The sequence below is a fragment of the Helicobacter turcicus genome (assembly GCF_019711685.1).
In the GTDB taxonomy this organism is placed as follows: Bacteria; Campylobacterota; Campylobacteria; order Campylobacterales; family Helicobacteraceae; genus Helicobacter_D; species Helicobacter_D turcicus.
In genome coordinates, this window is the sequence record NZ_JAIGYQ010000006.1 from 1 (window position 1) to 115,343 (window position 115,343).

Consider the following 115,343-nt stretch of genomic DNA (forward strand, 5'->3'; position numbering starts at 1 on the left):
ATGTAGCTCTGTAATATAACTTAAAACAAAAGGCATTCTAATATAACCTTTAAGACTTTTAGAGTTTTCTATCAAAGCAACTCCTAGTTTGTAGGAGAGGAAGTTTTGTGCTCGCATTGTTGCTCCAGGTCTTGTAGATTGTGCAACACGACTTGTAACTCTTGCATTACTGCTAGGCAAAGGATAGTTTTCTCTTAGTAGCTTAAAGAAATCTTCTATTTCTTTAGTATTAATACTAGGGTCGCTTAAGTTTTTAAGATCTTCTTTTAGCTCTTGACTAAAATCAGGCAAAGCAATGCCTGCAAGTGCAATTGTATGGTAAATAGTGTTTTCAAAGATAGCTTTTCTAAGTTTATAATCAAAAAGTAAGGGAATTTTATAGCCCAATTCATGATTATTACCCCAAAAATTTATAAATTTATTTTTGCTAATTGCTTCTTTTTGGCTAAAGATTTTTACATAATTACTGACTGCTTCTTTATAGCCTATAAGAGTTCCACTCCCACTACCTCCACCATCTCCCCAAAAAGAGAATCCATCACTAATTTCATCTTTTTTAAGCGTATTAAATCTTTGCATATCAAAGGAAAGAAATTTTACATCACTACGAACAATCATAACTATGTCATAATTGATTTTATTTTTTCTTTCATACTTTGTCAGAAGCTTAAAGCTCTCTTGCATACCATAATAAAATTTAGAATTATAGGCAGAGTATTTTTGCTCAAATTTTTCTTGATTTTTTAGTTTGTATTTTTTAACGCAAGGATTTGATTTGATAAAATCTTGCATTTGGTTTTTTTCTAATTTGATATTAAATTCTCTTTGTAAAGAAGCATAAGTTCTTGGTAGAATTTCTATCAGTCCTTTCTTATGAGCAATACAAGCGGGAACTTTCTTTGAGAATTCTTCTTTTAAGATTCTACTACCCCAAAAATAACCTCCAGTAAGAGAGGGGTATTCTTGATATTCATCCCATGAAAATAAAAAACAATCCGCATTTAAAGGCTTAGCTAATTTAGAAATCAACTCTTCTAAATTTTCCCTCCAAGCACCTCTCAAAACTCCCCAAAAACATATCCCCACTTTTTTAGGCGGCATAGTGTTTTCTTCTTTGAGCATTTTAGAAACAATCGCATTATGTCTATCATAATAGATTCTAGCACCTTTGCATTGTGTTTTGTTATGTAAAAAACATAAGAAATAATAGCCAAGCACCTTAGGCATAAAAAAATCTTCTTGTTCTTTATCATCTGCAAGAGCAAAATAATCAATCAAAACACTTGCAAGATAGTTTTTTGCAAAATCACTTTCTAGTTTATAAAAATTTTGCAATGCAACATCAGCTTTAAGCGTATATTTTTGTATTTCTTGGCTACATTGATAAAGTATAAAACTATCTTTTGTTACAAAATTTTCCAAGTTTTTTAGTTTATTTTCTAAAGCCTTTTTTAAATTTATAAAATCTAACTTCTCCTCTTCCCACCAAGTGGGTTTATTTTCAAAATCAAGCAAGGTTGAAAGTTTTTGAAATTTTCCACATTCATATAAAAACACAAAATAAGACATTTTATCTTTAGAGTTTTGTTCTAATAATTTTTCAGCCTTGCAAAAATCCCAAGCTTCCAAAGCATTTTCAAGTTCAAATTTAAAATTTTGCATGAAGAGCCTCGTAGTTTTTAAGATCTTGTGGTGTTCCTATGCCATGCATTTGATTGAAATCTATATTGTAAATGCCTATTTTTTTACCCTCTTTAATCAAATAATTGTAACTTGGAGCTGTGTAGAATTCACCATTAACAAGGTCTTGTTCTATCATCATATCCACACAAGCATTAACAAAAAATGAGCCTTGAGCGTAAAGATAAATCCCAACTGTGGCAATATCAGAGATCACCTCTTTTTCTTTAAGTTCTACAACCAAGTCGTCTTGCACTTTTACAAAAGACCATTTTGGATTCTTTTCTTTATCGATAAAGCATAATATAGAGCCATCAAGTTTTCTCTCAAAAGCGTCTTTGATAAAAAGAGCGATGTTAATATCTATGATTTGATCGGAATTTGCTATGAGTAAAGGCGTGGAGTTGTTAATGAATTTCCTTGCATAAAGAGCTGTGCAAGCTGTGCCTTGGGTGAGTTTTTCTATGGCAATGAATTTAACATTAAAATCTTTTTGAATTTGGGCAACAAGTTCTTTTTCTTGTTCTAAATGCTGTCTTTGTGCAATTAAAAAATAATTTGCATCTTTATAGGCTAAATTTTCTAAAACACGCACTATCATAGGCTTTCCTAAAACATCAATAAAAGGCTTTGGTTTTACATAGCCCTCTTTAGCAAAACGGCTACCAAGCCCTGCCATAGGAATTAAAATATTCATTTTACTTCTCCTAAAAATTTGTCATTTTTCACACAAGGAAGTTTTACTACTACATTAATTGTGTCTTCTAAAGCCTCAAAATCTGTGCTTTCATTAGGATTTATCTTAATAATATCACCTTTAGTATAAACCACCCCATTCATCTTAACTTTACCCTCTATAATGCAAGTAAATTCCGTAGCAACCTTGTGATAATGTCTCTCCTCTATATCTCCTTTTTTATAAGATTTCACTCCCACTTCAAGCTCCTTGCTTTTAAAAGCACTCGGCTCAAAATCTCCTATAAACCAGCCTCTTACCATATCTTCAAGCTTAAAATTTTTCATTTTTTCTCCTTTTGTTTTTCTCTCCATTCTCTTTTTATTCTAGGCACATCTATAAAGATGTATTTTATTATGCCCCCCCCCACACATTCTTATATGCTTTTAAAAAAGCATTGCCAAGTTTATAGCTTAAATGTTCTTTAAATCTTAAAGCTTCTTTATAATCAGAATAAGATTCTAAAGGAGGAAGTTTTAATGCAGGATTCTTTTGTATGTGTTGTGCATAAGCTTTTTGTTCTTTTTTATGTAGCTCTGTAATATAACTTAAAACAAAAGGCATTCTAATATAACCTTTAAGACTTTTAGAGTTTTCTATCAAAGCAACTCCTAGTTTGTAGGAGAGGAAGTTTTGTGCTCGCATTGTTGCTCCAGGTCTTGTAGATTGTGCAAGTTCTTTTTTTAAATTTAAAATTTCTTTGTTTAAATCTTCTTTACTTTTAAAGGCTAAATATGAGCCGTTTTTTTGAATGTATAGGAATAATTTTTCTTTGCAAAGTTCTTTTGCTAAGCTTGGATTAGAGCATAAAAAAGGAATCTGTTTGAATTTCTGACTTTTAAAGACATGGTAGCAACCTGCTTCTAACGCACCATAATGTGAGAGTATGTCTAGATTTACAACCTTAAAATCTTTATAAAAAATCAAAAAATACATATAAATATAATAATCAAAACTAAGAAAACTTAAAGCAAGTAAATCTTTATAAGATTCCATATTTATGGCTTTGAAAAATTCTCCTAAATATGCATTTTTATAAATGCAAGGCTGGTTAAACCAAAGATAAAGCTTTTCATTTTCAAACTTTTTTTTGATAAATTTTTTCTCAAAAAACTTTTTAGATGCATTCTGTATGTCAGAGGGATTGCTCCTTGTTTCATTGCCATAAAGAATCTTTTTTGCATAAAATTCATCAAAAAGACTTAATAAATCTATGCTTTTTATAAATTCGCTCTCACTATCTACAATCAAAGAATATTTATAGGCATCTTTAAGACTCAAAAGCGCAAAAAATTTCTTAATATTAATAATACCTTGCTGTTTTGAAACGCGTAAGAATTCTGGTAAAACAAGGCTTTTATAATAGCCCTTAAAATTAGTAGTTTTAAACTCTTTAAGCTCGTCTTCATTTGTGAAAACAAAAATCAAATCCGCTTGTTTGTCAAATTCGTATTTAAAAAAAGAGCTTATAAATTCATTAGCATAGCCAAAATGCGCTGGGTAAATAGGCATGATAATGCAGATTTTCATCATACTCCTTTTGGGTCTAAATACGCACGAAGTTCTGTCATTTTGGAATCTTGCCACTCTATAATATCAACACCCTCAAGCTTTAAATCATCAAGCACAAGCTCAAATTCTATGAAAGTTGTTTTTCCATGCATATAAATTTGCTTTGCTTTAAAGCTCAAATTTTTAGCACTTTTAAAGATATTCTCTATGGCTTTTAAACATTCTTTTTTTCCTGAGATTTTTTTGACAACAGGATCTTGTAAGACAAAATTTTCATCTAAAAGTCTTTCTATGTGCTCTAAATTTTTAGAATCAAAAGCCTTAATATAATCTTTTGTTAAGTTAATCATTTTCTATCCTTTCGTATTGTTCAATTTTTGCCGGGCTATAAAAGGTATGGTATTTGTTCTTTGGTATAGAGAAATTTTTAATGATTTTATTTTCTAAGATAAGCTCATTTAAGCAAGGTGCAACAAAAAAATTTCCCTCAATATGGGCGTCTTTTTCTATCATTTTTTCACAAGCCTTTATGAAGTCTTTACCCTTTTTAAAATAATAAAATCCTGCAATGGCATTTTTACTTATAGGCTTTTTCTCGCTTGCTTCTATGACTTCATCTTTTTCATTGCTAAGGACAAAAGCAAATCTTGGGTGAAAATTCTCAAAACTTATAACCCCACCATCATAAGCCCTAAAGTGTTCCACAACTTCGCTTAAATCCAAATCAAAAATTTGATCCCCATTGCAAATAATAAGCTCATCATCATTATTAATATAATCAATTGCAAACATGCTAGAGCAAGCCATTCCTTTAGTTTGTTTTGTTAAGGATATCACAATACTTTCTTTGTTTAGAAGCTTAATACTCTCTTCTAAATAATACTTTTGATCTTGTTTTTTTATGATAAAAATCAGCCTTGAGTTTTTAATGCAAGAGATATTTGTTATAAAATGCTCAAGCATAGTTTTACCACGAATTTCTGTAAGAACTTTAGGAAAAATTAAATCTTCACTAAAAAATTTGGAATCTCCTGCTAAAGGGATAACTATATTTATCATTGTGCTTCCTTTTGAAATTTTTCAAGCGTTTTTTTGATGTTTAAAAAATTCACTTCTTCAACGCTATCTACCTCCATGACATTTGCCCCACTTTCCCTAGCTGCTTTTATGCCATTGAAATTATCTTCAACCACCATTACTTCTTTAGGATGAAATCCTAATTTTTGTATTGCTTTTATGTAAATTTCAGGGTCTGGCTTTGCTTTGCTCACATCTTCATTGGATAAGAAGAAATCCAAATACTCAAGCAGGGCTGCTTTTTTTAACATAACCTCAATAGTGTGTTTGATAGAATTTGAACAACATGCGAGTTTGTAACCTTCATTTTTAAGCTTTGAGAGTGCGTATTCATGGATAAAACGCGGTTTGCAAGAGGTATGGACTATATCCATTGTGTATTGTTGTTTCATTTTGTTAATGAAAGAATGTAAGCTTTCTGGTAAATTTTGTTCTAAAGAGAGAATTTTGAGCTTGTTTTTTGTAGGAAGCCCATCAAAAATTGTTAAATGCTCATACCTTGAAATCTCCATACCAAAAAGATTCAAAGCCCTATTTAAAGCCTCATAGTGCCATTCTTTAGCTTCTATTAAAACTCCGTCCATATCAAAAATAATCGCTTTAATTTCCATTGAAAAACTCCTTTGCTTTTAAAACTTCATCAGTACAAAGCATGATTTTATTTTTTAAGTTATGTTTGTTGATGAGTGTTTTGTATGTGTTCCATTCTTTAAGATAGGGTCTTTTATGCAAACAAGGGCAAACTATACAAATTTTTTTATTTGCTTTTAAATGCGTTAAAATCGTCTTTTCATCAATCCAATGTTCTTGAAATTCGTCCAACCAAAGTCCGCAAGCTTTTTCATAAAAGCAAGGTTGTTTTTCGTATTCGCTAAGTCTTGTGAAAGTGTTAAAACCCTTGTTTAGATAAGATAAAGCATCAGGAATAGACATATCAAAAACAAAATAATTGACAATCTCGTATTTTTGTAAAAGCTTTAAAAGCTCATCTTGCAAGCCATCACTTTTAATATTTAAAGCCAAATTTAAATTTAATTGGTGTTCCTTGTAGTAGGCAAATAAAGTTTCAATGCTTTCGCATTTTTTGGAAGCCATATCATGAGAGATAACGATTTTAGAATCAAAATCTCTTAAGTCTGTTTCAATCCCAAAACCAAATTCAAAAGCCTTTGTAAGAGCGGTTAAAGAGTTCTTTTTAACCCCCCCCCCCCACAAACCTCTATGCGCTATAATGGTCATTGTTTTCCTTAATAAATTTTTAAAAGAGAGAGCTGATTATATCAAAAAAAAAAAAAAAAAACAATATTCATTTTCAAACTTAAACCCTAAGGCACTTCAAGGCTCTTCAAATGGAATCTGCTCAAGTGTTTTTCCAAACAAAACATTAGAGTTTTTAGCAAAATAAAACCTCACACAAAATACAACCACAATGGGATGCTAATAAAACTAACTAGGATTCCAAAAGTAACGGCATTTAGAGCAACCTTTGCATTAAATCCGGCTTTGTAAATAATCGCCACACCACTCACTAATGGAGGCATTGCCACTTCAATGAGTGCCATTTTCCAAGTATTGCTAAACTCTCCGAAAAAGGCTTTTACAAAGAAAAATAAGAGCAAAGGCGCAATAAACATTTTTGCTCCCAAAAGCAACGTAGGGTATTTCCACTCTAAAATTCCACGCAAATTTAACTGCACCCCAATAGCAAAAAGTGCCACTGGAGTCGCTGTTTGGGCTAGTGATTTAAGAGGAGCAAAAAGAGCTTGTGGAATCTCAAAAGGAATCAATCTAAAAAGTGCTCCACAAATGAGTGCTAAAAATAGAGGGCTTTTAAATAAACGTTTTAAGACTCCGCTAAAGGAAAATGCTGTTTTACCATTTAAACTAAGGAGAACAGGAGCTAAAAAAGCAAATGGAATCCCTGTTACAAATTGGTCAAAAATAATCACTTGGTTTGCCTGTGCTTCCCCTAATGCACCTTGCACAAATGGAAATCCTAAATAAAGCGTATTTCCAAGCATTGCCATAAAACAAAGGGTAATTAGCACACTACGTTCAAAGCGAAAGATTCTTCCAATAAACAATATAAAAAGCCCAGCAAAAAGGTTTGAAAGCAAAGAAATCAAACACACAAGCAAAAAATCCAAGCTCACATTTGCGTGGTAAGTGCCATTAAAAATTTGTGCAGGAAGAGCAAAATTTACTAAAAATCCAAGCAGGATTCCACTATGTTTATTCCCAACAAGACGCAACACATTTGCCATATAACCGATAAAAATAAACACAAAAATACTATACATTGCTAAAAGCATTTGCTATCCTTAAATTTAAAATTACAAGGTGTGCTTAAAATTTGCGCGGATTTTACTCCTTTCTTATGCAAAACTCAACGCAAAATGCAAGTTTTGGAATCCTTTTTATAAGATTTTTTTGTAGTTTGCTTTGTTACAATTTTTATTGCAACAATTAGGATTACACAATGCAAAACCATACCAAAATTCACGGATTTTACAAATTTAAACTCATTTTTATTTTAGCAATTATGTCAAGCCTTGCTCCACTATCCACAGATATGTATCTAGCGGCACTAAATCATGTACAAGAGAGCTTTCAGACTAATCCCTTCTTAACCCAACTTTCTCTTGCAAGTTTTTTTATCGCTTTTGCCTTTGGACAACTCATCTATGGACCACTAAGTGATATTTTTGGACGCAAAAAACCTGTCCTTGTTGGAATCTTAATTTTTATTGCCTCAAGTTTAGGTTGTGTTATTATTGATGATATCCATAGTTTTATTATTTTACGCTTTTTTGAAGCACTAGGGGGTTGCGCAGGAGTAGTGATTGCAAGAGCAATAGTTAATGATTTATTTGATTTTGAGGAAGCTGCTAGCGTCTATGCACTAATGATGGTCTTTAGCTCACTTGCCCCTATGCTATCTCCAACCTTAGGTGCATTCTTAATTAAACATTTTCCATGGCAGAGCATTTTCACCTTTTTATTTTTGCTTGGAATCTTTTTATTTCTTATGGTGCTTTTTGGGCTAAAAGAGAGTGCTCCCCACTTAAAAGCACAAAAATTTTCCCATAAAGAGACGCTTAAAAACTATAAATTTGTTCTAAAAGATAGTGTATTTTTAGTCTATGTGTTTTGCTCTGCCTTGACGATGGCAACAATCTTTGCATACATCACAGGCTCAAACTTTGTTTTTATTAATTTTTTTGGAATTTCTGAACAAATTTTTGCATTCCTCTTTGGACTAAATGCTTTAGGTTTTATGCTGTGTGCAAGTTTCAATGCAAAAATACTTAAAAAATTTAATGCACAGAAAGTCCTAGCCATCGCACTTTTAGTAATGCTTCTCACGCATTTAATAATGCTCTTTAATGCTTATTTTAGTCCAAAAATATGGCTCTTTGAAATTTCACTTTTTAGCATTCTTGCAACTCTTGGTTTTATTATGCCAAACACAACAACTTTAGCAATGGCAAGGTTTAAAGACCATTCAGGCACTGCCTCTGCAATTCTTGGAACAGCACAATTTGCGCTTGCTGGCATTATCTCTTTTAGCGTGGGAGCATTTGAAGCAAACACACCACTATTTTTATCCTTTGTAATGTTTATTTGTGTATTTTTAGCAAATCTAATCTACTTCACACAACACAAAAAACTAGCATAAAGCATAGAAATTTACACCATTGACACACTTTTGCTTCACTTTACCTTCCTTTAAAAGCACTCCTAAAATTTCTTTAGATTGCACACTCCAAAGCGTAATAATATCCCCCTCACTCATTGGACGTAAAGCAAGAGTTTTTAAAATCTCATCCGCATTTAATTCTAAGTTTTCTTGCGTTTTAATTAAAGTCCGCTTTGGCACAAAAGCTGGAATCCTATAACGCAAAAATACTTTGCTAATCTCCTCTAACTCTTTTTCGCTTAGGGATTCCACTTTATACGCAGGTGGGCGATCTATGGTGCTAATATCCAAACGTTTTAGTGGCACAGGTGCTAGAAATTGCGCTATTTTTTGAATCTCTTTAGCATCATCATTGACACCTTTTACAAATAAAATTTCGGCATACAGCTCACCTTTAAAATCCGCACTAAATTGATAAATCCCCTTTAAGATTTGCGCTAGATCCACACTCTTATGCGCCCTATCAATCTTTTTAAACACCTTCTCGCTCACTGCATCAATTGAAAACTTTACCTTATCAAAGAGCAAACAAGCCCTAGCAACACATATATCCCAAAGTAATGCACCATTTGTCAAGAGTAGTGTTTGCTTATCACCCTTAATATCTTCTAAACGCAACATTAGCTCATACAAATACGGATATAAAGTAGGTTCTCCATTTGCCGTAATCGTAAGAGATTCCACATTAGAAAACTTTTCTAAACCCTGCTCTATGGCTTTTAAGATTTCATCTACACTTAGAATCTCTTGCATTGTTTCTTGTGCTTTTTTTCCCTCTAGCTCACAATAAAGACAATCATAATTGCACTGCTTAAGTTTTGGCGATAAATCCACACCTAAGGACTCTCCAAAACGTCGTGATTGCACAGGACCAAAAATAATATCCATACAAAGCCCCTTTGAAATTCCACTTTTTAAATCCAATAATTCTACACTCTTTTGTTTAAAACTTTTACAATTCTACTTAAATTGAAGCTAAATTTTATATTCTTTGCTATATACTCATTGTTTAATCAAAATTTTAAGGAGAAGTTATGGCTGTTAAAATTACAGATATTTGCATCGCCTGTGGAGCTTGCATTGATGAATGTCCAGTAGAAGCTATCGTTGATGAAGATGATAGCCCAAATGATGATGGATGCTATTTTGTTTATAATGATAAATGTGTGGAGTGCGTAGGGCACAATGATGAACCAGCTTGCGCATCTGCTTGTCCAACTGAAGGTTGTATCGTATGGGATGCTGTTGCAGGTTCTCCATCACACAGAGAAGACATCGGTGATGATAAAAGAAGTGCGCACACTCCAGTTGTAGAATAATCTTTAAGCCCCTTGGGCTTTTGGATTCCATAATGTATGGAATCTATTTTAAACTCTTTTAATCCTTGCTCTTACAATTTTTTAAAAATTCTTTAATCTCTTTTAGTCTTTTTTGTTTGACACTCCCCACATTCTTAAAAGCTAGTGAGTGTTTTTGCAAAATTTAGCAAATTCTCTCCCCAAGGTGTTTGTAATGGTGAAAAAAATCCCAATTTTGCTCCACTTTCTTTTGCAATAAACTCCGCAGCTTTTGTTGAAAATTCTGGCTGGGCAAAAATCACTTTTAGATTCTCCCTTTTTATGGTTTCAATCACTTCAATCATCTCTTGCATTTTTGGACTTTTTCCCTCCACTTCAATAGAGATTTCTTCTAAATGATAATCCCTTGCAAAATATCCAAGCATTGGATGAAAAACTACAAATTTTTGATGTTCTGGTAAGTCCTTTAAAATCATTTTTAATTCCTTATCAATGGCATCAATTTCAGCAATTAATGCATTATAACCCTTAGAATAATCCTGTTTAGGATTTAGTTTTTTTAATCCCTCAAAAATATTTTTAGCAATAATTTTTGCATTACTTGGGGATAGCCAAATGTGTGTATCGCCATGGTCGTGTTCATCATGAGCATTATGTTCATGTTCTGTATCTTTTTGCCAAAAATTAATCCGCTGAATGTTAGCACTAGAATCATAAATTTGCATTTTTTGATTTTGACTTGCAAAGCGCGGAAGCCATACCTCTTCAAACTCTATTCCAATAGAAAAATACGCCACTGCCTCATTAACCTTTCTAATCTCCGAAGCTTTTGGTTCAAAATCATGAGGATTCACACCCGGAACCACAAGTGAAACCACATTATAGGAATCTCCAGCGATTTTTTCTACAAATTCTTTCTGCATAGGAACACTTACCATAATCACATCACGCGCAAACGCTAGATTTAACAACAAGCACATAAACATCAAAGTCTTTTTCATTGCTATTCCTCAATTAATATTAAAACTTTTTAAGATATAATTCTACCCTAATTTTTTTAAAAAGCGTTCATAGCTCAATTGGATAGAGCATCAGACTTCGGATCTGAGGGTTGGGGGTTCGACTCCCTCTGAGCGTACCAAATATTCCTTGTTATTTCTTGCTACAATATCGCCTTATAAATTATTTATTAGGCTAAGAATGGCACAAATTATTACAATTATTTTAGATATTATTCGTAACGCTAACACAGACCTAAAAGCCTGTGCAGAAAAGATTCAAACTTTTATCAATCCTCCACGTCATAAAAGCACTTTTGAAGGAATAATCCGTTTCACTCCTCAACAAAAAAAAGAATCATTGAGCATAAAGAACGTTCTTGGAAGCGCATAAGGGGTGTAGCAGGAAGCGGCAAAAACGCTCATCATTGCACAAAAGGCAGCACAAATTGCATCTGAAGGCAAAAAGTTCTTGTAATTACTTTTAATAAAACATTATCAGCTTATATAAGAAATAACATCAACAAGACTGCACTTGAGTTTGACTGGAACAACATTGAAGTGATTCATTTTCACGGCTTTGCAAAGGCTCTCTTAGAAGAAAATATCCCCCATAAAGGCGCAGATGGTATCACAAGAGGAATCATAGAGCTTGAGACAAATGCTAAGAATAGAGAATACGATGCAATTTTAATTGATGACGCTCAAGATATTGAAAAAATGGTTTGATGCGCTTTTAAAATACCTAAGCCCAAATAATGAGATATTGCTTGTAGCAAATGATAAGCAAAATCTTTACGATAGAAAACTTTTATGGAAATCAAAGTATGTCTAGGCTTGGCTACAAATTTAAAGGAGCTTGGGGGGAACTTAATAAAAATATACGCAACCAACACTACCCAGAGATTCTTATAGAATCCAATCGTTTTTGCTAAGCAGTTTTTACAAGAGTATCTCCAAAATAATCCTGATAAGAATTTCGGCAGTGTTTTCTTTGATGAATCCTCAAAAGAACAAAGAAAATTTTTCAACTCAAGACCCACATATTAAAATAACAACGGTTCATAGTTTTAAAGGAATGGAAACAAAAGCGATTATTTTTGTGAATACCAAATATGATATGCAAAATATTTTTGAAACTCATATTGCAATAACGCAAGCTACTGAACTTATTGCAGTTTTTAATCGCATTAAAAAACTTGAGGAGTATGGAAAAAGCTGGAGCAAAAAGATTAATTTTACTTGAGATATTGGATAATTCTACTTAAATTTAATCAAAATCCCTATTACGCGTAAAACTTCTAAAATGCAGATAGAAAATCCTACAAAAAAGAACACAAAGATTTCAGTATAATTAAAGACAATATGTGAGCTTTTCTCAATTATAGCTTAACATAAGTTATTAATCTAGAATTTGTAGCACTTAAGCCCGCTAGAATTAGAGAGTATCGCACCTTTAATTCAAGAGTTATTTCGCAATCCTTAAAAATTGATGTAAAAAGGTGCTTATTTTATCTTTAGGCTTTAATGTAACTTATCAATTGATAATTTTTGCTAAAACACTAAGTTTAATTCTATTTGTTCAACCAAAAATTAAAACTTAACACTCCTAGGCAAAATACTTTTAAAACTAATCCCCCTCCCTAACGCGCAAAAATATAGGAAATCGTGGAATTCCATTCTTAGTGTAACCTTGATATTTGTAAGTGATTTTAGTTCCAATTTTTGGAGGATTTTCGCGCTCTCTATCACTAAAACCAGAACCAATTTTAAAGCGCTTTTGGATTCCATTAATTGTTGCTTCACAAATCACTGCACCAAGTTTTCTGGCATTTCTACCTCTACCTTGTGTGTATCCTTGCACAATACATTCTGCGTCCATAAAAGGTTTGAGTTTATAACCAATATTAGAAATCGTATTATTGCGAATAATCACACCTTCTCCGCCTTTTTCCAAAACACTCTGATAGAATTTCTCTAAGTGCATTTGGTTTTCAATAGGAATCTGCGGAATAATTTTTATGAATTTACTAGGATTATTCTCTAAATATTCTTGTAGAATATTCAAGCGAGTTTGCAAAGTGCAATCCTTACATACACCACGTACATCAAAAACTTGTAGAGTGATTTGCTCCCATTGTTTTGGAATCGTATTTTTAATCACACTTAAAGTCTGCGCAAAAGCATCACGTCTAAGCCACAGCTCACCATCTAAGATAAAGGGAGGAAAATTATCCAGCCAAAATTTAGGTGCTTTTATAGGATTTCCATTACGTGTTTTTAGAGATTTTCCATCCCAAATTCCACGCACACCATCAAGTTTTTCACTCATCACAAAAGCTTTAAGCTCTGTATCGTCTAAGGGAGTTTTATAGAACTGAAATCTTGGAATCCCTGCAAATGCGAGATTCCAGATAAAAAAGAATAGAATAAGAATTTTCAGCTTATAAGCCTTGTTCAATCATTGCATTTGCTACTTTACGGAATCCTGCAATGTTCGCACCAAGAACCAAATTTGTAGGGTCTCCAAATTCTTTTGCTGTCTCGCTTGCATTTGCATAAATATTTTTCATAATTTTGTGCAATTTCAAATCCACTTCTTCAAAAGCCCAAGAAGTCATTGAAGCATTTTGACTCATTTCAAGCCCACTTGTCGCAACACCACCAGCATTTGCTGCTTTACCAGGACCATAGCAAATTTTAGCATCCAAGAATTTATGCACCGCCTCAATAGTTGAAGGCATATTTGCTCCTTCGCTCACGCATTTACAGCCATTTTTCAATAGGTTGTCTGCATCTTTTGCATTAAGTTCGTTTTGTGTTGCGCTTGGAAATGCTGCAAAAGCTGGAATAGACCATAGTGGATTATGGTCATTTGGGTAGTCTTTAACACTTGTCCATTTAGCACTGCTTCTTTCTTTTGCATACGACTCTAAGCTCTCTCGCCTTACCTCTTTAATCTCTTTTAAAAGAGCTAAATCAATCCCTGCTTCATCGTAAATCATCCCTTTTGAATCACTAATTGTTACAGGTTTTGCACCAAGTTGTTGGAGTTTCTCTACTGTGTAGATTGCGACATTTCCACTACCAGAAACTAGGCACACCTTGCCCTCTAAAGAGCCGAAATTACTATGAGACAACATTTCTTGCGCAAAATACACACTTCCGTAGCCTGTAGCCTCTGTCCTAGCTAAACTTCCACCCCAAAGTAAAGATTTTCCTGTTAGCACACCATCGTAGCGGTTTGTTAGTTTCTTGTATTGCCCAAAAAGATATCCAATCTCACGCCCACCAACACCAATATCTCCTGCTGGAACATCAGTATGTGCACCAATATGACGATATAGCTCATTCATAAAAGCTTGACAAAAGCGCATAACTTCTCTATCACTTTTTCCCTTAGGATCAAAATCACTTCCTCCTTTTCCGCCACCCATTGCAAGCCCTGTAAGTGAATTTTTAAAGATTTGCTCAAAACCTAAAAATTTGATAATCCCTTCTGTTACGCTAGGGTGGAATCGCAAACCACCTTTATAAGGTCCTAAAAGTGAGCTAAATTCAATGCGATAACCGCGATTAACTTGAATTTCTCCATTGTCATCTTCCCAAGTTACACGAAAATTAATTTGTCGCTCTGGGATTACAATTCTTTCTAAAATCTTATTTTTTTGGTATTTTGACTCTTTTTGAAGAGCTGGTTCAATGGATTCTAATACCTCTTTAACAGCTTGATGAAACTCTGTTTGCTCTGGATAGAGTCTTTGGACTCTCTGGATAACCTCTTGTGCGTAAGACATTTTTATTCCTTTAATGTAGATTGCATCAAATTATTTTCTGCATAAGAATTGTATTAAAATAAAATTTAAATTAAACTTATAACTTAATATTTTTTATTAATTTTAGTATTATATGTTAAGCTCCATTGTCTCTTAATCAATGTTTAAATATTTAGTCTTGCGATTCCACGCATTTTTTAAGGAAAAACCCAAAGATAAAGAAAAAATGTGTAAGAGAGGTTTAGTTTTTAAAAAAGTTACCGATATAGTGAATGTCAAACAAAAATGATAGAAAAGGAGAAATAATGCAAACAGGCATCAATTTCTCTTCCTTGCGGGCTTTTGATTTTTCACACACTTCAGCCACCATGCATTTAAGTGTAAATCAAAAAAATCCCAAAGAAGAGACTATAAATACAAAAGCAAATAGCATTCCACAATCTAACATTGATAAGGATGCTAATGGGCAAACTTCAGAAGTCATCTCTAATAGTTCCCTAAATAAAGGGCATTTAAATGATTTTCAAAAAGTTATTATTGATAATGCATTAGAAAAAGTTTCTCAAATTAAAGAGGAAATGTTAAAAATGTGGGAAGAAGTTTTTGGGCTTAAACCTAGCAATTCCTCTAGTAATTCTCAAACTCTTAATTTAAGTGTGGAATCCCTATTAAATACGCGTTTAGAGCAGAAAATATTAGGGAGCGGGATTAGCATTTCACAAGGATTTTCACAATCCTTGCAAGTTTCTATTCAAGGAACAATTTTTGCAAATGATGGCACAAAGAAACAGCTAGATATTAATATTGGAATTTCGCAAAGTTTTGTGCAAAATCTTCAAATCAATGGAACCAGCAATAACACACAAGGTATAGCACAAACTCCAAACAAAAATATCATTGATCCGCTTGTAATCGATTATGATGGCAATGGAACAGAACTTAGTGATGTGAAAATGCACTTTGACTTAGATAGTGATGGCACACCAAATCAGATTGCAACACTTAAAAAAGGTTCAGGATTCCTAGCACTAGATAAAAATAACGATGGCAAAATCAACGATGGCAATGAGCTTTTTGGAACAAAAAGCGGAGATGGATTCAAGGATTTAAGCATTTATGATTCCAATAAAGACGGAAAAATTGATAAAGAAGATCCTATCTATGACAAACTAAGAATTTGGACACCTGATGGCAATGGTGAGGGCAGACTTGTAGGACTTGGCGAAAAAGGCATAGGTGTGATTTATCTAAATCCGCAAGAAAGTGAAGAGCTTATGCACGGAGAAAAAGGTAATTTATTAGGGATTAAACGCAAAAGTGCAGATTTTTTATTTGAAAATGGTAACAGCGGAAAAATTCATCACATTGACTTAGTTTCTGAACAAATTAAAAACAATGCTTTAGAAAACCAAGCACAAAATGATATGATTTTAGGACAAAGCAAACTTGCACAGATTCTTGCAAACAAAGCTTATGGTGCAAATACTAGCTTCCAAAGCACTCAAATGACATTTATTCAAGGAAATGCATACAACTTAAATACAAGGAGTCAAGGTTTTCTAGGAAATCTTGAGAATGGAATTTTAAATGGAATCCTAAATAAGAGTAACATTAGTTTTGCACAAATCTCTAACCTTGAAGTAAATATTTCTATGAGCATAAGCTCCTTACAAAGTGGTAAAAATGGTGTAAGTTTCGAGCTATCACGAATGTGGGTAAAACTTGAGGATAGCTTTGAAAAATTCCAAATAAATGAAAATAGAGCTAATGCAAACAAAAATGATTCCAAACTAACAAACAATCTCGTAGAATCCTTGCTAGAGCATTTTGAAACAAGTTATAAAGAAATCAACCGCTTGCTCTTTAATCCTAGTAATTTTAAAGAAAACACCGAGACATTTAAAGAAGATATCTTATTAAATGCAATGCAGTTTAGAAAACTCTTAGGGGCTTAAATCTTTTATTCTTATGCGGAATCCATTTTGAGCTTTTGGCTTTTTGGATTCCAAAATCTTAACGCTCTTATTTGCAACTAAATACCACATTACCCCATAAATTCTTTTGTGCATCTTTTGCGCTTGGTAAGCTAATATCCTCTAATGTATTTTTAGCACTTTGCATTAAACGCGACTCCCTTAGAGCAACCACATCAACATTACCCAAATCGCCTAGCGTAATCTCCTTGATAGAACATTTCTTTTTAGTAAGCTTCCCATACTCGTTTGCCTTCTCTAAAGCAAGATTTAAAAGCTTTACATTAAGCACAGAATCACTTTTTTGAAAATCCACATCACTCACATTTAAATCCACACTAGGAAATGCAAACATTAAAAAAGGATTTTTGGAAACCTCTGCTTCAATATTCTCTAAAATCGCGTTAAATTCTTGCTTTTTAGATTCCTTAAATTCACAATGTAAGGCAAAATTTGTCTCAAATCCTTCTTGAATTTTCTTTCCATCTTTATAATAATATGAGGGATTTATCGCAAAACTTCCCCCTTTACAAATGCTATCATTCCCCAAAGAATCATTAATTGCATTAAAAGTCTTAATGATTGCATTTTTATTTTCAACACTCAATGTTTTTAATTTTTGAAGTTCTTTAGAAGCAGTAATTGTAATATTGCTAGAATACTGCGTAGGAGTAACATCAACGGCGACACTCAACCGCTGTTTAATGAGCGTCTCTGCACTAACTGGAATAAGCACTATAACACATAAAAAAACAAAACTAAAAAATCGCATACAAACCCTTCAAAATTAAGATTAATATCATAATTTCAAAAGGTTCAAGAGACTCCTTAAAGAATCTCAAAAACCAAAATTACAATGCTTTTTTTGCGCTTTCAACAATCTTTGCAAATGCAACCGGTTCATGCATTGCAATATCTGCCAAGATTTTTCTATCTAACGCAATACCTGCTTTTTTAAGACCAAACATAAATCTTGAATAACTGATTGCATTAATTCTACAAGCAGCATTAATTCTCACAATCCAAAGTTTTCTAAAATCTCTCTTCTTTTGTTTTCTATCACGGAATGCGTAACATAAGCTTCTTTCTAATTGCTCTTTAGCTTTTCTAAAATGCTTATGTCTTGCACTATAAAAACCACGTGCTAACTTTAAAACTTTTTTATGACGTCTCCTGCGGACTACACCTGTTTTTACTCTTGCCATTTTATATCCTTTACCATATTGTGGTGTGGTATTTCTACCAAACTTACCCTAAATTTAGGGGAATGACATACTTAAATGTATGAAACCTCTAACCTATGCCATACAAAGCATTTTTTTAACAGATTCAATATTGGCATCATGCACATATTTTGGTGCGTTAAGATTTGCGATTTTTCTAGGACGTTTTTTGGTTAAAATATGACTCTTAAACGCAGAACCACGCTTAATAAGATTTTTCTTTAATTTAAATCTTTTCGCTGCACCACGATTTGTTTTCATCTTTGGCATCACTATTCTCCTTTCAATAAGATAAATTATTTTTTTGGCGTTACAAGCATATTCACATAACGCCCTTCAACTTTGAAATCTCTTTCTATATTCGCAACATCTTCTAGCATTGCTGCAACTTTGTTTAACACCTCAAAGCCTACTTGTGGCTCACTAACTTCTCTTCCACGCAAAAAAACACGGAATCGCACATGCTTGTTTTCCTGCAAAAACTCTTTAGCATGCTTTACTTTATAATTTATATCATTGTCTGCAATCTTTACAGAAAGCTTAATCTCTTTAACTTCAATTTGCTTTTGCTTTTTTTTAGCCTCTTTTTGCTTTTTCTCTTGTTGATAACGGAATTTTCCATAATCCATAATCTTACACACAGGAGGTTTCGCATCTGGCGCAATTAACACTAAGTCAAGCCCTTTACTATCTGCAATCTTTAGAGCTTCCTCTGAGCTTAATAAACCATACTGCTCACCATCATCACCTATACAACGCACTTGCGGAAAATCAATATCCTCATTTAGGATTACATTATCATTTTTACTCAAAAGCTAACCTCACGCATTTTCTCCTTAGTTAATGTTATAAAAGATTCAAAACTTACATTTGACTGCTCTTTTAGGCGACGATCACGGACTGCAACAAATCTCTCTTTCATCTCTTTAGCTCCTAAAACTGCAATCATCGGCACTCTTTGTTTCTCTGCACTACGAATACGCTTATTAAGCGTTTCATTTTTACCCTCAATTTCTGCATATACGCCAACTTTTAGCAAAGCATTGCGCAATTCCTTCGCATATATGTGTTGTGCTTCACTGATTGGGATAATAATCACTTGTGTTGGAGCAACAAAAAATGGAAATTCTCCACCAAAATGCTCTGTTAAAATCGCTACAAAACGTTCAAAACTTCCTAAAATTGCTCTATGAATCATCACAGGTTGCTGTGTGCTGTCATTTTCATCAATATAAGTTAATCCAAAGCGTTCGGGCAAATTCATATCAATTTGCACAGTTCCACATTGCCATTTTCTACCAATTGCATCGGTAATCTTAATATCAATTTTTGGACCATAAAAAGCTCCACCGCCTCTATCAATTTTATAAGCAATTCCACAGCCCTCTAGTGCCTTTTTTAGCGCTTGCGTTGCTTCTTCCCAAATCCTATCACTTCCAATAGATTTTTCAGGTTTTGTTGAAATCTCCATTTCATAACTAAAACCAAAAGCATTCATAATGTTTTGCGTAAAATCAATAATGCTCTCAACTTCACTTGCTATTTGATTTGGACGACAGAAAATATGTGCATCATCTTGTGTAAATTCTCTCACACGCAATAATCCATGCAATACTCCACTCTTCTCATGACGATGCACCACACCGTATTCATAAAATCGCAAAGGTAACTCACGATAGCTACGCAAGGAGTTTTGATACACTTTAATATGCCCAACACAATTCATTGGTTTGATTCCATACTCCACTTCATCAATGGTCGTGAAATACATATTTTCTCCATAATTTGCATAATGCCCACTTGTTTTCCACACTGCACTTTTTAAAATCTCAGGACCCCGCACAGGCTCATAACCGCGCTCAATTAAAGCTTGGGTCAAGAGATTTTCAAGATTGCGCCTAAGTCTAGCCCCTTTTGGCAACCAAATTGGCAACCCAGCACCAATTTCTTCGTCAAAAGCAAAGAGTTCCATTTCTACACCAACTTTTCTATGGTCACGCTTCTTTGCTTCTTCTAATTGGCGTAAATATTGATTTAAACTCTCCTTATCTGCAAATGCAATTCCATAAATCCTAGTTAGCATTTCTGCTTTTTCATCACCCCCTAAATATGCCCCTGCAACTTTTGTGAGCTTAAAAGCATTTAATAATTTTAATGTGGGCAAATGTGGACCACGGCAAAGATCTTCAAATTCACCTTGCGTGTAGATGCTTAATCTCCCATCGCCTAATGGAATCCTGCTAATTACTGCTTGTTTTAAGTCATCATTTTGAAATTTTTGTATAGCTTCTTCGCGCGTTAGATAATACTTGACTATTTTTTCACCCTTTTTAGCAATTTCTTTCATCTTTGCTTCAATCGCATTTAAATCCTCTTCACTAATTTTATGGTTCACGCGAAAATCGTAGTAAAATCCCTCCTCCACTACAGGACCTACAAAAAACTGCACTTTGGGATAAAGTGCTTTTAGTGCTTCTGCCATTAGATGTGCACAAGTGTGGCGCATAATAGACAAAGCGTCTTCAGAATTGTCAAAATAAATTGGATCTCCATTTATTCCCAACTCCTCAGCACTTTGTGTATCATAAAGTACACCATTTGCTTTGATTCCAATAATTTGCGACATAAAAACTGCCCTTAATGCCTTTAATTTAAATTTCAAAATAAGCTTAGATTATATCAAAAATTTAGAAAATTAACTCTTAAATTACAAAGAATTACCTTTATTTATTCTTTACTTTAAGCTTATAATCTCTTTTAAGGTAATTTTGGTGCTGGTAAATCCCCTTTTCTTGCAGCTAAAACAATCAGTAAAATCGTAATAGCAACAAAATAATACAAAAATACAGGAATCGGTAATGGGTCTCCAGCAGCATAAGAATGCAATCCCGAAAGATAAAAATTCACCCCAAAATAAGTCATCAAAATAGAATAAAACGCCACCACACTAAGCGTAGCGAACACATAAGGATTATTCCCCTTAGGAATAAAGCGTATATGAAGCACAATAGCATACACTACAATAGAAATTAATGCCCAAGTTTCTTTTGGATCCCAGCCCCAATAGCGACCCCAAGATTCATTAGCCCACACACCACCTAAGAAGTTCCCAACTGTTAGCATTGCAAGCCCCAAAATCATCGCCATTTCATTAATGGTATGCAAAGTTAGAATCGTGCGGTCTAACTCTGGATATTTTGGACTTCTAAAGATAAATAGCACAAGAGTTAATGCCCCAAGCATAAAGCAAAGTCCCAAAAATCCATAACTTGCCGTAATGATTGAAACATGAATATTCAACCAATAAGATTTTAATACAGGAACTAGATTTCCAATTTGCGGGTCCATAAAGCCAAGATGTGCCACAAATAAAGAGATGCCTGCTAGAAAACTTGCCATACTTTGAGCCAGATAACTTTTCTTAAAGAATACAACTCCAGAAATTCCAGCTGCCCACGCAATATAAATCATAGATTCATACGCATTGCTCCATGGCGCATGTCCTCCTACATACCAACGCAAACCTAGCGCAATTGTATGCGTAAGCACTAAAAGTGCAATAATCCAATGCACAATACGACTGGGTAAAATATCTACACTTTTATGCCTAAAAATCTGCACTAAAACAATTGTAAAAAGCAAAATTCCAAAACAAATATAAAGTGGCATTAGGTTTTCAAATAAGTTATAATGATTTAAAAAAATCTCCAAATCAATCTGCAACTTTGGAGGAATCAAATCTGACCCAAACTTATTTTGGATTCCGTTTAAAGCTTCTACAACTAAGTCCGCATTCTCCCAGTTATTCTCTACAAGTCCAAAGTGAAAGCTATTAAAATACGCGCTAAAGAGCTTTTGAAGCTGTTCGGCATTTTCTTTATCAAAACTTGCAATCGCCTCACTAGGTGTAAACCACTTATCACTTTCCTTACTAAAATCTGGTAGAATCTTAAGATTTTGCGCAGTATAAACCAAATACGCTGCATTCACTCGCTCATCAAGACTAATCACATCTTTATCGAATTTATCACGCATTGCTGGCTTTTTACGATTTGCTTCTTCAAGAAAATTAGTAAGCTTATAAGTGTTATTCGCAAATAAATCCTCAAAAGCAACATATTTCTCACTCTTATTCACCCCAATAATTTCCTTTAATTTTGGTGTAGAGAGAGCTAACATCTTGACTTTTTTAAATTCATTAGGATACACCATCATTCCAACAAAAAGTTCCATATTATTAAGCCCCAAAAAGCCATCTTTTTTTGTCATTTTATGCACATATTCCATCGCTAAAGTGTCCAAAGGCTTCATTCTCCCGCCAAAATCTTGCACAATTAAACGCCCAAATTTCTGTGTATGTGCGTCGCTCTTTTCTTTTAGATTTTTAATTAAATCCAAAATGCTCTCTGTTGTAATGGGTGGAATCTCAAACATCTCATTATTATGAGGGTTTTGAGTGCTATGAGATTTTTTAACTTGCTCCGTTTTGTCTATCTCTGCCTCTTTTTTAACCTGCTGATTTTCTTGCGTTTGCTGATTTATCATTTGTGGAGTCGCCTGCAATGGAATCGTATTTAATATTCCAAAACAAAAAGCAAAAGCAAGTATAAGGTTTTGTGTTTTTAGATACTGCCCTAAGCGATAAAAACGCCCATTTTTTGCAAACATTGCCCACAATAATCCAAAAGTTAGCATTGCATAGCCAATGTAGGTTGGAATCTTGCCTAAATCCCTATTCACTGATAAAATCGTTCCTTGCTCATCCATATCATAAGAGGATTGAAAAAAGCGATATCCACCATAATCTAGAACATTATTCATATAAATACGATAAGGTTTTTCCTCATCATTAAGCGGATCCATTATTGCAACTTCAGAAGCATACGAAGATGGACTCATTGAACCTGCATAACGTTCTAGTTGAAAATCTTTTAATGCAATTGAAAAGGGCAAGACAATTGTGCGACTTCCCCATTCTAGTGCAAACTTCTTACCACCTAGCATAAAAGGCATAACTTTCTCTAACCCAGCATTTTTCACTATTTCCAACTCTTTGCTCTCACCCTTAAAACTAACCTTTACTTTCAATCTGTCCGCATCTATCTTATCTTTTGCTGGGATAAAATCCACATATTGCACTTCCAAATTCCCATCTTCAAAGGGTAGATTTTGTTGGAATCGCTTTTGCACTAAAGGTGTGATTGTTGTAGGAAAAAATGCGCGATAGAGCTTCTCATCAACTTTTGCTAAAATCGTAATAAACTCATCTTGTGATTCTATTGTATTGCTCTGCTCTCCTTCACGGATATGCATGACACCCTCAAAACCATAATAACGCGTGATTGCTGCCCCTATAAAAATTACAACTAAAGAAAAATGAAACAAAAACGAAGCGTATTTTTTGCGCTGCAATGCTCTTGAAAAAAATAAAACGCCTATGAGATTCAATACAAGCAACAAATGGAGCAAATCAAACCACTGTGTGCTATACACTAAAGCTTTAGCGCTTGGAGTTCCATAATCATTTTCTACAAAAGTCGCAACGCCACATGCACTACCATAAGCAATCAACAAAACAATTGTTACCCAAAAATTACAGAATCCTTCAATCACACTTTTTATAAGCTTTTGTGCTATGTGCATTCATTTCTCCAAAAAATTAAATTAGCTCGACATTTTACCTAAACTGCCCTTGAGTTTGATTAACAAAAAGCAAATAAAGACAAATATAATTTGGTATAATCGTATAAAAATTTAGGAAAACTATGGAATCTAAAGCTAAAAAACCCACTCTAAACTTCCCACTTTTACATAAAATTTTTGTCGCAGCAAACATTAGACGATGGAATGATCAAGCCACGCCTGTGGAGCTTCTAGAGCTTGATAAACAAGCACATAAAATCGTTATTGCCTATTTACTTGCCCATTATGAAATGCTAGAAAATAGCACAGAGATTGATTTTGAACGCTTAATTATGCAATTTTGCTATGAATTCCTAGAACGCGTGATTTTAACTGACATTAAACCTCCAGTTTTTCACAAACTTGTCCAAAAACACAATAAAGCTTTAGTGGATTTTGTCTGCGCACAACTAGAAGAGGATTTAAGCGGTTTTGGATTCTTAGAGTCAATGCGTAGCTATCTCTATGGCGAAGTAGAAAATATAGAAAAAGAAATTCTAAAAGCTTCACATTATTACGCTTCAAAATGGGAATTTGATATCATTTATCATTTTAATCCTCATCTTTATGATGTGCAAAATATCAAAGATACCATAGATAAACAAGTGCAAGAGCATTATCACTTAGCTGGGATTAAACAGATTGTGCTTTATAAAGACATACGCGAACTTGTCAATATGTTTGGACAATTGCGCTTCCAAAAACGTTGGAGTCAAACACCACGCGTTCCTTGCACTTCAGTGCTTGGGCATACTTTAGTTGTTGCTCTTTGTGCATATTTTTTAGGTTTTGATTTGAAATTTTCAAAAACAATGCAAATCCAACATTTCTTTTGTGGATTATTCCACGATTTACCCGAAATTCTAACGCGTGATATTATTTCTCCAATCAAGAAAAATGTTGATGGATTTGATGTTTTTCTTAAAGAGATTGAAGAAGAGGCTGTTAGAGAGAAAATTTTAAATATTGTCCCAAAAATCATTGCAGAAGAAATTACTTATTACACACAAAATGAATTTAAAAATCGCTACAAAAATGGTGAAAATATCGTGTATAGCAAGAATTTAGGAGAAGAGTTTTTAAGAGAAATCGCTACACTAAATCCACAAGTGCCAATTTTTGGTGAATTTTTAAAATATTGCGACCATTTGAGTGCGTTTTTAGAAGCAAAAATTTCCATAAATCACGGAATTAAAAGTCGTGATTTAATAGAAGGTGCTAAAAATTTAGAATATTTATACAATGCAAAAATCCTAAATGGTGTTGATTTAGGTTACCTTTTTAGAGAATTTAGGGATTAAAATGCTACTGACAAGCCTATACATTATTGGCATTACAGCAGAGGGAATGACAGGCGCACTTGCTGCTGGAAGACATAATATGGATTGGTTTGGCGTGCTATTTATTGCATGCGTAACAGCAATTGGGGGCGGTTCTATCCGTGATGTTCTCTTTGGACATTATCCACTAACTTGGGTTGCCCATCCTGAATATTTGGTTATTATATGCATCGCAGCACTTTTAACAACAAGAATTCCATATTTTGTAGCACGTTTTGAACGCACTTTTTTAGTGCTTGATGCACTTGGACTTGCTGTGTTTAGTATCATTGGAGCACGCATCGGTCTAGACTTGCATCCTAGCGGTTCAATGGCGGTTGCTGGAGCAATTATTACAGGGGTGTTTGGAGGGATTTTGCGTGATATATTCTGCGCTAGAATTCCACTTGTATTACAAAAAGAGCTTTATGCAAGCATTTCTTTACTTATTGGTAGTTTATATGTAATTGGTGCTTATGTGAGTAAAAATTACTTTCCTTTAAATGAAAACACTATCATTATCACATGTTTAGTTATTGGTTTTATTGTGCGCTTAGTTGCTATCCGCTATCACTTAGGATTACCGACTTTCAAATTCAATCCCAAATAAAGCCAACTAAGGCTCTATTTTACTGCACCACTTCTGTGTGCTGGATGTTGATATTCTTGCTTTTCACAACCACTTGAAGCAAACACTGCTACAAAAACTCCTAAACATAATAAAAACTTTTTCATCGTAACTCCTTTTTTAAAATACGAAATTATACAAAATTCTCTAGAGATTTTTCTAGTTTGCCCACATAAGAATTGTTTCTTTTTGGTTTAAAAAATTTTCAAAATGGTGCGACCCACCCTCTTCTACTATACATTTACAATCCCTAAAACGCCCTTTTGCAATTCTATAATCAAGCACCTTATCGCCCTTTTGCAAAAGCACACAATAAAGCTCACTTCGAATGCACTCCACATAATACCTCTTTAAACTCTCCACCAAAGATAAATCCCAAAAAAAGGACTCTCCGGTATAAGATACTAAAACCCTACCAATAGCTGGGAGTAAAGTTGCATACGCATCCACAACAGGATTAACAAGCACAGCTTTTATTCCATATTTATGCGCTAAATACGTTGCATAATAACCGCCAAGTGAGCTACCGACAAGACAAAGGTTCTGCACTCCATGCTTTTGGATTAAAGACTCCGCATACGCAATAGCTAAACATGGAACATAAGATAGATTTGGAGTAAGAGAGCTTGGGGCAAAAGAAACAATTTGCTGCCCCTTGTGACAAAGCCCAACACTGCGGAATCCATGGAGATAAAGCAGTGTTTTTTGCATTATTTTACTGCATTTAGCGCAGCATCATAATTTGGTTCTGTTGTGATTTCGCTAACGATTTCTTTATGCACAACTTCACCATTTGGATTAACCACAAATACGGCACGCGTTAGTAATCCAGCCAATGGAGAATCTGCTAGAAGCACACCATAAGCATTTCCAAAATCTTTGTTTCTAAAATCACTCAAGGCTGTAACATTTGCAATCCCTTCAGTAGAACAAAATCTACCTTGCGCAAATGGTAAATCAAGTGAAACTACAAAGACTTCTGCATTAGAAAGAGCTGCTGCTTTTTCATTAAAATTGCGTGTTTGTGTTGCACAAACTCCAGTATCAAGTGATGGCACAACATTAATGATCTGAAATTTACCACTTGCCCCACCTACTTTTTTTATACTTAAATCACCCGCCACTAAGCTTACTTCTGGTGCTTTATCACCAACATTTACCGACTTACCTGCTAGTGTTACCGCATTTCCTTTAAAAGTTGCCATATTATTTTCCTTCAATTTATTAAAAATTTTAGGCTTCAATTATTAAATATTCAAACTAAATTTAACATTAAAACACATTAATTCTTGGACGCGTTTGTAAAGATTCAATTCTGCTAAATTCCTCATGCTTATAAGATTCTACCGCTACACGCCCAATCATCGCAGCATTATCCGAACAAAACTCCAAAGGTGCTAACAATAATTGCACATCATAAAAGTTACACATTACTTGCAAACTCTCTCGTAAAACCAAATTTGCACTTGCTCCACCAACCACTCCAAAGTGCCTCCAACCCTTAGGATTTTTCGCATTTTCCTCAAAAAAAATCTTACATTTTTGCAATAAATGCGCAATTGCACTTTTCTGAAAACTTGCACACAAATCTGCCCTAAAATCATCATTCAAAGAAATATTCGCCTCAATCTCTAAACGCACGGCATTTTTAAGTCCCGAAAAACTAAAAGCAAGTTGTTTTTTATTATACAAAGGAACGGGTAACTCAAACCTAGCAACCCCTTTCTTTGCATAGGATTCCACAATCGGACCTCCCGGATAACCTAAAGATAGCATTTTTGCAACCTTGTCAAAACTTTCCCCAAAACTATCATCTAAACTTTGTGCTCTAATGTTAATTTTCTTAAAATTTTCTGCTTCTAATAGCATTGTGTGCCCACCAGAAACAAGCAAAGCACCGAGTGGAAAAACCGCTTCTGATTCCAAAAATAAAGAATACAAATGTCCTTTTAGGTGATTTACGCCAATTAAGGGCAAATTTAGCGCATAGCTTAACGTTTTTGCCATCATTACACCTTCTAATAATGTTACATTTAAGCCCGGCTCATTTGTTACCGCAATGGCTTTGAGCGCGTTTAAATAAGGTTTTGTCTTTTCTAAGATTATCGGAAGAGATTCTGCGTGCAGACGACTTGCAAGCTCTGGGACAACACCGCCAAAGGCGCTGTGTTGTATTTCTTGTGAAATTTTTTGATGAAAGATTAAATTATAGGTATTTATTGCAGTTAGCGCAATAGAACTATCATCACAACTGCTTTCAATACTTAAGATAAGATTTTGCAAAACTTCCCTTACGCATTCGTATCTAAAACATTTACTCCAAGATTTGCTAGTTTTTTATCTACTTTTTCTAAAGCTCTTTCTAAAGTCTTCTGACTGATTTCTGGAAGCTCACCACCCCAAGCTCTTTCTGCTTGTTTATAACCCCTTAAAATACCTTCACGCCCAGCCTTTAACTTCTCTATATCATCGCCTGCACCTGCCAACACAAAGTCTGCAATTCTATCAGAAGTTTTAGGAATGCCAAAAAAACCATCATCACTAACTAACGCTTTAGCCTCATCTTGCGTAAGCTCGTTTAAAGGCTTACCATTGTAACCAATAGAATTCAAATCCAAGCCATTAATAATACTATTTAAACGCTCGGGATTAGTTAGTGCATTTCCGATTCCACCTATTGTGCTACCTTGTCCTCCAATATTTGTAGAAACAGAGATATTAACACTCATCTGAAATTCTATAACATAACTTGTCATCAAAGACTTTGCATCAACCTTTCCAGCAGCTTCTTTGATATTTTTTTCACGCTCTTGTGCGCTTGTTGTATCTTTTTCTAGCGGACTTGAGGACATTGCATTTTGCAAATCCTGCATATAATTTACTGAGTCCTTTAAAGATTCTATTGCCATACTTCCCTCCATAACAAAAATTTTATGTAATAATATCGTCATCTTTTTTAAAAAGAGTAGAGATAATGAAAAAATTTTATGCAGAATGGGAAGCCCAAGATGGAATCCTTTTATCCTTTCCCCATGCAAAATCCGATTGGAAGCCGTATTTAGAGGAAGTGCGTCAAGTCTATTGCGCAATCATTGTAGAGATTTTACAAGTAGAATCTTGTCTTTTAGTGTGTGATTCCAAAAAAGAAACACTAAAAATTATTGAAAACTATTGCACAGCTAAAAGGATTGATTTCACACTTTTAGAGCGTTTATATTGTATTGAAATGCCAAGCAATGATACTTGGGCACGTGATTTTAGCGGAATCACAATTTCAAAAAATGGCAAAAACTACGTGCTAGATTATGGATTTAATGGTTGGGGACTAAAATTTGCTTCCAACTTTGATAATCAAATCACGCACAAACTACATAAACTAGGAATCCTAAAACGTGTCAAAACCAAAAAACTCATCTTAGAGGGTGGTAGCATTGAGTGCAATGGTAATGGAATCTTGCTCACAAATACGCAATGTCTTTTAGAGCGGAACCGCAACCCTTTCTACTCCAAATTACAACTAGAAAAAATCCTAAAAAATGATTTAGGGGTCCAAAAAATCTTATGGCTAGATTCTGGATATTTAATTGGCGATGACACCGATAGCCATATTGATACACTTGCGCGCTTTATCACACCAAACACCATTGCCTACATTGCTTGCAAGGACAAAAACGATGAACACTACAAAGCTTTATGTAAAATGGAATGCGAACTCAAAGCACTACGAAATCTAAAAAATAAACCCTTTAAACTTGTAAAACTCCCTTTCACTGCGTCAAAATACTATGACAAGGAACGCTTACCAGCAACTTATGCAAACTTTCTTTTTATTAATGGTGCGATTTTATTGCCAATTTATAAGGATAAAAACGATGCCCTAGCCATTCACGTCCTACAAAAAGCTTGCCCAAAACACAAAGTGATTCCTATTGATTGCTCTGTATTAATCCGCCAACACGGGAGCTTACACTGCATTAGTATGCAATTTCCAAAAAACACGCTAGACTTTACCAAACTGCAATCTCTCAAGTAATTTTAAGTTTATTGTAGTATAATTTCGCCCTATCTTTTTGCGGAAATGGCGAAACTGGCAGACGCACCAGACTTAGGATCTGGCGCCGCAAGGCATGGAGGTTCAAGTCCTCTTTTCCGCACCACTTCTTAAAATCCTCAAAATTTCTTAGCCTTGAAAAAACTCTTTTTAACAAAATATTTTTTGATTTCAAATTACAAATAAATTTTATTTTTACATAATTTCTAACCAAATTACTAGTAGCGCAGAATCCAAACTTTCAATTTATCAAATAAAAAAAATACTAAAAGCTTAGAAAAATAAAAAATAATTTTAAGATATCACCCCTACTAAAAAATATTAAAAAGCATTAAAGCTTTAAAATATTTATTATCCGTGATACGCCAATATTCTTAATCTGCGTTTTTAAATCATTTATCATTCCGATTTTCATTTGCTAGATCACACGATATAAAGATACTGCTTCAGTTATTTCTTAGTTCAAAATGGCATTAAAATTTGCACTCTAATTTTATGCTCTTAAAGAGATTCCAAAAGCAGAATTACTTTGAAGCCTTTGGAATAATATAGAAAAGTAGTTAAATTATCTAATATTTAAATACGCACCTAGACTATCATTTGTCCAAACTTTTTGCTCTTGTTGGAAGCTTTGGTAACTTGCTAACACTTTTGCAAAATCTGGATTTTTTGCACTCTCTTCTTCAAGCACGACAGCAAGTGTTTTCTTAAATGTTTCTAAGATTTCAGCAGAGAAAGTCCTAACTTTCGCTCCTTGTGCTTTTAAATCTTCCATAGCTTTTGCATTATAAAACTGCCCCATAGCTGTCATTTGCATATGCGCTTCCCTACTTGCAACCTCTAAAATCGTCTGCACTTCTTTAGGGTAACTCTCCCATTTTTGCTTGTTAAACACAAATTCTGTAATAGAACCAGCTTCTTGCCAAGGCGTATAATAATAAGGTGCAACTTTGTGAATATCTAGCTTTAAATCAAATGCGGGAGAAACCCACTCTGCAGCATCAAGCACACCGCGTTCTAAGTTTGGAACAATCTCACCTCCAGGAGTGCTTTTTGTCGCTGCGCCAAGTTTTGAAAGCACTTGCCCTGCAATTCCAACCATACGAATTCTTAAGCCCTCAAAGTCCTTTATGCTTAGCATTTCTTTTTTATACCAACCAGCCATTTGGATACTTGTCGCGCCTCCTAAGAGCGGATAAAGATTGTATTTTGCTGCAATCTCTCTCCACAAATCCATACCCTCTCCGTATAAATACCAAGCATTAACTTCACTATCAATCATACCAAAGGGAATACCGGAAAAAAGATTAAACGCAGTATTTTTACCCTCCCAATAATAAGGCGCAGCGTGGTAAGCGTCAATTTGTCCGCTACTTACTGCATCAAAGACGCCAAGTGCAGGCACAAGCTTACCTGCAGGAAAAATCTCAATTGTAATGCTTCCACTACTTAGCTCATTTACAATCTTTGCATAATGCTTCACCGTATCTGCTAAAATCGGCAACGTAATAGGCCAAGTCATTGCAAGACGTATTTTCACACTCGCTCTTTTTGTTACTTCTGCACTTTGTGTTGCTCCACTTACGCCTTTATTCTCACCACCACAACCTACTAAAGTCGCCGCACCAAGCACAGAAACTGCACCCAAACCTGTATTTTTTAAAAACTCTCGTCTCTGCATTTTAACTCCTTAAATTAAAAGATAAATTCTAAAATTTTAGCCCAATCCTCACTTTTTAGTGTTAATTGTGGAAATAAAAATACAATTCCTAAAACTAAAATTTGTAGCACTATAAAGGGAATCACTCCCTTATAAATCTCACTAATCTTAATTGCATCACCCACAGCAGATTTCAAAAAGAAAATTGAAAATCCAAAAGGCGGTGTTAGAAAACTTGTTTGCAAATTTATTGCCACAAGCAAGGCAAACCAAAGCATATCAATTTGATAGTGTATTGCAATTCCAGCAAGGATTGGCAATGCAATGTAGCAAATCTCAAAAAAGTCAATTAAAAATCCTAAAACAAAAATCACAAGCATTGCTACAAGCATAAAATAAAATGCGGAGTTTAAGTATTGTGAGAAAAACTCTAACACCACAACATCACCACCAAGCTCATTAAACACAAGAGTAAAGCAATTTGCGCCAATTAAAATCATAAAGACCATGCCACAGAAAATCACCGTTTCCTTACTCGTATGTTTTAATAAATCAAAATCTAGCTTTCCATTAAAAAAGGCTAAAAGTAATGCACCCATTACTCCAATTGCTGCAGCTTGCGTAGGTTCTACAAATCCAGCTAAGATACTTCCTAGCACAAGCGTAATAAGCACAATTGGAGGAATCGCCATTTTAAGAGCTTCTAATGCCAATACACGAAGATTCTTAGAAGGATCAGGATTTGCTGGTGCAAACTTTGGCGCAAAAATTACAACGTTAAGCACAAACAAGATATAAAGCCCAACTAAAATCGCACTAGGTAAAATCGCAGCACTAAATAAATCCCTAACACTAACATGTAAAACATCAGCTAAGATAATCAAAATAATAGAAGGTGGAATAATCTGTCCTAATGTCCCGCTTGCGGCAACCACACCGGAAACTAAGCTTTTATTATAGCCTGCTTTTAACATTGTTGGCACAGCAATAACCCCCATCATCACAACCGTTGCTCCAACAATTCCCGTGCTCGCAGCAAGCAAAACACCTACTAAAATCACGCCAATAGCAACACCCCCACCAAGTGAGCCAAACAGCTTTGCAATGGAGTTTATTAAGCGTTCTGCGATTCCACTGCGCTCTAAAATCATTCCCATTAGGATAAAAAGTGGAATTGAAATTAAAGTGGCGTTACTAAAAATCCCTTCTAGGCGGTTTGGCAAAAATGTTAGCACATAAGGATTGCCTCCAAAAAACATTAAATAACTCCCCACAATTAACCCACTTGAACCAAATGCAAATGCCACAGGAACACCCAAAACAAGCAAGAAAATAGCAATCCCAATTAATGCTAATAATTCCATTTTGGATTCCTTATTTCACTAAATTCGCTTTTATACACTCTGATTCCTCTGTATAAATATCTTGTGCTATTGTGAAGTCTTTTTGTTTAATTTTTACAAAAGCTTTTAAAGCTTCACTGACACTCTGCAAACTTAAAAGCATAAAACCTAACACCACAAAAGATTTGAATACAAAATAATATGGAATCTTTCCATTTTGTGAAGCTTCAACCATCTTATAAGATTGAATCGTAAAATCTAGCCCATATTTCACCATAATGAGAGAAAATGGCAAGATAAATAAAAGATTAGTAAAAAACCAGCCAATAATTTTTGTTTTTTGTGCATAGTGTGCATAGATTAAATCCACACGCACATGCTTATCCTCTTTTAGTGTGCGTGAGATGACAAGTAAGACAAGCAATGCAAAGCAATACAGACTTAAATCATCAAGCTTGCTATTTACATAAGAAAAATTTAATGCAATGGATAACCCAAAAATCAAAAAGGTAAGCACCCAAAGAATCACCATAGAAATTCTTGAACTTACTAATGAGATTTTATCTAAAAATGATGCGATACTTAAAATACTTTGCATAACAATGCTTTTTGCTCCTAACATAAATTTTAGTAATTTTAATTTTTCATAAAATTTATTATTGTGTCAAATTTTTAAATAAAATACAAGAAAAAGCGTTAAAACTTTCAAAAAATCCCACTAATAAATACCACAAGAATCAAAAAGGGAACAAAATACTTCACATAATAAAACCATGCATTAATAATTCTTTTGTTATTAAATCCATTTTTAAGCTCTTCTTTTGCATCATCTCCTAAAATCCAGCCTACAAAAATCGCCGCGCCAAGTGCTGTTAAAACAAAGAAAATATTACCACTAATAAAGTCAAAAGCATTAAAGACATTGTCGTCTATAATGCAAGGAATATTTCCTGCAATAAAGGTTAGAGTTAGCACCCAAGAAACCGCACTTACACGACTTAAACCTAACTTCTCTTGCATTGTTGTAATAAGTGGTTCATAAAGTGTAATAGAAGTTGTGAATGCTGCTAAAAGCAACAATAAAAAGAATCCAATTGCAACTACAGAACCAAAATACATTTTTGAAAATACAATGGGTAAAACCTCAAAAACTAAACGTTCTCCAGAATCTGGTGCTAACCCAAAGGTAAAAAGAGAAGGAAAAATCATAAAACCCGCTAGAAGTGCAATAATTGTATTAACAATTCCAGTAATTGTAGCAGTTTTTACAAGATTTTCTTGTTTATTTAGATAAGATGAAAGTGTAATCATCACGCCAAACCCCAAAGAAAGCGCGAAAAAGACCTGCCCTAATACTTGGATAAACAACTCTGCTGTGATTTTGCTAAAATCTGGATACAAATAAAAATGCACACCCTCGTATGCACCATCTAGTGTGAGATTCCTTGCTACAACGCTCATTAAACAAATCAATAATAAAGGCATTAAAAGTTTTGCTGCTTTTTCAATTCCATTTGCGATTCCTTTAACTAACACCGCATAATTAAAAAGCACAAAAACAGCTGTATAAAAACCAATCGCCCAAGTGCTATTACTAATATGCTCTTTATAAAAATCCTTTGTAATTTCCTTTGTAATTGGTGCAGTCAAGTCAAGATTACCAAGCACAATACTTGTAATATACACAAGCACACGTCCACCAAGAACCATATAATATGCAATAATTCCAAAGCAACCTATAAGCCCCATATAGCCTATAATCTTCCACGTCTTAGATATATCTTTATGTTGATATTCACCATCAAAGGCATCCACAACGTTTTTATGCGCCCTTCTCCCGATGACATTTTCTACCAAAATCATTGGAATCCCAATTAAAAGCATTGCAATAATAAACACAAGCACATACGCTCCACCACCATTTTGCCCTACTAAATAAGGAAATCTCCAAGTTGCCCCAAATCCGATAGTAGCTCCCGCCGTTACAAGAATATAAGTTAAACTACTAGACCACGAATGTCGCATAAGTCTTACTCCTAAAAATCAAAGCTGTTATTATAGGATATATTTTAAAATTTAGGCTTTTGAAATTGCAAAATATGCCTAAAATCAATAACTTATTAAGAAAAAAATCTCTACAATCCCTTTTTATTTCACAAAATAAGGAATCTTATGTTTGAATGGATTGTAAGCCCAGAGATGTGGGTTGCCTTAGCAACATTGATTGCATTAGAAATTGTACTAGGTATTGATAATATCATCTTTATTGCGATTCTTGTAGGGCGCTTACCGCAAGAGCAACGTCAAAGGGCAAGAATTTTTGGACTAGCTTTAGCAATGGTAACACGCCTATTGCTCTTACTCTCACTCTTTTGGATTATGAAACTAACAACGCCACTTTTTACTATTTTTTCACAAGAAATTTCAGGACGTGATATTATCTTAATTCTAGGAGGATTATTCCTAATTGGCAAATCCACACTTGAAATCCACCACGACATTGATAATGCTGAAGAACCAAACAATGAACAGATGTTAAAAGAAGGTGCAAAAAAAGGATTCTTTAGCATATTAATCCAAATTGCTATTTTAGATATTGTGTTTTCGTTAGATTCTGTCATTACCGCTGTTGGAATGGTAGATACCATTGAAATTATGATGATTGCCGTAATTGTTGCAGTAGGTGTGATGATGGTAGCTTCTAAAAGCATTTCAGAATTCGTAGATAACAATCCTACAATTAAGATTCTAGCACTAGCATTTTTAATTCTAGTAGGTGTTACTCTTGTTGCAGAAGGGTTAGATTTCCATATTTCAAAAGCCTACATTTACTTTGCTATGGCGTTTTCATTAGGTGTAGAATCCATAAATATTTATATCAAGAAAAAACGCTTACAAAATGCTAAAAATTAATAATGGTTAATAATTTAATAATAAGGTAGAGCAATGAAAACACTTACCATAATTGATACTTTTGGGTTTTTATTTCGTAGTTATTTTGCCCTACCACCACTTAAAAATCGCGAGGGTTTTCCTACGGGTCTCTTAACAGGATTTGCAAAGCTTATTATGCAGCTCCACAGAGATTACCCAAATGATTATCTCGTTTTTGCTCTAGATTCTAAGGAAGAGAATTTTCGCAAAAGTATTGATCCTTTTTATAAAGCAAATCGACCAGAAGCACCAGAAGATTTAAAACTCCAATTAGAAGTTGCTATTACTTGGGTAGAACAAATGGGCTTTAAAAACATTAGCATTGCAGGTTATGAGGCAGATGATGTCATTGCCTCTATTAATAAATGCGCAAATGCACTAGAGGTTAATGTTAGAATCATAAGCCATGATAAAGACTTATACCAACTCATTGATGGCGATACCTTTTTATTTGATCCTAAAAGCAAACAAGAAATTAGAGAAGAACAATGCATAGAAAAATATGGTGTAACCCCGTCACAATTTATTGACTACCAAAGCATTGTAGGGGATAGTGCTGATAATGTTCCGGGCATTAAAGGAATCGGAGCAAAAGGAGCTACAAACTTGCTAAAATCTTATGGCTCACTTGATAATATTTATCAAAATTTAGATTCCATTACTCCAATGCGTACACAAATGTTATTAAAAAAAACAAGAGAAGATGCTTATCGCAGTCGGCAACTTGTGCGCTTAAGAGATGATCTACTAGATTCCTTCAACTTGCAAGATTGTAAAATGCCTAGAGTTAGCCCACTTTTAAATATTATAGAATCCTTGCAAGAATATGAAATCCATAGCGTATTAAAAAAGCTACCCATAAAAGAAAAAGGGGGAAAGCGAGAGGTATCAAGCCATTTTCATTATCAAGCCATTTTAGTAGAAAATTCTACAATGCTAAAGAATCTAATGGCACAAATTACACCAGATTCCATTGTATCTTTTGATACAGAAACCACAGATTTAGATGTTCTGTGTGCTAAAATCGTTGGCTTTTCTTTCTCCTTTGATGGCATAAATGCTTATTATGCTCCCATTGCACACAACTATCTAGGTGCGCCAGAACAAATTAGCAAAGAACTTGCTTTAACGTTTATCACCGCTCTTTTTAACGCAAAGATGGTTATTGGACATAACATCAAATACGACCTTGAAATCCTGCGCACAAATTTCAACTTTACCCCCAAAAGCTACCACAACATCAAAGATAGTATGCTTCTAGCATGGCTCTATCAAAGTGATATGCCCTGCAATCTTGATGATTTAATGCACCGCTATTTTAAGCATACAATGATTGCTTTTAAAGATATTATTAAAAAAGGTGAAAACTTCTCGCAACTCCCTATTGAGAGTGCTTTTACTTATGCATGTGAAGATGCTGCTGCGTGTTACCAGTTATTTCACAAAATCAACGCACTACTTCTAGAGTCTTTAAAAGAAATTGCAAACAATGTGGAATTTCCTTTTATTCAATGTTTGGTAAATATGGAGCTAAGTGGCACGAAGATTAACATTGAATATTTTAAAAACCTAAAAACTGAAATGGCAGAAAAGCTCCAAGCCTTATCTTGTGAAATCTATACACTTGCTAATAAACGTTTTAATCTAAACTCTCCTCAACAACTCTCCATTGTGCTTTTTGAAGAGCTAAATTTACAAAGTGGTAAGAAAACAAAATCTGGCTTAAGCACCAATTCTAGCGTGTTAAACTCCATAAAAGACGCACACCCTATCATTCCAAAAGTGCTAGAATATAGGGAACTTTTTAAACTTTATAGCACCTACATTGAACCTTTAATTGAACTAGCAAGTCAAGATGCCACACACAAAGTTTATACTTCTTTTATGCAAACAGGCACAAGCACAGGACGTCTAAGCTCTAAAAATCCAAATTTACAAAACATTCCGGTTAAAACCCAGCAAGGGCGACGTATCCGTGAGGGTTTCATTGCTCAAGATGGACACTTACTCTTAAGTCTTGATTATTCTCAAATTGAACTGCGTCTCTTAGCGCATTTTTCTAAAGATAGTGCTATGATTGAGGCTTTCTACAAAGAAGCCGACATTCACTTAGAGACTGCAAAAAAAATCTTTGGAGAAACACAAGCAAAAGAAAAACGTTCTGTGGCAAAAAGCATTAACTTTGGGTTAATCTATGGGATGGGTGCTAGAAAACTTTCTGAAACTCTGCAAATTAGTTACCAGGAGGCAAAAACCTATATCCAAAACTATTTTGAATCTTTTCCCACTGTGAAAGACTTTTTAAAAGAACAAGAAGAATTTATTTTACAAAATGGATATTCCTTGACACTTCTAGGGCGAATGCGAAAATTTAACTTTCAAAACATTCAAGACTTCCAAAAAGCAGCATTTTTACGCGAAGGAATTAATGCTATCTTTCAAGGTAGCGCAGCAGATATTATCAAGCTTGCAATGATTCAAATTACACAAGAAAAACTAGAATCCAAACTACTCTTACAAGTGCATGATGAACTCATTTTTGAAGCCCCTAAACATTTAGCAGAAATTGAAGCGCAAAAAATCACACAAATTATGGAAAACATTACCACCTTGCGTGTGCCATTGCGCTGTGGTGTAAGCCTAGCAAAAAATTGGGGTGAGTTAAAGGGCTAATTTTAGTAATCCACACGGCTTAAAAATAGACCATTTGCCACAACAGGGATTCTATAACGCCACTCTCCTAAGAGTTGCGCCCTTAAATCCTCTAGCGTTAAATTTCCTCTATCAATCTCTAACAAAAAGCCAACTATCAAGCGCACTTGAGCGCGTAAAAACCCATTCCCCCAAAAAGACAGAATCCAAAAATCTCTAAACTCTCTTAACTCCGCCCTAAAAATTGTCCGCACGTTAGACTTTTCATCACCTCCTTGCTTCTTAAAAGCTACAAAATTATGTGTTCCAACAAAGAGTTGCAACGCTTGTTTAATAAGGTCTAGATTTTGAAAATCATAATGCAGAGAAAAAGGCATAAAAAAAGGAGAAGCACGTTTACTTAGCACATAGCAATAACCTCTTCTTTTCACGCTAAACCTTGCGTGAAAATCATCTCCCACTTGCCAAATACGTTTAATACGGATATTTGATGCAAGTTTTGCATTTAGGCGCACTTTTAATTCTTTTAAATTGCTCCAAAAATGCGGAATTTCTAAAGAAATAACTTGCGCACTTGCATGCACACCTTTATCTGTGCGCCCACTAGCAACAATTTTACTAAAGATTCCAACGCTTTTAAACACGCTCTCTAATGTATTTGCCACAGTTTGCACATCATTTTGACTTTGGAATCCAAAAAATGCACTCCCATTATAAGCAATGCGCATAGCAACTTTAAAGCTCATTTACAAAGCCTTTTTTAATAGAATCTTGCCACATAACGCTTATATAAAAAATATCCCCCATAGCCCCAAGCAATAGATAATAATAACGTTCCAATTAAGGGTGCATAAGTTGCCATTAAATACATTAAAGCAAAAAACACCCCAACAGCACCCATTGTTTGTAAAATCGTATAATTTTTTTGATAACGTGGATTTTTTACACCAAGTAAAGGAAAATAAAATAGGCTAATGAGTGGAAAGAGAGAAAGTAGAACATACATACTAAGATTCCGCCTTGTCTTATCCTGCCTTGCATTTTCATAAAATGCTCTCCTCCAATACTCCACTAAGCCCATATTGCCATCATCTGTAAAATCCACAGCATAACGTAGAATCATAGTATCAAAGCTAATGCGCTCCATCCCATCACTTACCTTGCGATAAACCTCGCCATCTTGCAAACGCACTTCCATTAGACCATCAATATTATCAATGTTAGCCTCTTTAGCAAAAATAAGCCCATCTTTTTGACTATTCTCACCCTTTTGCAAGGAGAGTAGCACAACATTTTCATAAGTGTCATTCTTGCTTTTTTGCACATACACAAGCCACTCTCCGAGCTTTTGTCCAAACTCTCCAGCTTGTAAATTAATACCAATGCTACTTTTACGCTTTTCTAAAAACTGCCGATATGCAATATCACTAAGTGGTGTTAGCACAAGAGATAGCACAAATAAGCTTATACTCGCAAGTAATGCTATGGGGGAAAAAATCTTAATAATCTGTTTTGGTGGCATTCCAAGAGCAAATAACACAGGAAGTTCATAATCAAAACTAAGACGTGATAGCCCAAACACACACGCGACAAAAAAACTTAGCGGAATCACAAAAAATAACATCATTGGTAATGTGTAAAAATATAAAGTTAATAGCTCTAAAAAGCTAATTTTTACTACAAAAGTTACTCCTGCAATACGGATAAAAATCACCACAGAAGCAATGAAAAATAGCACTAAAAAAACAGGAAAGAATACCTGCGCAAAGCTCTGAAATAAAAAATTTTTAATTCTCAATATTTAAAAACCTTATAATAAATTCGTAAATTTTCCTTATGTGTATCAAGCCATAATTGCGATATTTTAGGATTTGTATCAAATTTTTCTACAAAATCCCAAAAAACTTTGCTGTGATTTTGGTATTTTAAATGCGTAAGCTCATGAATTATTACACTATCAATACAATCTTTTGGCATTAAGGAGAGACGCAAAGAAAAGCGGATTTTTTGTGTTTTTGCATAGCAACAACCTAGTTGCCGATAACTCTTGCCAAACTCAATGGCACTAGGATACAAATTCATAGCTTTTGTAAGAATCTCTATACGTTTTTTCACATAGGACTCTAATAACCCTTTATAGAGTGCTTCTAAAACCCTTTTATAACGTATATCTTTTGCTTTTATAGAACCAATCCAAAGATTTTGCAAAGATTGTATTTGTGCGCTTTTGGATTCTACCTTAACTTTAGATTCCATTAATTTTTGTATGCGCTTTAATATTTTCTCTAATATCCCAGCCTCTTCTAGCTCCGAACACACCGCACTAAACTCCTGCCACTCTCCAAAACAATACATTTTATCCTCATAAAACACATCATCTTGTATTGCTCTAAAATGCGACAATACCCAATCCATATTCGCACTTAAAAACTCTAAACAAACTTTCTTAGGGATTCTTTTTGATTTTTTTAGCACCAAAGCACCCTCCCCATTAAACACCATTTTAACGCCTTTAATACGACTATTCTCTACAAATTTTAGGTGCAATTCACTAGGAAAATTTTTTGGCAACTGCAAGATTCCAACCTATCATTTCAAAGGTGCAAAACGCGTATTTGTAGGCTGTAAAATCTCCACATTATATTGCACTTGTTGTTCCTTAATCTTTTCTTTAAAATACCGCTTCGCACTAGGCACACTCTTAGTATAAAAATACTCAATTGCAAATGCAGTTGTGTAGTTAATCCAATTGTATTCCAAATCTGCACTCAAAAGCTTTGCATTCTCTACAAGCAAACTCTGCAAAGGCATAATAGAATTTGCGATATACATATTTGCCCTATCACGTTCCTGTGTTATGGAAAGCAAACTTGGATTGTAATTAATCTGCGTGGAATATATCGCTTTTGGGCGAATGTCATTATAAGTAATTTGTGAGAGAATAATACTAGAGTTTGTTACTGGGGTATTTAGAAAGATACGTGTTGCACGCAATGTGCTTTTTAGACCTTTTATCTCTTTTGGAAAATTTGGATTCTGCTTTATATTAAAACTTTGTGTGTATATAAGGTTAGAATTCACCTCTTGTGTGTAGGCTTGCATTTGTCTGCCTATAAGACTATCATCATAAAAACTTGTCGCACTCACGTTTGGATTTAAGGCGGAGAGTTTTTGGATTTGCTCTAAATAACTAATTCCACCAAAAATCACATTTGGTGTGCTAATTTCTCTCTCAAGCTGCATTTTATGCACCGTTGGAATAAACACAAGCATATTAGGTTGTAACATGTTTATTGCATTTGCTCCCTCTTGTGTAACAATGGCAATGACTTGACGATAACCCTTAGTGTAAATTGCTTGCAAAATTGCTTGCATATCCTCTAGTGATTCTGTTTTAGAATCAAAAATCTCAAAATTAAAATGTCCTTTTTGGCTTAAAAGATAGCTTAAAATGACATTTGTTGTTGTGCTAGAATAACGTCCCACGCTTTTACGCGGAAACATTAACGCAATATTAAAAAATGGCTTCTGTGTGCCTAAAAAATAGGGAATCTCGGAAATCTCTAATGCGCTTAAAAGTGTATTTAACTCGGCAATAATCGCTTCATTTTGATTATCCTTATCCACATTAGCGATAAAAGAAAATACCTGCCCTTTTTCTAAAAAACCTCTCAAACAGCTTGTGTTGCATTTCTTGCTTTGAAGATTTAACACCTCTATACTTGGCGAAGGCAATGGTGAGAGATATTTCCCACTAGCTAACCCAAATTGTGGATACACTAGCACCAATACACACATAACTATTCTCTTAAACATTTTTCTCTCCCATTAAACGTTTTAATTCTAAAAACTCTCTATGCGCATTAATCTTTAGCTCTGGCTGTCGCATAAGAAGTGATAAGGCAAATGTTGGAAACACCGCATAATGATTCCATTTTAAAAGCTTCCCTTGCACACCATTATAACTATTCTCATCTTTTGTGAGGTATGAATACGTTTCAGCTCCCAAAATTACAAGTATCTTAGCACCACAAAATTCTAATTGTTTTAAAAAATATCCCATACATGATTCTATGCTTACCTGCGCACTTTGCTTTGGAATCTCACATTTTAAAAGTGAGAGAATAGACACCTCTTTTAAAGATAGCTTGAACACGCCCTCAATAATATTTTTTAACATAATAGAAGCTCTAGAACTAAAACGGATTTGTTCATCAAATAAAGGGGAAAGCGTAACAAAAACTAGCTTAGAATTCGCATTACAAAGTCCAAAATTCGGCTTAGAGGATTTTTGCGCACACAACTTGCAAGATTCCACCATCATCTTTAAATCCCCTATATTTTGACTTTGGAATCTCTGTTGTGTAGGTGCTAGGAATTGTGGCTCACAATAAGAGAAGCCACAAGAGTGCAATAAATAAAGCTTTTTTAAAAGCAAGGCTTGATGAAGTGTTTGCAAAAGTTCCCCAATAAATAAATGCAATTATAAATTAAAATTATTAAACACTTCTTATTTAAATCTGCGCCGATACCAAAGGAATACTAGCATCACTACACCAAAAAATACAATTTCAAGTAGCAGTGATTTTAGTTCCACTACACACTTTCTACTATATTTTTTAAAAGTGCCTCACTTTTTAATAAATTTGTGCGCTCAATCTCACTTAAGGTTTCTAAGTAGTTTGTATTCACATAATCTTTTACATCTTTCTTGTTTGCAATCTCTACTTTTGCCTCATCTTTTGCACCAAGATTTAAAAGTGTATCCCCAAATGAATCCTTTGTTAAATCAAAATTAAACTTCCAAATTACAAACATCTCCACATTTCCACTTTCTTTAGCACCGACTCTAAATAACATCGCCTTGCCATCATCGCCCATCATTTCATTGAGATTAATTGCCCCATCAAAGTTGCTATCTTGCGCAATAGTATGGTTGATAAAATCGCCAATATTATCAATAAACCCCACTTGTTCTAAAAACTTCTTTTGGGATTCCAAATCCCCACCAATTTTATTTGCAAGAGAATAATAGCTCCCATCACCCAAACTTACAAAATTCTTTAAATGCACGCCTTCTTCTAGGCTAATTTGCCCATTGCCATCACTATCAGCACTTAAATATCCCGTCTTATATGCTGCATCATAATAAAAGCCTTTAACATAATCACTTGCTTCCTCTAATGAGCCAAATTGCTGGATAAGTTTTTTTGCATTTTCATCGCTTAAAGGCACACTCACTTTTTTTCCACTCACCTCATCAATGAAATCCACTGCTTGTTTTATGGACTTATCCTCTTTTTTATCCTCTGCTACTTCTAAAGGATTATACGCATTTTTAATCTCTTCGCTAACATTACTTGGGGCTTTAGGGCTTGTTTGGACAATTGCTTTATCTAAGATTCCGCCTTTTTTACTCTCTCTTTTTACTAAAGCGTCATTTTCCACACTTTGCAAAATAGTTTCTTTCATCTTTTTTTGGATTTCTAGATCTTCCTTTCTTGCTACCTGTAATGGATTATTTGTCTGTGGTTGCACCTGCTCTTTATTTGCAATGTTTATAGCTGAAGCTAACATTGCGTCATTTTTTGCAGCCATTTGACTTTGTTTTTTAGCCTCACTAGATTCCATACCTCCTCCTAGCATTCCAAGTGCTGAAGAGCTATTTTCTGTTGTCTTTTGCAAACTTTCCTTTAAAGCCTCTATATCAACTTCTTTAGCAATTTTTGGCTCTACATAGCCATTATTTTGGAGCTGTGTTATTGCTTCTTTAATAAGTTGTTGTTTTTTGAAATAATCATCTTGCGTAGAGCTTGTGCTAAATCTCTCATTTTTATTTTTTGGATGTAGAGCTTCTTGCATTAATGCACCATAATCCACGCCCTGCATATAAGATTGAACACCTGTTCTATCAGAATACCAATAAGACATTTTCTATCCTTAAATTTTAGATTTTATCCTTAAACTTTAAGCAATTCCTTTGGTATTTTATAAGCAAAAATCATTCCTAAATATTTTAATTTGAATATGTTTTAAAACCTTAAAGAATATAAAATTTAGTGGCTATAAGGGCAAAAGGTAAGATTCTAGAAAACCAAAAGGACACAAAGTATAAGGAATTTCAAAGAAACCGAAATTATAGAGTTAAAAAATCCTTCAAAACTGAAAGCTATCAAGGATGCTTCAATTATTACACTAAATATAACAAAAAAAAGAACAAAAGAAGCTTTATTTGTAATTAAAGATACAAAAAATTCTTTATAGCTTGATGATTCAAAAAAAATGTGCAGAAATAAGAAAGCTTCATTTAATATTCAATTCCAACCGCTCGCAAAGCATCACGGATTGCACGCATTTGGATATTTTTATCAAAGCACCATTTAGGAGCTAGTAGCGTATCATTACGCACACCAGCACTAACTCTATGCAAAACAATATTTTTAGGGATTACTTTTAAGGATTCCACAATCAAATCAATATAATCATTAAGTGTTATGGGTGCATATTCCCCTTTTTCGTATAAATTTGCAAGTAGAGTCTTTTCAATAATATACAAAGGATGTACCTTAATCCCATCACTTCCCCACTCAAGCACTGTTTTTAGAGTATGGAGCATCATCTCCTTTGTCTCCTTTGGCAACCCATAAATAATATGCGAACAAGTTTTTAAGCCTCTCTTCTTACTTTCTTTAATACAGAACTCCATATTTTCCGTGCCATGCCCACGATTTATAAATGCTAAAGTTTCATCATACACAGATTGGATTCCATATTCCACCCAAATTTCTTGCTTTCTTTTTTGTGAGAGTTCCGCTAGAAAATCAAGTAATTTTAAATCCACACTATCTGTACGTGTGCCAATAGACATTCCGACCACATTTGGCAAACTTAGTGCCTCTGTATAGAGTTTTTGGAGCGTATCAAAAGGCGCATAAGTGTTTGTAAAGGATTGAAAATAAATCATATAACGTTCCACTCCAAACTTATTGCGATGAAATTCGCTTTGCCAATCAAATTGGCTATGCAATTGCTTTAACTGCATCTCCAAAAGCGGATTTTCTTGCATATTTGGATGCATTGTGATACGCACTTTTGGTTCTTTATCAAGTGTTGGAGAAAAACTCTCGTTTTTACAAAAAATACAACCTCCACGCGCCACACTCCCATCAATATTTGGGCAAGTAAAACCAGCAAGCGCAATAGGAATCTTACGTACCCTTTGACCAAAACGGCGCTTACAATAGCGCCCAAATGTTAGCATTTGTTTCACACGCCACCTTAAACAATATATTTACCATCAAAACAAGCTTGACAATATTGATAATCTTGCACACTAATACTACGTTTCAAACCCTCTAGCGACAAAAACGTTAAAGAATCCGCACCGATAAACTTACAAACTTCCTCTTCGCACATTTTTGCACTAATAAGTTCCTCTTTATTAGGCGTATCCACTCCATAAAAACAGGGTGAAATCGTGGGTGGTGAAGAGATTCTCATATGAATTTCTTTTACTCCACAATCGCGTAAAATTTTCACAATCTGGCGACTTGTCGTCCCGCGCACAATGGAATCATCAATCACAACCACGCGCTTATTTTCTATTAACTCTCGGATTGGGTTTAGCTTTAGACGCACCTTAAGTTCCCTAATTTGCTGCGTTGGCTCAATAAATGTTCGCCCAACATAATGATTGCGGATAATGCCTAGTTCAAAAGGGATTCCACTTTGCTTAGAATATCCAAGAGCAGCAGCCACGCCACTATCAGGCACAGGAATCACCAAATCTGCACTCACAGGGCTTTCTTTAGCTAATTCCTTTCCCATATTTTTACGAATATCATATACTAAATGCCCAAAAACTTTGCTATCAGGACGCGCAAAATACACATGCTCAAACACACAAGGATAAGGATTCTTTGACATAATACTATGCGATTCCATTCCCTCACTTGAAAACACAAGCATTTCACCGGGCTCTACATCGCGGATATATCTTGCCCCCACTAAATCAAAAGCGCAAGTTTCACTAGCGACAATATAACCTTTACTCCCATCAGCATTTGTTACCTCGCCTAACGATAAGGGACGAAATCCGTTTCTATCTCGGATTACAAACATTTTTTTGCGACTTAAAATCACAAAACAAAACGCACCCTCTAGCTTAGTTACCGCCTCTTTAATCCTCTCTATTAGACTTTCTTTCTTGGACCTTGCGATAAGATGGATAAGGTTTTCTGTATCCATATAGCTTTGAAAAATTGCTCCCTCGCTAATGAGTTCATCGCGGATTTTATGCGCATTAGTAAGATTGCCATTATGCACAATGGCAACTTCTCCTAAATCATAACGTGCAAAAATGGGTTGCGCATCTGCGATAGAATCCCCACCAGCTGTGGAGTAGCGATTATGTCCCACTGCGCTAAAACCTTTGAGTTTATTTAGCTTATCATCACAAAAAACCTCTGTAACTAAGCCATGTCCTTTAATTGTGGTGATTTTTTCTCCATTACTTGTCGCAATCCCAGATGCCTCCTGCCCCCTATGTTGCATAGAAAAAAGGGAGTAATACGCTAGACTTGCCGCATTTTGTGTATTATACACGCCAACAACTGCACATTCTTCTTGCCAACTTTTATTCTGCCAACTGCTATTTTCTGCAGTTTGACACATTAGCTTTGCTTTCACATTATAGCCCTAAAGCATCGTCAATGCCATATAAGCCATTTGGTTGATTTCTTAGCCAAAGTGCTGCTTTAATTGCACCTTGTGCAAAAGTTGCACGTGATGTTGCTGTATGAATGAGTTCCAAATACTCACCATCTCCATAAAATCCGACATTATGGATTCCAGCAACATCACCTCCACGTAGTGCCATTACACCAATCTCATCTTTACTACGCTCACCAATATTACCATTTCTACCACTTTGACGCACAGAATCCAAATCTAGCCCCCTAGCTTGTGCGCAAGTTTGTGCTAAATGTAATGCCGTGCCGCTTGGAGAATCTTTTTTATGGTGATGATGTGTCTCTACAATTTCAATATCAAAATCACGCAATGTGCTAGCCACAAGCTTAACTGCCTTATTCAACACAGCAACGCCTAGCGACATATTACTTGCATAAAGAATTGGCATTTTTTTAGACGCTTCTTTAATAAGATTTTCATGGTGTGCTTCAAGTCCTGTTGTGCCTATCACAATTGGCTTTGGATTCTCTAATGCCACTTCAAGCAATGCTCTTGTCCCCTCAGCAGTTGTAAAATCAATAATCGCATCTGTGCTTCCTAAAAATACTTTTAAATCTTTTGTGATTAAAACACCCGGGTCAATGGAAAAATCCAAATCCTTACGCACATACACAGAGTTTAGTTTGACTACATTGCTTTTCTTTGCTAGTTCAACAAGAAGCTGCCCTACACGACCACCTGCACCAAAGACTCCAATACCCAACATATCTATCCTTTATTTGTGATGTTCAATGTATTCAATCGCACCAAGTGCCGCTGTTGCACCATCTGCTGCCGCACACACAACTTGTTTTGATGCATCTACACGCAAATCCCCTGCAACAAACAATCCTGAAATATTTGTTTCCATTTTAAGATTAACAAGTGCTTCTCCATACTCACTAAGCGCACAAAGGCTATGACCATCTTCTTGCATTAGCACTGCATTATTAACCTTATAACCAATCAGCACAAAAAGGCATGCAATATCAAGTTTCTTTTCGCTTCCATTTTCTAAATTTTTAAGTTGCAATCCTGTAACCCCAGAGCTATCACCTAAAATCTCATCAATCCCATAAGGCGTTAAAAACTCAATTTTTGATTCTTGTTTTGCACGTTCTACGGTAACAGGAGACGCACGAAACTCATTTCTTCTGTGGATTATAGTAACTTTAGAGCAGATTTTTGCAAGATAAATCGCCTCTTCAATTGCCGTATCTCCACCACCTAAAATCGCAACTTCTTTATTTTTATAGAAGAATCCATCGCAAGTCGCACAAGAGCTAACGCCTTTGCCCCAGAATACATCTTCACCTTTTACACCGGATTTTTTTGGACTCCCGCCTGTTGCGATAATAACAGATTTAGATTCTACCTCTTTGCCATCACTTAGAAGGATTCCAAAATGATTACCTATCTTTTTAACACGAACAACCTCTGCCATTTCATGTTTTAATCCAAAGCGGAAGCATTGTTCTTGCCAAGGCATCATAAAGTCAAATCCGCTTTTAACCTCTGCAACGCCCGGGTAATTCTCCATTTCACTACTTGAAGTGATCTGTCCACCGGGCATTCCCCTCTCAAACATCACAACATCTTTTAAACCGCCTCTTGTTGCGTATAATCCAGCACTCAATCCAGCAGGACCACCACCGATAATTGCTAATTCTAACATCATTTCTCCTTATTTTCTGTTTTAAAATTAATAACTTTGTAAAATCCAAAATCTTTTAAATGCGTGTATTCCATAGGATTCTTTGCATCTTGTTTCATAATAAAACATTGTGGTAATGCTCTTATATTGAACCCATGAATTAATTTTAGCATTAAACTGCTTGAAATTCGCACTAATTTAAAATTTTTTTCTTTAAAAATATTTTGTCCTTGCTGATAAAAATCAATAGCTAAAAGTGGAATCCCATTTTGCAGTTGTTTTTGCAAAAATGCCTCTTGTTCTTTTAAAAAGCTATTATAAATGCACACATTGTAACGTTGTGATTCTGGCATAAAAAGACTTACGCCCTCTTTTGTATAAGTATAAAAGGAATCTTGTGTGAAATTAATCTTTATCGTAGAAGTGAAAGAATATTGATAATAAACAAACGCACCCACCATAAAAGCAATGAAGAATGCAATAGGAAGTTTTGGGCAGCACTTCTTCACACTGCCCTCTTTTGCTCCAAAAATAGAGAATCTACAAGATTATAATAAACCATCAATCTTATCTTTAAAAGCTTGCTCATTTGATGCGCCAATCATTTCATCTACTTTTTCACCATTTTTATAGAAGTAGATTGTAGGGATTGAGCGGATTCCAAATTTTGAGGCTAAGACTTGTTGCTCATCTGTATTAACTTTGCAAATTTTTACTTTTCCGCTGTATTCTTCTGCAAGTTTGTCAATCACAGGAGCAATCATTCTGCAAGGTCCACACCATGGTGCCCAAAAATCTACCATCGCCACACCTTCTTTGATTGTCTCTTCAAAGTTCTGCTCTGTTAATTCAATATAACCAGCCATAATTTTCTCCTTATACTATTAAAAATATCTGCGCATTATACAAACAATTACTTAAAAAAATAAAAACTTTTCTAATTAGATTCTGTAAATAAATTTTTTAATAGAAATCTAAAAATTATGTTACTTTTTATCTAGTGCATAATTTCAATAAGTTTCTGCACACTCTCTTCATAAGAGATTGTTGCATTACAATCCTGCTTTAGATACTCTTCCATTGCGCCTTTTTTAGCAATAGCTTCATCTAAATCCTTATCGCTTCCTGCTTGGTATGCGCCGATTCTTATTAGCACTTCATTTTCTTTTAGCATAGCATACAAACGGCGAAATTTTCTAGCAGCTTCAATATGCTCCTTATTTGCCACATCTCCCATTAATCTTGAAGCAGAATTTAGCACATTAATAGGAGGATAGATTCCAAAATCCGTTAGAGAACGATCTAACACAATATGTCCATCCAAAATACTCCGACTTTGATCAGCAATAGGATCGCTCATATCATCGCCTTCAACCAAAACCGTAAAAAAAGCAGTAATAGAACCTTGCCCTTCTTCTTTTCCTGCACGTTCCATAAGTTGCGGCAAAAGTGTTAGGACTGATGGAGGATAACCCTTGCTTGTTGGTGGCTCCCCTAATGCTAGTCCAATCTCTCTTTGTGCCATTGCAAAGCGCGTTACAGAATCCATCATAAAAAGCACATCTTCACCCATTGCTTTAAAATACTCCGCCACACTCATTGCAGCAAATGCACCATATTTACGCATTAGCGGAGAATCATCACTAGTTGCGACAATTAACACCGTATTTGTCAAATCTCCACCTAAGTTTTTCTCCACAAACTCTGGCACTTCACGTCCACGCTCACCAATGAGTGCGATAACTTTGATTTTTGCCACCGCTCCGCGCACAATCATTCCCATTAAAGTAGATTTTCCTACCCCACTTCCTGCGAAGATTCCAAGCTTTTGTCCTTTGCCGCAAGTTAATAAACCATCAATGCTTTTTACCCCAACGTTAAAGATTTCATTAATCATTCCCCTTTTCATTGCTTCAATAGGTGCGCGGATAATTGGCATAGCTCCCTCTGCTCTAATTGCACCTTTACCATCAATCGCCTCTCCTAAAGGGTTTATCACACGTCCTAAAACCTCTGGACCCACTGGTATTTGTAGCCCACGCATATTGAGATAGACTTTATCGCCTACTTTTGTGCCTTCGATAAATGAAAAAGGCGTGATTTTGAAGCTATCTTTCTCAAGCGTGGTAACCATTCCCATACTTTGATTGCCCTCACTTATGATTCTTACAATATCGCCAATACGTGGAGAAAGCCCATTTGCTAATAAGAACCCCTGCTCAACTTTGGTAACTAGCCCAAAAGCTGGTGAGAGATTCAAGCCATTTAAGCGTTCGCGTAAATTCCCTAAAGCCATTACAAACTCTTTTATAAAAATGTGGCAAAATTTTAATATATTTTTACTAAAATTTCAGCTTTAGTGCATGAAGCACAAACTTCAATAAAAGGTTTAAAATGCCTAAAATTAGCATATTTGGTGGCGGAGCTTGGGGCAGTGCGCTGCATTTTGCTTTCAAAGAAAAAAATTCCGCCTTTATCATCTCGCGCAAAAATCTAAATTCCACAGCGCAAATTACCCAAATGCAAGCTCAAGATAGTGATTATTTTGTCGTAGCAATTGCAAGTTCAGCACTGCATTTGTGGCTTAGCTCCAATCCTTTACCAAAAAATGCTAAGATTTTAGTCGCTTCAAAAGGAATCGCAAATGGACAATTTGTGAGCGAAATCTTTGAATCCTTTTATCCTAAAGCACATCTAAGCTACCTTGCAGGACCAAGCTTTGCAAAAGAAGTGCAAAACGCCTTACCTTGCGCACTAAATATCCATTCAAAATCAAAGAAACTTGCAAAAGAATGGTGCGCACTTTTTCCTAGTTTTATCAAGCCTTATGTTTCTTTAGATATTGCAGGAGGTGAGATTGGTGGGGCTTATAAAAATGTCATTGCTATTGCAAGTGGAATCTGTGAGGGTTTAGGTCTAGGACATAATGCTCGTGCTTCTCTAGTTGCTAGAGGTTTGGTTGAAATGACACGATTTGGCAAGTTTTTTGGAGCACATGATTCCACATTTTTAGGACTCTCGGGTGCTGGAGATTTGTTTTTAACTGCAAATTCCAAGTTATCGCGCAATTTTCGCGTAGGGCTTTATCTCGCGCAAGGAAAAGGATTGCAAGAAATCTTAGAAACACTAGGAGAAGTTGCAGAGGGAGTAAAGACTTCAGAGGAGATTTACGCACTCGCAAACAAACACAATATCTACACACCTATTGCAAAAGAGGTGGCACTTATCATTCAAGGCAAAAATCCAAAGCAAAGTCTATTAGACTTGATGCAAAGTTAGAGCCCAGCTCAACTAGTTCCAAATATTCTACTTTAAATATCTGTTTAAGCATTATTTTGTCTATTGGCTACCAAAGTTAATATAAGCCTACATTCTAGAGAATTGATGAAATTTTGATATAATCTTAATTGCTTAAGGAGAAATCTCTTTGCTTGATAAGGAAGGAGGTTTTGATGTTGGAAGTAGCATTGATTTTAATCTTGCTAATTGTGCTTATCCAAGCCCTAAAGCTTAAATAAGCACCCTTAAAAAAACCACTTTAATTATAAAGTCTCTACACTAAGGAGAGCCTTAAGCAATTCATTTTTATCAAGTCTAGGTGTAGGGGCTTGATTTGTGTTACTTTTTAAAGAATCGCAAATTTGAAAATCAATAAAAAAGAGTTTCTAAGCAAGAAAATAAAAAAATCGTAAAAATTTGAAAATCAATAAAAAAAGAAGTTTTAAGTAAGTAAAAGGGAGGAGAATCCCAAAAGGGATTCTTAACAGAGAAACTAGAAAGAGTATTTTACTTCTACTCTTGCTCTATTTCTGTCTTCATCGTTGTTGCTAGTTGCTGTTTTATGTTTATCATTTGTGCTTAGCATTGCATAGAATGCAGAGATGTTTAAGTTTTGATTGTGTTGCCAACTGATTGTTGGAGTAATTTCTGTAAAATCAACCTTTCTATCAGAAAGATTATTTCTAGGATTATCTATAGTATTCTTACCATAAACACCCTCTAAACCTACTCTTAGTCTATTATCCACTAAGCCATAGCTAACTGCGCCATAGAAGACATTAAGAGTAGTCTCATGACCATAGATATCAGAATTAACACCATAGAATTGACCTAACGCTTTACCTAGACCAAATGTTACACCTGTTGTTTCATTTTGCCACCAGATTTTACCAGCTTTTGCTAATGCACCTTCATCATCAAATAGTGCAACAACTCCGTCTTGGAAGTTTGTGATATAGCCTAGTTTCACATCTAGTGGAATGCTATAGTTATTTGTGAAATCCGCACCAATTTGGAAAGAAAGCACATCATTTGCTTGAGGAAGACCTCTTCTTTCGGGATTATTAGGGTTTCCAGCTAAAGCTTGAATAATACTACCTTCTCCATTGTTAAGTTTTGCGAAAGCATATTGCAATTTAGCATTCAATAAGCTTCCTTTGTATGCTAACTCTAAGAAAGCAGAAGCATCTACGATATCATCTACGATAAAGCCCCAGGCTTGCGCACCGATATTACCATAAGCTGTATCTACACCATAGATTGCTGCTAAAGTGTAAAGTGGCTTATCTACTGAGCTATCACCATTTGGATTTCTCAGAGTATCAGTAGGGCCATATCCGGGTTGTAGATCATCTAAACTCCAAGAGTCAAATGCACCTGCTGCTAGAGTCAAGCCTGTAATGTCGCTATTTAGAGCTAGGATACCTGTTCCTCTATCATCTAACGGATCTGTTACAGGAGTGCCAAGACGTTGCTTACCGATGATTACAGTTGTTGCTGTGGAATCTGGAGTGATTGTCGCATAAAATGTGCTTACACCAAAATCTTTATCATTGCCGTCTTTTCCAGCACCAAGTCCAGAACCTGTTCCAATTCCACTTTTTCCATGGTTTACATTTTGGTCTTCGTTATTATAAAGCACACCCAAATTTAAAGCAACATTATTCACCACTGGAGTTTTGAAATCTGCTTGTGCTCTCCATCTGTGTGTAGCACCACCTTCAGTTCCATCATCAAATCTATCATCATTGTAGCGGTATCTTAAAAACCCACTTACATCTACACCCTTGATTGCCTCCTCTAATGGCTGCGCAAAACTTGCCGTAGAGAATGCGCCTAGTGCAACACTTGCTGCCAAACTTAATTTTAGAAATTTCATTCTAATCTCCTTATGTTAGGTAAAATTGTAAAAATTACAGGGTGCATTATACAAGATTTTAAGCATAAAAAGCAAGTTTTCTGCCTAAAAAACAAAATTTTTTACTTAAATTTACTCACAATACCCCAACAACACCCTCTCTAAACAAAAAAACAACTCTCCACGCTCCCAAAAACTCCAATACCTAAGTAATGCACCGCGTTTGTTATTAAATATTTAAGAAAACATTATTATTTATATTTTGAAGTTTTTTTCTAGTAAATAAGCAAGAGAGGTAAAGCAAGGGTAATTCATCGCTTAGGGGCATAGGTGCTTATCCCTACACCCTAAAGCTTCCTTAACTTCTAATATGCTAAGGTTGCAATTATGCAAATTAATGCTATAATTACGATGAATTTCAATTTACTTTCCTCCTTTTGGAGAAGCAAATTTCCCTTAGTGAAGTCTCAATTCACTAAGGAATTCAACTTCACCGCACAAATTATACAAGAAAAGTAAAGAATCTAAATCTAAAAACTAGTATGTTCAAAACTCAATAAATCTTATAGAAATAGCAATAAATCAGAATTATCACAAGGCATTTTATTTTATCAAATGCTAGAATATGTTTAAGGTATTATGGATTAGAATTTTTTATAAAGTTTGAGAATTTGAAGGAATATTCAAATTAAGAGCTAACTCTTAATTCTTAATTCCTAATAATGTAGTTATCATTTCATCAATAGCTGTTATCATCTTCGCATTTGCGCTATATCCGCTTTGGAATCGGATAAGATTGACTAGCTCATCATCAACAGAAACTTCTGAAAGGGCTTTATACTCTTTCTTTGTGGCAGTATAGACGGCTTCTTTTGTTGCTTGTGTGGTTTGTGTCGCTTGTGTCTCTGAAGCAACTTTGCCAGCAATGTAACGAAAATACCCACCAATAGTTTCTGAACGTTCTTCCCCTTTATAGTCTGTAAAGGTAATCTTGTCAAATTGCAATTGTTGCATTTTGTTTGCTACAACAAAGTTTCCATCTACGGCTTCTCTAAAGGCTCTAATAAGTGTTGGGTCATTGCGGTATTGTTGTGCAAGCTCAATGTTGCTTGCATCATTGCCGTCAAAAAAGCGATTAATACCAAATGCACCCGCGAAGTTTGTGCCATTATCTTGAATTGAGATATAAACTTCTTGTGTGGGATTTTTAGAAGCAATACTAAAAGTTTTAGAGTCGTTGTTATAGACTGCTTCAAAACGATCATCAAAGTCATTTAAAGCATTTCCGTCTTGATTGTCATCTACATTTGCATTGAGTTGGTTTATGATACTTTGCATTGTTGTGAGATTATTAATCGTTACTTCTCTAGCTCCTAATGCATTGCCATCTTTGTCATACATCACAACTTTAAATGTTCCCTCATGCACATTATAGCCGCTTGTTGTTAGCGCATCTCTTGCATCTATGATTAATTGGTCGCTTCTTGCGCTTAGCTGTGAAGATTCTGCGTAAATATTGTTTGTGGCTTCTATGATTCCATTTGCAAAAGTATCCAAATCATTAATATATACTTGAAGCTTACCTATTGTTCCGTTACAAGTTAGCACATCTTCAGTGCGGATTAAATCTAATATTGCGCCAACTTTGCCCTGATTTAAAGCGTTTGTCAAATTATAAGGCTTATGATCGTTTCTTAAATATTTAATCGTATAGATTCCGCTTGGATTTTCGGAATTATCTAAAACTAGAGGGTGAAAGGAATCACCATCTACAATAGAGTGTCCGCCAATTGTTAGCGTATAATCATCATCAAAATCGGCAATATCTTTATTCACGCACGCGCTTCCTCGCACATTTTGTTTAAAGACATCACAACCGATGAGATTATTAATTTCAAACTCGTATTGGTCGCGCAAATCACGCAAATCATTCGCTTTTTTGTTAAAGTCTTGGTTTTCATACTCTTTGATTTTTTTGTTTAAGATTGCGATTTGTTCTCCTAAGCGATTGACTTCATCAACTGCTACTTTCATTTCATCATTTAAACGTTGTTGGAGATACTCTAGAGATTTACGTGTTTCACGGATATTTTTTGTGAGCGTATTTGCTTGTTCTGCTAGGGCAACCTTTTGCGCTGGGTCTCCGGCTTTTGTAGAGAGGTCTTTCCAAGCATTAAAATAACTTTGCAAATCTTTATAAATTCCAACTCCGTCAATTTCTGGATAGTAAGAGGAAGCTTCTTTGAGCCCAGAAAAACTTGTGTCGTAATAGGTTTTTTCCGAAGCTGCCTTTTTGTAGCGCATATAACTATACTCATCATGCACACGTTCAATGGTTAAAACATCTAAGCCCTGCCCTAATGCGTAGTTTTGTTTCCAAAGGGGAGTTTCAGCAGCACTTCGCACAACTTGACGCGAATAAAATTCATTGTTTGCATTGGCAATGTTATTTCCTGTAACATCTACCATTACTTGATGTCCAGTTAGCCCGGTATAAGGAGTGTTTAAAGAAGAAAGTAATCCGCCCATAACCTAGCCTTTAAACTTCTGCTTGTAAAAATGATGCGTTGCCTAGTGATTGCTTTTTGTATCCTCTATCTTCAACAGGAACGATTTTGCCTAAAAGTGAGCTATAAAATTCAGAAACAGCTAAGGACATCTTGCCAAAACGTAAATTTAAATCTTTTAATAAGTTTAAATTATCATGTAAAGCTGCTGTGTATTCACTAGCACCCTCACCTAATAAGCGTTGCTTATCTTCGTAAGTGAGATCTTCTAATGTAGAATTTGGAAACTCTTTACGTAAACGTTCTGCCACCTCTTCGGCGTAAGCTTCTTTTTTGCGGATAAATGATGCGATTAATTCTTCTTTTTGGGGAATCCTTGCAAAGATTGCTTCATTGTTTGCAACCTTAATATCTGCAATATCTTGTTCAGTGATCGCAATTAGAGCTTTAATATCCTCTAATGCGTCTTGTAAAAATTGCAAAGACATGATAACTCCTAATAAAATGTAGTTATCCCTATCTAAGCAATTCTTGTGCCAATTTCTCTGCACTTCCCCTTATGTCAATTTTATATGTTCCCTTTTTGATAGCGTCTTTAATAGCTTCAACTTTGGAATCTGTTTTTGTGGTTTCTTTTGTTTTTTGCTTATCGTCAATAGCTTCATTTTTTGCATTAACTTGCGCAGTGTTTTTATTGTTTGCTTGATTAATAGCGGTTGAAAAAGTCGCATTGCTCATCAAATGGCTAATCATTTTCACTCCTTATCTATGAAATCTTAACTTATATATCGGCTAAATTTTAAAAAACTAAAAGGATTCACGCACACTTTTTGCAACATCTTGTAAAAACTTCTCTGTTTCGTTTTTTGCCGGTGCGATATGTTGCACTTCACTATGCAATGGAACATTTGCACCACCAATCTTTATAGCATATAAAATCACAAAAAGCATAAAATACACAAACAATCCAAACCCAATTGATGGCATAAACCAATCTTTCATTATGTATGCTCCTTTAAGCTCTTTTGTGTAAGATAAATGCAAGATTATAGCAAAATTTCTCTATTTTAAGCATTTTTTAGATTTTATTGCCCTAAATTGCGTATTTTGTGCTATAATCCCTAACTTCTTTTCAAAAATTAAAAATCTTTAAAGGCTTATTATGCGCATTATCAAAGGGTTTAAAACCGCAAAATACTTTAAAAATACGCTTAAATTTTGGTTCGCTTTTGGAGTGTTTGGGACGTTTTCACACGCTGCAACCCTTCAAGAATCCAAATGGGAGCAAGGGCAAACTCTGCTCACTTTCTTTGAAAAAAATGCAGTCCCCTTAAAGACTTATTATGAGTTAGCACCAGAGGATAAAGAACTTGCCGATGAGATTATTAGCGGAAGCACTTATTATACGCTTTATGATGATTCTACGCTCTTACAAGCACTCATTCCCATTAATGAAAATTCACAACTGCATGTCTTTAAACAAGGCGATAAATACGGAATGCGCGCAATTCCAATTGTGTATTTTTCTAAAGAACATACAATTTCGCTCTCTGTAAGCAACTCTCTTTATAACGATATTACCCGCTTAACAGGAGATAGTTTTTTAGCAAGTGATTTTATCCAAGCTTATAAAGGAAGTGTAGATTTTCGCAAAGAAGTGCGCAAGGGAGACCAACTCGCAATTATTTATGAGCGCAAATACCGCTTAGGCAAGAACTTTGGTGCGCCAAATATCAAGGCTTCCACACTTAGAGTGAGCAACAACAACCGATATGTTATCCGCCATGAAGATGGACACTTCTATGATTTAAAGGGAAATAATTTAACCAAATATTTACTTACTGTGCCTTTACAATATAAAAGAATCTCTTCACATTTCTCAATGGGGAGAAAACACCCAATTCTAGGCTATAAACGCCCACATTTAGGCACAGATTATGCAGCCCCTAGACACACGCCAATCCGCGCTGCTGGTAATGGAAGAGTGCTTTTTGCTGGAACAAAGGGCGGTTATGGTAAAACCGTGATTATTCAGCATGATAATGGATACAGAACGCTTTATGCACATATGCATAAAATTGAACGTAAAATCCGCACAGGCACTCAAGTCAAACAAGGTAGAAAAATTGGAACGGTGGGTAGCACTGGGCTTAGCACAGGACCGCATTTACATTTTGGCTTATATAAAAATGGCAACGCAGTCAATCCCATCAAACACTTAAAAGTCGCACAATCTAAACTACAAGGAAAAGAAAAGGAGAGCTTTTTAATCAGTGCTAAAAACTACAAAGAAGCACTAAATACAGCCCTAAGAGAAGATAGACTCCAAAATATACCCTTTAAACGTGTCAAAAATGACTATATCGTATATCTTAGCAAAGATGATAAGAATCTAAACTAATGCAACCTAAGAATATTTCAAATATCCGCTTTAGTGCGTGTGAGGATTCTAAATACATTAAATTTAAAAGAATGCTTTTTACCGAAAATGGTAAAGAACGTAGTTGGGATATTATTGAAGCGCATGATAGTGTTGCAGCATTACTCTATCACACACAAAAGGACGCATTTGTTATTGTTAAGCAGTTTCGTCCTGCTGTGTTTTTAAAAGAGAGGAATCGTAACACAGAACATTTAAAAACTGAAATTGGCTACACTTTTGAACTATGTGCTGGAATCACTGATAAAGACAAGCCACTAAATGTTATTATGCAAGAAGAAATTTTAGAAGAATGCGGATATAACATTCCGCTAGAGAATATCACGCAAATTGCGGAATTTTATAGCTCGGTGGGTTTTGCTGGAAGTAAGCAAACATTATTTTTTGCAACGCTTGATGAAAGCTATCGTCAAAATTTGGGCGGTGGGGTTGATGATGAGAATATTGAAGTGGTGTTTATCCCAAAAGCGGAAGCTTATGATTTCATTTTAGATTCCGCATTTCCTAAGACTTCTGGGATAATGTTCGCGTTTCTTTGGTTTTTTAGGAACAAAATCTAATGCAAAATCTCTCCGCCTTAAGAGAACTTACACAAAAACTTAATGAAATTAAAGAAACATGGCAGATTTATGCAATTTTTGAAGAGGCTAGAGAGAGTTTTAATAAAGAGTTTAACGCACTTAAAAAAGATAAAGAAGCCTTAATTAAATCCTTTAACGACACTTCGGCAAAAAACGCACTTTTACTTGCGCAAAATAAAGAGCTAGAAGCTAAAAATAAAGCTTTAATAGAGAGCAATAAAACATTAGAAGATAAAGGATTAAAAACACAGGGTGTTGTGCAAAAAAAACTACAAGATTCCATAGAATTAGATTCTAATGTTTTTATGGAATCTAAAACAAAAGACTTTACTAGCCTTTATATGCAATGTGAGGGCTTACAAGAGACGTTAAAAACAATACAAGCAATCTTTGCAAAAGTTCCCCACACTGCCCCAAAACCCCTGACAAAACTAGAAGTTTCTTACCAAAAACACCAACGTTTGCTTGCAAATCCAGCAGAGGATTATGTGCATTTAAAAAGTGCTAAAGAGTTGTTTGATGCACTCATCAATGCAGAATCAAAGCTTAAAACTCTGGATTTAGATTTAGCAAAACTACAAATTGAAATGCGTGATTTACTTCAAGAAACACAAACAACAAATAGGGCAATTAGCCCACAAGAAATTTCAAAACAAGAGACTTCAAAAAGTGATTCCCTAAATTCAAACCCACAAGAAACCCTTGCAACAACAACTCTAATGCAAGATTCCATAATTTTAGACTCCACAAATAACAATAAGCCTTGAAACCTGTAAGAATCTTTGTCTCTGCCCTAGAATATTCTGCGAATCTGCATCTCTTAAAATTTCTCAATGCTTTTAAAGAAAAAAATATCCCCTTTGTCCTTTGTGGAATCTTTGATAGCAAAGTGCTTAAGGGATACACAAGCACTTACAATCCCTCTGTATTTCGCGTAATGGGTTTTAGTGGAATCTTAAAATTAATTCCAAAATTTCTTACTATCCAAAAAGAGCTTGCTAAGCTTGCTAGCTCCTGCGATATTGCGCTATTTATGGATTCCTCCTCGTTTAACATTCCACTTATTAAAAACATTCGTAAAATTTGTCAAAAACACTCTACCAATCCCCCTTATATTGTTTATTATATCTTACCGCAGGTTTGGGCGTGGAAAGCTTATCGCGCTAAGGTTTTAAGCAGAATCTGCGATTCTCTTTGGGGGATTTTGCCCTTTGAATGGGATTTTTATCCTAAAAATACACCCATTTGCTATGTTGGACATCCGCTATTAGATACGATTCCCTATTCTTTAAATGCGCGTCAAGATTCAAAAAAAATCGCTTTTATGCCCGGCTCAAGAAAGGCAGAAATACGCGCACTTTTTCCTATTTTTAAGACCTTAGCACAAATGCTAAAAGACAAGGGAAAGATTCCGCTTTTAATCATACCTAAGACATTTGAAAATAAGAATTTAAGTGCAATTTATGGAAATCTTAGTGATTTTGAAATCGCCTTTGATACTTATGAGGGTTTAAAAGACTGCTCCTTTGCTTTTGTATGCAGCGGAACTGCCACGTTAGAATCTACTCTTTTAGGGATTCCAACTATTCTAGCTTACAAAACGCGTATGCTAGATTATTACATTGCTAAAACCCTTGTAAAGTTAAATTTCATTGGCTTAGCTAACATTTTCTTAGAATTTTGCACTTACAAATCTCCAAAGAACAACCCAAACCCAAAAAATCCACCCATTCACCCAGAATTTTTACAAAGCTTAGTTACACCACAAAATCTACTTTATGCCTATGAAAACTATAATTACACACACTTTTTTGCACAAAAAGCCAAACTTCAAGACTATTTACAGCATGGAAGTGCGCAAAATTGCGCAACAAATTTAGAAAATTTGATAAAAAATTTACAAAAATAAAGGGCTTTTTAACTCTCTTTGCCTTACTATTTCAAATTATTTCATTTTTTAAGGAATCTTTGTGGAACCTATGACAGAATATGGCTACAATAAGCTAATTACTGAACTAAAGAACCTAAAAGAAGTTGAGCGACCAAAAAACATTATTGAGATTGACACAGCTAGAGAGCATGGCGACTTAAAAGAAAATGCGGAATACCACGCCGCAAGAGAACGTCAGCTCTTTTTGGATGCACGTATTAATGAGCTAACACAGCTTGTCGCAGAAGCACGCGTAATTGACCCTACAACACTCTCCCATGAGAAGATAAGTTTTGGCTCAACAGTAACACTAGAAGATTTAGACACAGAGGAGAGCTACACATACACTATCGTAGGAGCAACAGAAAGCAATCCCGATAAAGGCTTAATCTCTTACCACTCCCCCCTTGCGAAGCAACTCTTAGGCAAGGTTGTAGGCGATGAAGTGGGTGTAGTTTTGCCTAAAGGGCGCGTGGATTACGAGATTTTAGAAATCACTTATAAGCCTATCGTGTTTTAAGGATTAAGATAATGGCTGTGCTAAAAATCAAACTTTTAAGCCCAAATGCAACACTTCCAAAATACCAAACAAGCAGTGCTTCTGGCTTTGATTTGTGCGCAAGTGAAAGCCTTACAATAAAAAGTGGAGAATATGCACTTGTGCCAACAGGGCTTAGCTTTAGTTTTAGCAATAAATACGAAATTCAAGTGCGCCCTAGAAGTGGGTTAGCTCTAAAACATGGAATCTCTGTGTTAAATGCACCTGGGACTGTGGATGCAGACTATCGCGGAGAAATAAAAGTTCTTTTAATTAACCATGGAAAAGAGAATTTTGCCATTAATATTGGTGATAGAATTGCACAAGCTGTGCTTTGTCTAGTTGAGAGGGCAAAAATTGAAATCGCTGAAACTCTAGACGATACAGAACGTGGTAGTGGTGGCTTTGGAAGCACTGGTAGGTAAATAAAGGAGAAGAATTTGAGCTTAAAACAAAATGTAAAATACATCAAAGAAGAAATGAATAATGATGAGAAAATGCTTGAGAGTTTATTACGTCTTGAGAGTTGGTTTAGACGTTATAAAACTCTGCTTTTTGCACTACTTGGAATCGCTACTATCGCTATTGCTGGTTATGTTGGCAATAACTACTATCAAGAAAACAGACAACAAACTCTAGCAAATGCATATGAAAAAGCACTAAAAGGCGATGAGGCTGCACTTACAATCCTAAAAGACTCCAAGAGTAGATTGTATGATTTATATCTTTTTCAAAATGCACTAAAAAATCAAGATAGCACTACACTAAAAACTTTAGAATCTTCTAAAGATCCTCTCATTGCGCAATTTGCAAAAGTGCAAAATGCTTCGCTCAATAAAGATTTGAATGTGCTAAACTCTCAAAGTGCTGGAGATTTTGGCTATTTACAAGCTGCACTTTTAGAAATGCAAGCAGGAAATGCACAAAAAGCTAGAGAAATTCTAGAAAAGATTAAAAATGACTCTCCATTACGTGATATTGCAAATGCACTGACACATTTTAGCCTTAAAGGAATCAACAATGCAAAATAGTTTTTTAAAACACTCTTTGAAACTTGTGTTTTTAGGAATTATTGGGGCTTTAATGCTAAGCGGTTGTGGTTCAAAGTATTATTTTGAACCTAAGGAGGATACCATAAAAGGCAAAGTGTCTTATAATGGTAAAATCCCAAGTAGTATTCAAACCATTGTACGTGATGGAGCCACGCTTAAAAATGGGCAGTTTATTACAAAAAATGGCGAGATTCCAAACATTTTTCTAAAAAAAGACGCACAATACCTCAATGAAAGTGAAGAATACTACATTACGCAGCTTAGCAAATCCCTTGTGTTAATCAACAAGAAAGATAAACAAGAAACTACAATTGCACTTGATGACGTTCCAATAAGTGCCTCTATAGATGACAACCTTATCGCCATTGTTTTTGATACCAACACAATTGCAATCTATGATTTAGAAAATATGCAAATAGTTTATCGCCAAGAAAATGTCCCAGCCCCTGCAAATAATACACTCATTGCCTCGCCTTATTTTCTAACAGATATTGTCGTAATCCCAACACTAGATGGCAAACTCATTGTTGTAGATAAGACAAGTATGCGCCTTGTTAGAAACATCGTGGTCAATGGAGATAAATTCTTTAACAATGTGATTTTCTTAGAAGCTATTGGAAATCGTATGGTTGCTGCAACCCCAAAACGTATCATTTCTGTTAGCCCAAATATCATTAATACCTTTGATTCCAATATTAAAGATATTCTGTTTTTTGAAGATAGAATCTTTATTTTCTCTAATGAAGGTGAGATTATCCTAACAGATAGAGATTTAAACGAAACACGTCGTATGAAATTCCCATTTGCGAATTTTTCTGCAACAAACCATGGAAAAGATATTGTTGTTCTTGAAACACAAGGCTATATGATTTTAGTAGATGATGCTTTACAAACAAGCACAATTAAGAAATTACCCAATAAAATCTCTACACCGACTTTTTCTGCATCGGATAAAATTTTTATCCATGATACATTCTTTAATATTCAATAGGTGCTTTCAATGATTCTTTGCGATATTGGAAATAGTTTTTTACATTTTTACTATTGCGGAAGAATTTGGAAAGAAGATAAGCATGCACTCACTCCAAAAGACCCTAAAGAAACAATTATTTACATTAGCGTCAATAAGGATTCCACAAATGCGCTTTTACGCTCACACAAGCGCTGTTTTGACTTATGCAATCACTTAAATCTTGACACCACTTACAAGGGTTTAGGCGTGGATAGAATCGCAACTTGTATGGCAGTTAATGACGGCGTGATTGTAGATGCTGGAAGTGCGCTAACTGTGGATATAATGCATCAAGGTATCCATCTAGGCGGCTTTATAATGCCCGGTATTTTGCAATACCGCAAAATGTTTAGCAATATTGCCATTTTAGATCAAGAAATGAATCTTTCTGTGGATTTAAACACATTTCCGCAAAACACTAAAGACGCTATTAGCTATGGAATGCTAAAATCGATTGTTTTAATGTTGCAAACTATCTCCAAAAATAAAAGAATCCATTTCACAGGCGGTGATGGCAAATTTCTTTCGCATTTCTTTGAAAACTGCTTTTATGATGATTTGCTCGTTTTTAAAGGAATGCAAAAGGCAATCGAGACGAATTTCACAGCAAAAGGGATTTACTTATGATTAGGGTTGCACTTCCAAAAGGGCGCAATGCAGAAAAAACACTAGAAATTTTTGAATGTTTCTTAAATATGCCACTACAATTTGAGGATCGCAAACTCATTTTACAAAAAGATGCATTTAGCTTTATGCTTGTGAGAAATCAAGATGTTCCTACCTATGTGGAACGCGGTGTAGCAGATATTGGTGTGGTAGGGCTTGATGTGCTAGAGGAACAAAAAAGTCCGCTTGTGCGTTTGCTTAATTTAGGTTTTGGAAAATGTCGCGTGTGTATCGGCTCTCCAAACTCTTATACCTTTAGTTTTGCAAACCCAAACCTAAGAATTGCCACAAAAATGGTCAATATTACCAAAGCCTTTTTTATACAAAAAGCAATGAGTGTGGATATTATTAAACTTTATGGCTCCATCGAGTTAGCTCCCCTTGTTGGAATGGCAGATGCAATTGTAGATTTGGTAGAAACCGGCGATACAATGCGTCAAAACAATTTAAAAATTGATCATACAATTATGGAAATTAGTGCATATTTGGTGGCAAATCCCAATAGTTTTTATAGGCAAAAACAAAAGATTCTAGAAATCCAAAACCACTTTAAAAATGCGTTAAATCTCTAAAAGGAACAACAATGAAACAAACCATCACAGAAAAAATCTTTTCACACCATGCAGGTAAAACCGTGTATGCAGGAGATATTGTAGATTCCCCCATTGATATGGTTATTGGTAATGACATCACAACACCACTTTCTATTAAAGCCTTTGAAGAAAGTGGCGCAACAAAACTTGCAAATCCCGATGGATTCTGCATTGTCATGGATCATTTTATTCCTGCAAAAGATATTGCAAGTGCTAATCAAGCAAGAATTAGTCGTGATTTTGCTAAAAAACACAATCTCAAATATTTCTTTGACGAAAAAGATATGGGGATTGAACATGCACTTTTGCCAGAAAAAGGGCTTGTGGTAAGTGGTGATGTGATTATTGGCGCAGATTCTCATACTTGCACACATGGCGCATTAGGTGCTTTTAGCACAGGCATGGGAAGCACAGATTTAGCTTATGCTATGATTACAGGGCGCAATTGGTTTAAAGTCCCAAGTTCTATTAAGGTGGAATTCATCGGCAAACCTGCAAAGCATATTTATGGAAAAGATTTAATCTTAGAGGTCATTCGTCAAATTGGCGTAGATGGTGCGCTTTATCAAACCTTAGAATTTTGTGGTGAGGGGATAGCATATCTTAGTATGGACGATCGCTTCTCGCTTTGTAATATGGCAATTGAAGCAGGAGCTAAAAATGGAATTATTGCTCCAGACTCCATTACTCGCGAGTTTCTAGCAAGTCGCCCAAGTTTGCGCACACAGCCAAAAGAGTTTTTTTCAGATCCAAATGCTACTTATACACGCACTATCTCCATTGATACTAGCAACCTTGAACCTATTATTGCTTACCCCTTTTTACCAAGCAATGGAAAAAGCATTTCTCAAGCTCTCAAAGATAATTTAAAGATTGACCAAGTTTTCATTGGCAGTTGCACAAATGGGCGTTTGAGTGATTTAAAAATCGCAAGTGAGATTCTAAAAGGGAAAAAGGTGCATAAAGATGTGCGACTAATCATTACACCCGGAACACAACAAATTTACAAAGACGCGCACAAGTTAGGTTATATTGATATTCTATTAGATTCTGGAGCATTGATTTCAAATCCAACTTGTGGTGCATGTCTTGGTGGATATATGGGAATCTTAGGGGATAACGAACGCTGTGTTTCTACGACAAACCGCAACTTTGTAGGGAGAATGGGTGCTAGAAATTCTGAAGTGTATCTTGCAAATTCCGCAGTTGCTGCAAAAAGCGCAATTGAAGGTAGAATCGCAGACCCACGCTTTTAATAAAACTTACCCATTCCTTGTGCTTGTTGTAATTGCGCTTCAGAGAAAATCTCCTCCCCCATATATTGCCACTCTAACTCACTAGGGATTGAAAAATCCCTGTATTGTTGCGTCGTGGGATTCCTGTCTCCATTTTGAAAAGAACGCAAACTATATCCTGCTATACTTCCGCCATTTAGCAAATACGCTGTTGTGCCAGCACCAAGTCCGGCACCTAATAAAAAAGCATCCGTCTTTGCAGAAATGCAACCACTAAAACCCACTAAAACTCCAATTAAAGAACCAATAAATAGTGCCTTTTTAAATCTTTCTTTGTTAAAAAATCTATCCGTCATTTTCCACCTTCTTAATAGAAATTCTAAACTTTTCTAAGCACACTTTATTCCAAAATTAGATAAAATCCCAAGTTTAGCTAGTAAAAAAGGCGATTTAGCAATGTTTGGAATGGGATTTTTTGAAATTTTAATGGTTGCTGTTGTGGCGATTATCTTTTTAGGACCAGAGAAATTACCAAAAGCACTTGTAGATATGGCAAAGTTTTTTCGTGCTGTGAAAAAAACGATGGAAGACGCAAAAGAAAGCTTAGATAAAGAAATTAATCTTAGTAAGATTAAAGAAGAGGCTTTAGCTTACAAAAACAGCATTGCACAAGGTGCGCAAAATCTCACAAAAGAGCTAGATTTAAAAACACTTGATTTAGATGAGAATCTTTTAGAGGATTCTAACACCCAAACGCAACAGATTGCACAACAAACCCCACAAAATCCCCAAACTTTACAAAAAGATTCTACAAATGCTTCCACAGCACAAAACGCAGAATCCACAATGCAAACTTCTCTACAAACCTCTCCGCAAACCCAAAAAAACTCAAACACACAAACACAAACCATAAGAGAGGTCAAACTAAATGTTAGCAACAAAACTGCCTTAAGCTTTGGAGAAAATCTCAAAAAACATAAGGAATCCTAAATGCTTGAAGATTTAAAACCCCATATCCAAGATTTACGTCGCTGTTTAATCCGCATTGCCATTGCACTTTTAATTACATTTTCAGTGGCGTTTTATTTTTGGGAGATTATTTTAAATTGGATGGTAGAACCTTTGAGTAGTGCCTTACCAAATGGACGCGAGAGTGTGATTTTTACGCAAGTTGGTGAGGCATTTTTCACAGCACTTAAAGTAGCGTTTTTTAGTGGATTTATTTTTGCACTTCCTGTGATTTTCTGGCAAATTTGGGCATTTGTTGCCCCGGGTCTTTATGATAACGAAAAAAGGCTTGTTATTCCTTTTGTAATTTTTGGGACTTTTTTCTTTTTATGCGGTTGTGCATTTGCTTATTATATTGCTTTCCCCATTGGCTTTGGCTATCTTATTAACTTTGGTAGTCAGTTATTTACCGCACTTCCTAGCATTGGAGAGTATGTAGGATTCTTTGCAAAGCTAATGATAGGCTTTGGTGTATCTTTTGAACTTCCAGTGATTACATTTTTCCTAGCAAAAATTGGACTAGTAACAGATAAAACGCTCAAAGATTACTTTAAGTTTGCTATTGTTTTTATCTTTATTCTAGCAGCTATTCTTACTCCTCCTGATGTGCTTTCACAATTTTTAATGGCAATCCCCCTAACACTACTTTATGGAATTTCTATTATAATTGCAAAAATGGTCAATCCTTACAAAGAAGAACCCCTTGAATACATTAAAGACTCTTTAGAGGAAGCATAATGGACCCTCTATCCCTAGCAAGTTATGATTACACCCTTCCTAAAGAGTGCATTGCAATAGAGCCTATCCGACCAAAAGAAGCAGCAAAACTGCTTGTGTTTCGTCGCAAAGATTCTACCATTACACACAGCACTTTTAGGGATTTTGCGAGTTTTTTACCCAAAGATACATTGCTTGTTTTTAATAATACAAAAGTTTTATCTGCTAGAATCTATGGCGAAAAACTCCTAAACTACCCCCTAAATCAAAGGGGTGCAAAAATTGAAGCACTTTTTCATAAAGAGCTTAGCAATAACCGCTATTTAATGCAATTTAAAGGACGTCTAAAGCCTAATAATACCATTGCTTTTGACAATGTTTATGCTAGGATTCTAAAGGACTCTACACATTTTGGAATCGGTTTTAAAGAAGCAGAATTTTTTACCCTACAAGCAAATAAAGAAATTCCACTAAGTCGCGATGATTTTTTTACCTTTTTAGAACACAGCGGACACATTCCCCTACCCCCTTACATTAAACGTAGTGATACGATAGCGGACAAGGAAGATTACCAAAGCGTTTTTGCTAAGCACTTAGGGGCTATTGCTGCACCTACAGCTTCACTGCATTTTAGCAAAAGTGCCTATACGGAATTAAACAAGCATTTTAATACCACAGAGATCACCTTACACACTGGTGCTGGAACTTTTATTGGTGTGAGTGTGGAAAATATTTTAGAACATGCAATGCACACGGAATCTTTTTTCATCTCCGAAGATTCCGCACGAAAGTTGAAAGAAGCAAAGCACATTACCGCCATTGGCACAACCACAGCACGTACCATTGAAACTTATGTTAGGAGCAATGCATTTAATAAGGGAGAAGCACTAAGTGGAGAGTGTGATTTATTTTTACACCCCAAAAATCCGCCCAAAGCAACCCACGCACTATTAACCAACTTTCACTTGCCAAAAACCACACTTTTAATGCTAGTTGCTTCTTTTGTCGGACTAGAACAAACCTTAAGCATTTACCAAGAAGCTATTGCACATAACTATCGCTTTTACTCCTATGGCGATGGAATGCTCATTTTATAGAGGACAAAATGCACTTAAGCACTGAACAACACGAACTTTTAGAATGCTACAAACAAATGCTACTTTCTTGGAATGCAATCCATAGCTTAAGTGGAGCAAAAGATTCCCAAAGTATCCAAAAAAATATTGATAATTCTCTCTTTCCTTTAAAAAAAATTGACCTAAGCCAAAAGCACTTAATTCTTGATATTGGTAGCGGCAATGGCTTTCCCGCAATTCCTTTACATATTGCCCTTAGAATTCCGACAATTCTCTGTGAGCCAAATGCTAAAAAAGTAGCCTTTTTGCAAAATATTAAAGCAACTTTAGGGCTGCAAAATCTAAGCATTCAACGCAAGAAAATAGAATCTCTAAAACTTGAAACCCTCCCAGATTGTATCACTTCAAGAGCAACTTTTAATGTGGCAATTCTTTTAGAAAAATGTAAGCACTGCATAAAAAATGAAACAACAATTTTGCTTTATAAAGGCTCGAATGTGGATAATGAGATTCCAAAGGGACTCAAACACACACGCTTTGCGCACGCATTATTGCAATATCTTGTTATTAACGGAAAGGAAGTTTTATGTTAAAATGGATATTATTCGCACTTTGTATTGTTGGAATCTATTTTTTCTTTTTTAAGAAGCCAAAAACCATTCACGAAAAAAAAGAACACAAAAAAGATTCCATAATGCTAGAATGCGCCACTTGTGGCACTTATGTTTCAAGTGATGAGGCTATTATTCAAGATGGCAAATACTACTGCTCTAAGGAATGTGCGCAATGCTAATCCTAAATCACCCCCTAATTACACCTTTAAATCTAGTCTTTGCAAAAGAAAAAGAGAAAATCCAAAACTCACTTCCTAATGATTTTTTAATCCTAACAAATAGGGATTCTACTAAACTTTTGCATTTAGCTAAATACTGCCAAGACAATCACCTAAGCTTTAGCGCAATCCCGACAAATACCACAGAAGCTTTACTTTTAATCAATCTTAATGTGCGCTTCTTGCTAACTAATAATTTAGAATTTGCAAAACATTTGCAAAAACTTGCTGAAACCTATCTCTTTGATGCTAAGATTCTACTATGTATCACACAAGAAAAACAAATTGATAGTGTTGCAGAACACGGAATTGATGGAGTTATTTTTGCAAAACTCTAATCCTCTTGCTAACTATGCACCTTTTAATACACTCTCACAAGAGACAATGGAATCCCTTTTAACAATCACAACTTTTAAAACCTACAAGCAAAAAGAAATTATTCTTTATGAAGAAGAGGTTAAAGATTCCTTATTTTTTCTTTTAGAAGGTGCAGTAAAGCTCTATAAAGTCGGACGCTTTGAAAATGAAGTCTTTTTGGGAATCTTAGAATCTGGCTTGCTAATGGATTTTAAATTTGAATTCCATACTTTTAGTTCCTTTTGCAATATTGAATGCATAAAAGATTCTTATATTGCTTGTTTTCAAGCAAAAAAACTCCACACACTCTTAGAGCAAAATCAAGAAATCTTAACTTTATTTTTTAAAGCTACACAACATAAACTTGAACTCTTTACTGAAGTTATTCAAAAAGAACTTATCTTCGATGGCACTGCAAAACTTGCCTACACACTCTTTTATCAACTTGATTCCTTTAATGCAAGAAAGAAGCAAGAAAATGCAGCACTCTTAAATATACAGCCCGAAACACTCTCAAGAATCTTAAAGAAACTCCACAGAGACGCGATTTTAAGCACTGATGCACAAGGAAAAATCAAAATCTTAGATTTCCAAAGACTCCAATATATTTTCAAACAGGAAACATTATGACAAAAATTGTAACACGCCTTATTGTTTTAGGAATCCTAACAACCCTTTGTATTGCTGTGATGATTTTTTCTGTAATTTTAATCAATGAGCGCAGTTTAAAAGATGGTTACATCATCAATATTGCTGGCAAAGAGAGAATGCTAACCCAAAAAATTACTAAAGAAATTTTTATCATAAATTCTCAAAATAGCAAGGATTACACAGCACTAAATCAAGCCATTATTGAGTTTGAACAAAATCTACACACCCTACGTTTTGGAGATTCTAAACGCGATATTGCCCCACCAAATAAGGAAATCTTAAAAACAAAACTAGATTCCGTATCCAAAAAATGGCAATCTTTTAAAGCCGATGTGGAATCCTTCAAGCAAGCTTCTAGTAAGCTCCATAACGATAGAGAATTTTTGTATGCTAATAATCTTACAATGCTAAAACTCTCCGATAAAATCGTAAAAGCTATGGTGCAGGCAAATCTGCCCGCTAAACAAATTGATGATTCTGGACGTCAAAGAATGCTAACACAAAGAATGACATATTTGTTAGTGCGCTACATTAATAATTGGGAAGATTATGCCTATCGTGGTTTCAAGGAGAGTTATGCACTTTATAACAGCATTATTGATGAGTTTGCACACAATCAAAATTATAAAAAAATTCCACATTTATCCCAAAGTATCCAAGAAGCTTATGCCTTTTGGCAAGTATATTCTAAGCATATTAACGCCGTTCTAGAAACTCAAGAAATTGTAATTGCGAGTCTGCGAAAAATCGCTCAAAACAACACTGATATTCTAAGTGAAATTGACTGGCTTGTAAATCTCTATTCTGACATTTCCATTCACTCAAGAACATATTTAGCAAAATTTCAATACGCAGCTGCATGCATTATGCTACTCCTTGCTTTCTACTCTATTTATCATTTGCTAAAAATCCACGGAATCCTAAAACGTTTTGTGGATACAACACAACTTTTAGCAAGTGGAAAGCTTAAAACAAACCTAGCCCAAGCAATCAAGCTTGAAGGAGAAAGTGAGCTATCCCAAGCCTCTTACAATCTCTCACGTTTCATTCAACAAATTGAACGCACAAAAGAAACTTCCAATCAAGCAATTTATTTAAGCGAAGTTATTAGTGAGGAAGTCGCTAGCATTAGTGATGCAATTCGCAATAAACTCACACATGCGCACATTAGTGATTCCAAACGCAAAAACATTGAAAATGCCATTAACTTAGGCGAAGATATTGCTATCCAATCTAGCGAACAACTTATCGTTGCTGCAAAACTCATTGAGAAACTGCATATTATCCTAAAAGAAATTGAAGATTGTTGCGATACTTCTAAAAGCTAACCATAAAGCCACGATCTAACCCCGCTAAGTCTTTGTAAAATTCCAAAGCGCGGTGTGGAATCTCTTTTAAATGCGTTTGAATGCTCTCTCTTTGGTCATAGCCCATTTCACAAAGTAGATAAGGAATCTGATTTTGGTATGCTAAATTGATAATATGGTGCAACATCTCATCTCCCCTCTCTCCTCCAAAAAGTGCATTTTGTGGCTCATAAGCCAAAGATTTTGGAAGCAGTGTGCCGTTTTTAATATAAGGAGGATTTGAAATTAGAAGATCAAATTTGAGTCCCATTTTTATATTAAAATCCAAATAAGAGCTATGGTGCAAACTTAGATTATCAACCTTAAAATTCACCTTATTAACATAGGCAATAAATAAAGCCTCTGGAGAAATATCACTTGCATGTAGGGTTAATGCAGAGTCTTTTTTTGTGAGACTCTTGTTTAAATGCGCAAGCAGCACACTAATTGCCCCACTTCCTACGCCAATTTCTACGATATTTTTACAATCTTTTTGGTCAATAAGCTCCAATGCTTTATTGACTAAAATCTCCGTTTCAGGACGTGGAATTAATGCGCCATAGGAGATATACAACTCCTCCCCATAAAAACTCACTTTTTCTATTAAATATTCAATGGGTTCTTGATTTGCACGACGTTTGAGCAATCTAAAATACGATTCTACAAAAAAAGATTCCACAGGATTATTAGAGAAAATATGCAACTCAACTCTTTGTAACCCTAGCACAAAACCTAGCAAAATCTCTGCTTCTAAACGCGCACGCGAAATTGCATTTTGTTGTAAAATCTGCGCACCAACATCAAGCAATGCCTCAATGCTGTTTGCCTTTGTGTAATTTGTTTTAGAATCCTTGTGTAGCATTTTTTCCCAAATATCCGCAATCTAGCGCAATAAGTCTTGCCATTAAAGGCGGATGGCTGTAATAAAAGCACATGTATAAAGGGTGTGCAAGCGGAAAGGAATTATTCTCTTTTACAAGCACAAGCAAGGCATTTGCTAAAGCCTCTTTTGTCGTTAAACTTGCTCCAAATTTATCAGCATTAAACTCATTTTTACAACTTAAAAAATTCACCACAAGCATAAAATAAAATCCAAAAGGCGCACTAATAATTAGCAAAAATATAATACTTGCCTGCGGACTCATCTCTAGGTTTGCACTTGCAAAAAGCATCTCTGGCATATTTGCCACAAAAAACACAAGGGCGGCAAAAAAACCAAGAATTAACGCCATCATTTTATAAATATCATAATGCTTAAAATGCCCTAGTTCATGCCCTAACACTGCCAAAAGTGATTCATGTGAAATCTTATCTAAGAGCGTGTCAAACAAAATTACACGTTTTGCTCTGCCAAGTCCTGCAAAATAAGCATTTAATCGCCCATCACGTTTAGAAGCATCCATAACAAACACGCCCTCACTTTTAAATCCAACACGCATAAGCAAAGCATTAATCCTTTGCTTTAGCTCTGCATCTTCTAAGGGTGAAAACTTATTAAATAGTGGCGCAATTATCGTAGGATAAAGCACATTTAAACTCACGATTAACACTGCTCCTAAAATAAAAGCATAAAGCTCCCAATTCTGCACATTTAAAATAATCCAACTCAATACAAAGATTAAGATTCCACCAACCACCAAAAGCAACACAAAGGACTTTAAAGTATCCACCACAAAGAGTTTTACACCCCCCTTAGCAAAACCAAATGCTTTATCTAAAACAAGCGTTTGGTAGGCTTCAAGGGGTAATTGCACCACAAATTGCACAACCAAAAAGCACAAAACAAACACCACAGATTCCATTAGCGGAGCAAAGTCTAATGTGCGCTCTAACGCACTAAAACCAAATAAAAGCCAAAAGCCAACAAGCACTAAGTCTAAAAGTGTGCTTATAATGCTTAATCTTTCACGCAAACTCGCATAATGCGCAGCTTGTATAAACTTCGCTTTTTCTAAAATATAAGGCTCTTTTGCACTCTCTTTTTTTAAAAATCCTAACTGCAATAGAGACAATAAGAGTTTTGGAATACTCAAAAACAGCGCATAACACACAAAAATAAGCATTTAAAATCCTCAAAAAATTATTTTATTTTCCTTAAAATCGCCACTAAAAATCTTGATAAATTCCTATAAAACTTGTCTGCATTATAACAAAAGCGCGTAAAATTTACTATTTATGCTGTATAATTTGCTAAAAATTATGCGAGAAACTATGGCTTTATTTGACAGAAACGATATTGCAGTGGATTTAGGCACGGTAAATACTATTGTGCGCAACGATACTGATAATGTATTATTTTGTGAGGCAACTTGCATTGCAATAGAAAACAAATACAACAGCACACACACATTAGCAATTGGCAATAATGCAAAAAAAATGTTAGGACGCACTCCTCAAGACATTAACGTGATTAACCCCCTTTTAAATGGTGCAATTAGCGACTTTGAAACTACAAAAATCTTTATGCAAGCTCTTATTGAGAGAGGAAAAACAAATTCCCTAGCCCCTAGAGTTGGAATTAGCATCCCCCAAAACTTAACACAAGTAGAGCGCCATTCCCTTTATGAAGCAACAATGTTTGCAGGGGCAAAGGAGGTGCTTCTTATTGAAGACCCATTTAGTGCAAGCGTGGGTGCTGGGCTTGATATTAGCACTTCACGCGCAAAAATGATCATTGACGCAGGTGGCGGCTTAGTAGAAGCTAGCATTATCTCTTTAGGCGGACTTGTAACAAGTGCCTACACTAAAGAGGCTGGCGACTTTATTGATTATGCCATTATTGAATTTTGTCGTTACAATAAGAATATTGGTATTAGCAAAGATATCGCAGAAAGAATTAAGCATACCATTAATGTATTCTCTGATAATCCTAACATTAACATTGGTGCTAAAAATCTAGTCAATGGAATGCCAATTGCGTATGAATTGCAATTAAATGATTTTAAAAATCTACTCTTAAATAGTATGGAAAAAATTAAAAGTGTGATTTTAGAAGCCATCAACGAAGCTCCACCGCAAATTGCACCCGACTTAATTGATGATGGAGCAGTGCTAACAGGAGGCTTAGCCCTAATGCAAGGATTAAGAGATTATTTAGAAGAAGAATTAAAAATCGCAATTAATCTCTCGCCCGATCCCCTACAAGATATCTCCAAAGGCGCATACTTGATTATGGAAAATTATGCTAATTATGAACAAGGATTATAATTTTGGATTCCACAATTATAAAATCTTCAAATTCTGTTTTATGTGTGCAAAAAACACAAATTAAAACACCTAATGGCGTATGTGCCTTCCTTAGCCATGCTCCACTTAATGTCGCCTTTCATGCTGGGGGAGATTCTAAAGAAAGTGTTTTAAAAAACAGAAGCATAGCAATTGCACCCCTACCCTTAGAAAATCTAGCCTATCTTAATCAAATCCATGGCAGTGAGATTATTCAAGCACAATCTGGAGGATTTCTAGGCAATGGGGATGGAATTTTAATCACACAAAAAAACATTATTGGAATGGTTATGGTTGCAGATTGTAATCCTATTTTACTTTATGCTATGCAAAAAAAGATTCTAATTCTGCTCCATGCTGGACGTGTAGGCTTACAAAATGGAATCCTAATGCAAGCGCTAGATCTTTTACAAAAACGATTCCATAGTTGCCCAAATTCTATTTTTGTGTATGTGGGACCCTCTATTAGAAACTGCTGTTATAAGGTGGGGGAAGATGTCTTCAAAGAAGGAATTTTAGAAAAAGGCAGAATTGTACGTAATGGTGAGCTTTATTTAGATTTAATTGCTGTGATTAAAGCACAACTAGAATCTTATCGTCTTAAAAACTATACAATTGCACCACAATGCACTTGCTGTGATAGCAATTTTTTCTCCTATCGACGCAATTTAAATTGTGGGCGCTTTGCTCTTTTTGCACATTTGGTATAATACAATCTCTAAGAAAAATGTCTAGGTTTTCAAGGGTCAAGGTATGATTGGTTATTTAATCGGACTAAATGCGCAAGCAAAGCGCGGTTTGATTGAACAAGCACACAACAAACGACGTTTTGAGTTTGATCTAAGCGTATGGGATGCAGATTTTAAAGAAATTTCGCCCAATTTAGAAGTGGAATTTGAACTCTCAGATGACAAAACACGCGTTAGTGTCGTGCGTCCTAAAAAAAACCCTAATCAAAGTTTTGTAATCCATCAAACACGTGATATTAAAGACTGCATTTATGACTATTTTGGGGGCGTTGAAAATCTAATTAAACGTTATGAAAAAGATATTAACTCCAAAAAAGACTTAGATTTTTTACGCATTAAACGCTTTTTATTTACTGCTTATAATGATCTTTTTGAGCTTGATAGCACCATTTCAAACACGACTTTAACAAATCTAAAATCAGAACTTGGCGCACTAGATAGAGAATATGAATCTTTCACAAAAAAAGCCTCTTATCCTCCACAATACTCTTATGAAAAAATCTTTTTAGCACGTCAAATAGAATTTGTAAAAATGGAAGAACTCATTGAATCCACACAATCTATCATTAAAAGCGCAACAATCCAACAAGCTGCTATGGGGACTACACTAAAAGCTATGGAGGAACAATTTGCAAAACGTACCGATACGCGTAGTGCTACTTACGCACAAGCCCTAAGCAATCTTAAAAAACTACGCAAACGCTATGTAGATTTACTTCACTATCTCTCCGAACAAAAAGACAAACTTGCCAAAGCCACAAAAGTAAGAGATGCGTTTTCCGAACAATTCTTTGAAGAATTTTTAAGAAGCTATATCCCACTTACTAATGCACTAAAACAAGACTTCATTAGGCTTTTAAATGCAAAAGCTTATGATTTAGATGCACTTCTTTGGCAGAGGGCAAAACGTAGTTTAAGCGTGAGAAGATTTTTTATTAAAGCTGGAATCACTGGAACTTATAGCTCAAAAACATTTTTAAAATATTTTTTACACAGCCTAGATCGTAACAAAATCCGCAATGAGACGAAAAAACTTTTTGACCTTTTGAAGTATCTTGAAGCATTTTCTAGAAAAAATATTCTCCTAATTCAAAGCTCAAAAGACGATAGTAAGCGCTATGAGCAATATTTAAAAAATTTTGATAGTGATTTACAAATCACAACTTCTAATGACCCACATGATTATTTAAGCATTTCTAATCCTACAGATTATCATGTTATTGTTATGGAATGGGAAGTGTGTGAAATGAATATTTTAAGTTTTATGCAAAAATACCTTGAACTTTTCAGTACAACCTCCTGTATTCCAAAATTTTGCGCAATTATGCCAAAAGACGCTCATGGCTCAACGCTCGCGGAAATTAGAGAAAATGGCATAGATTACTATGTTACACAAGGAAACATTGACCAATTTATAGATATGATGCGAATGATTTTGTAGTTTTTGTGCTTTTGGGTTAATTTTTTGCTACAATAATAGATTATTTTTCTTGGGGTTTTGGACGATGACTTTTAACACAGCTTTAGATTCCATTAAAATATATGAGGCAGGACTCCCAATAGAGCTTGCAGTTAGAAAATATGGGATTGCAGAATATGAAGTGGTAAAGCTTGCTTCTAATGAAAATCCTCTAGGGGCTAGCCCAAAAGCAATTGATGCAATTATGAAAGTCGCACAAAATGCGCATTTGTATCCTGATGATTCTATGTATGTCCTAAAAGAGAGCTTAGCCAAGCACTTCAATGTTACAAGCAATACTCTAATCATAGGTGCTGGAAGCGATCAAATTATTGAATTTTGTATCCACGCTAAGGCAAATCACACAAGTAAAGTTTTAATGGCAAAAACCACTTTTGCAATGTATGAAATCTACGCAAAATCCGTTGGAGCACAGGTTATACGCACGTCAAGCCATGAGCATAACTTACAGGAATTTTTAGAAGCCTATAAAGCATACAAACCAGCAATTATTTTTCTGTGCATTCCCAATAACCCATTAGGAGAATGTTTGGATTCTAAAGAGACTTTTGAATTTTTAAAGCAAGTTGATTCAAATTGCCTAGTTATCATTGATGGCGCATATCAAGAATACGCAAAAGCAAAGGATTCCAATAAAGCACTTAATCCAAAAGCTCTTATGGAAGCATTTCCAAATGTCATTTACACAGGCACATTTTCTAAAGCCTATGGACTAGGCGGAATGCGCGTAGGATATGGAATCGCAAATGTTAAGATTATTCAAGCCCTCTCAAAACTCCGCCCACCTTTTAATATCACCACTCCTTCACTTGCAGCAGCTGTGGTGGCATTAGAAGATACTGAACATCTTCAAAGAAGCATAGAAAACAACTTAGAGCAAATGCCTTTATTTGAAAATTTTGCTAGAGAAAAAGGTTTTAAATTTACCCCAAGCTATACAAATTTCATCACCTATTATCTTGAATATCCACTTGATTCCACAGAGGTTGCAGAATATCTGTTTAAAAAAGGAATGATTATTAGAAATCTAGCAAGCTATGGCTTAAATGCAATCCGCATTACCATCGGAACACATGTGCAAAATGAGAAATTCTTTGCACTTTTTAACACTTATCTTAAACAAAAGTAGGAATTAAAACTTGGATTTAAAAGCGCTTTTTGAACAAATTAGAAACCTTTACAAAAAACTAAACAAAAAGCAAAAAATCGTTATTTTAGCGACGATTGTTGTTGTTGTGGGATTTATCTCTGCACTTATTGTGTGGAATTCTACTAATAACAAAGCTGGAATCCTATATCCGGGGTATGCAGTTTTATTTGAAGGTGTTAGCCCAGAAGATGGTGCCCTTATTATCCAGCAACTCCAACAAGACAAGATTCCTTATAGAATCCCAAAGGATAATACGATTCTAATCCCTCAAGAATTTGTTTATGAAGAGCGAATGAAACTTGCAAGCAATGGAATCCCAAAAAGTAGCAAAATTGGTTTTGAGATTTTTGACACTAAGGATTTTGGAGCGACAGACTTTGACCAACGTATTAAATATTTGCGCGCAATTGAAGGTGAGTTAGCACGTACAATTGAAAGCCTTGCACCTATTGCAAAGGCAACCGTGCATTTAGCACAGCCTGAAAAAACCGTGTTTGTAAGTGAGCAAACCCCGCCAACTGCTTCTGTTGTGCTTGTCTTTAAGCCAGCACAAACCCTCACACCAAAGCAAATTTCAGGAATTAAAAATATTGTCTCCTCTGCTGTGCCAAACTTAACAATTCAAAATGTGGAAGTTGTCAATGAAAAAGGCGAACCTTTAAGTGAGCTTGATGAGCTCGGAGGTGCGAGAGAGTTAGCTGTGGCACAATTACGTTACAAGACAGATTTTGAACACTCCTTAGAAGAAAAAATCGTTAATATCCTATCTCCTATTGCAGGAGGCAGAGAAGGCGTCGTAGCAAAGGTTACTGCAGAATTTGATTTTGCGCAAAAAGAAAGCACTCAAGAATATTATGACCCTAATAATGTCGTGCGTAGCATTCAAGATTTAGAAGAGAGACGTGAGGGATTCCGCCCTAAAGAAATCGGCGGTGTTCCGGGAGTTGTAAGCAATATTGGACCTGTGCAAGGACTAGAGGATAATGATACAAAAGAAAAATACGAAAAGACACAAAACACTACGAATTTTGAGATTAGCAAAACCATTTCAAATATCAAAGGTGAGTTTGCTACAATCCGCAGATTGTCCGCTGCTGTTGTTGTAGATGGTCGCTATGAAAGAGAGCTTAATGAAGAAGGTGTAGAACAACTTAAATACATTGCTTTAACCGAAGATGATATGGCAAAAATCTCTGCTCTTGTGCGTCAAGCGATTGGCTATACCGAGCAAAGAGGCGATGAAGTCTCTGTTAGCAACTTCCAACTAAATGGGCAACTCTCTGGCTTTAAAGCACGTACGCCACTAGAACGTTTCTTAGAGGCTTCTGCTAACCTCTTAGCTCCATTTATGCCACTTCTTAAATACGCACTTGTAGGTCTTATCTTATTCTTCTTCTATAAGAAAGTTATCGTGCCATTTAGTGAGCGTATGCTTGAAGCAAGGGCTAGCGAAGAAGAAGAGTTAGAATCACTCATTAAAATTGATGAAGATGAAGAAGAAAATAGCGACCGCTTAAATGAAATGCGTCGCAGAATAGAAGATCAACTTGGATTTGGCAGTGGCGCAAATGAAGATGAAATTAAGTATAATGTGCTGCTAGAAAAAATCAAAGAACTTACAATGGAAAAACCAGCTGAACTTGCAAACCTATTCCAAACTCTAGTGCATGATGAATTAGGACTTGACAATATAGGAGGAAAACGCTAATGCCTTCCATCTCATTAAGCCCACGCCAACAATCCCAATACGATGAACTCTCAATGGCAGAAAAAATTGCCATTTTGCTTGTCCAACTAGGCGATGAACTTACAGGAGAGATTTTTTCACATTTAGATTTAGATTCCATTACAGAAATCTCTAAATACATTGCCCAAAATTCTGGAGTTGATAAGGTTATTGCTGCGGCAATTTTAGAAGAATTTTACGCCATTTTTCAATCCAACCAATACATCTCCACAGGTGGCTTTGAATATGCTAAAGAGTTACTATACCGCACACTTGGACCAGAAGCAGCAAAAAAGGTTTTAGACAAACTTGCAAAATCTATGCAATCTTCTCAAAATTTTGCCTATCTCTCACGTGTGCGCCCACAACAACTTTCAGATTTTATTATCCATGAGCACCCACAGACAATCGCTCTAATCCTAGCGCATATGGACCCTACTAATGCAGCTGAAACATTAAATTTCTTCTCCGATGACTTGCGTGCGGAAATTGCAATTCGTATGGCAAACCTAGGGGATATTTCGCCAAATGTTGTTAAACGTGTCTCCACTGTGTTAGAAAATAAGCTAGAATCGCTAACAAGCTACAAAGTTGAAGTAGGTGGAATCCGTGCTGTTGCGGAAGTCTTTAATAGATTAGGACAAAAAGCTGCTAAAGCAACCATTGCCTACATTGAACAAATTGATGACCAACTTGCTGTTGCAATCAAAGAAATGATGTTTACCTTTGAAGATATTGAAAAACTTGATAATAATGCAATTAGAGAAATTTTAAAAATTATTGATAAAAAAGATTTGATTTTAGCACTAAAAGCATCTCCAGAAGAATTAAAACAAAAATTTATGTCCAATATGTCCCAAAGAGCAAGTGAACAATTCTTAGAAGAAATGCAATTCTTAGGTGCAGTAAAAGTAAAAGATGTTGAAGCTGCGCAACGTAGAATCGTAGAAACCGTCCAATCACTCTCTGAACAAGGCATTATCCAAATTGGCGAACAAGAGGATACCATTGAATAACATTAGCGAACACGAAAATATCATCACAGAACAGCACAAAGATCGGCATGATATTAAAAAATACAATTTTCGTAATATGGAAATTGCTCCAAAAGTAGAATCCCAAAACATAGAATCTAACACACAAGAAGAAGTAGCACCACAACAACAGCCCACAATGCAGATTGTAGAAGCACCAAAACCTAGCGAACCAAGCATTGATGCTCCTGCTCTTAAACTTTTTGAAGCGGAAGTTGTTGATAAAATCTTACAAAAAAGTGATGTGCTTGCAGAATCCCTACAAAGACTCCAAGAGCAGTTTGATAAGCAAGAACGTGAGATTGACCAAAAAGTTTCTCAAGCAAAAGCTGAAGCCAAAGAACAGGGCTATAATGAGGGTTATCAACAAGCAAAGCAAGAGCTTGAAGCACAAATTAGTAGCCAAAAAGAACTTTATGCGCTAAGTATCCAGCGCATTGACACAAATATTTTGGAATCCAAAAATCACATTTTGAATCTAGAAAAAGAATTAAGTTCCATTGCATTAGATATTGCAAAAGAGGTAATTACAGCCGAAATTAACTCTAATAGTGCCAAAATCGCCTCAGCTCTTGCAAGAACACTATTGCAAGACATTGCACAAAACGCACAAGTCACCCTTAAAGTTTTTCCGGGCGACTTAGAAGAGCTTAAAGAGGCATTAAAAGATTTAAATAATGTTACGCTTGAAGCCGACCAAGCCATTGCTAAGGGTGGCGTTGTGATTTTAAGCAATGAAGGCAATATTGATGGTAATATCTTTTTGCGTTTTGAAACCTTGAAAAAATCCATTTTAGAGAACAAAGCCTAATGCCACTTGATTCAAAATATCTAGAAATTCTACGCAAAAATGAACTTAGTGAAGAAGATTTTATTGCTTTAAACACACTTGCGCAACTTGTGCGTAAAAGAATCCTAGAAGTTGTCTCTAAAAATGGCGGACACCTTAGCTCAACACTTGGCGCAGTAGAACTTATCATCGGAATGCACTACGTATTTGATAATCCAAACGACCCTTTTATCTTTGATGTAAGCCACCAAGCTTATGCACATAAGCTTTTAACGGGACGTTGGGATTCCTTTGAGACCTTACGACAAAGTGATGGAATTAGTGGTTTTACAAAACCTAGTGAGAGTGTGCAAGATTATTTTGTTGCTGGACACAGCTCTACTTCTATCTCTCTAGGTGTAGGGGCTGCAAAAGCATTTAATCTAAAAGGGAGCAGACAAATTCCAGTGGCACTCATCGGTGATGGTGCAATGAGTGCTGGGCTCGCTTATGAAGCACTTAATGAGCTAGGTGATCGTAAGTATCCTATGGTGATTATCCTAAATGATAATGAAATGAGTATTGCAGAACCTATTGGTGCAATTAGTAAATATCTCTCCCAAATTATTGCTGGAAAATTTGTGCAAAGGATTAAAAACAGAATCGGACATGCAATCAACAAAATGCCAAACGCTACCTACATTGCTAAACGTTTTGAAGAATCCCTAAAACTCATCACACCCGGAATCCTTTTTGAAGAACTTGGGCTAGAATATATTGGACCCATTGATGGACATAATCTAAAAGAAATCATAAACACTCTAACTCTTGCTAAAAACACTAGAAAACCAATCGTTGTGCATGCGCAAACACTAAAGGGTAAAGGCTACTCCCCAGCAGAAGGGAATTTGGAGCAGTGGCATGGGGTTAGCCCATTTGATCCTATAAAAGGTGAGATACTTTCAAAAAGTAGCGTAAAATCCCCTACTTCTGTATTCGCAGAATCCTTATTAGAATTTGCAAAATCTGATTCTACCATTGTGGGCATCACAGCAGCAATGCCTAGTGGCACGGGACTAGATAAACTCATTAAAGCTTACCCAAAACGCTTTTGGGATGTTGCCATTGCCGAACAACATGCCACCACACAAGCAAGCTCTTTAGCAAAAGAGGGTTTTAAGCCGTTTGTGGCAATTTACTCCACATTTTTACAACGCGCATTTGATCAGTTAATCCACGATGTAGGCATTATGAAAACGCCTGTGAAATTTGCTATTGACCGCGCTGGAATCGTGGGGGAAGATGGTGAAACACATCAAGGCGTTTTTGATATAGCATATTTAAACATGATTCCAAACTTCACCATCTTTGCACCACGTGATCTTGCTACACTCACTCTAGCTGTTGAATTTGCTAAAGACTTTACACAAGGTCCATGTGCTTTTCGCTATCCAAGAAAGGCTTTTTTGCTAAGCGAAGAGATTTTTAGTCCAACACCTTTTAACTATGGAAAGCTAGAGATTTTAAAAAAGACAGAAAGTGGAATCTTATTGCTAGGCTATGGCAATGGTGTTGGACGTGCGTATAAATGCTTACTAGATCTAAAAAATCAAGGAATTGATGTAGCCTTAGTGGATTTGCGTTTTGTAAAACCCCTTGATACAAATGCTTTGGTAGAACTTGCTAAATCTCACAAACAATGGTTTATTTTTAGCGATAGCGCAAAAATAGGTGGTGTAGGACAAATCTTAAGCGCATTTGCACAGGACTTCGTCTTGAATATTAAAATCCATTCTTTAGAGTTTGAAGATGCCTTTATTCCACATGGAAAAGTTGAAGAAATTGAGGCAAAACTTGGGCTTGATACACAAAATCTTGTAGCAAAAATTACAAGATACATTTAAAAGGTTTATAATGTTAAAAATAGCAATTTTAGGGATTTTATTCTTTTTTAATGCTCATCTCTATGCGCTAGATTCCACAGATTCTACAAATTTACTTAGAGATTTTGAGCAAGAATACAGCATTCAAGAACCAAACGACCCCTTATATGATTACAACCACTTTATGCACACTCTAAATTGGGGGTTTTATGATTATGCCTTGAATCCCTTGCTAAACACCTATAACAAAGCCATTCCACTAGGCTATCGACTTGGAATCTATAATTTCTTTGACAATCTTACCTCTCCATTACGTTTTTTAGCACACTTGTTTGCCTTTGAACCCAAAAGGGCGATAGACGAGCTAGGGCGATTTATGCTAAATTCCTCTGTTGGAATCCTAGGACTCTTTGATGTAGCATCACAAAATCAACTCTATACTTATAAGATTGATTTTGGAATCACTTTTGGGAAATGGGGAATAGGCAGTGGTGCTTATCTTGCACTGCCTATTTTGGGACCCAGTAGTGTGCGTGATACAATTGCTCTGCCCTTAAATGCTTTAGCAAATCCCACGACTTATCTCAATCCAACTAGCCTTAGCTTAGCTAGCTCTGCATTAAAGGAATTTAACTACATTGCTTATAACAAAGATACCATAGACACCTTACGCAAAGATGCTTTGGGTGATGACTATATTCTTCTTCGCAATGCTTATTTACAACACCGCGACGAACTCATTAAAGGAAATTTATGAAAACTTTAACAACACTTCTATTGACTTTTATTTTATCGGCTGCCTTTGCTTTTAGCATAGAATTTGACAAGATTGACAGCACTATGCAAACAAACATTGACGCAACTTTGCGTATTTTACAAGAACTCCCAAAAACAACACAAAATGTCCCACAAGATGAAGCAAGTATTCAACGCGCAGCAAATCAAATCTTTATACTTTTTGACCCAATATTTGATTATACGCTAATGAGCCAACTTGCACTCTCTCAACACTACAAAACCCTTACAAAAGAACAGCTAAAAGCTTTCAATGCAAGTTTTGAACGGAATCTTAAAAGAAACTTTACAGATAAACTCAAACTTTATAAAGATGAAAAAATGGAGGTTATTGGGGGTGATAAACCAAAAAGTAATCGCTACAACCTAAAAACTTCTCTTATTTTAAATGGCAAAGTTAATTACATTACTTTCAAATTCTACGACAATAAAAAGGACTGGAAAATTTATGATGTAGATGTCCTAGGAGTTAGCATAATCCAAACTTACCGCTCACAAATTAGTGATATTCTAGCAAAATCCGATTTCAACGCATTGCTAGATAGCCTACAAAACGAAATCTCTTTTGAATCAAACTAACACATTTAAAATTCAAGAATTTCTAGTGCGCACTTTTTCAAGCTCTTTTGCATACTTTTACAAAGAAATCTTACATGTCCCAAAGCGCACCCTTGCTATCTGTGCAATCTTCTTTTTTATTTTTGGATTCTTTGCACTAAGACTCTCAATTGATGCAAGCTCTGATAGCTTAATCTTAGAGAATGACAAAGATTTTAAAACCTACGAATCCCTTTTAAAAAATTATTCCACCAAAGATTTTTTAATCTTAGCTTACAGCCCAGAAAACGGCGATGTATTCTCACCTAACTCGCTTAAAACTCTAAAAGAACTAAGCGCAGATTTAAGCGCGATTCCACAAGTTGAAAGTGTTCTAAGCATTCTAAATGCACCCTTGCTTAAGAGCACGCCAAATTTAGACTTACAAGAAACACTAAAACTAAACCCAACACTACTCTCCAAAGAGGTAGATAAGGAGTTAGCTAAAAAAGAGATTCTAAATCACCCCTTTTTTGTGCAGAATCTAATTTCAAAAGATGCGAAAACCATGGGAATTGTAATTAACTTGCGAAGCTCCCCGTATCTAGAAGAACTAAAAACTCTAAAAAACACCACAAATGCTAAACTTGAAAAAGAAAAACTTCAGCAACTTATCACATTAGAAAAGAAAAAACTCCAAACCCAAAACGATTCCACAATTAGAGAATTAAAAGCATTACAAAACAAATATAAAGGACTAGAAATTGGTGGAATCACTCTAATTGCTAGCGATATGATTGCTTATGTGAAATCTGACCTCATCACTTATGGTGCTACACTTAGCGTGATTTTAGCTTTAATGCTTTGGGTGTTTTTTAGAAGCTGGCTCTTTGTCGCACTCACGCTTGGAATTTGTTTTTTTACCCTTGTTGTTAGCAGTGGAATTTTCGCCACACTAGGCTATCAAATTACCATTGTATCTTCAAACTATGTCTCCTTGCTACTTATTATCAATGTCTCTTTGGTAGTGCATTTGATCGTAACATATTTAGAATTCTATGAAAAATTCCCAAGAGCCACACAAAAAAGCTTACTTTATGCCACACTCATTAGCAAACAAGCCCCAAGCTTCTTTGCGGTGCTTACTACAATGATTGGCTTTTTAAGTCTTATGTATTCTAATATCCTTCCAATCATTCACTTAGGAATTGTGATGAGTCTAGGCGTAAGCGTAGCACTAATCTTTACCTTTATGCTATTTGCTAGTATCCTAGCTCTGCTTCCAAAACCCAAAAAAGTTGCTAAACTCTCTTTAAAACAAGAATCCTTTTTACTCTTTTGTGCAAATTTTGCTATAAAAAAACCAAAAACTATCTACACCATAGCCCTACTTTGTATTGTTTTTAGCGTGTATGGAATTGAACATCTAAAGGTTGAAAACAGCTTTGTAAATTATTTTAAAGATTCAAGTGCTATTAAACAAGGACTCTTAAAAATTGACAAAGAGCTAGGCGGAACAGTGCCTTTAGATATCCTTGTTACATTCCCAAAAAAAGATGCAAACAAGCAAAATTCCACAGATTCCTTTGAAGCAGAATTTGAGGAAGAATTTTCCACTTTGGAATCTGAAGATGTCTATTGGTTTGATAGTCAAAAACTTCGTATTGCTAAAAATGTGCATAGCTATTTACAGACAAATCCTTATATTGGCTCAATCCTAAGCCTACATAGTCTATCAATGCTACTAGATAATTTAGGCATTGGCGCAGATGATTTTACTATCGCCTTTTTATATAAAAATGTCTCTTTGGAATTAAAAAATCAACTTTTCACACCTTATGCAAATCCAGAAGAAAACCAACTGCGCTTTTCTTTGCGCACTTTTGATTCTAATCCAAATTTAGCACGTAATGCTTTTATCGCGCAAATCAAAGCTGATTTACAAGAGCTTTTAAAAGATGAAAATGTACGTGTAGAAGTCAATGGCGCAATGATACTCTATAACAATCTTCTTCAAAATCTCATCGCCTCACAAGTAGATACTCTAAGCTTTGTAATTGGCATTATTTTTCTAGTTTTTGTTCTCATTTTTAAAAGTCTAAAACTCGCCTTAATCGCCCTTTTTACAAACCTTATTCCACTTGGAGCAATCTTTGGAATCCTAGGGGCTACCGAGATTCCATTAGATTTAATGGGTGTTACCATTGCTGCAATTGCTCTAGGAATTGGCGTAGATGATGTGATCCATTATATCCATCGTTTTGTTTCTGAACTTAAAAACCATTCTTTAGAGCAAGCCCTTCTAAACTCACATAAATCCATTGGTAATGCAATGTATTACACAACACTCATTATCGTTGTTGGCTTTTGTATGATGATGACTAGTAACTTTATCCCAACAATCTATTTTGGATTCCTAACCACACTCGTAATGCTCCTAATGCTTCTAAGTGCGCTTATCTTACTTCCTGCCCTCTTGCACAGCTTTTATAAAAAAATGTAATGTTCCACATGCAGCACTACACTTTGCTTATAATTATCCCATTGTAAGCAATACAAGCAAGCAATTTCTCTGCCTTGTGCTTCCCTCAAATCTTTATTAAACACTATGGCATTGCAAGTAACGACACCATCACTTAAACTTAATTGACTATGCCCTGCCCCAAAACAACGTACATTTATAATTTTAGTTTCTGTGTAAAACTTTGGAATCGCATTTGCATTCCCAAAAGGAGCGAAACTCTGCACCATTGCAAAAAATTCCTCTCCTACCACACTTAATGGTAAATACCCTAAAGCTTCTTTAAAATTGGATTCCACTTTATCTTGCGTGTAATTAAAACGCATTAATGTTTTCTCAAAATCCTCTAAAGATTCTTTCTTTAAATTAAGCCCGGCTGCGCCAAAATGCCCACCAAAGGAACACAAATGCTCCCTTGCACTCTCTAAAACTTCCATGCAATCTATACAAGAGGAACGCATACTTCCTTTTAAGATTCCATCCTTTTGTGTTAGCACAATACTAGGTTTGCTAAACTCTTCACTTAAACGCGCCGCAATAATCCCTACAATTCCCTCATGCCAACTCTCATTAAAGACTAGAATAAAGGGGATTTTTTTGTAATTCTTTTGCTTGCAAAACTTTTCCTTAGCTTCCGCATAAATCACATTCTGAAGCACCTTGCGCTCTGCGTTAATAGCTAGAAGTTGCTCTAAAAGCATTTTAGATTCTGCTTTTTTACTTGCAATTAAAAAGCGATAAGCAAGCATTGCGCTATCCATTCTACCTGCGCAATTTAGCAAGGGGGCAATGTAGTAGCTAATAAATTGTGCATCAATATTATGCTTGCAAAACTGCTCTTTTAAATGCACAAATGCCATTCTTTGACTACTCTTTAATGTCTCTAAACCTTTCTTTAAAAGCACACGATTAATCCCACGTAATGGCATTACATCACTTACAATTGCAAGAGAAAGCAAATCTAAAAATTCTCCCATTGCAATATCAACATTTAAAACTTGTTTTAACCCAGCACATAAATACCACGCCACACAAGCCCCGCAAATCTCAGATTCCGGAAAGTCTTTGGATAATTTTGGGTTGCAAATTAACGCATTTGGTAGAATCTCTTGGGGGGTGTGATGATCAGTAATCAATAACTCAATGCCCCTATTTTTACAAATTTGTGCTGCTTCAATGGCATTAATTCCATTATCCACCGTGATTATCACATCACAATCTAAACGTGCAATCACCGATTGTGAAAGCCCATAGCCATCACTAAAGCGATTTGGAATCTCAACACTAATAGGATATTGAATTTTCTGAAAAAATGTGTGCAAAATTGCACAAGAAACCACGCCATCCACATCATAATCCCCAACAACTACAATACGTTTTTGTGCCTCCATTGCCACTTGTATGCGCTTTGCTATTATAAGCAGATTACATAGGCTTTCTGGTTTTGGTAAATCCTTAAGTTGCTTAATATCTTCGTTGATAAAACGTCCCTTTAAAAGCGATTCTACCGCCTTAAAATCAAGCTTTTCTAAATGCGAAACCACAAAAAATACTTTAAGAATGAGAGAAATTGAGAGATTGTTTAATAAACTCTAAAATCACGCAATTTGGAGCTTGTAGTCTTGAAGTAAATTCTGGGTGAAATTGCACTGCTACAAACCACGGATGCTCCTTTAGCTCAATAGCTTCAATTAATCCATTACTCTCCCCACTAACTAGCATTCCTTGTGCCTCAAGTGCCGCACGATATTTTGGATTTGCTTCATAGCGGTGGCGGTGACGTTCTTTAATCACCTTTTGCCCTTGATATGCAGCTTGTAGCTTACTACCATCTTTTGTTTGGCATTCATACTCACCAAGCCGCATTGTTCCACCCATTGGAGAAGTGTGTGTGCGGATTTGTTTATTTCCTGCTTTATCAATAAAATTCTCTATTAAGTAAATAACTGGCTCTTTTGTCTTTGGATTAAACTCCATAGAATCAGCCTCTTTAATTCCAAGCACATTGCGACAAAACTCCAAAATTGCTAGTTGCATTCCTAAACAAATCCCTAAAAATGGAATCTTATGCTCCCTTGCAAATGTAATTGCGCGCATTTTTCCGACAATCCCACGCTCACCAAATCCGCCGGGAACTAGGATTCCATCAACATATTTTAGCTGCTCTAGTGCTTCTTGATTTTTTTCTAGCTCTTCACTATCCATCCACTGAATATCCACTTTTGTATCTAGATTAGCTCCAGCGTGAATTAATGCTTCAATGAGTGATTTATAAGATTCCTTTAAACGTAGATATTTGCCCACAAAAGCAATTTTCACTTCATTTTGTGGTGCTAAAATTTGTTTGACTAACAAATCCCATTCTTTCATATCGGGGCTAAATTCTGGTAATTTCAAAAATCTAGCAATTGGCACCAAAACGTCCTCTTTTAAAAAATTAATTGGCATTTGGTAAATACTTTTTGCATCTTGAGCCATAATCACACAATCATAATCTACATCGCAACTCATTGAAAGCTTACTTTTTAACTCTTTTGGAATCTCTTTTTCTGTGCGTGCGATAATAATTTGTGGCGTGATTCCAATACGACGAAGCTCTTGCACGCTGTGTTGTGTGGGCTTTGTTTTTAGCTCTCCAGCAACACGGATTAACGGAATTAACGTCACATGTACACTTATGACTCTCTCCATTCCATACTCATGTTTCATCTCGCGCATTGCCTCCAAAAATGGCAAACCCTCAATATCGCCAACCGTCCCTCCAAGCTCCACAACTAAAATCTCATTTTCCTCACCTGCAAGGCAAATTCTACGTTTAATTTCATCAACAATATGCGGAACTACTTGAATAGTTTTGCCAAGATAACCCCCTTTGCGCTCCCTATCAATCACACTTAGATACACTTGTCCGGTTGTGAAATTATTTTTACTAGAAAAATTCATATTTAAAAAACGTTCATAATGCCCAATATCTAAATCTGTCTCCGCCCCATCACGTGTAACAAACACTTCCCCATGTTCTAGAGGACTCATCGTACCTGGATCAACATTAATATAGGGGTCAATTTTTAAAATTCCAACTTTAAATCCAGAATGTTTTAACAAAGTTGCAATAGATGAAGAAGTAATTCCTTTTCCCAAAGAACTTAGTACACCACCTGTAACAAAAATATATTTCGTTTCAAATTTAGACATCGCAAACCTCTCTGAATTAATTGTCGCATTATACTTTGAAGCAAGTTAATTTTTGCTTTTTATTGCGTGTGGAATCTTGTTATAATATTAAGCAAAACTTTGCCAAAGGTGCGCAATGCTTGAAAAAATCTTAGATTCCTACCCAAAACCAAAAATGCGATTCCAACGTCAAATCACACTAAAACTCCCAAGTCTTGCTTGTCTCTATGGTCCCAATGGAATCGGAAAAACAGATTTTGTTCTCCACTACTTTCTAAAACCACAATTTAACACTTCTAAAAAACTCTATATTGACTGCAACGATACTCGTTTAAGCTTACCTAAAGACTTGGAGAAACTAAAGCAATTCGTCAAAGAGCATAATATCTCCATTTTGATTTTAGATAATTATCACAAAAATCCCATTTTTCTTGACTTCACACTGCCTTTTATCGTCCTTATTTCTAACGCGCCTTATACAGGATTCCAAAATATTTCTATGCCGCCTATTACCTTTAGTGAGTTCTTATCTATGCGCAAACTCTCAAGGGAAGATGGGCTTGCACAATATTTGAAGTTTGGAAATTTGTTTGAACATTTTAGTGAGCAAAAAAAGGGTGAATTTTTAAGGACAATTGCACAAGATTCCACAGAATTTTGGATGCTACGCAATCTAATTTTACATCTTGGACAAAAAGTCTCGCCTTATCAAATTTATACAAAACTGAAAAAAGAAGGTAGGCTTTCAAAAGATAGATTCTATGCATACACTCAAGCTTTAGAAAAAAGCAGAATCTTATTTTGGGTAGAGAAGTTTGAGCATGCATCAGCACCAAAGAAGCTATATTTTTGGGATTTCACATTAAAAAATGCTGTATCTTATGACCGCAATTTTGCACTTTTATTTGAAAATATGGTATTTTTAGAGCTTCTCTTTTACTTTAAGTTTGAATTTTTCTACACTGATAAACTTGACTTTTATATCCCCTCTTTATCACTTGGAATCATTTGTTCTCCTTTTGTTCAAACGCTAGAATTGCGACTAAATAAAATTGGTAAGGAAAGAGAATTTTGCGATTCCTTATTAATCCTTTCTTTAAATCATTACGAAAGCGGAGAAAATCTAGGCACACCTTATACTATCATTCCTTTTGCAGAATTTTCTCAAAATGGCGTCTCTCTTTTAAAATCTTTAAATCTCCCTTGCGATTCTTTTTAACTTACCTTAAAAGTTCTAAAGCCATTGTGCATTCTCAAATATAAAATGTTAGAATCCAAAAAAAATTATTTTAAAGGCACATAATGTTTGATAATATAGAATCTGTTACCTATATCATCGGTGTAGCAACTGTTACTATCATTGCCGTTTTAAACCCTTTTGGCAATCTTCCCTTATTTATCGCAATGACAGAGCAAGTTCCCGTTCGCTTGCGTCAAAAACTTTTTCGCAATATTTTATGGGTAGCATTTTTAATTGTTTTGCTTTTCCTCTTTAGTGGTTCTTTTATTATGCAATATCTCTTTCGTGTGAGTTTAGATAGCCTACGTGTAGCAGGTGGATTAGTTATTGGAGTAATGAGTCTTAAAAACTTGTTATTTTCACAAACGCAACAAGACTTTTCTAATTACAAGGATTTAGAGTTTAGCGAACTTTTAAAACATAGTGTTATTCCTATGGCATTTCCTATGCTTGTAGGTCCAGGAACACTCTCAACGGTAATTATTATTGCAGAGGAAAGCAACATGCTAATAGCAACTGGTGCAGTGATCACTGCATTTGTGTTTTTATTGATTTTGTTTTATTTTTCTGCGATGATTGAAAAAATCTTAGGACATCTTGTCTTGTATGTGCTATCACGTATTTCATTAATTTTTATTATAGCAGTTGGAATCCAAATGATTATTGCAGGGCTTCAAGGAATAGGTGTTATTAAAATCCCTTAATTAAGGATTCCTTAACAACATTAATTACCAAAAATTTTGATTTTACAATGTATAAATCACTGTGATAATTGTTAAAAGCCCCGTTATAAATACAAATGCGTCCAAAAATCTATTTTGAAATTTCTTTAACTTTGAAACCGTATAAATTGCTACAATAGGCATTATAAATAAAATTGTAGCAATGATTGGACCACCTAAATTTTCAATAAACCCCAAAACACTAGGGTTATAAAATGCCACAAGCAACATGACCACATACATCACAAAACCACTTATAAAATGGATAAGTTTTAAATTCAACTCTTTATCACCAAAGAGTTTGCAAGTTTTTCTAACAATTCCATACGCCCCCTCTCTTGCTCCAAAATAATGCCCAAAAAATGAGCTAGAAATTGCTAAAAATGCAATGATTGGGCTACTATATACAATCCAAGGATTTTGAAATTTATTTGCAAAAAATGAAAGAATAGGAATATTTTGCGCTCTTGCTTCAACCAATTCCTCTGCACTTAAAGACAACACGCAAGAGATTACAAAAAACATCACAAAAACAAGTAACATGCTAGAGGTTGCAAATAAGATTCTACTTGTTTTTCTCTCATAAATTGTTGCATATTCTTTTTTTACGCTCAAAGAGAAGGTAGAAATTGCTGGAGAATGATTGAAAGAAAAGACTAAGACGGGAAGTGTTAGCCAAATAATCGTTAAAAATTCTTTTGTATTTGGAATCGCAGTGAAATCAAATGACCAATATGGGATTAAATATAAAGAAAATGCAAACAATATGATACAAAGTGGAAAAACTAACCATTCACAAACTTTTGTAATGATTTCCTCACTAAATAGCATAATAACCATAAAAGCACTCACCAAAATAAACACAAGAATCGCACGATAAAAGGGAAAAAGTGTGATAACCTTTTTGCCATTAGTATCTACTTTTGTCTGATAGATACTATTTAGCCATTGTGCAAACGCACTATCTGCATTTAAAAGAGGTAAGAATTGATTATAAATAAAACTTTCAAAAGTATTTGTGATTCCAACACAATACGCAAGACAGATAGGAAAAATTGCAAAAAAATACAAAATCGCGATAAAAAGACTAATTTTTCTCCCAAAATATTCTTCTGCTGCATAAGTAATATCCCTATCATTACCGCTTGCTTGCAAAACAAAACAACTTAACGCCTTATGACTTAAAAACACCATAGGGAAGATAATACAAGCCATTACTAAAACAGGAAAAACTCCACCAGAACCCGCCTTAATTGGCAAATACAAAATCCCAGCCCCAACAGCTGTGCCAAAAAGCGACAACATCCACCTCGTGTCAAATTGCGTCCATTTTAAACTTTTCATCACTATTTCCAAAATAAAAATTTTCACATTGTAGCATAGTTGTTACAAAGATTTATAAAAGCATTATCCTAAAAGAGATATTTAACTTATCGTAGCTAATAAGCACCTAGCATAAGATTATCATAGTGTTTAATGATTGCTATTTGTTAGATTTATAAAGCAAAAAATATTAAAGCAAGATTTTTAGAAAACCATTAATCTTGTTTTAGAATCAGCTAAGGAGTATAGCTATTTTTCATTAGTTTAATTCATTATTTATTTCTCTTATAATTTCATTTTTGTTGATTTTATAAAACGAGTAACCGATGTGCTTAATGGCTTATTAGTAGCCCCGTTAACAAATCATCATTACTTTCAAATATCAGAATCAAAGTTTTTGTATTGCTAAAAAGAGTTTTACGTCAACAATTTTTCACTTTTTAATTTCATAAGACAAAATAATGTTAGACTTTCCATTGCTTAAAATATCATTAATAGACTTTTAATGCATTTTCTTTAGTGTTCCTATCCTATTTAATAATAGCTTTATTCTTTGTTTATGGAGAAAATCTTTTGTATGCTCCCAATGCTTAAAAATAGAGTTTTAAAAAGATAATTCTTTTAAATATAAAAGCATTTTTAACTGTTGATATAAAATCCCAGAATACACAGATTTAAAAAGAATTGCAATTATGATACACCATTTTTGTGTGTATTGACTTCTCCTTTAATTGCCATAAAGTTGTGAATCTAAAGCTTTGAATTGTTGAATGCTAGAGTTAGAATCCACATTTTGAGAAAGCCCAATTTTCACATACGCACCAAATGTCAATAAACCTAAAATAATGAAAAATGCACTCATTGCTACCTTGATTTACGCAAAGATCATTTTGAAATCTCTCTTAATAATGTGCAGATAAAAAGTAAATTTTTACATGCAATGAAAAACAAATTTAATAAATAAAAGGTTAAGCCTCTAAACTATCTTTTCAATAAGCCTAAGCAATCCCTTTGCATCGCAAAATTCGTTAGATTTAAGAAGAGCGGGATTTTCTCCCCATTTAGCGTGCAAATAAGGAATATTAGCATTTTTCGCAGCACCTTCATCTTTTGCACCATTGCCTATAAAAATACTTTTTGCAAAGGGAGCAGATTGCAAGATAATATCTATCATCATAGGGCTTGGTTTAGATTCTATATTTGGGGTTGAACCTATAACTTTATCAAAGAATTGGGCAATTTTATGACGTTGCAAAATAGGCAATAACTCATCATGCGGTGCGTTAGAGGCAATAGCTAAAAAATAATTTCTTTTCTTACATTCACCCAAAAGCCATATTACATCATCAAAAATCTTTACATCTTGCTCATAAGCTTTATGAAAATATTTCTCAAATCCAACCTTATAGCTAGGATAAGCAAAGTTATCTAATGCATAAAAAATCTTAGGGCAATTAAGCGTAGGCGTATGCAAAACATACTTAATATATTCATTCTCTAATTTTGGAAGATTTCTATCTTTGCGTATTTCATTAATGGCTACACAAATAGCATTTTCGCTATCAATAAGTGTTCCATCCATATCAAAAATTATATTAAGCATAGCGCAACCCTCCAAAATTTTATTTTTTTATAGTTACGTATAATAACATAAAACCAATGATTAAAAAGCACGGAATAGGCTAAAATATTATAAGTGAGAATTTAGGTTTGCGTATTTGGGAGTCTATGGCAGAGAGGAAGGGATTCGAACCCTCGAAAGCTCACACTTTACACGCGTTCCAGGCGTGCTCCTTCAACCACTCGGACACCTCTCTAAAGGAGCGAAATTATACCAAAAAAATAAATCCTATCTTAGAATCCCAACTTGGGATTCTAAGATTATTTTACCACTGCCATTTTGCGACGCAAATAAGCAATTTTACTTTGTAGCGGTAGATTTTTTGGGCAGACATCATGACAAGCAAGTAAACTCATACAACCAAATACTCCATTATCATCGCCTACCAACTCATAATAATCAGCATCCGTTCTATTATCATGTGGGTCAAGCATAAATCTAACTACACGATTAAATCCAGCAGCCCCTACGAAATCTTCACGCATTAACTTAGTTCCGCATGAAGCAATACAACATCCGCATTCAATACATCTATCAAGCTCGAAAACCTCTGCAGCAACTTCAGGCTCAACGCGTTCTTCAATTTGACACATATGTTCTTCGCTTTTTTCTTGTGCGTGAATCCAACTTTCAACTCGCTTACTCATTCCATTAAACCAATTTCCAGTATCTACTGACAAATCTTTTAAAAGTTTAAACGCAGGTAGTGGCATAAGCGTAATTACGCCATCTGGAAAATCTTTAGTTAATGTGCGGCACGCAAGGCGCGGACGCCCATTAATCATCATTCCGCAACTTCCACAAATCCCAGCACGACATACGAAGTCGAAGCTCAAATCTGGATCAAATTGCTCTCTTATCATATTCAAGACAATGAAAATCGTCATAGAATGCGCCTCTTTTAGCTTATATTCCGCGAAGTGAGGCTTAGATACCGCACTATTTGGATTAAATTTTAAAACCCTAATCGTTAAATCTCTATTGCTACTCTCAACAGCTCCACTCATTGTTTATCTCCTATTCTTTCATTACGCGCTTTATAATATGATTGCAATTCAAATGGCATTAGAGCTTCTTGTATTGCATAACGATCCTTGCCTTGTGCTTCCATATCAGAGCGGATTTTATCAATTTGCTCTTGCCGTCTTAGACTTTCTGGATTCTCAATAATCATTCCCTTAGCACCATATCCGCGGAATCCCGGAGCCATTTCCATTGTAGAAATATCAAGTGCTTCATAGGTTAATGTAGGCATTGTCTGATTTGGATCTTCCCAACTAGCTAATGTTCGCTTTAACCAATTTTGATCATCTCTTTTTGGATAATCCTCTCTACTATGTGCCCCGCGAGATTCTGTTCTATCTAACGCACCTTTTGCAACGCATAATGCAATTTTAAGCATTTTTGGTACACGATATGCCTCTTCTAGCTCTGGATTTGCATAAAGACGTTTTGTCTTAATTCCAATATTCTTGCTACGAATATAAAGCTGTTCCAACTCTTTAACAGCGGATGCCAAATGCTCACCATCTCTAAAAATTCCGACTTTGTCTCCCATAATTTGCTTCATTCTATCTTTGATTTCAAAGACATTTTCTGTTCCAGTATTATCCAGGATACTTTGAAGATAATTTTGTTGCTTTTGAATAAATTCTTCAACAAGTTTTGTTTCAATATCTGTGTGGGAATTTAAGCAGTTTTGCGCAAAATAATCCCCGATAATCATACCGCTAACGACAGCTTCACTAACAGAGTTTCCACCTAATCTATTAAATCCATGTAAATCCCAACATGCAGCTTCTCCAGCAGAAAATAATCCTTTAAGTGCTGTTTCGCCTTTTGCATTTGTGCGGATTCCTCCCATGCAGTAGTGTTGCATTGGTTTAACAGGCGCCCATTTTTCAGCAGGATCAATACCTGCAAAGCACTCACAAATCTCTTGAACATCACGCAAATTTGTTTCAATGTGTTTGCGTCCTAAAATAGAAATATCAAGCCACAAATGCTCACCATAAGGGGAACTTACACCTTTACCCTCTCTAATTCTCTGAATCATTCTACGAGATACAACATCACGGCTTGCGAGCTCTTTTTTCTCGGGTTCATAATCTGGCATAAAGCGATAACCATCCACATCACGCAATACACCACCATCTCCACGACAGCCTTCAGTTAGCAAGATTCCGCTTGGAAAAAGTCCTGTTGGGTGAAATTGCACCGCTTCCATATTGCCTAGCTTTGCGACTCCTGTCTCAAGTGCGATTGCAGTGCCTGTCCCCTCACAAATTACAGCATTTGTTGTATCTTTGTAAATTCTTCCATAACCACCAGTTGCTATTAATGTTCCTTTTGCAACATAACCAATCAACTCACCTTTTACCAAATCACGCACAATCGCACCATAGCAGCGTCCATCTTTGTGAATAAGTGCAATAGCTTCTTTTCTATCGTGAATATCAACGCCATTTTTAAGAGCCTCATTTGCAACAGCAAACAACATAGAATGTCCTGTCGCATCTGCTGTATAACAAGTTCTCCATTTTTTAGTTCCACCAAAATCACGTGAATGGATTAATCCATGTCTAAAATCTTCCTCTGTGATTGTTGTTTTTTGAGCATTGATAACTGCTGTCCTATCTCCTTTTTTGATTCTAGTCCATGGCACACCCCAAGCTGCTAATTGACGAATCGCCTTAGGAGCAGTTGTAACAAACATTCTAGCAACCTTCTGGTCACAACCCCAATCACTTCCTTTTACAGTGTCTGCAAAGTGCAAATCTTCATTGTCTCCATCACTCATTTTTGAATTACCAAGACTTGCCTGCATTCCACCTTGAGCTGCTGCGGAGTGGCTACGCTTAACAGGAATCAAACTTAAAACAATTGTATTTAAACCTTTCTCCTTACAGGCAACAGCTGAACGCAATCCCGCTAAACCACCACCAATTACTAATGCATCGCAATATACTATTTTCATTGACTTCTCCTTTAATTGCCATAAAGTTGTGAATCTAAAGCTTTGAATTGTTGAATGCTAGAGTTAGAATCCACATTTTGAGAAAGCCCAATTTTCACATACGCACCAAATGTCAATAAACCTAAAATAATGAAAAATGCACTCATTGCTACCTTGATTTTACGCAAGGACTCTAAGCCCAAATTCTCAAACCAACCCCACTTAACACATAAACGATACATTCCAATAGACATATGCAATTCTACTGCAAAAAGCAATGCAATATAAAGAATCCAAAAATGTTGATGGACAAATCTATAAGAGGACGATTGTGGTCCTATGGTATCTGGCTGTGAAAACATTACAAATAAATGCACACTTGCAAGAAAAAACAATGCAAAACCTGTGCATGCTTGAATCCCCCAATACGAAGTGTCTCCATGTTTCATTACCATTTTATGCGCTTTAAAAATGCTAAATTGTCTAAAATTAATAGGAAATTTTCGCAATGCCAAGAATGCATGCGCAACAAACGCAACAATCACAACTGCAGCAACAATGCTTACAATGAATGGTTGTGGCTCACTAAAAATAGCACTACCTTCAAAAAATTTAGCAACTTTATACATTACACTCTCGCCTAGTAAAATACTAGAGACGAAAATCATATGTGCAATCATAAAAAGCCCCAAAAACAAGCCTGTCGCACTCTGCAATACATCAAGTCGCGCTGGTAGTCTGCTTTTCTTGCGCTCACTTGTGATGCCTAAATAACCTTGAATCACTACTTCATCATTTTGCATAAATCCTCCTAAAAGTAGATAATGTATTCATAATGCTTTCGCACACCGCATAATTTCAAAACCTAAAAATCTATAGATTATAAACAAAAATTTAATAAAATTAGATTAAATTTTGATTTAAGACCGCTTTTATATAAACTTAAGCAAATATTAGTAATATCCTATGCCATAAAAACCCACAAAAAATCAAAAAAACAATTAAAAAATTTTAAGGAAAATAAAATGTTGCCTTTTAGTGATACAGAATTATTAAAGCCCGTAGAAGCAAGCATAGATAAGGTCCGCCCAATGCTCATTAAAGATGGCGGAAATGTGACACTAATTAAGATTGAAAATGGGAAAGTGTATGTGCGTTTAGAAGGTGCCTGTAAAGGCTGTCCAAGTAGTGCGCAGACGCTAAAATTTGGGATTGAACATACTTTGAAAAACGACATTCATCCAGATATTGAAATTATTAGTATCTCTTAGAAAATTTTAAAGAGTTTTAAGGAAAAGCTTGACTACACAACAATCAAAGATTTACATAAACATTAAAAACAAAGCTAAGCGTGCTTTTGTTAAGCGTAACTATGCACAAACCTTAGAATTACTTTCCTATGCGTATGCACTAAGTTTGGATTCTAAAATCCAACTTGAAAACCCTATAAAACTTGACCTTAAGGATTCTAACACCGCTAAAAATACTAATGAAATCACCGCTTCTAATTCAATAATTTTCACAGATTCTACAAACGCTTCTGCTCCTGCTATTAATTTAGATTCCATAAATTCCAAAGAATCTTTAGAGCTAAAAACCCTATGTGCTTTAGCGGATATGGCAATGGAATACGAAGAAGAGGCGCGCGCACTTTTTGAATATTATCAAGTCATTACTAAAAAGGACAAAAAAGACTCCAAAAAGGATTCTACAAAAAAATCTGAAAGCGCCGAGGAGATTATCTTAGATATGGTGCAGAACTTTGACCAAAACATCTACGCATTAAACCTTGCAATTGCACATTTAGAAGACATTGAGGTGGATAAGAATGATGGAATCTTATACAAAGATTTTGAGAATTTAGAAAAAGAAGTCGGCTTTAGGGAAGCTTTTGTAGATTTAATGTTTAGCACAAAAATTATTTTTACCAATAAAAACGAGTTTTTATTTTTTATGCAAAACCTCGTAAAACACGGATTTAGAGAAATTGCGATTAATTATTTTGAAAATATTGGTAATATGCTTTACTACGACAAAGACTTTGTCAAACTCTACCAAAAAATCTTACAAAATCCCTAAAATTAAGGAAATGTTATGAAATATGTTTTGGATTCTACATTGCCAAACTCTCATCTGCGCTTTATTAGTGATGATTCTAGGGAAATTTTAGACGAAGATTGCAATGCAGAAAACTGCGCCTTTTTGATAACTAAAAGCAACCAAAATTATGTAGAGAACGCTAAACAAAATGCCTTTAAAATCTTCATTACCCCACAAGATTTGAATCAATATTTAGACTTAAACTTAAAAATTATTGGCATTACTGGCACAAATGGTAAAACAACAACTGCAGCAATGATTTACTCAATCTTGCTTGATTTAGGACATAAAGTCGCACTTCTAGGAACAAGAGGATTTTTTATAAATGGAATCCAAAAGCGCAAAAAAGGACTCACCACGCCTTCCTTGTTAGAAATTTATAGCGCAATTTCTGAAGCAAGAAGGGAAAATTGCCAGTATTTTGTAATGGAAGTTAGCTCCCATGCAATCGTGCAAGAACGCATTGATGGGCTAGATTTCACGCTTAGGATTCTAACTAATATCACAAGCGACCATCTAGACTACCACAAAACTCTAGAAAATTACATCACAACAAAAAATTCCTTTTTTGCTAATCCACTAGACTTAAAGCTAATCAACAAAGATGAGCCAAATGCGCACTATGCACTACAAAAAACCATCACTTACGGAATTGAATCTCTAGCAACCCTACAAGTAAAAGCTTATAGCTTAAAAGATGGTATTACTGCACAAATTACTTATGGCAAGGAAACAGCAAACTTGGAATGCGCACTTTTTGGCAAACACAATCTCTACAATGCCATAGCAGCTATTGGAGCAGTAAAATTACTAGAAGATAAACCTCTGCAAAGTATTTGTGAGAAGCTGGAAAATTTTGGCGGCGTGTTAGGACGTATGCAAGTTGTTGCACAGAAGCCTTTAATTATTGTGGATTTTGCACACACTGAAGATGGAATGGAAAAGATTTTTCAATCTTTTCCACATAGAAAAATTGCTGTCGTTTTTGGTGCAGGAGGAGATAGAGATAAAACAAAGCGCCCAAAAATGGGGCTATGCGCAGCAAAATACGCACAAAAGCTCTACATCACAAGCGATAATCCACGCAACGAGATTCCAAATGCAATTATCCAAGAAATTTTTAATGGGATCCCTAAAGAGCTAAGAGAGAGGCGAGAGATTTTCCTAGAGGAAAATCGCACAAAAGCAATCCAAATGGCAATCACAGCACTAAAAAATGATGAAGTCCTATTGATTTTAGGCAAAGGCGATGAGACCTATCAAATCATCGGTAATTCTACAATACATTTTGATGATGTAGAAGAAGCGCAAAAAGCATTAAATCTATGCTAGGGTTTTTCTAACGCCTGCTCTAATAAACTTTGTGCATCGCCACCATAAACTATCTTATCTGCAGTTTGCGCATCATCTTTTAAAACACTGGGCACACTATCTTGCTTTTGGATATTCTCTTGTAGGTCTTGCAATTCTTTACTATGATACGCATATATCATCTGCGCAGTAATTACTCCACTAAGATTTTCAATTCGCTTTAAAAGCTTTATTTCTTCATCAATATTCTGTGATTCTAGAGTTACAATAATCTTACCACTTGCATCTTGATAATGACACTGCGCGTTTTCTATTGCATTAATACTATCCCAAAGACTTGCGAGATTATTAGGCGCACAAAGCACAACTAAACTAGAAACATTATACTCTTCTTGTGTATTCTCCATTTATTTCTCCCAAATTAAAATATTTTTCCCATCCTCACTGCTTATAATGCGTGTGGAATCCAAAAAAATAATATTATTCAACAAACTTGTATGCCCTTTTAACACTCCTAAAGAGTCACGTGATTGTATATCAAAAACCCTAATATTACTTTCTTCATCTTGCATATATGCCCCCACGCTCCCATTTTCATTTAATCCCACACTATACACCAAGAATTCCACATTAATAGTATAAAACTCACTTTTTTGAGTTTTCAAATCCAATAGATAAACCCCAACTTTTCTATCTTGCCCTGCAGTGATGAAGCGCACACTATCCCCAAAATGCGCCATTTTCACTTGATAAACATTATCCTTGTTTGCTCCCTCTAATTCTGCAATAACACTGCCACTTTCAATATCCCCATAATACACGATTCCAGATTCACATGCTAACGCATAGCGTTTTAATTGCAAATCCAATGCAAAATCAGAAAATGGAGCTTCTGATAATTGCTTTTTATACTTAACTTCTCCTTGTTTAAGGTCATACAAAATAATCTCATTGCTAGCAAGCCCTAAAAAAATTCTATCTTTGTCAATAAAAGCTACTTTTTTAATACCCGGGAATTCTAAAACATTTAAACGATATAATTCCTCATTTTCAAAAATATATAAGTTTTTACCGCCATAATCTCCCTCGCTTAAAATTAAGATTCTATTCTCCATCCTATCAAGACTATATACTTTTGGCGCATAGGAATCTGTATAAAAACTCGTAATATTTGGCAACTTTAAAAGTTTTTTCACTCTATCTTCGTTAAGCTCCAACACCTCCCCAAAATCACTCCCAATAAGCACAGAATCCTTATTTTTTTGCATTGTTACGATATTTTTTTCTAAAACTATATTTTTAATAGGTGCATACTCTCTAATATTTGCAACATCTTGTGCTTTTAAGACACATAGCAACACTAAAATAACTCCAAAAATTTTCAAAACTCTACCTTTTCTTTTTCAAACAATAAAATTGCCTGTGTAGGACACTTACTTACACACTCTGCACAACCAATACAAGATTCTTTAATCTCTGGATAAAAAAGTCCATTAAAAACAATCGCATTCTCCCTTCCTAAAATGCTATAACACACATCTTTACAGGTATTACACAAAATCTTTTGGTATGCTAAACAATGTATTTCAGAAATTTTAAGAAAAAAGTTCCAATTAGGATTCTGCTCTTGTGCTAACTTTTTATCCAAAACTCCATTAGGGCAAGCATTAGCACATTCCCCACATAGCAAACACCCATTTGCTCCAAAATCCACAACAATACAATTTTCACAAAAACGCAAAATTCCACCATTCTCTTTGTTATAAACCTCATCACAAGCTAATATACAAGGTGCTTTTAGTTCTTCTACACATTGCTCACAATTTTTATAAAAAAGAGAATGCTCTCTATTATAAGGAGCTAAGGGCAAAAAGCCCTTTTTTTCTTTTTGGGTAAAAGCAGTCAAAAATTCTCTACGGCTTACCACTTAATTTACACCCTCATTAATCACATCTAATAAATTTGATTTTATATTACCATTTTCTTTCCTGAAATCTGGTGTAAATTTATTCTCTACCAAAGGAGTAGCACTAACCTGTGTTGCATGGCAAATCACGCAGTTAAAACGCGTTTCGTCCATATTCTCTTTCATATCTACATTATCACGAAAATTATAAAAATGTGATTTTGGCATAGGCGTTGCCGCCACTGCTTCTGCAACTCCTGGCAAATGGCAAGAAGTGCAGGAATTATTTTCTTTTGTAATTGGCAACATATCCTCCACATTATGCGAAATCATTGGAGGAGCATTTTCAAATGCGCGCTCAATTAATTCAGATTCTCCTGCAGCTTTTCCGCTATAATCAATCCTTTCAATTTTAGCATCTTCATTAAAAAGCGTACTTTTTCTCAAACCGATTTCATTTTCACCATAACTTTGACCTGCTTTACACCCTAGAAAAATAAGCCCAGCCACCGCCAAGCTTGCTAGAGCAAACTTCTTAATATTCATCATTTCTCCTTTACAAATTCTAATAAACTAAACCGCAACGCATTATCCCCACAAACTTCAATACAACGCCCACAGCGCGTACATTCTCCACTTGTTACTAAGCCACTATGCTTACCAATAAGACCTAAAACTTGTTTTTGTGGACAAATCACTTTACATTCTAAACAATGCGTACAAGATTCCAAATCATATTTAACTTTTAGTATCGCAAAACGCCCTAGCAATGCATAAAAAGCACCCAAAGGACAAATGCGCCCACAAAAAGCATTTTTTGCAATAAATAAATCTAGCAAAAATACAACCAACACAGCAAAAAATCCAACTCCAGCTCCAAAGATAATCCCACGATGCATCATTGCGATAGGGCTTATTGTCTCAAATGCTGCGATTCCAAAAATTGCGGATAGCCCCAAACTTAGAGCTAATAAAACATAACGCAAAGTATTACTTAAATACACCTTATTACCTAAGGCGTCAATTCCAAGTTTTCTGCGCAAAAATGCTGCAATATCTGTTACAAGATTAATCGGACATACATAAGCGCAATATGCTCTACCAACCAATATTCCGTAAAATAAGGCGATAAGCACTGCTCCAATAAGCGCAGTAGAACCCACAATAGCACCACTAAAAAAGAGTTGTAATACAGCAAAAGGATCACTTAATGGAATCTTTCCAAACACCAAAGAAGAGCTTAGATTTCCTTGCAAAACTTTTATACTCGTGTAATTGCCTAGCACATAAAGAACTAAAAGACCAATTTGAACAAAACGACGTAATATTAGATAGCGATACTTTCTAAGCATTACAATTCTCCGTTATTTAGATAGTCTTTGGCTTTATTAAAATCTTGTTTGAGAAACTTCTTTCCTGCATCTTTTAAACGCATTTCATCATTCTCTTCCCAGCCTTTAATATAATTTGTCCCAACATGACCTAGCACAATTTCTCGTGGCATAACTATAATAGCTGCCTTCTCCGTAATACAAGCTTTTTCACACTTACCGCAACCTGTGCAAACTTCACTCTCTACAACAGGAAGCAAATAGGAATGTTTTCCTGTGCGTTCATTACGTTTTAACTCCAATTTAATTGCTTCCCCAAGCAAAGGACAAGCGCGATAGCACGCATCACATTGGATCCCCCAATATGCTACACAATGCTCCTTATCTACGATTGCAACACCCATTCTTGCTTTGTTAATCTCTAAACTTCCTTGTGCATCTTGCACCAAAAAAGGATCTAGAGCCTTTGTTGGACAAACCGGCACACAAGGAATATCAAAACACATCTCACAAGGTATCTTACGTGGTTCAAAATAAGGTGTTCCAATAGGTTTCCCGCTACCTGCATCTGCTAATTTTAAAGTGTCAAATGGACAAGCTTCCACACATAAACCACATTTAATACAATGCTTCAAAAATTCTTCTTCCTTCAAAGCACCAGGTGGTCTTAATGGTAAAACACCTGCTTTACTTTCTTGTAAAAATGAGCTCCAAACTAATCCACCAAAACTAACAAGCGCAATTGCCTGTGCGCTACTTAGCAGAAATTTACGCCGACTTGTCTTTTTTTGCATACTCAGCCCTTATGCTTTATAGATTTTTACTGCACACTTTTTAAAATCTGTTTGCTTAGAAATTGGACAAGTTGCATCTAGGCACACTTTATTAATATACACTTTCTCATCAAACCAAGGCACATATACAAGCCCTAAAGGAGGACGATTTCTCCCTCTCATATCCACTCGCGCTTTAACTTTTCCACGCCTAGATTCCACCCATACTGCGTCATTTTGCAAGATACCAAGCTTCTTTCCATCTTCTGGATGCATATAACATAATGCTTCTGGCACAGCACGATAAAGCTCTGGAACGCGCATTGTCATTGTTCCGCTATGCCAATGCTCTAAAACACGCCCAGTGCTTAACCAAAATGGATATTCTGCATTTGGCATCTCTGGTGGATCCATAAAAGGACGGAAGAATATTTTTGCTTTATTTTTAAGAGAAAATTTCTCTTGTGTTTTTGGAGCTATTAAATCCCCTCTAGGCAATTCTTTACCAAAGTCTCCATAAAATGCAAAATCTCCATTCTTAGCTTTTCTTGCATAATAATCATATTTTGCATTAAATCTCCATTGTGTTTCTTTGCCATCTACAACAGGCCATCTTAACCCTCTTACTCTATGATAAGTATCAAAATCAGCTAAATCGTGTCCATGCCCTACACCAAATTTACGATACTCTTCCCAAAGATATTTTTGAACAAAGAATCCATAACCATCAAAGACTTCGCCATCACTCCCTTTAACTGCGCGCTTATCACCAAATACTTCAGAGTTTAGCTCATCTTTTAAAATTGCATCTTCTACTTTAAAGCTTTTCGCTTCTGCATTAGCATATAAAACATCATATAATGTAGAATCTTCACTATATCCAAGTGCTTTTGCCTCTTCCAAAACACTTGGTAAAGTTAATTTATCGTTAATCTTTTTTTCACCCCAAACTTCTTTTAGTTTAAAACGTTTTGAAAATTCCATCATCTGCCATGTATCACTCATTGCTTCACCTTGTGGAAGCACTTGCTGTTTCCAGTGTTGTGTGCGACGTTCAGCATTTCCATAAGCACCCCACTTTTCATAAATCATAGCAACAGGTAAAATTAAATCCGCAACTTTCGCGCTAATTCCGGGATATGCGTCTGAAACAACAATAAAATTATCCATTTCTCTTGCTGCTTTAATCCAATGGTTTGCATTTGCAGTATTTTGCCAAGGATTATTCACTTGCACCCATGCCCATTTAATTTTTCCGTCTTCTAAATTACGCATAATTTGCATAAAATGTGCACCCATTTGCGGATTAATTGTTCCTTTAGGAAGTTTCCAAATCTTTTCTGTAATTTCTCTGTGCTTTTTATTTGCTACTACCATATCAGCCGGTAATCTATGTGAAAATGTCCCAACTTCTCTAGCTGTTCCACAAGCACTTGGTTGTCCCGTAAGAGAAAATGCTCCACTTCCTGGCTTTGCTTGCTTTCCAAGTAGCATATGCACCATATAACTTTGCTCATTTACCCAAGTTCCGCGCGTATGCTGATTCATCCCCATTGTCCAAAAGCTCACAACTTTGCGATTTCTTTCAATGTAATAATTCGCAAGTTGCTGTAATTTTTCTTTAAAAGATTCCACACTCTCATTAGAATCCCCTTTTGCTAGATTCGCAACAAAATCAAGCGTATAGGGTTCTAAAGCCTTTTTAAAATCTTCAAAGGAGATTTCCCAGTGGTTACCTGCTTGTGCGTTATGTTTATTTTCCATAACATCACCTGCTTGCATTCCAAGATATGCTAACGTTACACCTTCTGCTTGACTAATCACTTTAGATTTCTCTTTAGCAGCAATATCTAGCTCTTTTGGATTATATTTTGCATGTTTAATGTCTGTGCGCATACCATAACCAATATCCGCATAACCTGTTGTAAAAATACAATTTTTCTTAACAAAGCCCCAATCAATTGCTTTTGGGTTATTATAAACAATCTCTCTTGCAATATAATTCCAAATTGCTAAATCCGTATGTGGCGCAAATACAATTTCAATATCTGCTAAATCGGAAGTTCTATTAGAATATGGTGTAAGATTAATCACTTTAACTTTATTAGGATTTGTTAGTTTTCTATCTGTAACTCTAGCCCAAAGAATTGGGTGCATTTCTGCCATATTTGCACCCCAAGTTACAATTGTGTCTGTTAGCTCAATATCATCATAACAGCCCGCGGGCTCATCAATCCCAAATGTTTCCATAAAGCCAACAACCGCACTTGCCATACAATGTCTTGCATTAGGGTCAATATTATTACTTCTAAAACCACCTTTAATAAGCTTCACAGCCGCATAGCCCTCTTGCACTGTGTATTGTCCAGAACCAAACACACCAATCCCTGTTGGTCCAAGCTCATTATAAGCCTTTTTAAACTGCTCTTCCATAACATCAAATGCTTTTTGCCAACTTACAGGTTGGAATCTACCTTTCTTATCAAATTCCCCTGCTGCATTAACACGTAAAAGAGGTTGTGTCAAACGATCTGCTCCATACATAATCTTTGCATTAAAATATCCCTTAATGCAATTTAACCCGCGATTAACAGGTGCTGCTGGGTCTCCTTTTATAGCAACAATTTGTTCATCTTTTGTCGCAACCATAATTCCACAACCGGTCCCACAAAACCTACACACAGACTTATCCCATTTCCAACCACTCTCTGCTTCTTTAGTCGCCGCTAAAGCTTGGTTTGGCAATGCGATTCCAACTGCACTTGCTGCACTTGCTGCAGCTGCTGTTTTTAAAAACTCTCGTCTATTGAATGCCACAAAAGCCTCCTTGACTTATTGATTTAGTATTACACAAATACGCAAAAATTATAACGATTTTGCTAATTGTAAGAATTGACTTAAGTCAATATATACATTTTTATACTTCGTTATAAAGGGAGTTTTAGGGAGTTTCATAAGACAAATAAAAGATAAAAAAATTCTATTTTTGAGAATCTAATTTAAATTCCAATTAATCGGGGTTTTACCAATGCTCTCTAGCAAAGTATTTGTCTTAGAAAAATGCCTACAACCAATAAACCCACTACGTGCTAAGGGAGAAGGATGTGCAGCCTCTAAAATAAAATGCTTACCTTTATCAATTAGAAGTTTTTTAGACTTTGCATAATTTCCCCAAAGCAAAAACACAATTCCACTGCACTGCGCACTTAAAATCTTAATTACAGAATCAGTAAATTCTTGCCAACCAAAATGCTGGTGTGATGCTGGTTTGTTTGCTTCCACACTTAAAATACTATTTAGCAACAACACTCCTTCCTTCGCCCACGGCGTCAAATCCCCACTATTACTTTGTGGAATCCCTAAATCTGCTTCAAGCTCCCTGTAAATATTACGCAAAGAAGGCGGAATTCTAACGCCTTGTGGCACAGAAAAAGACAACCCCATCGCCTCTCCTGCATTATGATAAGGATCTTGTCCTAAAAGCACAACTTTTAAGCACTCAAATGGAGTGGAATTAAACGCATTAAAAGTCAAATTTGCAGGAGGATACACTACTGCCCCCCTTGATTTTGCTGCGACATAATGCTCTTTTATAGCTTCAAAATTAGGGGAGAGCAAAGCACTTTTTAACACTTCTTTCCAATGTGCATCCATTTTTATAGATTCCAACTTTATCATCTCTAACACCTCTTATTTTGGGCGATTATCGCGCATAATGATATTATAACGTTGTAGAATTAACGGGCTGTTAGAAATATCAAAATGCTCCACAATATACTGCACATCACGTTCATCTAAGACTTTTAATGCTTCTTTAATAATCTCTCCAAACATCAACTCATCTTCTTGTGTAATTGTCTCTCCAACCCTCTTAATATATTGCTTAATGAGTGCTTTTTCCTCCTTCTCACGTTCCTTATCCTCCAACAATACGCGCTCCATATGCTTTAGAATCTGAAATTTTTTAGTTTTGAGTTGCGGACGCTTGTAAGCTCCAGTTAATGCCATAATGCGTTCAATGATTGCATCCTTTTCCTCATCATTTTCGTAATATCCCTCATAATTTTCATACATTATATCTGGATAATAATCATGAATAATTGCAAATTTTTGTTGCGCAATTCTACTAAGACTCTCTTGATTATTCTGCAGACGCATTGTTTGGATACTCCTGCGCAAAAATGCAACATCTCCACGTCTAGAGCCATAAAACTTCATCTGCTCAAAGCGCTCTTGTGGCGGATAGAACTCACATAATCTCTCAATCTCTGCTAGTAATGCCTCTTGATACGCTCTATATGCAATCTCCACAATTTGTGTCATTTGTCTATAACGCTTGTCGCTAGATTGTGCAAGCACAAGTTCAATAGCTTCGTTTAAACCATATTGGTCAAAAATCTTTTCAATGGCATCATAAAGGCTAGCAAAATTCACTATCTCTCCAGAAATCGCATAATAAATATTTCCAACTTCACGTTCAATATAGCTTGTGCTATCCTCTGCGGCGATTTCAACAACTTCATTTTGTTTGACTGCTTCTAAATAATCCGTGATTCTTGCCTTGCTATTTTGCTTAAAAAGATGTTCTAATTCCATTGTTTGCATCTTATCTAGCACATCTTTAGAGTGCCCATATTGCATTAACTGCGTAATCATTTCACTGCGACCTAACACAACCCCTCCTTTAACACAACTAAAGTAATAAATTTACATTTTGAATTGCCTGCCACACTTTTAAAGCTTGTAAATGCTCAGCAATATCGTGGCAACGGATAATGCTTGCACCATGATTTAAGGATTCCAAATGGATTGCTAAAGTGCCAGATAAACGATTTTCAACATCACAAGGCGTGATTTTATCAATCATACTTTTACGACTTGCCCCAACCAAAAGCGGATATCCAAAATGTAAAAAATGCCCCAAATGTTGGATAAGCGCACAGTTATGCGCTAAAGTTTTTCCAAATCCGATTCCAACATCAAGGATAATTTTTGTGTTATTTTGTGCCACTAAAGCCGCAATACGCTCGGCAAAGAATGTATCCATCTCCAAAAATAAATCTTTATAATTTGGATTTTCTTGCATTTCTTTTGGACTACCTTGCATGTGCATAACCACACATTCACAATCATAGCCCCTAACAGCTTCAAGCATTTTCGTATTGCTAAATCCCGTAATATCATTAACTACTAAAAAGCCATAATCTAGGCATTTTTTAGCCACACTTGGCGTGTAAGTATCGATGCTTAAAATTACTTTTTCATAGATTTTCTCACGCTTAATAAACTCCAAGATTCCACTTAGTCTTGTATGTTCCTCCTCTTCACTCACCCACGCACTACTAGGACGTGTGCTTGCTGCACCAATATCAAGAATATCTACACCCTCTTCTATCATTTTCAAAAGTGAGGATTCTGCATTTTTTGAATTCTTGCGTGATTTTGCATAAAAGCTATCTGGCGTAATATTAATAACCCCCATAATCTTTGGAGTGATATTATGGAATCTTAAATGTGCTTCCAAATCGTGTGCAACTTTTTTTAGCCCAAAGGGTTGTATTTTTAGTTTCTTCAGCAATGCCTTACTTTGCGCACGCGTTAGCATCAAGATTCCATCATAAAACTCTCTAGTATATAAAATCGCATCTCTAGGTAAGGCAAAATCCGCTCCAACTGCCAATGCTTCTTGTTTTAAAATATGTGCGGCTGGAACTTTTAAGTTTTTAACTAAAAAATTAAAAACCTTATCTTTATTGCGTAAAATTCCATAGCCCACACTATCGCAATTTAGCTGCTCTAGAGCGAGCTTAGAATCCTCTAAATACTGCACAAATGCCATTCTCTAGCCTTTAAGCGTCACATTGAATTGTTGCTTTTTTTTGCGTAAAACAAGTAGCAAAAGCACAGCAAAAATATTACTCGTGCTTTCATATTGATTTTCCCAAAACAGCGCCTTTTCAAAAATTTGCGCTTCCCTAGCAGAAAAACTCAAACCATATTTAATAGAATCCAAATACAAGCTTTGAATTTCCTCTTTTAAAAATGGATTATTAAATTCTTTTTCACGCTCTTTTAAAAACCGATACACACCTTCTAAATTCAACGTTTTAAGTGAAAGTGGAAAATGTGGCAAACGTTGCTGTTTTATATGGTTGATAATTGGCAAACGAGAACGGATTGTAGGAAGAAGCAGGGATTTCATTTTTGCATAAATAATAAAAATCGTACCACTTGGTGGCTCTTCAAGGACTTTTAAAAGTGCATTTTGCGCATAAGTATTGTAGCTTAAAGCAGCAATTAAAATCTGTTTTATCTCCTCACTTGCAATATAACTCTCATCAATAATGGAACGCGCAGTTTCAATATCTAACTCATTAGCGCAAAATAGGCGTGTGTTTTGGGGATTTTGCATAGCAAAATAATCATTTGCACTCTCTATTGGATTATTGACTAACTCAATATGTCCGATTTTTATCTCCATGCTTTACCTCTACTCTAATCGCACATTACCAAACATCACTGCTTCAAGAGCGAGATTGAAGATTCTATACATCTGTATTAATTTAATATCGACAAGAGAATCTGTTGATTGAAGTGTGAAGCTATTTTGCAAACTTGTATCAAACATCCATAAAAAACCATCCTCATGGCTTAATGCAAGTTTAGCACGTAAGACATCATTGCGTCCCACATACCAAAAACAATATTTATGCGAGAAAATATTGTTCAAATAATCGTGAATAAGCGCAATTTCCGTTTCATCTTTGTGTGAGACTTTATCTATCTTTGAAAAAAGTGCATCAATAGCGATTATTGGAACATAAGGACGATTATTAGAACGATTAATAGATTGCACCACATAGTGCATAAACCACTCCCTTTCATAATCTGTAACAAGAATCAAACTATCCCCATTAAAGATTCTCTGTAAGGCACGTTTCAAAAGCGGAATCCATTCAAATTTGCGCTCCTCAAGCCAAGTAGGATGGCTTGCATCATGACGTAGAGTTTGTAAAACCCAACTAGATAAATCTTGCATTATTTATCAAGCAAATAAGCACTATGTAGTGTGCGGATTGCCAATTCGGAGTATTTTAATCCAATAATCATTGAGATTTTAATCTCACTTGTGCTAATCATCATAATATTAATATTGTCTTCTGCTAGTGCTTGAAATGCCTTTGCAGCAACACCGCTATGAGACTTCATTCCCACACCAACAATAGAAACTTTCGCAATATCAGAATCATAATCAATACTCTCTACATTGCTTTCAAACGCTTTTAAAACGCGCTTAGTATTCTCTAACTCCACTTCTGGAATCGTAAAATCTAAATCTGTCTTGCCATCACGACCAATTGTTTGCACAATCATATCTACATTGATATTTGCCTCCGACAGAGCACTAAAAATCTCTGCTGCAATACCGGGTCTATCCTCTACATTACAAATACTTACTCTTGCTTGATTTTTATCTAATGCGATTCCGCTTACGATTGGATGTTCCATAATTTCTTCTTCCTTTGTAATTAATGTTCCTTCATTATGATTAAAACTATTTCTTGTAACTAAATTAACATTAAGCTTCTTTGCCATTTCAACAGAGCGATTAAGTAGAACTTTTGCACCCATTGAAGCAAGTTCTAGCATCTCATCATAGCTGACTTTGTCAATCTTTTTTGCCTTTGGCTCAATTCTAGGGTCTGTTGTATAAACTCCATCTACATCTGTATAAATCTCACACAAATCTGCCTGCAAAGCTCCGGCTAATGCAACAGCAGACAAATCACTTCCTCCACGCCCTAGTGTTGTAACATTTCCATCTTGTGTAACACCTTGAAATCCAGCGACAACCACAATATAATCTTTTGCCAACAAATCGTTTAAACGCGTCGTATCAATAGATTCAATTCTTGCCTTGGTGTGCGAAGAATCCGTAACCATTCCAGCTCCTCTACCACTTAAAGAAATCGCCTTGTAGCCTAATTCTTCTAAGGCGATAGCTAAAAGCGCACTTGTAACACGCTCTCCAGCACTTAGCACCATATCCACTTCGCGCGTATTTGGAAGCCTTGAGAAAAACTTCGTATATCCTAGCAGCTTATCTGTCTCTCCGCTCATCGCAGAAACTACGACAACAACACTATTCCCAGCTTTTTTTGCTTCAATCACGCGTTGTGCAACATTTTGGATTCTCTCACAATCCCCAACACTTGTTCCTCCATATTTTTGAACAATCAGCATTATAAATAACCCTTTCTTTTAAAATATTCTAAAACTTGCCTATACACAGGTCGTTTAAAATAGGTGATATAGTTAAACAAATCCTCCACTTGCACAAATTTATACGCATCAAATTCTGGCTCCTCTGTATTAATATTAATCTCACTTTGCTCCTGTAAGCGAACAAGAAAATACTTTTGAATTTGTCCATCATAAGGATACATTCTCTTGATTACTTGACTTGGAAAATCATAGCTAATCCACTCGGGATATTCTGCAACAATATCAATCCTATCCGTTCCTATCTCCTCTTTCAATTCGCGAAATAGAGCCTCTCTTGGTGTTTCTGATTTATCAATTCCACCTTGTGGAAACTGCCAAGCATTTTTAATATCTGTGCGACTTGCAATAAAAAGCTCACACTCAAGCGGATACTTAGGGGAAAGGATAATGGCTGCAACATTTGGGCGATATGTTTTTGTCTCTTTCT

At 35.4% G+C, this 115,343-nt stretch carries 117 protein-coding genes, 3 tRNA genes and 1 pseudogene (1 of these 121 running past the window's edge); 50 read left to right on the forward strand and 71 right to left on the reverse strand.

What is annotated here, in order from left to right; genetic code table 11:
• The 9 genes and pseudogenes from K4G57_RS09105 to K4G57_RS05135 all read right to left on the reverse strand — a co-directional run.
• Nucleotides 1-1,662: pseudogene (locus K4G57_RS09105) on the reverse strand (hypothetical protein); the annotation flags it as partial.
• Nucleotides 1,649-2,377 carry a glycosyltransferase family 2 protein gene (locus tag K4G57_RS05100; RefSeq protein WP_221532399.1) on the reverse strand — a complete coding sequence of 243 codons (729 nt, stop codon included), beginning with the start codon at nucleotides 2,375-2,377 and terminating at the stop codon, nucleotides 1,649-1,651. The gene K4G57_RS05100 and the pseudogene K4G57_RS09105, both read right to left, overlap by 14 nt.
• A complete protein-coding gene (locus tag K4G57_RS05105) occupies nucleotides 2,374-2,703 on the reverse strand; it encodes a hypothetical protein (RefSeq protein WP_221532400.1) in 330 nt (109 codons plus the stop codon). The genes K4G57_RS05100 and K4G57_RS05105 overlap by 4 nt, the downstream gene beginning before the upstream one ends.
• Before the next feature lie 67 nt (nucleotides 2,704-2,770).
• Nucleotides 2,771-3,946: a hypothetical protein gene (locus tag K4G57_RS05110; RefSeq protein ID WP_221561811.1), complete on the reverse strand. Its 1,176-nt coding sequence runs from the start codon at nucleotides 3,944-3,946 to the stop codon at nucleotides 2,771-2,773.
• Nucleotides 3,946-4,278 (reverse strand): nuclear transport factor 2 family protein, encoded by a 333-nt coding sequence (locus K4G57_RS05115; RefSeq protein WP_221532107.1) that lies wholly within the window; start codon nucleotides 4,276-4,278, stop codon nucleotides 3,946-3,948. Before K4G57_RS05115 ends, K4G57_RS05110 begins: the two co-directional genes overlap by 1 nt.
• A complete protein-coding gene (locus K4G57_RS05120; RefSeq protein ID WP_221532108.1) occupies nucleotides 4,271-4,987 on the reverse strand; it encodes a glycosyltransferase family 2 protein in 717 nt (238 codons plus the stop codon). Before K4G57_RS05120 ends, K4G57_RS05115 begins: the two co-directional genes overlap by 8 nt.
• Complete coding sequence (locus tag K4G57_RS05125) at nucleotides 4,984-5,616, reverse strand: HAD family hydrolase (protein ID WP_221532109.1); 633 nt, start codon at nucleotides 5,614-5,616, stop codon at nucleotides 4,984-4,986. The genes K4G57_RS05120 and K4G57_RS05125 overlap by 4 nt, the downstream gene beginning before the upstream one ends.
• Nucleotides 5,606-6,244: a PI-PLC domain-containing protein gene (locus K4G57_RS05130; protein WP_221561812.1), complete on the reverse strand. Its 639-nt coding sequence runs from the start codon at nucleotides 6,242-6,244 to the stop codon at nucleotides 5,606-5,608. The genes K4G57_RS05125 and K4G57_RS05130 overlap by 11 nt, the downstream gene beginning before the upstream one ends.
• 170 nt (nucleotides 6,245-6,414) lie before the next feature.
• Nucleotides 6,415-7,317: an AEC family transporter gene (locus tag K4G57_RS05135; protein ID WP_221532110.1), complete on the reverse strand. Its 903-nt coding sequence runs from the start codon at nucleotides 7,315-7,317 to the stop codon at nucleotides 6,415-6,417.
• A gap of 167 nt (nucleotides 7,318-7,484) precedes the next feature.
• Between K4G57_RS05135 and K4G57_RS05140 the strand changes: the two genes are divergently transcribed.
• The gene (locus tag K4G57_RS05140; RefSeq protein ID WP_221532111.1) at nucleotides 7,485-8,684 is read left to right on the forward strand and encodes a multidrug effflux MFS transporter; all 1,200 of its coding nucleotides are present in this window, start codon (nucleotides 7,485-7,487) and stop codon (nucleotides 8,682-8,684) included.
• Here the strand turns inward: K4G57_RS05140 and K4G57_RS05145 are convergent.
• Entirely contained in the window at nucleotides 8,676-9,593 is a 918-nt protein-coding gene (locus K4G57_RS05145; RefSeq protein WP_221532112.1) for a radical SAM protein, read from the reverse strand. The genes K4G57_RS05140 and K4G57_RS05145 overlap by 9 nt on opposite strands.
• A gap of 146 nt (nucleotides 9,594-9,739) precedes the next feature.
• Here K4G57_RS05145 and K4G57_RS05150 point away from each other — a divergent pair, with 146 nt between their 5' ends.
• On the forward strand, nucleotides 9,740-10,024 hold the full coding sequence (locus K4G57_RS05150) for a DUF362 domain-containing protein (RefSeq protein WP_221532113.1): 285 nt from the start codon (nucleotides 9,740-9,742) through the stop codon (nucleotides 10,022-10,024).
• A gap of 134 nt (nucleotides 10,025-10,158) precedes the next feature.
• Here K4G57_RS05150 and K4G57_RS05155 read toward each other — a convergent pair whose 3' ends face one another.
• A complete protein-coding gene (locus tag K4G57_RS05155) occupies nucleotides 10,159-11,004 on the reverse strand; it encodes a metal ABC transporter solute-binding protein, Zn/Mn family (protein ID WP_221532114.1) in 846 nt (281 codons plus the stop codon).
• 63 nt (nucleotides 11,005-11,067) lie between these two features.
• Here K4G57_RS05155 and K4G57_RS05160 point away from each other — a divergent pair.
• The 5 genes from K4G57_RS05160 to K4G57_RS05180 all read left to right on the forward strand — a co-directional run bounded on the left by K4G57_RS05160 (nucleotide 11,068) and on the right by K4G57_RS05180 (nucleotide 12,247).
• Nucleotides 11,068-11,144: transfer RNA gene (locus K4G57_RS05160), tRNA-Arg, on the forward strand.
• Between the two features lie 59 nt (nucleotides 11,145-11,203).
• Nucleotides 11,204-11,395, forward strand: coding sequence for a hypothetical protein (locus K4G57_RS05165; RefSeq protein ID WP_221532115.1), 192 nt, complete (start codon nucleotides 11,204-11,206; stop codon nucleotides 11,393-11,395).
• A gap of 167 nt (nucleotides 11,396-11,562) precedes the next feature.
• Nucleotides 11,563-11,730 carry a hypothetical protein gene (locus K4G57_RS05170; RefSeq protein WP_221532116.1) on the forward strand — a complete coding sequence of 56 codons (168 nt, stop codon included), beginning with the start codon at nucleotides 11,563-11,565 and terminating at the stop codon, nucleotides 11,728-11,730.
• Between the two features lie 50 nt (nucleotides 11,731-11,780).
• A complete protein-coding gene (locus K4G57_RS05175; protein WP_221532117.1) occupies nucleotides 11,781-11,936 on the forward strand; it encodes a hypothetical protein in 156 nt (51 codons plus the stop codon).
• 50 nt (nucleotides 11,937-11,986) lie between these two features.
• The gene (locus K4G57_RS05180; RefSeq protein WP_221532118.1) at nucleotides 11,987-12,247 is read left to right on the forward strand and encodes a hypothetical protein; all 261 of its coding nucleotides are present in this window, start codon (nucleotides 11,987-11,989) and stop codon (nucleotides 12,245-12,247) included.
• Between the two features lie 384 nt (nucleotides 12,248-12,631).
• Here K4G57_RS05180 and K4G57_RS05185 read toward each other — a convergent pair whose 3' ends face one another.
• Both K4G57_RS05185 and gdhA read right to left on the reverse strand, forming a co-directional pair.
• On the reverse strand, nucleotides 12,632-13,462 hold the full coding sequence (locus K4G57_RS05185) for a DNA ligase (RefSeq protein WP_221532119.1): 831 nt from the start codon (nucleotides 13,460-13,462) through the stop codon (nucleotides 12,632-12,634).
• Entirely contained in the window at nucleotides 13,446-14,798 is a 1,353-nt protein-coding gene (gene gdhA / locus K4G57_RS05190; protein ID WP_221532120.1) for an NADP-specific glutamate dehydrogenase, read from the reverse strand. The genes K4G57_RS05185 and gdhA overlap by 17 nt, the downstream gene beginning before the upstream one ends.
• A 284-nt stretch (nucleotides 14,799-15,082) precedes the next feature.
• Here gdhA and K4G57_RS05195 point away from each other — a divergent pair, with 284 nt between their 5' ends.
• Entirely contained in the window at nucleotides 15,083-16,732 is a 1,650-nt protein-coding gene (locus K4G57_RS05195; RefSeq protein WP_221532121.1) for a hypothetical protein, read from the forward strand.
• 67 nt (nucleotides 16,733-16,799) lie between these two features.
• On the opposite strand, the gene K4G57_RS05200 is transcribed toward K4G57_RS05195, so the two are convergent.
• The 6 genes from K4G57_RS05200 to K4G57_RS05225 form a co-directional block, all read right to left on the reverse strand.
• The gene (locus K4G57_RS05200) at nucleotides 16,800-17,522 is read right to left on the reverse strand and encodes a hypothetical protein (RefSeq protein ID WP_221532122.1); all 723 of its coding nucleotides are present in this window, start codon (nucleotides 17,520-17,522) and stop codon (nucleotides 16,800-16,802) included.
• Between the two features lie 79 nt (nucleotides 17,523-17,601).
• Entirely contained in the window at nucleotides 17,602-17,955 is a 354-nt protein-coding gene (rplT, locus tag K4G57_RS05205; protein WP_221532123.1) for a 50S ribosomal protein L20, read from the reverse strand.
• Between the two features lie 93 nt (nucleotides 17,956-18,048).
• Complete coding sequence (gene rpmI / locus K4G57_RS05210) at nucleotides 18,049-18,243, reverse strand: 50S ribosomal protein L35 (RefSeq protein WP_005021283.1); 195 nt, start codon at nucleotides 18,241-18,243, stop codon at nucleotides 18,049-18,051.
• 26 nt (nucleotides 18,244-18,269) lie between these two features.
• Nucleotides 18,270-18,785 carry a translation initiation factor IF-3 gene (gene infC / locus K4G57_RS05215; RefSeq protein ID WP_221532124.1) on the reverse strand — a complete coding sequence of 172 codons (516 nt, stop codon included), beginning with the start codon at nucleotides 18,783-18,785 and terminating at the stop codon, nucleotides 18,270-18,272.
• A complete protein-coding gene (gene thrS / locus K4G57_RS05220; RefSeq protein ID WP_221532125.1) occupies nucleotides 18,782-20,599 on the reverse strand; it encodes a threonine--tRNA ligase in 1,818 nt (605 codons plus the stop codon). Before thrS ends, infC begins: the two co-directional genes overlap by 4 nt.
• 131 nt (nucleotides 20,600-20,730) lie before the next feature.
• Nucleotides 20,731-23,616, reverse strand: coding sequence for a cytochrome c biogenesis protein CcsA (locus K4G57_RS05225; RefSeq protein WP_221532126.1), 2,886 nt, complete (start codon nucleotides 23,614-23,616; stop codon nucleotides 20,731-20,733).
• 122 nt (nucleotides 23,617-23,738) lie between these two features.
• Here K4G57_RS05225 and K4G57_RS05230 point away from each other — a divergent pair, with 122 nt between their 5' ends.
• Both K4G57_RS05230 and K4G57_RS05235 read left to right on the forward strand, forming a co-directional pair.
• Nucleotides 23,739-24,956 (forward strand): HD domain-containing protein, encoded by a 1,218-nt coding sequence (locus K4G57_RS05230; RefSeq protein WP_221532127.1) that lies wholly within the window; start codon nucleotides 23,739-23,741, stop codon nucleotides 24,954-24,956.
• Nucleotide 24,957: 1 nt separating this feature from the next.
• A complete protein-coding gene (locus tag K4G57_RS05235; protein WP_221532128.1) occupies nucleotides 24,958-25,584 on the forward strand; it encodes a trimeric intracellular cation channel family protein in 627 nt (208 codons plus the stop codon).
• A 177-nt stretch (nucleotides 25,585-25,761) separates the two neighbouring features.
• On the opposite strand, the gene K4G57_RS05240 is transcribed toward K4G57_RS05235, so the two are convergent.
• The 4 genes from K4G57_RS05240 to K4G57_RS05255 all read right to left on the reverse strand — a co-directional run bounded on the left by K4G57_RS05240 (nucleotide 25,762) and on the right by K4G57_RS05255 (nucleotide 28,511).
• The gene (locus K4G57_RS05240) at nucleotides 25,762-26,313 is read right to left on the reverse strand and encodes a YqiA/YcfP family alpha/beta fold hydrolase (protein WP_221532129.1); all 552 of its coding nucleotides are present in this window, start codon (nucleotides 26,311-26,313) and stop codon (nucleotides 25,762-25,764) included.
• Nucleotides 26,313-26,807, reverse strand: a complete 495-nt coding sequence (tpx, locus tag K4G57_RS05245; RefSeq protein ID WP_221532130.1) for a thiol peroxidase — start codon at nucleotides 26,805-26,807, stop codon at nucleotides 26,313-26,315. Before tpx ends, K4G57_RS05240 begins: the two co-directional genes overlap by 1 nt.
• A 67-nt stretch (nucleotides 26,808-26,874) precedes the next feature.
• Entirely contained in the window at nucleotides 26,875-27,885 is a 1,011-nt protein-coding gene (gene tsaD / locus K4G57_RS05250) for a tRNA (adenosine(37)-N6)-threonylcarbamoyltransferase complex transferase subunit TsaD (protein ID WP_221532131.1), read from the reverse strand.
• A gap of 8 nt (nucleotides 27,886-27,893) precedes the next feature.
• Nucleotides 27,894-28,511 (reverse strand): hydrogenase-4 component G, encoded by a 618-nt coding sequence (locus K4G57_RS05255; RefSeq protein WP_236033234.1) that lies wholly within the window; start codon nucleotides 28,509-28,511, stop codon nucleotides 27,894-27,896.
• Between the two features lie 65 nt (nucleotides 28,512-28,576).
• Between K4G57_RS05255 and K4G57_RS05260 the strand changes: the two genes are divergently transcribed.
• Together K4G57_RS05260 and K4G57_RS05265 are read left to right on the forward strand one after the other, a co-directional pair.
• Nucleotides 28,577-29,635: an agmatine deiminase family protein gene (locus tag K4G57_RS05260; protein WP_221532132.1), complete on the forward strand. Its 1,059-nt coding sequence runs from the start codon at nucleotides 28,577-28,579 to the stop codon at nucleotides 29,633-29,635.
• Between the two features lie 39 nt (nucleotides 29,636-29,674).
• Nucleotides 29,675-29,759 (forward strand) — tRNA-Leu (locus tag K4G57_RS05265).
• A gap of 459 nt (nucleotides 29,760-30,218) precedes the next feature.
• On the opposite strand, the gene K4G57_RS05270 is transcribed toward K4G57_RS05265, so the two are convergent.
• The 4 genes from K4G57_RS05270 to K4G57_RS05285 all read right to left on the reverse strand — a co-directional run bounded on the left by K4G57_RS05270 (nucleotide 30,219) and on the right by K4G57_RS05285 (nucleotide 34,681).
• Nucleotides 30,219-31,334 (reverse strand): TRAP transporter substrate-binding protein, encoded by a 1,116-nt coding sequence (locus tag K4G57_RS05270; RefSeq protein ID WP_221532133.1) that lies wholly within the window; start codon nucleotides 31,332-31,334, stop codon nucleotides 30,219-30,221.
• A 14-nt stretch (nucleotides 31,335-31,348) separates the two neighbouring features.
• Complete coding sequence (locus tag K4G57_RS05275) at nucleotides 31,349-32,677, reverse strand: TRAP transporter large permease (RefSeq protein WP_221532134.1); 1,329 nt, start codon at nucleotides 32,675-32,677, stop codon at nucleotides 31,349-31,351.
• A gap of 10 nt (nucleotides 32,678-32,687) precedes the next feature.
• On the reverse strand, nucleotides 32,688-33,254 hold the full coding sequence (locus K4G57_RS05280; protein ID WP_221532135.1) for a TRAP transporter small permease subunit: 567 nt from the start codon (nucleotides 33,252-33,254) through the stop codon (nucleotides 32,688-32,690).
• Nucleotides 33,255-33,361: 107 nt separating this feature from the next.
• Nucleotides 33,362-34,681, reverse strand: coding sequence for a sodium-dependent transporter (locus K4G57_RS05285; RefSeq protein WP_221532136.1), 1,320 nt, complete (start codon nucleotides 34,679-34,681; stop codon nucleotides 33,362-33,364).
• 147 nt (nucleotides 34,682-34,828) lie between these two features.
• On the opposite strand from K4G57_RS05285, the gene K4G57_RS05290 reads away from it, so the two are divergent.
• A complete protein-coding gene (locus tag K4G57_RS05290) occupies nucleotides 34,829-35,569 on the forward strand; it encodes a TerC family protein (RefSeq protein ID WP_221532137.1) in 741 nt (246 codons plus the stop codon).
• A 33-nt stretch (nucleotides 35,570-35,602) separates the two neighbouring features.
• Complete coding sequence (gene polA, locus K4G57_RS05295) at nucleotides 35,603-38,263, forward strand: DNA polymerase I (RefSeq protein ID WP_221532138.1); 2,661 nt, start codon at nucleotides 35,603-35,605, stop codon at nucleotides 38,261-38,263.
• Between the two features lie 2 nt (nucleotides 38,264-38,265).
• Here polA and truA read toward each other — a convergent pair whose 3' ends face one another.
• From truA to fliI, 13 genes are all read right to left on the reverse strand, one after another.
• Nucleotides 38,266-38,988: a tRNA pseudouridine(38-40) synthase TruA gene (gene truA / locus K4G57_RS05300; protein ID WP_221532139.1), complete on the reverse strand. Its 723-nt coding sequence runs from the start codon at nucleotides 38,986-38,988 to the stop codon at nucleotides 38,266-38,268.
• Between the two features lie 14 nt (nucleotides 38,989-39,002).
• Nucleotides 39,003-40,040 carry an LptF/LptG family permease gene (locus K4G57_RS05305; RefSeq protein WP_221532140.1) on the reverse strand — a complete coding sequence of 346 codons (1,038 nt, stop codon included), beginning with the start codon at nucleotides 40,038-40,040 and terminating at the stop codon, nucleotides 39,003-39,005.
• On the reverse strand, nucleotides 40,037-40,744 hold the full coding sequence (locus K4G57_RS05310) for a YgjP-like metallopeptidase domain-containing protein (protein WP_221532141.1): 708 nt from the start codon (nucleotides 40,742-40,744) through the stop codon (nucleotides 40,037-40,039). Before K4G57_RS05310 ends, K4G57_RS05305 begins: the two co-directional genes overlap by 4 nt.
• 87 nt (nucleotides 40,745-40,831) lie before the next feature.
• Nucleotides 40,832-42,058, reverse strand: a complete 1,227-nt coding sequence (locus K4G57_RS05315; protein WP_221532142.1) for a hypothetical protein — start codon at nucleotides 42,056-42,058, stop codon at nucleotides 40,832-40,834.
• Nucleotides 42,051-42,701: a uracil-DNA glycosylase family protein gene (locus K4G57_RS05320; RefSeq protein ID WP_236033235.1), complete on the reverse strand. Its 651-nt coding sequence runs from the start codon at nucleotides 42,699-42,701 to the stop codon at nucleotides 42,051-42,053. Before K4G57_RS05320 ends, K4G57_RS05315 begins: the two co-directional genes overlap by 8 nt.
• A gap of 137 nt (nucleotides 42,702-42,838) precedes the next feature.
• Nucleotides 42,839-44,173, reverse strand: a complete 1,335-nt coding sequence (locus K4G57_RS05325; RefSeq protein ID WP_221532144.1) for a hypothetical protein — start codon at nucleotides 44,171-44,173, stop codon at nucleotides 42,839-42,841.
• A 376-nt stretch (nucleotides 44,174-44,549) separates the two neighbouring features.
• A complete protein-coding gene (gene mnmL / locus K4G57_RS05330; RefSeq protein ID WP_221532240.1) occupies nucleotides 44,550-45,503 on the reverse strand; it encodes a tRNA modification radical SAM protein MnmL/YtqA in 954 nt (317 codons plus the stop codon).
• Nucleotides 45,504-45,520: 17 nt separating this feature from the next.
• Entirely contained in the window at nucleotides 45,521-46,915 is a 1,395-nt protein-coding gene (purF, locus tag K4G57_RS05335; RefSeq protein ID WP_221532241.1) for an amidophosphoribosyltransferase, read from the reverse strand.
• A 16-nt stretch (nucleotides 46,916-46,931) separates the two neighbouring features.
• Complete coding sequence (gene dapB / locus K4G57_RS05340; RefSeq protein ID WP_221532145.1) at nucleotides 46,932-47,699, reverse strand: 4-hydroxy-tetrahydrodipicolinate reductase; 768 nt, start codon at nucleotides 47,697-47,699, stop codon at nucleotides 46,932-46,934.
• A gap of 9 nt (nucleotides 47,700-47,708) precedes the next feature.
• Nucleotides 47,709-48,647 carry a thioredoxin-disulfide reductase gene (gene trxB / locus K4G57_RS05345; protein ID WP_221532146.1) on the reverse strand — a complete coding sequence of 313 codons (939 nt, stop codon included), beginning with the start codon at nucleotides 48,645-48,647 and terminating at the stop codon, nucleotides 47,709-47,711.
• Nucleotides 48,647-49,135, reverse strand: coding sequence for a hypothetical protein (locus tag K4G57_RS05350; RefSeq protein ID WP_221532147.1), 489 nt, complete (start codon nucleotides 49,133-49,135; stop codon nucleotides 48,647-48,649). Before K4G57_RS05350 ends, trxB begins: the two co-directional genes overlap by 1 nt.
• Before the next feature lie 39 nt (nucleotides 49,136-49,174).
• Complete coding sequence (gene trxA, locus K4G57_RS05355) at nucleotides 49,175-49,492, reverse strand: thioredoxin (protein ID WP_221532148.1); 318 nt, start codon at nucleotides 49,490-49,492, stop codon at nucleotides 49,175-49,177.
• Nucleotides 49,493-49,623: 131 nt separating this feature from the next.
• Nucleotides 49,624-50,922: a flagellar protein export ATPase FliI gene (gene fliI, locus K4G57_RS05360; RefSeq protein WP_221532149.1), complete on the reverse strand. Its 1,299-nt coding sequence runs from the start codon at nucleotides 50,920-50,922 to the stop codon at nucleotides 49,624-49,626.
• A 98-nt stretch (nucleotides 50,923-51,020) separates the two neighbouring features.
• Here fliI and K4G57_RS05365 point away from each other — a divergent pair, with 98 nt between their 5' ends.
• A complete protein-coding gene (locus K4G57_RS05365) occupies nucleotides 51,021-51,905 on the forward strand; it encodes an NAD(P)H-dependent glycerol-3-phosphate dehydrogenase (protein ID WP_221532150.1) in 885 nt (294 codons plus the stop codon).
• Nucleotides 51,906-52,398: 493 nt separating this feature from the next.
• On the opposite strand, the gene K4G57_RS05370 is transcribed toward K4G57_RS05365, so the two are convergent.
• From K4G57_RS05370 to K4G57_RS05390, 5 genes are all read right to left on the reverse strand, one after another.
• Nucleotides 52,399-53,784, reverse strand: coding sequence for a major outer membrane protein (locus tag K4G57_RS05370; protein WP_221532151.1), 1,386 nt, complete (start codon nucleotides 53,782-53,784; stop codon nucleotides 52,399-52,401).
• Between the two features lie 681 nt (nucleotides 53,785-54,465).
• On the reverse strand, nucleotides 54,466-56,292 hold the full coding sequence (gene flgK / locus K4G57_RS05375; protein WP_221532152.1) for a flagellar hook-associated protein FlgK: 1,827 nt from the start codon (nucleotides 56,290-56,292) through the stop codon (nucleotides 54,466-54,468).
• A gap of 10 nt (nucleotides 56,293-56,302) precedes the next feature.
• Complete coding sequence (locus K4G57_RS05380; protein ID WP_221532153.1) at nucleotides 56,303-56,758, reverse strand: hypothetical protein; 456 nt, start codon at nucleotides 56,756-56,758, stop codon at nucleotides 56,303-56,305.
• Between the two features lie 28 nt (nucleotides 56,759-56,786).
• Nucleotides 56,787-57,023 (reverse strand): flagellar biosynthesis anti-sigma factor FlgM, encoded by a 237-nt coding sequence (locus tag K4G57_RS05385; protein WP_221532154.1) that lies wholly within the window; start codon nucleotides 57,021-57,023, stop codon nucleotides 56,787-56,789.
• Between the two features lie 54 nt (nucleotides 57,024-57,077).
• A complete protein-coding gene (locus tag K4G57_RS05390; RefSeq protein ID WP_221532155.1) occupies nucleotides 57,078-57,272 on the reverse strand; it encodes a hypothetical protein in 195 nt (64 codons plus the stop codon).
• Nucleotides 57,273-57,432: 160 nt separating this feature from the next.
• On the opposite strand from K4G57_RS05390, the gene K4G57_RS05395 reads away from it, so the two are divergent.
• The 11 genes from K4G57_RS05395 (at nucleotide 57,433) to K4G57_RS05445 (ending at nucleotide 66,338) form a co-directional block, all read left to right on the forward strand.
• On the forward strand, nucleotides 57,433-58,671 hold the full coding sequence (locus K4G57_RS05395; protein WP_221532156.1) for a peptidoglycan DD-metalloendopeptidase family protein: 1,239 nt from the start codon (nucleotides 57,433-57,435) through the stop codon (nucleotides 58,669-58,671).
• Nucleotides 58,671-59,270 carry an NUDIX hydrolase gene (locus K4G57_RS05400; RefSeq protein WP_221532157.1) on the forward strand — a complete coding sequence of 200 codons (600 nt, stop codon included), beginning with the start codon at nucleotides 58,671-58,673 and terminating at the stop codon, nucleotides 59,268-59,270. Before K4G57_RS05395 ends, K4G57_RS05400 begins: the two co-directional genes overlap by 1 nt.
• Nucleotides 59,270-60,058: a hypothetical protein gene (locus tag K4G57_RS05405; protein WP_221532158.1), complete on the forward strand. Its 789-nt coding sequence runs from the start codon at nucleotides 59,270-59,272 to the stop codon at nucleotides 60,056-60,058. The genes K4G57_RS05400 and K4G57_RS05405 overlap by 1 nt, the downstream gene beginning before the upstream one ends.
• Nucleotides 60,055-61,200: a lipid-A-disaccharide synthase gene (lpxB, locus tag K4G57_RS05410; RefSeq protein ID WP_221532159.1), complete on the forward strand. Its 1,146-nt coding sequence runs from the start codon at nucleotides 60,055-60,057 to the stop codon at nucleotides 61,198-61,200. Before K4G57_RS05405 ends, lpxB begins: the two co-directional genes overlap by 4 nt.
• 70 nt (nucleotides 61,201-61,270) lie before the next feature.
• Nucleotides 61,271-61,741: a transcription elongation factor GreA gene (gene greA / locus K4G57_RS05415; protein WP_221532242.1), complete on the forward strand. Its 471-nt coding sequence runs from the start codon at nucleotides 61,271-61,273 to the stop codon at nucleotides 61,739-61,741.
• Between the two features lie 11 nt (nucleotides 61,742-61,752).
• Nucleotides 61,753-62,184, forward strand: coding sequence for a dUTP diphosphatase (gene dut / locus K4G57_RS05420; protein WP_221532160.1), 432 nt, complete (start codon nucleotides 61,753-61,755; stop codon nucleotides 62,182-62,184).
• 15 nt (nucleotides 62,185-62,199) lie between these two features.
• On the forward strand, nucleotides 62,200-62,790 hold the full coding sequence (locus tag K4G57_RS05425; protein ID WP_221532161.1) for a hypothetical protein: 591 nt from the start codon (nucleotides 62,200-62,202) through the stop codon (nucleotides 62,788-62,790).
• Nucleotides 62,780-63,802 carry a hypothetical protein gene (locus tag K4G57_RS05430; protein WP_221532162.1) on the forward strand — a complete coding sequence of 341 codons (1,023 nt, stop codon included), beginning with the start codon at nucleotides 62,780-62,782 and terminating at the stop codon, nucleotides 63,800-63,802. The genes K4G57_RS05425 and K4G57_RS05430 overlap by 11 nt, the downstream gene beginning before the upstream one ends.
• Nucleotides 63,803-63,811: 9 nt before the next feature.
• Nucleotides 63,812-64,450 (forward strand): type III pantothenate kinase, encoded by a 639-nt coding sequence (locus tag K4G57_RS05435; protein WP_221532163.1) that lies wholly within the window; start codon nucleotides 63,812-63,814, stop codon nucleotides 64,448-64,450.
• Nucleotides 64,447-65,061 carry an ATP phosphoribosyltransferase gene (hisG, locus tag K4G57_RS05440; RefSeq protein ID WP_221532164.1) on the forward strand — a complete coding sequence of 205 codons (615 nt, stop codon included), beginning with the start codon at nucleotides 64,447-64,449 and terminating at the stop codon, nucleotides 65,059-65,061. Before K4G57_RS05435 ends, hisG begins: the two co-directional genes overlap by 4 nt.
• 11 nt (nucleotides 65,062-65,072) lie before the next feature.
• Nucleotides 65,073-66,338: a 3-isopropylmalate dehydratase large subunit gene (locus K4G57_RS05445; protein WP_221532165.1), complete on the forward strand. Its 1,266-nt coding sequence runs from the start codon at nucleotides 65,073-65,075 to the stop codon at nucleotides 66,336-66,338.
• Here the strand turns inward: K4G57_RS05445 and K4G57_RS05450 are convergent.
• Nucleotides 66,335-66,673, reverse strand: coding sequence for a hypothetical protein (locus K4G57_RS05450; RefSeq protein ID WP_221532166.1), 339 nt, complete (start codon nucleotides 66,671-66,673; stop codon nucleotides 66,335-66,337). The two genes, K4G57_RS05445 and K4G57_RS05450, sit on opposite strands and share 4 nt — an antisense overlap.
• A 100-nt stretch (nucleotides 66,674-66,773) precedes the next feature.
• Between K4G57_RS05450 and tatB the strand changes: the two genes are divergently transcribed.
• From tatB to K4G57_RS05490, 8 genes are read left to right on the forward strand one after another with little or no spacing between them, the layout of a single operon-like run.
• Nucleotides 66,774-67,307, forward strand: coding sequence for a Sec-independent protein translocase protein TatB (gene tatB / locus K4G57_RS05455; protein WP_221532167.1), 534 nt, complete (start codon nucleotides 66,774-66,776; stop codon nucleotides 67,305-67,307).
• A complete protein-coding gene (gene tatC / locus K4G57_RS05460; RefSeq protein ID WP_221532168.1) occupies nucleotides 67,308-68,063 on the forward strand; it encodes a twin-arginine translocase subunit TatC in 756 nt (251 codons plus the stop codon).
• Nucleotides 68,063-69,139: a tRNA preQ1(34) S-adenosylmethionine ribosyltransferase-isomerase QueA gene (gene queA, locus K4G57_RS05465; RefSeq protein ID WP_221532169.1), complete on the forward strand. Its 1,077-nt coding sequence runs from the start codon at nucleotides 68,063-68,065 to the stop codon at nucleotides 69,137-69,139. Before tatC ends, queA begins: the two co-directional genes overlap by 1 nt.
• Before the next feature lie 8 nt (nucleotides 69,140-69,147).
• Nucleotides 69,148-69,711: a 16S rRNA (guanine(527)-N(7))-methyltransferase RsmG gene (rsmG, locus tag K4G57_RS05470; protein ID WP_221532170.1), complete on the forward strand. Its 564-nt coding sequence runs from the start codon at nucleotides 69,148-69,150 to the stop codon at nucleotides 69,709-69,711.
• A complete protein-coding gene (locus K4G57_RS05475; RefSeq protein ID WP_221532171.1) occupies nucleotides 69,705-69,911 on the forward strand; it encodes a PP0621 family protein in 207 nt (68 codons plus the stop codon). The genes rsmG and K4G57_RS05475 overlap by 7 nt, the downstream gene beginning before the upstream one ends.
• A complete protein-coding gene (locus tag K4G57_RS05480; protein WP_221532172.1) occupies nucleotides 69,905-70,288 on the forward strand; it encodes a hypothetical protein in 384 nt (127 codons plus the stop codon). The genes K4G57_RS05475 and K4G57_RS05480 overlap by 7 nt, the downstream gene beginning before the upstream one ends.
• Nucleotides 70,275-70,937 carry a Crp/Fnr family transcriptional regulator gene (locus K4G57_RS05485; protein ID WP_236033236.1) on the forward strand — a complete coding sequence of 221 codons (663 nt, stop codon included), beginning with the start codon at nucleotides 70,275-70,277 and terminating at the stop codon, nucleotides 70,935-70,937. Before K4G57_RS05480 ends, K4G57_RS05485 begins: the two co-directional genes overlap by 14 nt.
• Nucleotides 70,934-72,286 carry a type IV pili methyl-accepting chemotaxis transducer N-terminal domain-containing protein gene (locus K4G57_RS05490; protein ID WP_221532174.1) on the forward strand — a complete coding sequence of 451 codons (1,353 nt, stop codon included), beginning with the start codon at nucleotides 70,934-70,936 and terminating at the stop codon, nucleotides 72,284-72,286. The genes K4G57_RS05485 and K4G57_RS05490 overlap by 4 nt, the downstream gene beginning before the upstream one ends.
• On the opposite strand, the gene K4G57_RS05495 is transcribed toward K4G57_RS05490, so the two are convergent.
• Nucleotides 72,276-73,166 carry a HemK/PrmC family methyltransferase gene (locus tag K4G57_RS05495; protein ID WP_221532175.1) on the reverse strand — a complete coding sequence of 297 codons (891 nt, stop codon included), beginning with the start codon at nucleotides 73,164-73,166 and terminating at the stop codon, nucleotides 72,276-72,278. The two genes, K4G57_RS05490 and K4G57_RS05495, sit on opposite strands and share 11 nt — an antisense overlap.
• Nucleotides 73,147-74,367, reverse strand: coding sequence for a M48 family metallopeptidase (locus tag K4G57_RS05500; RefSeq protein WP_221532176.1), 1,221 nt, complete (start codon nucleotides 74,365-74,367; stop codon nucleotides 73,147-73,149). The genes K4G57_RS05495 and K4G57_RS05500 overlap by 20 nt, the downstream gene beginning before the upstream one ends.
• Before the next feature lie 148 nt (nucleotides 74,368-74,515).
• Here K4G57_RS05500 and K4G57_RS05505 point away from each other — a divergent pair, with 148 nt between their 5' ends.
• The 11 genes from K4G57_RS05505 to K4G57_RS05555 all read left to right on the forward strand — a co-directional run bounded on the left by K4G57_RS05505 (nucleotide 74,516) and on the right by K4G57_RS05555 (nucleotide 88,155).
• Entirely contained in the window at nucleotides 74,516-75,511 is a 996-nt protein-coding gene (locus K4G57_RS05505; protein WP_221532177.1) for a rod shape-determining protein, read from the forward strand.
• 2 nt (nucleotides 75,512-75,513) lie between these two features.
• Nucleotides 75,514-76,239 (forward strand): purine nucleoside phosphorylase YfiH/LACC1 family protein, encoded by a 726-nt coding sequence (locus K4G57_RS05510; RefSeq protein ID WP_236033237.1) that lies wholly within the window; start codon nucleotides 75,514-75,516, stop codon nucleotides 76,237-76,239.
• Nucleotides 76,240-76,282: 43 nt separating this feature from the next.
• A complete protein-coding gene (locus tag K4G57_RS05515; RefSeq protein WP_221532178.1) occupies nucleotides 76,283-77,719 on the forward strand; it encodes a hypothetical protein in 1,437 nt (478 codons plus the stop codon).
• A gap of 64 nt (nucleotides 77,720-77,783) precedes the next feature.
• On the forward strand, nucleotides 77,784-78,887 hold the full coding sequence (gene hisC / locus K4G57_RS05520; protein ID WP_221532179.1) for a histidinol-phosphate transaminase: 1,104 nt from the start codon (nucleotides 77,784-77,786) through the stop codon (nucleotides 78,885-78,887).
• 10 nt (nucleotides 78,888-78,897) lie between these two features.
• Complete coding sequence (gene fliF, locus K4G57_RS05525) at nucleotides 78,898-80,616, forward strand: flagellar basal-body MS-ring/collar protein FliF (RefSeq protein ID WP_221532180.1); 1,719 nt, start codon at nucleotides 78,898-78,900, stop codon at nucleotides 80,614-80,616.
• A complete protein-coding gene (fliG, locus tag K4G57_RS05530) occupies nucleotides 80,616-81,650 on the forward strand; it encodes a flagellar motor switch protein FliG (RefSeq protein WP_221532181.1) in 1,035 nt (344 codons plus the stop codon). Before fliF ends, fliG begins: the two co-directional genes overlap by 1 nt.
• Nucleotides 81,643-82,479, forward strand: coding sequence for a flagellar assembly protein FliH (gene fliH / locus K4G57_RS05535; RefSeq protein ID WP_221532182.1), 837 nt, complete (start codon nucleotides 81,643-81,645; stop codon nucleotides 82,477-82,479). The genes fliG and fliH overlap by 8 nt, the downstream gene beginning before the upstream one ends.
• A complete protein-coding gene (gene dxs / locus K4G57_RS05540) occupies nucleotides 82,479-84,341 on the forward strand; it encodes a 1-deoxy-D-xylulose-5-phosphate synthase (protein ID WP_221532183.1) in 1,863 nt (620 codons plus the stop codon). Before fliH ends, dxs begins: the two co-directional genes overlap by 1 nt.
• A 10-nt stretch (nucleotides 84,342-84,351) precedes the next feature.
• Nucleotides 84,352-85,077 (forward strand): MlaA family lipoprotein, encoded by a 726-nt coding sequence (locus tag K4G57_RS05545; RefSeq protein ID WP_221532184.1) that lies wholly within the window; start codon nucleotides 84,352-84,354, stop codon nucleotides 85,075-85,077.
• Nucleotides 85,074-85,694 carry a Tgt2/MlaC family protein gene (locus K4G57_RS05550; RefSeq protein ID WP_236033238.1) on the forward strand — a complete coding sequence of 207 codons (621 nt, stop codon included), beginning with the start codon at nucleotides 85,074-85,076 and terminating at the stop codon, nucleotides 85,692-85,694. The genes K4G57_RS05545 and K4G57_RS05550 overlap by 4 nt, the downstream gene beginning before the upstream one ends.
• Nucleotides 85,681-88,155 carry an efflux RND transporter permease subunit gene (locus K4G57_RS05555; protein WP_221532185.1) on the forward strand — a complete coding sequence of 825 codons (2,475 nt, stop codon included), beginning with the start codon at nucleotides 85,681-85,683 and terminating at the stop codon, nucleotides 88,153-88,155. Before K4G57_RS05550 ends, K4G57_RS05555 begins: the two co-directional genes overlap by 14 nt.
• Here the strand turns inward: K4G57_RS05555 and recJ are convergent.
• Nucleotides 88,140-89,717 (reverse strand): single-stranded-DNA-specific exonuclease RecJ, encoded by a 1,578-nt coding sequence (gene recJ, locus K4G57_RS05560; protein ID WP_346727936.1) that lies wholly within the window; start codon nucleotides 89,715-89,717, stop codon nucleotides 88,140-88,142. The two genes, K4G57_RS05555 and recJ, sit on opposite strands and share 16 nt — an antisense overlap.
• Nucleotides 89,718-89,727: 10 nt before the next feature.
• Entirely contained in the window at nucleotides 89,728-91,368 is a 1,641-nt protein-coding gene (gene pyrG / locus K4G57_RS05565; protein ID WP_221532186.1) for a CTP synthase, read from the reverse strand.
• 115 nt (nucleotides 91,369-91,483) lie between these two features.
• Between pyrG and K4G57_RS05570 the strand changes: the two genes are divergently transcribed.
• Nucleotides 91,484-92,566 (forward strand): ATP-binding protein, encoded by a 1,083-nt coding sequence (locus K4G57_RS05570; protein WP_221532187.1) that lies wholly within the window; start codon nucleotides 91,484-91,486, stop codon nucleotides 92,564-92,566.
• An 83-nt stretch (nucleotides 92,567-92,649) separates the two neighbouring features.
• Entirely contained in the window at nucleotides 92,650-93,291 is a 642-nt protein-coding gene (locus K4G57_RS05575; protein WP_221532188.1) for a MarC family protein, read from the forward strand.
• Between the two features lie 42 nt (nucleotides 93,292-93,333).
• Here the strand turns inward: K4G57_RS05575 and K4G57_RS05580 are convergent, their stop codons facing one another.
• From K4G57_RS05580 to K4G57_RS05610, 7 genes are all read right to left on the reverse strand, one after another.
• Entirely contained in the window at nucleotides 93,334-94,653 is a 1,320-nt protein-coding gene (locus K4G57_RS05580) for an aromatic amino acid transport family protein (protein ID WP_221532189.1), read from the reverse strand.
• A 706-nt stretch (nucleotides 94,654-95,359) separates the two neighbouring features.
• Entirely contained in the window at nucleotides 95,360-95,494 is a 135-nt protein-coding gene (locus K4G57_RS09250; protein ID WP_283249680.1) for a hypothetical protein, read from the reverse strand.
• A 114-nt stretch (nucleotides 95,495-95,608) separates the two neighbouring features.
• Nucleotides 95,609-96,235 (reverse strand): HAD family hydrolase, encoded by a 627-nt coding sequence (locus K4G57_RS05590; protein ID WP_221532190.1) that lies wholly within the window; start codon nucleotides 96,233-96,235, stop codon nucleotides 95,609-95,611.
• 126 nt (nucleotides 96,236-96,361) lie between these two features.
• A tRNA-Ser gene (locus tag K4G57_RS05595) sits at nucleotides 96,362-96,449 on the reverse strand.
• A gap of 64 nt (nucleotides 96,450-96,513) precedes the next feature.
• Nucleotides 96,514-97,260: a fumarate reductase iron-sulfur subunit gene (locus K4G57_RS05600; RefSeq protein ID WP_221532191.1), complete on the reverse strand. Its 747-nt coding sequence runs from the start codon at nucleotides 97,258-97,260 to the stop codon at nucleotides 96,514-96,516.
• Entirely contained in the window at nucleotides 97,257-99,230 is a 1,974-nt protein-coding gene (locus K4G57_RS05605) for a fumarate reductase flavoprotein subunit (protein WP_221532192.1), read from the reverse strand. The genes K4G57_RS05600 and K4G57_RS05605 overlap by 4 nt, the downstream gene beginning before the upstream one ends.
• A gap of 11 nt (nucleotides 99,231-99,241) precedes the next feature.
• Nucleotides 99,242-100,012 (reverse strand): fumarate reductase cytochrome b subunit, encoded by a 771-nt coding sequence (locus K4G57_RS05610; protein ID WP_221532193.1) that lies wholly within the window; start codon nucleotides 100,010-100,012, stop codon nucleotides 99,242-99,244.
• A 222-nt stretch (nucleotides 100,013-100,234) separates the two neighbouring features.
• On the opposite strand from K4G57_RS05610, the gene K4G57_RS05615 reads away from it, so the two are divergent.
• Genes K4G57_RS05615 through K4G57_RS05625 form a run of 3 tightly spaced genes read left to right on the forward strand, consistent with a single transcriptional unit; the run spans nucleotide 100,235 to nucleotide 102,641 of the window.
• Entirely contained in the window at nucleotides 100,235-100,480 is a 246-nt protein-coding gene (locus K4G57_RS05615) for a NifU family protein (protein WP_221532194.1), read from the forward strand.
• A 28-nt stretch (nucleotides 100,481-100,508) separates the two neighbouring features.
• Nucleotides 100,509-101,288 carry a hypothetical protein gene (locus K4G57_RS05620; protein ID WP_221532195.1) on the forward strand — a complete coding sequence of 260 codons (780 nt, stop codon included), beginning with the start codon at nucleotides 100,509-100,511 and terminating at the stop codon, nucleotides 101,286-101,288.
• 15 nt (nucleotides 101,289-101,303) lie between these two features.
• Nucleotides 101,304-102,641, forward strand: a complete 1,338-nt coding sequence (locus tag K4G57_RS05625) for a UDP-N-acetylmuramoyl-L-alanyl-D-glutamate--2,6-diaminopimelate ligase (RefSeq protein WP_221532196.1) — start codon at nucleotides 101,304-101,306, stop codon at nucleotides 102,639-102,641.
• On the opposite strand, the gene K4G57_RS05630 is transcribed toward K4G57_RS05625, so the two are convergent.
• From K4G57_RS05630 to K4G57_RS05695, 14 genes are all read right to left on the reverse strand, one after another.
• Nucleotides 102,638-103,027, reverse strand: a complete 390-nt coding sequence (locus K4G57_RS05630; protein WP_221532197.1) for a chaperone NapD — start codon at nucleotides 103,025-103,027, stop codon at nucleotides 102,638-102,640. The genes K4G57_RS05625 and K4G57_RS05630 overlap by 4 nt on opposite strands.
• Nucleotides 103,028-104,005, reverse strand: coding sequence for a WD40 repeat domain-containing protein (locus K4G57_RS05635; protein ID WP_221532198.1), 978 nt, complete (start codon nucleotides 104,003-104,005; stop codon nucleotides 103,028-103,030).
• Nucleotides 104,002-104,547, reverse strand: a complete 546-nt coding sequence (locus tag K4G57_RS05640; protein WP_221532199.1) for a 4Fe-4S binding protein — start codon at nucleotides 104,545-104,547, stop codon at nucleotides 104,002-104,004. Before K4G57_RS05640 ends, K4G57_RS05635 begins: the two co-directional genes overlap by 4 nt.
• Complete coding sequence (locus K4G57_RS05645; RefSeq protein ID WP_221532200.1) at nucleotides 104,548-105,072, reverse strand: nitrate reductase cytochrome c-type subunit; 525 nt, start codon at nucleotides 105,070-105,072, stop codon at nucleotides 104,548-104,550.
• Nucleotides 105,072-105,878: a quinol dehydrogenase ferredoxin subunit NapH gene (napH, locus tag K4G57_RS05650; RefSeq protein ID WP_221532201.1), complete on the reverse strand. Its 807-nt coding sequence runs from the start codon at nucleotides 105,876-105,878 to the stop codon at nucleotides 105,072-105,074. The genes K4G57_RS05645 and napH overlap by 1 nt, the downstream gene beginning before the upstream one ends.
• Nucleotides 105,878-106,651: a ferredoxin-type protein NapG gene (gene napG, locus K4G57_RS05655; RefSeq protein ID WP_221532202.1), complete on the reverse strand. Its 774-nt coding sequence runs from the start codon at nucleotides 106,649-106,651 to the stop codon at nucleotides 105,878-105,880. The genes napH and napG overlap by 1 nt, the downstream gene beginning before the upstream one ends.
• Before the next feature lie 9 nt (nucleotides 106,652-106,660).
• Nucleotides 106,661-109,447, reverse strand: a complete 2,787-nt coding sequence (napA, locus tag K4G57_RS05660) for a nitrate reductase catalytic subunit NapA (RefSeq protein WP_221532203.1) — start codon at nucleotides 109,445-109,447, stop codon at nucleotides 106,661-106,663.
• 177 nt (nucleotides 109,448-109,624) lie between these two features.
• Nucleotides 109,625-110,308: a uracil-DNA glycosylase gene (gene ung, locus K4G57_RS05665; protein ID WP_236033239.1), complete on the reverse strand. Its 684-nt coding sequence runs from the start codon at nucleotides 110,306-110,308 to the stop codon at nucleotides 109,625-109,627.
• 12 nt (nucleotides 110,309-110,320) lie between these two features.
• Nucleotides 110,321-111,304, reverse strand: a complete 984-nt coding sequence (locus K4G57_RS05670) for a hypothetical protein (protein ID WP_221532205.1) — start codon at nucleotides 111,302-111,304, stop codon at nucleotides 110,321-110,323.
• Between the two features lie 19 nt (nucleotides 111,305-111,323).
• Nucleotides 111,324-112,469, reverse strand: coding sequence for a dihydropteroate synthase (gene folP / locus K4G57_RS05675; RefSeq protein WP_221532206.1), 1,146 nt, complete (start codon nucleotides 112,467-112,469; stop codon nucleotides 111,324-111,326).
• A 3-nt stretch (nucleotides 112,470-112,472) separates the two neighbouring features.
• Nucleotides 112,473-113,111, reverse strand: a complete 639-nt coding sequence (locus K4G57_RS05680) for a DNA polymerase III subunit delta' (RefSeq protein WP_221532207.1) — start codon at nucleotides 113,109-113,111, stop codon at nucleotides 112,473-112,475.
• Nucleotides 113,112-113,120: 9 nt separating this feature from the next.
• Nucleotides 113,121-113,669: a HobA family DNA replication regulator gene (locus tag K4G57_RS05685; RefSeq protein WP_221532208.1), complete on the reverse strand. Its 549-nt coding sequence runs from the start codon at nucleotides 113,667-113,669 to the stop codon at nucleotides 113,121-113,123.
• Nucleotides 113,669-114,874 carry an aspartate kinase gene (locus K4G57_RS05690; RefSeq protein WP_221532209.1) on the reverse strand — a complete coding sequence of 402 codons (1,206 nt, stop codon included), beginning with the start codon at nucleotides 114,872-114,874 and terminating at the stop codon, nucleotides 113,669-113,671. The genes K4G57_RS05685 and K4G57_RS05690 overlap by 1 nt, the downstream gene beginning before the upstream one ends.
• Nucleotides 114,874-115,343: the 3' portion of an RNA pyrophosphohydrolase gene (locus K4G57_RS05695; protein WP_221532210.1), read on the reverse strand. Its footprint extends 4 nt past the window's final position; 470 of the gene's 474 nt are visible here — the last part of the coding sequence; the start codon falls outside the window, past its right edge — the gene reads right to left on this strand; the stop codon is at nucleotides 114,874-114,876. The genes K4G57_RS05690 and K4G57_RS05695 overlap by 1 nt, the downstream gene beginning before the upstream one ends.

Excerpts from the sequence above, each read along its gene's own strand:
- K4G57_RS05400 (WP_221532157.1), top strand. The coding sequence starts at position 58,671 with ATGCAACCTAAGAATATTTCAAATATCCGCTTTAGTGCGTGTGAGGAT.
- dut (WP_221532160.1), top strand. The coding sequence starts at position 61,753 with ATGGCTGTGCTAAAAATCAAACTTTTAAGCCCAAATGCAACACTTCCA.
- K4G57_RS05100 (WP_221532399.1), bottom strand. The coding sequence starts at position 2,377 with ATGAATATTTTAATTCCTATGGCAGGGCTTGGTAGCCGTTTTGCTAAA.
- napG (WP_221532202.1), bottom strand. The coding sequence starts at position 106,651 with ATGCAAAAAAAGACAAGTCGGCGTAAATTTCTGCTAAGTAGCGCACAG.
- K4G57_RS05405 (WP_221532158.1), top strand. The coding sequence starts at position 59,270 with ATGCAAAATCTCTCCGCCTTAAGAGAACTTACACAAAAACTTAATGAA.
- K4G57_RS05600 (WP_221532191.1), bottom strand. The coding sequence starts at position 97,260 with ATGAGTGGAGCTGTTGAGAGTAGCAATAGAGATTTAACGATTAGGGTT.
- K4G57_RS05260 (WP_221532132.1), top strand. The coding sequence starts at position 28,577 with ATGAAAAAATTTTATGCAGAATGGGAAGCCCAAGATGGAATCCTTTTA.
- hisC (WP_221532179.1), top strand. The coding sequence starts at position 77,784 with ATGACTTTTAACACAGCTTTAGATTCCATTAAAATATATGAGGCAGGA.
- K4G57_RS05310 (WP_221532141.1), bottom strand. The coding sequence starts at position 40,744 with ATGGTGTTTAATGGGGAGGGTGCTTTGGTGCTAAAAAAATCAAAAAGA.
- K4G57_RS05495 (WP_221532175.1), bottom strand. The coding sequence starts at position 73,166 with ATGCTACACAAGGATTCTAAAACAAATTACACAAAGGCAAACAGCATT.
- K4G57_RS05240 (WP_221532129.1), bottom strand. The coding sequence starts at position 26,313 with ATGCAAAAAACACTGCTTTATCTCCATGGATTCCGCAGTGTTGGGCTT.
- mnmL (WP_221532240.1), bottom strand. The coding sequence starts at position 45,503 with ATGCTAACATTTGGGCGCTATTGTAAGCGCCGTTTTGGTCAAAGGGTA.
- K4G57_RS05580 (WP_221532189.1), bottom strand. The coding sequence starts at position 94,653 with ATGAAAAGTTTAAAATGGACGCAATTTGACACGAGGTGGATGTTGTCG.
- K4G57_RS05570 (WP_221532187.1), top strand. The coding sequence starts at position 91,484 with ATGCTTGAAAAAATCTTAGATTCCTACCCAAAACCAAAAATGCGATTC.
- rpmI (WP_005021283.1), bottom strand. The coding sequence starts at position 18,243 with ATGCCAAAGATGAAAACAAATCGTGGTGCAGCGAAAAGATTTAAATTA.
- K4G57_RS05290 (WP_221532137.1), top strand. The coding sequence starts at position 34,829 with ATGTTTGAATGGATTGTAAGCCCAGAGATGTGGGTTGCCTTAGCAACA.
- K4G57_RS05150 (WP_221532113.1), top strand. The coding sequence starts at position 9,740 with ATGGCTGTTAAAATTACAGATATTTGCATCGCCTGTGGAGCTTGCATT.
- K4G57_RS05475 (WP_221532171.1), top strand. The coding sequence starts at position 69,705 with ATGTTAAAATGGATATTATTCGCACTTTGTATTGTTGGAATCTATTTT.
- K4G57_RS05165 (WP_221532115.1), top strand. The coding sequence starts at position 11,204 with ATGGCACAAATTATTACAATTATTTTAGATATTATTCGTAACGCTAAC.
- K4G57_RS05545 (WP_221532184.1), top strand. The coding sequence starts at position 84,352 with ATGTTAAAAATAGCAATTTTAGGGATTTTATTCTTTTTTAATGCTCAT.
- K4G57_RS05680 (WP_221532207.1), bottom strand. The coding sequence starts at position 113,111 with ATGGAGATAAAAATCGGACATATTGAGTTAGTCAATAATCCAATAGAG.
- tpx (WP_221532130.1), bottom strand. The coding sequence starts at position 26,807 with ATGGCAACTTTTAAAGGAAATGCGGTAACACTAGCAGGTAAGTCGGTA.
- greA (WP_221532242.1), top strand. The coding sequence starts at position 61,271 with ATGACAGAATATGGCTACAATAAGCTAATTACTGAACTAAAGAACCTA.
- K4G57_RS05200 (WP_221532122.1), bottom strand. The coding sequence starts at position 17,522 with ATGCGATTTTTTAGTTTTGTTTTTTTATGTGTTATAGTGCTTATTCCA.
- dapB (WP_221532145.1), bottom strand. The coding sequence starts at position 47,699 with ATGTTGGGTATTGGAGTCTTTGGTGCAGGTGGTCGTGTAGGGCAGCTT.
- K4G57_RS05515 (WP_221532178.1), top strand. The coding sequence starts at position 76,283 with ATGATTGGTTATTTAATCGGACTAAATGCGCAAGCAAAGCGCGGTTTG.
- truA (WP_221532139.1), bottom strand. The coding sequence starts at position 38,988 with ATGAGCTTTAAAGTTGCTATGCGCATTGCTTATAATGGGAGTGCATTT.
- K4G57_RS05225 (WP_221532126.1), bottom strand. The coding sequence starts at position 23,616 with ATGCACATAGCACAAAAGCTTATAAAAAGTGTGATTGAAGGATTCTGT.
- ung (WP_236033239.1), bottom strand. The coding sequence starts at position 110,308 with ATGATAAAGTTGGAATCTATAAAAATGGATGCACATTGGAAAGAAGTG.
- K4G57_RS05630 (WP_221532197.1), bottom strand. The coding sequence starts at position 103,027 with ATGGAGAATACACAAGAAGAGTATAATGTTTCTAGTTTAGTTGTGCTT.
- K4G57_RS05365 (WP_221532150.1), top strand. The coding sequence starts at position 51,021 with ATGCCTAAAATTAGCATATTTGGTGGCGGAGCTTGGGGCAGTGCGCTG.
- flgK (WP_221532152.1), bottom strand. The coding sequence starts at position 56,292 with ATGGGCGGATTACTTTCTTCTTTAAACACTCCTTATACCGGGCTAACT.
- K4G57_RS05490 (WP_221532174.1), top strand. The coding sequence starts at position 70,934 with ATGACAAAAATTGTAACACGCCTTATTGTTTTAGGAATCCTAACAACC.
- K4G57_RS05230 (WP_221532127.1), top strand. The coding sequence starts at position 23,739 with ATGGAATCTAAAGCTAAAAAACCCACTCTAAACTTCCCACTTTTACAT.
- napH (WP_221532201.1), bottom strand. The coding sequence starts at position 105,878 with ATGCTTAGAAAGTATCGCTATCTAATATTACGTCGTTTTGTTCAAATT.
- dxs (WP_221532183.1), top strand. The coding sequence starts at position 82,479 with ATGCCACTTGATTCAAAATATCTAGAAATTCTACGCAAAAATGAACTT.
- trxB (WP_221532146.1), bottom strand. The coding sequence starts at position 48,647 with ATGTTAGAATTAGCAATTATCGGTGGTGGTCCTGCTGGATTGAGTGCT.
- K4G57_RS05175 (WP_221532117.1), top strand. The coding sequence starts at position 11,781 with ATGATAAGCAAAATCTTTACGATAGAAAACTTTTATGGAAATCAAAGT.
- K4G57_RS05450 (WP_221532166.1), bottom strand. The coding sequence starts at position 66,673 with ATGACGGATAGATTTTTTAACAAAGAAAGATTTAAAAAGGCACTATTT.
- K4G57_RS05155 (WP_221532114.1), bottom strand. The coding sequence starts at position 11,004 with ATGAAAAAGACTTTGATGTTTATGTGCTTGTTGTTAAATCTAGCGTTT.
- K4G57_RS05130 (WP_221561812.1), bottom strand. The coding sequence starts at position 6,244 with ATGACCATTATAGCGCATAGAGGTTTGTGGGGGGGGGGGGTTAAAAAG.
- K4G57_RS05500 (WP_221532176.1), bottom strand. The coding sequence starts at position 74,367 with ATGCTTATTTTTGTGTGTTATGCGCTGTTTTTGAGTATTCCAAAACTC.
- K4G57_RS05145 (WP_221532112.1), bottom strand. The coding sequence starts at position 9,593 with ATGGATATTATTTTTGGTCCTGTGCAATCACGACGTTTTGGAGAGTCC.
- K4G57_RS05135 (WP_221532110.1), bottom strand. The coding sequence starts at position 7,317 with ATGCTTTTAGCAATGTATAGTATTTTTGTGTTTATTTTTATCGGTTAT.
- K4G57_RS05325 (WP_221532144.1), bottom strand. The coding sequence starts at position 44,173 with ATGTCTTATTGGTATTCTGATAGAACAGGTGTTCAATCTTATATGCAG.
- trxA (WP_221532148.1), bottom strand. The coding sequence starts at position 49,492 with ATGGCTGGTTATATTGAATTAACAGAGCAGAACTTTGAAGAGACAATC.
- K4G57_RS05445 (WP_221532165.1), top strand. The coding sequence starts at position 65,073 with ATGAAACAAACCATCACAGAAAAAATCTTTTCACACCATGCAGGTAAA.
- K4G57_RS05275 (WP_221532134.1), bottom strand. The coding sequence starts at position 32,677 with ATGGAATTATTAGCATTAATTGGGATTGCTATTTTCTTGCTTGTTTTG.
- fliG (WP_221532181.1), top strand. The coding sequence starts at position 80,616 with ATGCCTTCCATCTCATTAAGCCCACGCCAACAATCCCAATACGATGAA.
- pyrG (WP_221532186.1), bottom strand. The coding sequence starts at position 91,368 with ATGTCTAAATTTGAAACGAAATATATTTTTGTTACAGGTGGTGTACTA.
- hisG (WP_221532164.1), top strand. The coding sequence starts at position 64,447 with ATGATTAGGGTTGCACTTCCAAAAGGGCGCAATGCAGAAAAAACACTA.
- K4G57_RS05120 (WP_221532108.1), bottom strand. The coding sequence starts at position 4,987 with ATGATAAATATAGTTATCCCTTTAGCAGGAGATTCCAAATTTTTTAGT.
- K4G57_RS05105 (WP_221532400.1), bottom strand. The coding sequence starts at position 2,703 with ATGAAAAATTTTAAGCTTGAAGATATGGTAAGAGGCTGGTTTATAGGA.
- K4G57_RS05280 (WP_221532135.1), bottom strand. The coding sequence starts at position 33,254 with ATGCAAAGTATTTTAAGTATCGCATCATTTTTAGATAAAATCTCATTA.
- K4G57_RS05270 (WP_221532133.1), bottom strand. The coding sequence starts at position 31,334 with ATGCAGAGACGAGAGTTTTTAAAAAATACAGGTTTGGGTGCAGTTTCT.
- tatB (WP_221532167.1), top strand. The coding sequence starts at position 66,774 with ATGTTTGGAATGGGATTTTTTGAAATTTTAATGGTTGCTGTTGTGGCG.
- K4G57_RS05115 (WP_221532107.1), bottom strand. The coding sequence starts at position 4,278 with ATGATTAACTTAACAAAAGATTATATTAAGGCTTTTGATTCTAAAAAT.
- thrS (WP_221532125.1), bottom strand. The coding sequence starts at position 20,599 with ATGTCGCAAATTATTGGAATCAAAGCAAATGGTGTACTTTATGATACA.
- K4G57_RS05390 (WP_221532155.1), bottom strand. The coding sequence starts at position 57,272 with ATGAAAGATTGGTTTATGCCATCAATTGGGTTTGGATTGTTTGTGTAT.
- K4G57_RS05575 (WP_221532188.1), top strand. The coding sequence starts at position 92,650 with ATGTTTGATAATATAGAATCTGTTACCTATATCATCGGTGTAGCAACT.
- K4G57_RS05430 (WP_221532162.1), top strand. The coding sequence starts at position 62,780 with ATGCAAAATAGTTTTTTAAAACACTCTTTGAAACTTGTGTTTTTAGGA.
- K4G57_RS05615 (WP_221532194.1), top strand. The coding sequence starts at position 100,235 with ATGTTGCCTTTTAGTGATACAGAATTATTAAAGCCCGTAGAAGCAAGC.
- purF (WP_221532241.1), bottom strand. The coding sequence starts at position 46,915 with ATGTGTCAAACTGCAGAAAATAGCAGTTGGCAGAATAAAAGTTGGCAA.
- K4G57_RS05605 (WP_221532192.1), bottom strand. The coding sequence starts at position 99,230 with ATGAAAATAGTATATTGCGATGCATTAGTAATTGGTGGTGGTTTAGCG.
- K4G57_RS05685 (WP_221532208.1), bottom strand. The coding sequence starts at position 113,669 with ATGCAAGATTTATCTAGTTGGGTTTTACAAACTCTACGTCATGATGCA.
- K4G57_RS05505 (WP_221532177.1), top strand. The coding sequence starts at position 74,516 with ATGGCTTTATTTGACAGAAACGATATTGCAGTGGATTTAGGCACGGTA.
- gdhA (WP_221532120.1), bottom strand. The coding sequence starts at position 14,798 with ATGTCTTACGCACAAGAGGTTATCCAGAGAGTCCAAAGACTCTATCCA.
- K4G57_RS09250 (WP_283249680.1), bottom strand. The coding sequence starts at position 95,494 with ATGAGTGCATTTTTCATTATTTTAGGTTTATTGACATTTGGTGCGTAT.
- K4G57_RS05235 (WP_221532128.1), top strand. The coding sequence starts at position 24,958 with ATGCTACTGACAAGCCTATACATTATTGGCATTACAGCAGAGGGAATG.
- K4G57_RS05435 (WP_221532163.1), top strand. The coding sequence starts at position 63,812 with ATGATTCTTTGCGATATTGGAAATAGTTTTTTACATTTTTACTATTGC.
- polA (WP_221532138.1), top strand. The coding sequence starts at position 35,603 with ATGAAAACACTTACCATAATTGATACTTTTGGGTTTTTATTTCGTAGT.
- K4G57_RS05315 (WP_221532142.1), bottom strand. The coding sequence starts at position 42,058 with ATGTTTAAGAGAATAGTTATGTGTGTATTGGTGCTAGTGTATCCACAA.
- K4G57_RS05110 (WP_221561811.1), bottom strand. The coding sequence starts at position 3,946 with ATGAAAATCTGCATTATCATGCCTATTTACCCAGCGCATTTTGGCTAT.
- K4G57_RS05645 (WP_221532200.1), bottom strand. The coding sequence starts at position 105,072 with ATGAATATTAAGAAGTTTGCTCTAGCAAGCTTGGCGGTGGCTGGGCTT.
- K4G57_RS05195 (WP_221532121.1), top strand. The coding sequence starts at position 15,083 with ATGCAAACAGGCATCAATTTCTCTTCCTTGCGGGCTTTTGATTTTTCA.
- K4G57_RS05255 (WP_236033234.1), bottom strand. The coding sequence starts at position 28,511 with ATGGCAATAGAATCTTTAAAGGACTCAGTAAATTATATGCAGGATTTG.
- K4G57_RS05140 (WP_221532111.1), top strand. The coding sequence starts at position 7,485 with ATGCAAAACCATACCAAAATTCACGGATTTTACAAATTTAAACTCATT.
- K4G57_RS05480 (WP_221532172.1), top strand. The coding sequence starts at position 69,905 with ATGCTAATCCTAAATCACCCCCTAATTACACCTTTAAATCTAGTCTTT.
- folP (WP_221532206.1), bottom strand. The coding sequence starts at position 112,469 with ATGGCATTTGTGCAGTATTTAGAGGATTCTAAGCTCGCTCTAGAGCAG.
- K4G57_RS05590 (WP_221532190.1), bottom strand. The coding sequence starts at position 96,235 with ATGCTTAATATAATTTTTGATATGGATGGAACACTTATTGATAGCGAA.
- K4G57_RS05385 (WP_221532154.1), bottom strand. The coding sequence starts at position 57,023 with ATGATTAGCCATTTGATGAGCAATGCGACTTTTTCAACCGCTATTAAT.
- K4G57_RS05690 (WP_221532209.1), bottom strand. The coding sequence starts at position 114,874 with ATGCTGATTGTTCAAAAATATGGAGGAACAAGTGTTGGGGATTGTGAG.
- queA (WP_221532169.1), top strand. The coding sequence starts at position 68,063 with ATGGACCCTCTATCCCTAGCAAGTTATGATTACACCCTTCCTAAAGAG.
- K4G57_RS05395 (WP_221532156.1), top strand. The coding sequence starts at position 57,433 with ATGCGCATTATCAAAGGGTTTAAAACCGCAAAATACTTTAAAAATACG.
- K4G57_RS05550 (WP_236033238.1), top strand. The coding sequence starts at position 85,074 with ATGAAAACTTTAACAACACTTCTATTGACTTTTATTTTATCGGCTGCC.
- K4G57_RS05380 (WP_221532153.1), bottom strand. The coding sequence starts at position 56,758 with ATGTCTTTGCAATTTTTACAAGACGCATTAGAGGATATTAAAGCTCTA.
- tatC (WP_221532168.1), top strand. The coding sequence starts at position 67,308 with ATGCTTGAAGATTTAAAACCCCATATCCAAGATTTACGTCGCTGTTTA.
- K4G57_RS05285 (WP_221532136.1), bottom strand. The coding sequence starts at position 34,681 with ATGCGACATTCGTGGTCTAGTAGTTTAACTTATATTCTTGTAACGGCG.
- rsmG (WP_221532170.1), top strand. The coding sequence starts at position 69,148 with ATGCACTTAAGCACTGAACAACACGAACTTTTAGAATGCTACAAACAA.
- K4G57_RS05625 (WP_221532196.1), top strand. The coding sequence starts at position 101,304 with ATGAAATATGTTTTGGATTCTACATTGCCAAACTCTCATCTGCGCTTT.
- K4G57_RS05370 (WP_221532151.1), bottom strand. The coding sequence starts at position 53,784 with ATGAAATTTCTAAAATTAAGTTTGGCAGCAAGTGTTGCACTAGGCGCA.
- rplT (WP_221532123.1), bottom strand. The coding sequence starts at position 17,955 with ATGGCAAGAGTAAAAACAGGTGTAGTCCGCAGGAGACGTCATAAAAAA.
- K4G57_RS05610 (WP_221532193.1), bottom strand. The coding sequence starts at position 100,012 with ATGCAAAATGATGAAGTAGTGATTCAAGGTTATTTAGGCATCACAAGT.
- K4G57_RS05125 (WP_221532109.1), bottom strand. The coding sequence starts at position 5,616 with ATGGAAATTAAAGCGATTATTTTTGATATGGACGGAGTTTTAATAGAA.
- fliI (WP_221532149.1), bottom strand. The coding sequence starts at position 50,922 with ATGGCTTTAGGGAATTTACGCGAACGCTTAAATGGCTTGAATCTCTCA.